This is a genomic window from Actinoplanes sp. NPDC048988 (assembly GCF_043197815.1).
Taxonomy (GTDB): domain Bacteria; phylum Actinomycetota; class Actinomycetes; order Mycobacteriales; family Micromonosporaceae; genus Actinoplanes.
In genome coordinates this window covers 1-115,055 of the sequence record NZ_JBICTW010000025.1, presented here as the reverse complement: position 1 = coordinate 115,055, position 115,055 = coordinate 1, and the positions used below count along the sequence as shown (strand labels likewise).

The 115,055-nt window shown below is 71.6% G+C and carries 92 protein-coding genes and 2 pseudogenes (1 of these 94 running past the window's edge); 43 read left to right on the top strand and 51 right to left on the bottom strand.

Features of this window, described 5'->3' with window-relative positions:
• A protein-coding gene (locus ACGFJ7_RS43815) for a DUF2252 domain-containing protein (RefSeq protein ID WP_392648158.1) crosses the window boundary here: on the top strand, window positions 1–533 show its final stretch. The gene continues 880 nt to the left of window position 1, outside the view; 533 of the gene's 1,413 nt are visible here — the last part of the coding sequence; its start codon lies beyond the left edge, outside the window; it ends in the stop codon at window positions 531–533.
• Between the two features lie 12 nt (window positions 534–545).
• The gene (locus ACGFJ7_RS43810; RefSeq protein WP_360254214.1) at window positions 546–950 is read left to right on the top strand and encodes a TIGR03618 family F420-dependent PPOX class oxidoreductase; all 405 of its coding nucleotides are present in this window, start codon (window positions 546–548) and stop codon (window positions 948–950) included.
• A gap of 10 nt (window positions 951–960) precedes the next feature.
• Here ACGFJ7_RS43810 and ACGFJ7_RS43805 read toward each other — a convergent pair whose 3' ends face one another.
• From ACGFJ7_RS43805 to ACGFJ7_RS43785, 5 genes and pseudogenes are all read right to left on the bottom strand, one after another.
• Window positions 961–2,214 carry a hypothetical protein gene (locus tag ACGFJ7_RS43805; protein WP_392648156.1) on the bottom strand — a complete coding sequence of 418 codons (1,254 nt, stop codon included), beginning with the start codon at window positions 2,212–2,214 and terminating at the stop codon, window positions 961–963.
• Window positions 2,215–2,277: 63 nt separating this feature from the next.
• The gene (locus tag ACGFJ7_RS43800; RefSeq protein WP_392648153.1) at window positions 2,278–2,835 is read right to left on the bottom strand and encodes a BBE domain-containing protein; all 558 of its coding nucleotides are present in this window, start codon (window positions 2,833–2,835) and stop codon (window positions 2,278–2,280) included.
• Between the two features lie 292 nt (window positions 2,836–3,127).
• Window positions 3,128–3,490, bottom strand: a pseudogene (locus ACGFJ7_RS43795) (FAD-binding oxidoreductase); the annotation flags it as partial.
• Window positions 3,490–4,158: a hypothetical protein gene (locus tag ACGFJ7_RS43790; RefSeq protein WP_392648150.1), complete on the bottom strand. Its 669-nt coding sequence runs from the start codon at window positions 4,156–4,158 to the stop codon at window positions 3,490–3,492. The gene ACGFJ7_RS43790 and the pseudogene ACGFJ7_RS43795, both read right to left, overlap by 1 nt.
• Window positions 4,159–4,162: 4 nt before the next feature.
• Window positions 4,163–5,200, bottom strand: coding sequence for a pyridoxal phosphate-dependent aminotransferase (locus ACGFJ7_RS43785; RefSeq protein WP_392648148.1), 1,038 nt, complete (start codon window positions 5,198–5,200; stop codon window positions 4,163–4,165).
• A gap of 64 nt (window positions 5,201–5,264) precedes the next feature.
• Here ACGFJ7_RS43785 and ACGFJ7_RS43780 point away from each other — a divergent pair, with 64 nt between their 5' ends.
• Window positions 5,265–6,659: a PLP-dependent aminotransferase family protein gene (locus ACGFJ7_RS43780; RefSeq protein WP_360254204.1), complete on the top strand. Its 1,395-nt coding sequence runs from the start codon at window positions 5,265–5,267 to the stop codon at window positions 6,657–6,659.
• 243 nt (window positions 6,660–6,902) lie between these two features.
• On the opposite strand, the gene ACGFJ7_RS43775 is transcribed toward ACGFJ7_RS43780, so the two are convergent.
• Complete coding sequence (locus tag ACGFJ7_RS43775) at window positions 6,903–7,340, bottom strand: hypothetical protein (protein ID WP_392648145.1); 438 nt, start codon at window positions 7,338–7,340, stop codon at window positions 6,903–6,905.
• 133 nt (window positions 7,341–7,473) lie between these two features.
• On the opposite strand from ACGFJ7_RS43775, the gene ACGFJ7_RS43770 reads away from it, so the two are divergent.
• Entirely contained in the window at window positions 7,474–8,586 is a 1,113-nt protein-coding gene (locus ACGFJ7_RS43770) for a LuxR C-terminal-related transcriptional regulator (RefSeq protein ID WP_392648142.1), read from the top strand.
• Here the strand turns inward: ACGFJ7_RS43770 and ACGFJ7_RS43765 are convergent.
• The 4 genes from ACGFJ7_RS43765 to ACGFJ7_RS43750 are packed head-to-tail and all read right to left on the bottom strand — an operon-like array spanning window position 8,568 to window position 12,717.
• The gene (locus ACGFJ7_RS43765) at window positions 8,568–9,563 is read right to left on the bottom strand and encodes an FAD-dependent monooxygenase (protein ID WP_360254198.1); all 996 of its coding nucleotides are present in this window, start codon (window positions 9,561–9,563) and stop codon (window positions 8,568–8,570) included. The genes ACGFJ7_RS43770 and ACGFJ7_RS43765 overlap by 19 nt on opposite strands.
• Window positions 9,544–10,758, bottom strand: a complete 1,215-nt coding sequence (locus tag ACGFJ7_RS43760) for a phenylacetate--CoA ligase family protein (RefSeq protein WP_392648139.1) — start codon at window positions 10,756–10,758, stop codon at window positions 9,544–9,546. The genes ACGFJ7_RS43765 and ACGFJ7_RS43760 overlap by 20 nt, the downstream gene beginning before the upstream one ends.
• Window positions 10,748–11,944: a 3-dehydroquinate synthase II family protein gene (locus ACGFJ7_RS43755; RefSeq protein ID WP_392648136.1), complete on the bottom strand. Its 1,197-nt coding sequence runs from the start codon at window positions 11,942–11,944 to the stop codon at window positions 10,748–10,750. Before ACGFJ7_RS43755 ends, ACGFJ7_RS43760 begins: the two co-directional genes overlap by 11 nt.
• Window positions 11,941–12,717, bottom strand: a complete 777-nt coding sequence (locus ACGFJ7_RS43750; RefSeq protein ID WP_392648134.1) for a 2-amino-3,7-dideoxy-D-threo-hept-6-ulosonate synthase — start codon at window positions 12,715–12,717, stop codon at window positions 11,941–11,943. Before ACGFJ7_RS43750 ends, ACGFJ7_RS43755 begins: the two co-directional genes overlap by 4 nt.
• A 219-nt stretch (window positions 12,718–12,936) precedes the next feature.
• Between ACGFJ7_RS43750 and ACGFJ7_RS43745 the strand changes: the two genes are divergently transcribed.
• From ACGFJ7_RS43745 to ACGFJ7_RS43730, 4 genes are all read left to right on the top strand, one after another.
• A complete protein-coding gene (locus tag ACGFJ7_RS43745; RefSeq protein ID WP_392648132.1) occupies window positions 12,937–15,690 on the top strand; it encodes an AAA family ATPase in 2,754 nt (917 codons plus the stop codon).
• Between the two features lie 80 nt (window positions 15,691–15,770).
• Window positions 15,771–17,306, top strand: a complete 1,536-nt coding sequence (locus ACGFJ7_RS43740; RefSeq protein ID WP_360254188.1) for an FAD-dependent monooxygenase — start codon at window positions 15,771–15,773, stop codon at window positions 17,304–17,306.
• A gap of 68 nt (window positions 17,307–17,374) precedes the next feature.
• On the top strand, window positions 17,375–17,980 hold the full coding sequence (locus ACGFJ7_RS43735; RefSeq protein ID WP_360254186.1) for a hypothetical protein: 606 nt from the start codon (window positions 17,375–17,377) through the stop codon (window positions 17,978–17,980).
• 15 nt (window positions 17,981–17,995) lie between these two features.
• On the top strand, window positions 17,996–18,724 hold the full coding sequence (locus tag ACGFJ7_RS43730; protein WP_392648130.1) for a Crp/Fnr family transcriptional regulator: 729 nt from the start codon (window positions 17,996–17,998) through the stop codon (window positions 18,722–18,724).
• Here ACGFJ7_RS43730 and ACGFJ7_RS43725 read toward each other — a convergent pair.
• A complete protein-coding gene (locus ACGFJ7_RS43725) occupies window positions 18,690–19,595 on the bottom strand; it encodes a pirin family protein (protein ID WP_392648127.1) in 906 nt (301 codons plus the stop codon). The two genes, ACGFJ7_RS43730 and ACGFJ7_RS43725, sit on opposite strands and share 35 nt — an antisense overlap.
• 513 nt (window positions 19,596–20,108) lie before the next feature.
• Here ACGFJ7_RS43725 and ACGFJ7_RS43720 point away from each other — a divergent pair.
• Window positions 20,109–27,065: a hypothetical protein gene (locus tag ACGFJ7_RS43720; protein ID WP_392648124.1), complete on the top strand. Its 6,957-nt coding sequence runs from the start codon at window positions 20,109–20,111 to the stop codon at window positions 27,063–27,065.
• Here the strand turns inward: ACGFJ7_RS43720 and ACGFJ7_RS43715 are convergent.
• The 5 genes and pseudogenes from ACGFJ7_RS43715 to ACGFJ7_RS43695 all read right to left on the bottom strand — a co-directional run bounded on the left by ACGFJ7_RS43715 (window position 27,052) and on the right by ACGFJ7_RS43695 (window position 32,932).
• Window positions 27,052–28,119 carry a GGDEF domain-containing protein gene (locus tag ACGFJ7_RS43715; RefSeq protein ID WP_360254178.1) on the bottom strand — a complete coding sequence of 356 codons (1,068 nt, stop codon included), beginning with the start codon at window positions 28,117–28,119 and terminating at the stop codon, window positions 27,052–27,054. The two genes, ACGFJ7_RS43720 and ACGFJ7_RS43715, sit on opposite strands and share 14 nt — an antisense overlap.
• Window positions 28,120–29,010 (bottom strand): EamA family transporter, encoded by an 891-nt coding sequence (locus tag ACGFJ7_RS43710; RefSeq protein WP_360254176.1) that lies wholly within the window; start codon window positions 29,008–29,010, stop codon window positions 28,120–28,122.
• 46 nt (window positions 29,011–29,056) lie between these two features.
• Window positions 29,057–30,241, bottom strand: coding sequence for an ABC transporter permease (locus ACGFJ7_RS43705; RefSeq protein ID WP_360254174.1), 1,185 nt, complete (start codon window positions 30,239–30,241; stop codon window positions 29,057–29,059).
• 592 nt (window positions 30,242–30,833) lie between these two features.
• Window positions 30,834–31,601: pseudogene (locus ACGFJ7_RS43700) on the bottom strand (ABC transporter ATP-binding protein); the annotation flags it as partial.
• Window positions 31,598–32,932 (bottom strand): efflux RND transporter periplasmic adaptor subunit, encoded by a 1,335-nt coding sequence (locus ACGFJ7_RS43695; protein WP_392648119.1) that lies wholly within the window; start codon window positions 32,930–32,932, stop codon window positions 31,598–31,600. The pseudogene ACGFJ7_RS43700 and the gene ACGFJ7_RS43695, both read right to left, overlap by 4 nt.
• A gap of 94 nt (window positions 32,933–33,026) precedes the next feature.
• Between ACGFJ7_RS43695 and ACGFJ7_RS43690 the strand changes: the two genes are divergently transcribed.
• Window positions 33,027–33,203: a hypothetical protein gene (locus ACGFJ7_RS43690; protein ID WP_360254170.1), complete on the top strand. Its 177-nt coding sequence runs from the start codon at window positions 33,027–33,029 to the stop codon at window positions 33,201–33,203.
• A gap of 23 nt (window positions 33,204–33,226) precedes the next feature.
• On the opposite strand, the gene ACGFJ7_RS43685 is transcribed toward ACGFJ7_RS43690, so the two are convergent.
• Both ACGFJ7_RS43685 and ACGFJ7_RS43680 read right to left on the bottom strand, forming a co-directional pair.
• Window positions 33,227–33,976 carry a L,D-transpeptidase family protein gene (locus ACGFJ7_RS43685; RefSeq protein ID WP_360254168.1) on the bottom strand — a complete coding sequence of 250 codons (750 nt, stop codon included), beginning with the start codon at window positions 33,974–33,976 and terminating at the stop codon, window positions 33,227–33,229.
• A gap of 113 nt (window positions 33,977–34,089) precedes the next feature.
• Window positions 34,090–35,028, bottom strand: a complete 939-nt coding sequence (locus tag ACGFJ7_RS43680) for a CAP domain-containing protein (protein WP_392648115.1) — start codon at window positions 35,026–35,028, stop codon at window positions 34,090–34,092.
• A gap of 305 nt (window positions 35,029–35,333) precedes the next feature.
• Between ACGFJ7_RS43680 and ACGFJ7_RS43675 the strand changes: the two genes are divergently transcribed.
• The 8 genes from ACGFJ7_RS43675 (at window position 35,334) to ACGFJ7_RS43640 (ending at window position 45,933) form a co-directional block, all read left to right on the top strand.
• Entirely contained in the window at window positions 35,334–36,860 is a 1,527-nt protein-coding gene (locus tag ACGFJ7_RS43675) for an acyltransferase family protein (RefSeq protein ID WP_392648112.1), read from the top strand.
• Between the two features lie 61 nt (window positions 36,861–36,921).
• Window positions 36,922–37,416 carry a chemotaxis protein CheW gene (locus ACGFJ7_RS43670; protein ID WP_360254162.1) on the top strand — a complete coding sequence of 165 codons (495 nt, stop codon included), beginning with the start codon at window positions 36,922–36,924 and terminating at the stop codon, window positions 37,414–37,416.
• The gene (locus ACGFJ7_RS43665) at window positions 37,413–38,777 is read left to right on the top strand and encodes a CheR family methyltransferase (RefSeq protein ID WP_392648109.1); all 1,365 of its coding nucleotides are present in this window, start codon (window positions 37,413–37,415) and stop codon (window positions 38,775–38,777) included. Before ACGFJ7_RS43670 ends, ACGFJ7_RS43665 begins: the two co-directional genes overlap by 4 nt.
• Window positions 38,774–39,310: a chemotaxis protein CheW gene (locus ACGFJ7_RS43660; protein ID WP_360254158.1), complete on the top strand. Its 537-nt coding sequence runs from the start codon at window positions 38,774–38,776 to the stop codon at window positions 39,308–39,310. The genes ACGFJ7_RS43665 and ACGFJ7_RS43660 overlap by 4 nt, the downstream gene beginning before the upstream one ends.
• On the top strand, window positions 39,307–40,779 hold the full coding sequence (locus tag ACGFJ7_RS43655; protein WP_392648107.1) for a methyl-accepting chemotaxis protein: 1,473 nt from the start codon (window positions 39,307–39,309) through the stop codon (window positions 40,777–40,779). Before ACGFJ7_RS43660 ends, ACGFJ7_RS43655 begins: the two co-directional genes overlap by 4 nt.
• Window positions 40,779–42,869: a response regulator gene (locus ACGFJ7_RS43650; protein WP_392648105.1), complete on the top strand. Its 2,091-nt coding sequence runs from the start codon at window positions 40,779–40,781 to the stop codon at window positions 42,867–42,869. The genes ACGFJ7_RS43655 and ACGFJ7_RS43650 overlap by 1 nt, the downstream gene beginning before the upstream one ends.
• Window positions 42,866–43,939, top strand: coding sequence for a chemotaxis-specific protein-glutamate methyltransferase CheB (gene cheB / locus ACGFJ7_RS43645; RefSeq protein WP_360254152.1), 1,074 nt, complete (start codon window positions 42,866–42,868; stop codon window positions 43,937–43,939). The genes ACGFJ7_RS43650 and cheB overlap by 4 nt, the downstream gene beginning before the upstream one ends.
• A complete protein-coding gene (locus tag ACGFJ7_RS43640; RefSeq protein WP_360254150.1) occupies window positions 43,936–45,933 on the top strand; it encodes a response regulator in 1,998 nt (665 codons plus the stop codon). The genes cheB and ACGFJ7_RS43640 overlap by 4 nt, the downstream gene beginning before the upstream one ends.
• Here the strand turns inward: ACGFJ7_RS43640 and ACGFJ7_RS43635 are convergent.
• On the bottom strand, window positions 45,860–46,324 hold the full coding sequence (locus tag ACGFJ7_RS43635) for a helix-turn-helix domain-containing protein (protein WP_360254148.1): 465 nt from the start codon (window positions 46,322–46,324) through the stop codon (window positions 45,860–45,862). The two genes, ACGFJ7_RS43640 and ACGFJ7_RS43635, sit on opposite strands and share 74 nt — an antisense overlap.
• A gap of 74 nt (window positions 46,325–46,398) precedes the next feature.
• On the opposite strand from ACGFJ7_RS43635, the gene ACGFJ7_RS43630 reads away from it, so the two are divergent.
• Together ACGFJ7_RS43630 and ACGFJ7_RS43625 are read left to right on the top strand one after the other, a co-directional pair.
• Window positions 46,399–47,265, top strand: a complete 867-nt coding sequence (locus ACGFJ7_RS43630) for an aldo/keto reductase family oxidoreductase (protein WP_392648100.1) — start codon at window positions 46,399–46,401, stop codon at window positions 47,263–47,265.
• 106 nt (window positions 47,266–47,371) lie between these two features.
• The gene (locus ACGFJ7_RS43625; RefSeq protein WP_360254144.1) at window positions 47,372–48,589 is read left to right on the top strand and encodes a tetratricopeptide repeat protein; all 1,218 of its coding nucleotides are present in this window, start codon (window positions 47,372–47,374) and stop codon (window positions 48,587–48,589) included.
• Between the two features lie 58 nt (window positions 48,590–48,647).
• Here the strand turns inward: ACGFJ7_RS43625 and ACGFJ7_RS43620 are convergent, their stop codons facing one another.
• From ACGFJ7_RS43620 to ACGFJ7_RS43605, 4 genes are read right to left on the bottom strand one after another with little or no spacing between them, the layout of a single operon-like run.
• Complete coding sequence (locus ACGFJ7_RS43620) at window positions 48,648–50,879, bottom strand: N-acetylmuramoyl-L-alanine amidase (RefSeq protein WP_392648097.1); 2,232 nt, start codon at window positions 50,877–50,879, stop codon at window positions 48,648–48,650.
• A 51-nt stretch (window positions 50,880–50,930) separates the two neighbouring features.
• On the bottom strand, window positions 50,931–51,563 hold the full coding sequence (locus ACGFJ7_RS43615; protein ID WP_360254140.1) for a GNAT family protein: 633 nt from the start codon (window positions 51,561–51,563) through the stop codon (window positions 50,931–50,933).
• A 10-nt stretch (window positions 51,564–51,573) separates the two neighbouring features.
• Complete coding sequence (locus ACGFJ7_RS43610; protein WP_392648094.1) at window positions 51,574–54,069, bottom strand: FtsX-like permease family protein; 2,496 nt, start codon at window positions 54,067–54,069, stop codon at window positions 51,574–51,576.
• Entirely contained in the window at window positions 54,066–54,821 is a 756-nt protein-coding gene (locus ACGFJ7_RS43605) for an ABC transporter ATP-binding protein (RefSeq protein ID WP_360254774.1), read from the bottom strand. The genes ACGFJ7_RS43610 and ACGFJ7_RS43605 overlap by 4 nt, the downstream gene beginning before the upstream one ends.
• A gap of 145 nt (window positions 54,822–54,966) precedes the next feature.
• Between ACGFJ7_RS43605 and ACGFJ7_RS43600 the strand changes: the two genes are divergently transcribed.
• Genes ACGFJ7_RS43600 through ACGFJ7_RS43590 form a run of 3 tightly spaced genes read left to right on the top strand, consistent with a single transcriptional unit; the run spans window position 54,967 to window position 57,523 of the window.
• The gene (locus ACGFJ7_RS43600; protein WP_360254136.1) at window positions 54,967–56,139 is read left to right on the top strand and encodes a histidine kinase; all 1,173 of its coding nucleotides are present in this window, start codon (window positions 54,967–54,969) and stop codon (window positions 56,137–56,139) included.
• Between the two features lie 15 nt (window positions 56,140–56,154).
• On the top strand, window positions 56,155–56,793 hold the full coding sequence (locus ACGFJ7_RS43595; RefSeq protein WP_360254134.1) for a response regulator transcription factor: 639 nt from the start codon (window positions 56,155–56,157) through the stop codon (window positions 56,791–56,793).
• 4 nt (window positions 56,794–56,797) lie between these two features.
• On the top strand, window positions 56,798–57,523 hold the full coding sequence (locus ACGFJ7_RS43590) for a PIG-L deacetylase family protein (protein ID WP_360254132.1): 726 nt from the start codon (window positions 56,798–56,800) through the stop codon (window positions 57,521–57,523).
• 9 nt (window positions 57,524–57,532) lie between these two features.
• Here ACGFJ7_RS43590 and ACGFJ7_RS43585 read toward each other — a convergent pair whose 3' ends face one another.
• From ACGFJ7_RS43585 to ACGFJ7_RS43570, 4 genes are all read right to left on the bottom strand, one after another.
• The gene (locus tag ACGFJ7_RS43585) at window positions 57,533–58,474 is read right to left on the bottom strand and encodes a hypothetical protein (RefSeq protein WP_392648089.1); all 942 of its coding nucleotides are present in this window, start codon (window positions 58,472–58,474) and stop codon (window positions 57,533–57,535) included.
• Between the two features lie 66 nt (window positions 58,475–58,540).
• Complete coding sequence (locus ACGFJ7_RS43580) at window positions 58,541–60,511, bottom strand: ABC transporter permease subunit (protein WP_360254128.1); 1,971 nt, start codon at window positions 60,509–60,511, stop codon at window positions 58,541–58,543.
• The gene (locus tag ACGFJ7_RS43575; RefSeq protein ID WP_360254126.1) at window positions 60,508–61,935 is read right to left on the bottom strand and encodes an extracellular solute-binding protein; all 1,428 of its coding nucleotides are present in this window, start codon (window positions 61,933–61,935) and stop codon (window positions 60,508–60,510) included. The genes ACGFJ7_RS43580 and ACGFJ7_RS43575 overlap by 4 nt, the downstream gene beginning before the upstream one ends.
• 109 nt (window positions 61,936–62,044) lie before the next feature.
• On the bottom strand, window positions 62,045–62,815 hold the full coding sequence (locus ACGFJ7_RS43570) for an IclR family transcriptional regulator (RefSeq protein WP_360254124.1): 771 nt from the start codon (window positions 62,813–62,815) through the stop codon (window positions 62,045–62,047).
• 34 nt (window positions 62,816–62,849) lie between these two features.
• On the opposite strand from ACGFJ7_RS43570, the gene ACGFJ7_RS43565 reads away from it, so the two are divergent.
• Both ACGFJ7_RS43565 and ACGFJ7_RS43560 read left to right on the top strand, forming a co-directional pair.
• Window positions 62,850–63,716 (top strand): fumarylacetoacetate hydrolase family protein, encoded by an 867-nt coding sequence (locus ACGFJ7_RS43565; protein ID WP_360254122.1) that lies wholly within the window; start codon window positions 62,850–62,852, stop codon window positions 63,714–63,716.
• 11 nt (window positions 63,717–63,727) lie between these two features.
• A complete protein-coding gene (locus ACGFJ7_RS43560; protein WP_360254120.1) occupies window positions 63,728–64,438 on the top strand; it encodes a phosphatase PAP2 family protein in 711 nt (236 codons plus the stop codon).
• Here the strand turns inward: ACGFJ7_RS43560 and ACGFJ7_RS43555 are convergent.
• The 3 genes from ACGFJ7_RS43555 to ACGFJ7_RS43545 form a co-directional block, all read right to left on the bottom strand.
• Window positions 64,435–65,910 carry a mannitol dehydrogenase family protein gene (locus tag ACGFJ7_RS43555; protein ID WP_360254118.1) on the bottom strand — a complete coding sequence of 492 codons (1,476 nt, stop codon included), beginning with the start codon at window positions 65,908–65,910 and terminating at the stop codon, window positions 64,435–64,437. The genes ACGFJ7_RS43560 and ACGFJ7_RS43555 overlap by 4 nt on opposite strands.
• A gap of 159 nt (window positions 65,911–66,069) precedes the next feature.
• Window positions 66,070–66,840: an SDR family NAD(P)-dependent oxidoreductase gene (locus tag ACGFJ7_RS43550; protein WP_360254116.1), complete on the bottom strand. Its 771-nt coding sequence runs from the start codon at window positions 66,838–66,840 to the stop codon at window positions 66,070–66,072.
• Between the two features lie 22 nt (window positions 66,841–66,862).
• Window positions 66,863–68,548 (bottom strand): 3-ketosteroid-delta-1-dehydrogenase, encoded by a 1,686-nt coding sequence (locus tag ACGFJ7_RS43545; RefSeq protein WP_392648083.1) that lies wholly within the window; start codon window positions 68,546–68,548, stop codon window positions 66,863–66,865.
• 121 nt (window positions 68,549–68,669) lie between these two features.
• Between ACGFJ7_RS43545 and ACGFJ7_RS43540 the strand changes: the two genes are divergently transcribed.
• A complete protein-coding gene (locus ACGFJ7_RS43540; protein ID WP_392648080.1) occupies window positions 68,670–69,668 on the top strand; it encodes a LacI family DNA-binding transcriptional regulator in 999 nt (332 codons plus the stop codon).
• A gap of 36 nt (window positions 69,669–69,704) precedes the next feature.
• Here ACGFJ7_RS43540 and ACGFJ7_RS43535 read toward each other — a convergent pair whose 3' ends face one another.
• The 4 genes from ACGFJ7_RS43535 to ACGFJ7_RS43520 all read right to left on the bottom strand — a co-directional run bounded on the left by ACGFJ7_RS43535 (window position 69,705) and on the right by ACGFJ7_RS43520 (window position 76,682).
• Window positions 69,705–71,900 carry a glycoside hydrolase family 3 C-terminal domain-containing protein gene (locus ACGFJ7_RS43535; protein WP_392648078.1) on the bottom strand — a complete coding sequence of 732 codons (2,196 nt, stop codon included), beginning with the start codon at window positions 71,898–71,900 and terminating at the stop codon, window positions 69,705–69,707.
• Window positions 71,897–74,419, bottom strand: a complete 2,523-nt coding sequence (locus ACGFJ7_RS43530; protein WP_392648076.1) for a glycoside hydrolase family 78 protein — start codon at window positions 74,417–74,419, stop codon at window positions 71,897–71,899. The genes ACGFJ7_RS43535 and ACGFJ7_RS43530 overlap by 4 nt, the downstream gene beginning before the upstream one ends.
• Complete coding sequence (locus tag ACGFJ7_RS43525; RefSeq protein WP_392648073.1) at window positions 74,416–75,690, bottom strand: MFS transporter; 1,275 nt, start codon at window positions 75,688–75,690, stop codon at window positions 74,416–74,418. Before ACGFJ7_RS43525 ends, ACGFJ7_RS43530 begins: the two co-directional genes overlap by 4 nt.
• Before the next feature lie 107 nt (window positions 75,691–75,797).
• Window positions 75,798–76,682 (bottom strand): AraC family transcriptional regulator, encoded by an 885-nt coding sequence (locus tag ACGFJ7_RS43520; RefSeq protein WP_392648070.1) that lies wholly within the window; start codon window positions 76,680–76,682, stop codon window positions 75,798–75,800.
• Window positions 76,683–76,830: 148 nt separating this feature from the next.
• On the opposite strand from ACGFJ7_RS43520, the gene ACGFJ7_RS43515 reads away from it, so the two are divergent.
• Window positions 76,831–77,277 (top strand): hypothetical protein, encoded by a 447-nt coding sequence (locus ACGFJ7_RS43515; protein ID WP_392648069.1) that lies wholly within the window; start codon window positions 76,831–76,833, stop codon window positions 77,275–77,277.
• Complete coding sequence (locus tag ACGFJ7_RS43510) at window positions 77,274–77,555, top strand: hypothetical protein (protein ID WP_392648067.1); 282 nt, start codon at window positions 77,274–77,276, stop codon at window positions 77,553–77,555. Before ACGFJ7_RS43515 ends, ACGFJ7_RS43510 begins: the two co-directional genes overlap by 4 nt.
• On the opposite strand, the gene ACGFJ7_RS43505 is transcribed toward ACGFJ7_RS43510, so the two are convergent.
• From ACGFJ7_RS43505 to aceA, 3 genes are all read right to left on the bottom strand, one after another.
• The gene (locus ACGFJ7_RS43505; RefSeq protein ID WP_360254100.1) at window positions 77,530–78,315 is read right to left on the bottom strand and encodes a DUF2927 domain-containing protein; all 786 of its coding nucleotides are present in this window, start codon (window positions 78,313–78,315) and stop codon (window positions 77,530–77,532) included. The genes ACGFJ7_RS43510 and ACGFJ7_RS43505 overlap by 26 nt on opposite strands.
• Window positions 78,316–78,759: 444 nt before the next feature.
• The gene (gene aceB, locus ACGFJ7_RS43500; RefSeq protein WP_392648064.1) at window positions 78,760–80,412 is read right to left on the bottom strand and encodes a malate synthase A; all 1,653 of its coding nucleotides are present in this window, start codon (window positions 80,410–80,412) and stop codon (window positions 78,760–78,762) included.
• Entirely contained in the window at window positions 80,412–81,701 is a 1,290-nt protein-coding gene (gene aceA / locus ACGFJ7_RS43495) for an isocitrate lyase (RefSeq protein WP_360254096.1), read from the bottom strand. The genes aceB and aceA overlap by 1 nt, the downstream gene beginning before the upstream one ends.
• A gap of 130 nt (window positions 81,702–81,831) precedes the next feature.
• Here aceA and ACGFJ7_RS43490 point away from each other — a divergent pair, with 130 nt between their 5' ends.
• Entirely contained in the window at window positions 81,832–83,274 is a 1,443-nt protein-coding gene (locus ACGFJ7_RS43490) for a helix-turn-helix domain-containing protein (RefSeq protein ID WP_360254094.1), read from the top strand.
• Window positions 83,275–83,291: 17 nt separating this feature from the next.
• Here the strand turns inward: ACGFJ7_RS43490 and ACGFJ7_RS43485 are convergent, their stop codons facing one another.
• On the bottom strand, window positions 83,292–84,557 hold the full coding sequence (locus tag ACGFJ7_RS43485) for an EAL domain-containing protein (RefSeq protein WP_360254092.1): 1,266 nt from the start codon (window positions 84,555–84,557) through the stop codon (window positions 83,292–83,294).
• Between the two features lie 126 nt (window positions 84,558–84,683).
• On the opposite strand from ACGFJ7_RS43485, the gene ACGFJ7_RS43480 reads away from it, so the two are divergent.
• The 5 genes from ACGFJ7_RS43480 to ACGFJ7_RS43460 are packed head-to-tail and all read left to right on the top strand — an operon-like array spanning window position 84,684 to window position 87,116.
• Complete coding sequence (locus ACGFJ7_RS43480) at window positions 84,684–85,430, top strand: lytic polysaccharide monooxygenase (protein WP_360254089.1); 747 nt, start codon at window positions 84,684–84,686, stop codon at window positions 85,428–85,430.
• A complete protein-coding gene (locus ACGFJ7_RS43475; protein ID WP_360254087.1) occupies window positions 85,415–85,960 on the top strand; it encodes a DUF305 domain-containing protein in 546 nt (181 codons plus the stop codon). Before ACGFJ7_RS43480 ends, ACGFJ7_RS43475 begins: the two co-directional genes overlap by 16 nt.
• Window positions 85,961–85,975: 15 nt before the next feature.
• Complete coding sequence (locus tag ACGFJ7_RS43470) at window positions 85,976–86,500, top strand: GNAT family N-acetyltransferase (RefSeq protein WP_360254085.1); 525 nt, start codon at window positions 85,976–85,978, stop codon at window positions 86,498–86,500.
• 5 nt (window positions 86,501–86,505) lie between these two features.
• Window positions 86,506–86,673: a hypothetical protein gene (locus tag ACGFJ7_RS43465; RefSeq protein ID WP_360254083.1), complete on the top strand. Its 168-nt coding sequence runs from the start codon at window positions 86,506–86,508 to the stop codon at window positions 86,671–86,673.
• Window positions 86,670–87,116 carry a hypothetical protein gene (locus ACGFJ7_RS43460; protein ID WP_360254081.1) on the top strand — a complete coding sequence of 149 codons (447 nt, stop codon included), beginning with the start codon at window positions 86,670–86,672 and terminating at the stop codon, window positions 87,114–87,116. The genes ACGFJ7_RS43465 and ACGFJ7_RS43460 overlap by 4 nt, the downstream gene beginning before the upstream one ends.
• A 2-nt stretch (window positions 87,117–87,118) precedes the next feature.
• Here the strand turns inward: ACGFJ7_RS43460 and ACGFJ7_RS43455 are convergent, their stop codons facing one another.
• Window positions 87,119–87,517, bottom strand: coding sequence for a nuclear transport factor 2 family protein (locus ACGFJ7_RS43455; RefSeq protein ID WP_360254079.1), 399 nt, complete (start codon window positions 87,515–87,517; stop codon window positions 87,119–87,121).
• A gap of 12 nt (window positions 87,518–87,529) precedes the next feature.
• Here ACGFJ7_RS43455 and ACGFJ7_RS43450 point away from each other — a divergent pair, with 12 nt between their 5' ends.
• The 3 genes from ACGFJ7_RS43450 to ACGFJ7_RS43440 are packed head-to-tail and all read left to right on the top strand — an operon-like array spanning window position 87,530 to window position 90,943.
• Window positions 87,530–87,913: a hypothetical protein gene (locus ACGFJ7_RS43450; RefSeq protein WP_360254077.1), complete on the top strand. Its 384-nt coding sequence runs from the start codon at window positions 87,530–87,532 to the stop codon at window positions 87,911–87,913.
• A gap of 27 nt (window positions 87,914–87,940) precedes the next feature.
• Window positions 87,941–89,938, top strand: coding sequence for a prolyl oligopeptidase family protein (locus ACGFJ7_RS43445; protein ID WP_392648056.1), 1,998 nt, complete (start codon window positions 87,941–87,943; stop codon window positions 89,936–89,938).
• A 9-nt stretch (window positions 89,939–89,947) separates the two neighbouring features.
• Complete coding sequence (locus tag ACGFJ7_RS43440; RefSeq protein WP_392648055.1) at window positions 89,948–90,943, top strand: hypothetical protein; 996 nt, start codon at window positions 89,948–89,950, stop codon at window positions 90,941–90,943.
• A gap of 231 nt (window positions 90,944–91,174) precedes the next feature.
• Here ACGFJ7_RS43440 and ACGFJ7_RS43435 read toward each other — a convergent pair whose 3' ends face one another.
• The 3 genes from ACGFJ7_RS43435 to ACGFJ7_RS43425 all read right to left on the bottom strand — a co-directional run bounded on the left by ACGFJ7_RS43435 (window position 91,175) and on the right by ACGFJ7_RS43425 (window position 94,626).
• Window positions 91,175–91,870 carry a phosphatase PAP2 family protein gene (locus ACGFJ7_RS43435; RefSeq protein ID WP_392648053.1) on the bottom strand — a complete coding sequence of 232 codons (696 nt, stop codon included), beginning with the start codon at window positions 91,868–91,870 and terminating at the stop codon, window positions 91,175–91,177.
• Window positions 91,871–92,475: 605 nt separating this feature from the next.
• Complete coding sequence (locus tag ACGFJ7_RS43430; RefSeq protein WP_392648051.1) at window positions 92,476–93,057, bottom strand: redoxin domain-containing protein; 582 nt, start codon at window positions 93,055–93,057, stop codon at window positions 92,476–92,478.
• An 84-nt stretch (window positions 93,058–93,141) separates the two neighbouring features.
• Entirely contained in the window at window positions 93,142–94,626 is a 1,485-nt protein-coding gene (locus ACGFJ7_RS43425; RefSeq protein WP_360254067.1) for an MFS transporter, read from the bottom strand.
• 85 nt (window positions 94,627–94,711) lie between these two features.
• Here ACGFJ7_RS43425 and ACGFJ7_RS43420 point away from each other — a divergent pair, with 85 nt between their 5' ends.
• The 3 genes from ACGFJ7_RS43420 to ACGFJ7_RS43410 are packed head-to-tail and all read left to right on the top strand — an operon-like array spanning window position 94,712 to window position 95,823.
• On the top strand, window positions 94,712–95,167 hold the full coding sequence (locus tag ACGFJ7_RS43420) for a CGNR zinc finger domain-containing protein (RefSeq protein WP_360254065.1): 456 nt from the start codon (window positions 94,712–94,714) through the stop codon (window positions 95,165–95,167).
• A gap of 17 nt (window positions 95,168–95,184) precedes the next feature.
• Complete coding sequence (locus tag ACGFJ7_RS43415) at window positions 95,185–95,640, top strand: GNAT family N-acetyltransferase (RefSeq protein WP_360254063.1); 456 nt, start codon at window positions 95,185–95,187, stop codon at window positions 95,638–95,640.
• Window positions 95,641–95,682: 42 nt separating this feature from the next.
• Window positions 95,683–95,823 carry a hypothetical protein gene (locus ACGFJ7_RS43410; RefSeq protein WP_392648048.1) on the top strand — a complete coding sequence of 47 codons (141 nt, stop codon included), beginning with the start codon at window positions 95,683–95,685 and terminating at the stop codon, window positions 95,821–95,823.
• Between the two features lie 50 nt (window positions 95,824–95,873).
• On the opposite strand, the gene ACGFJ7_RS43405 is transcribed toward ACGFJ7_RS43410, so the two are convergent.
• The 7 genes from ACGFJ7_RS43405 to ACGFJ7_RS43375 are packed head-to-tail and all read right to left on the bottom strand — an operon-like array spanning window position 95,874 to window position 104,230.
• The gene (locus tag ACGFJ7_RS43405) at window positions 95,874–96,440 is read right to left on the bottom strand and encodes a GNAT family N-acetyltransferase (RefSeq protein WP_392648045.1); all 567 of its coding nucleotides are present in this window, start codon (window positions 96,438–96,440) and stop codon (window positions 95,874–95,876) included.
• Window positions 96,441–96,463: 23 nt separating this feature from the next.
• Window positions 96,464–97,780, bottom strand: a complete 1,317-nt coding sequence (locus ACGFJ7_RS43400; RefSeq protein WP_392648043.1) for a 6-phospho-beta-glucosidase — start codon at window positions 97,778–97,780, stop codon at window positions 96,464–96,466.
• Complete coding sequence (locus tag ACGFJ7_RS43395; RefSeq protein WP_360254057.1) at window positions 97,770–98,783, bottom strand: PfkB family carbohydrate kinase; 1,014 nt, start codon at window positions 98,781–98,783, stop codon at window positions 97,770–97,772. Before ACGFJ7_RS43395 ends, ACGFJ7_RS43400 begins: the two co-directional genes overlap by 11 nt.
• A 57-nt stretch (window positions 98,784–98,840) precedes the next feature.
• On the bottom strand, window positions 98,841–101,063 hold the full coding sequence (gene yicI / locus ACGFJ7_RS43390) for an alpha-xylosidase (RefSeq protein ID WP_360254055.1): 2,223 nt from the start codon (window positions 101,061–101,063) through the stop codon (window positions 98,841–98,843).
• Between the two features lie 10 nt (window positions 101,064–101,073).
• Window positions 101,074–101,961: a carbohydrate ABC transporter permease gene (locus ACGFJ7_RS43385; protein WP_360254053.1), complete on the bottom strand. Its 888-nt coding sequence runs from the start codon at window positions 101,959–101,961 to the stop codon at window positions 101,074–101,076.
• A gap of 3 nt (window positions 101,962–101,964) precedes the next feature.
• On the bottom strand, window positions 101,965–102,870 hold the full coding sequence (locus ACGFJ7_RS43380) for a sugar ABC transporter permease (protein ID WP_360254051.1): 906 nt from the start codon (window positions 102,868–102,870) through the stop codon (window positions 101,965–101,967).
• 49 nt (window positions 102,871–102,919) lie between these two features.
• On the bottom strand, window positions 102,920–104,230 hold the full coding sequence (locus ACGFJ7_RS43375) for an extracellular solute-binding protein (protein ID WP_360254049.1): 1,311 nt from the start codon (window positions 104,228–104,230) through the stop codon (window positions 102,920–102,922).
• Between the two features lie 489 nt (window positions 104,231–104,719).
• Here ACGFJ7_RS43375 and ACGFJ7_RS43370 point away from each other — a divergent pair, with 489 nt between their 5' ends.
• The gene (locus tag ACGFJ7_RS43370) at window positions 104,720–105,628 is read left to right on the top strand and encodes a PrsW family intramembrane metalloprotease (RefSeq protein WP_392648038.1); all 909 of its coding nucleotides are present in this window, start codon (window positions 104,720–104,722) and stop codon (window positions 105,626–105,628) included.
• Window positions 105,629–105,988: 360 nt separating this feature from the next.
• Here ACGFJ7_RS43370 and ACGFJ7_RS43365 read toward each other — a convergent pair whose 3' ends face one another.
• Together ACGFJ7_RS43365 and ACGFJ7_RS43360 are read right to left on the bottom strand one after the other, a co-directional pair.
• Entirely contained in the window at window positions 105,989–106,993 is a 1,005-nt protein-coding gene (locus ACGFJ7_RS43365) for a LacI family DNA-binding transcriptional regulator (RefSeq protein WP_360254043.1), read from the bottom strand.
• Between the two features lie 80 nt (window positions 106,994–107,073).
• Window positions 107,074–109,968: a glycoside hydrolase family 3 C-terminal domain-containing protein gene (locus ACGFJ7_RS43360; protein ID WP_392648036.1), complete on the bottom strand. Its 2,895-nt coding sequence runs from the start codon at window positions 109,966–109,968 to the stop codon at window positions 107,074–107,076.
• A 432-nt stretch (window positions 109,969–110,400) separates the two neighbouring features.
• Between ACGFJ7_RS43360 and ACGFJ7_RS43355 the strand changes: the two genes are divergently transcribed.
• Together ACGFJ7_RS43355 and ACGFJ7_RS43350 are read left to right on the top strand one after the other, a co-directional pair.
• The gene (locus tag ACGFJ7_RS43355) at window positions 110,401–112,725 is read left to right on the top strand and encodes a polysaccharide biosynthesis tyrosine autokinase (RefSeq protein ID WP_392648034.1); all 2,325 of its coding nucleotides are present in this window, start codon (window positions 110,401–110,403) and stop codon (window positions 112,723–112,725) included.
• 582 nt (window positions 112,726–113,307) lie between these two features.
• The gene (locus tag ACGFJ7_RS43350) at window positions 113,308–114,234 is read left to right on the top strand and encodes a siderophore-interacting protein (RefSeq protein WP_360254037.1); all 927 of its coding nucleotides are present in this window, start codon (window positions 113,308–113,310) and stop codon (window positions 114,232–114,234) included.
• The last annotated feature ends 821 nt before the right edge of the window (window positions 114,235–115,055 follow it).

Sequence of the window (115,055 nt, the reverse complement as noted above, 5' to 3'; positions counted from 1 at the left end):
ACATCGCGCACAAGGTGGTCGGGGTCGGCTCGGTGGGCCTGCGGGCGTACGTGGCCCTCTGCGAGGGAAGCAGCACCGACGACGTGGTGTTCCTCCAGCTCAAGCAGGCCCGCCGCTCGGTGATCGCCCGCCACCAGCACGGCGACTCGGCCTGGCACCGCCACCAGGGCCAGCGCGTCGTCGAATACCAGCAGGCCCTGCAGACCGTGTCGGACCCGCTGCTCGGCTGGACGACGGTCGGCGACACCCAGTTCTACGTGCGCCAGTTCCGCGACATGAAGGGCGCCATCGTCGTCGAGGGCATCGACGCCGGCGCGCTGGCCGACTACGCGGGCATCTGCGGCTACCTGCTGGCGAAATCACACGCCCGCACGAGTGGCGCCTCGATGATCGCGGGGTACATCGGCGGCAGCGGCAAACTGGCCGAGGCGCTGTGCCGGTTCTCCCGCGCCTACGCCGACCAGGTGGAAAGCGACCACGCGGCGCTGTCCACCGCCGTACGACAGGGCCGGCTCCCGGCCGAGACAGTCTGAGAGGGTTATTCGTTGAGCGGCCGTGTCTCCCTGGACAACCAGGAACTGCTGGACTTCTGGACCGAGCGCCACCTGTGCACGCTGACCACGCTGCGCGCCGACGGCTCGCCCCATGTGGTGGCGGTCGGCGCCACCCTGGACCCGGCCGCGGGCCTGGCCCGGGTGATCTCGTCGTCGATCTCGGCCCACGTCCGGCACGTGCGCGCGGGCCAGACCAGGGTCGCCATCTGCCAGGTCGACGGCCCCCGCTGGACCACCGTCGAGGGCCTGGCCGTGGTCCGCGACGACGCCGACGCGGTCACCGAGGCCGAGAAGCGGTACGCGGTCCGCTACCGCACTCCCCGGCCCAACCCGCAGCGCGTGGTCATCGAGGTCGACATCACGAAGATCCTGGGTTCGAGCCGCTTCACCGCCTAGGCCCCGCTCGTCAGTCGCGCCGGTCGGCGGCCCGGCGAATCCTCGCCTGCAGCATGACGACCGGCGCCACCCGGGGCTGAATCAGCGCCTTCACCGCCTGAGACGCGGCGATGCCGCCGGCCGCACCGGCCCCGGCGCCGGCCAGATCTCCCAGCCCGCCGGTGAAGTAGTCGGTCGCCACGCCGATGCCCACGAGCCCGGCGTCTATCCCCCACTGGCCCCAACCGTCCTCGAGCCGGCGCCGACGCCGGCCCGCCTTCGCTATCGCCTCGGCGAAGGTGTCCCGGAGTGCCTCATCGACTTCGTGCTGGCGCAGGCGCTCCAGTGCAGCCTGGTCGGCGTCCTCGAGGATCATCCGGCCGGCCTTGGTCAGTGTCCGTTCCAGCCAGGCACGGAAGCGGACCGCTTGGGGGCTGTTCGCGATGTCGGCGAAATGCTCCGCCCGAATCTCCATGATCCGCTCGGCCGGGATGTCGAGCGCCCTCGTCACCGACATCTCCACGAACGGCGTGACGACGGTGGGCCGCCTGGCGGGCGCCGCCCGGAGATCCCGGAACGCGTTCTCGTTGAGGGAGAACCACGTCCCGAACTCCCGGGCGCTCGATCCGAAGTAGGCGACGTTCACGCGGCGGACCACCCGCCTGACGATCTTTCCGACTCCGGGCGTGTTCCAGTGTGGGCGCGCCACCTCGTAGCGAATGCGCCCCAGCGGCGACGACCGCGCACCGGCTCGCCGCCGCACCGCTTCCTTGATCGAGGGATCCAGAGCCGGCTCGGCGGCCAGGATCTGCTCGACGTTGGCGAGGAAGTGGGCGAGGAAGCGGTCCCGGTCTCCGGGCTGCACAGTCAGGATCCGGTGCTGGGCGTCCTTGAAGTAGTCGACACGGTCATCGATGTCGCGCAGATGCTTCCGGGTGACGGGAAGCCCCTGGTAGAAGACGGGGACCTCCGGGTCCTGGCGGGCGAACCTCTGACCCCACGAACTTCCGTAATCGGCCAGCGACCGGGCGTCTCCGGTCAGCAGAGGAACGATGTTGCCCTGGGCGAGCAGGGGCGAGTCCCGTCGAACGGCCTCGAACATGGCGGCCTCTTCGAAGAGGTTGCCCGCGTGCACGAGCACCCGGTTCCCGAAGAGGCAGCCCATACGGATCTTGGACGTCAACGCGCTTCGGGTCGTGCGGTGATCCTGGGCGATGCCACCCTCGAAGACATACACGGCGGAACCGCCTATGTCGTCCCGGCTCAGACGCTGCACCCTGGCCACGCGAACCCCTCTCCCGTGCCGGAAAGTCACCGTCGCCTCGACGGTAGGTGATGGCGCCAACGGTCACCGGGCCGGGCCGGGCCGGCTGAACACCCCCGACGGGTCGTAGTGGGCTCGCAGGCGCCGGACCCGGCCGGTGTTGGCCAGGTAGTACGCGTCGTCGGGCAGGCCGGGTACGGGGAAGTTCGGGTAGGCACCACCGGTGCCGAACGGGTGGGTCAGCTCGTACGAGTCGTCCAGCCACTCGCCGGGGTTGTCGCCCGGGGCGACCGTGGCGGTCTGCTTGAGCAGGAAGAGGGCGTCGCGGTGGGGGAACGCCGTGGCGCCGGCGGGTACGCGGTTGTACGCGCCGGCCCACGGCGTGAAGTCGAGTTCCCGCTCCTCCCCCGGCCGCCGGTCGCCGGCCAGGCGGGCGATCAACTCGGCCGCCGGCACGGTGGAGCGGAAGAACTCCGAGCGCGGGTACGCGTGGCGGGTGCCGGGAGCGTCGTCGCCGGCGAGCCAGCGCTTGGTCGTCCGGTGGGTGCCGTGCCGCCGGTCGTCGGCCGCCGGGGTCGCGCCGAGGCGCCGGACCAGGCTGTCCACCGTGGCGTGATCGGGTGCGGCGCCGAAGACGCTCACCGTGAGCGCCCGGTCCGGTTCGGCCGGGGCGGTGACGACCAGGCTCGGCGCGACCGCCTCGTCGAGGTCCGGCAGCAGGCTCAGCCAGGCGCCGAGAACGGTCGCGGCGGCGGCCGCCGGGAAGGTGAGCCGGAAGGCGGTCGAGTCGGGGGGCGGGCACCGTCCGGAACGTCAGCGAGGTGACCACGCCGGGCGCGCCGCCGCCGCGGAGCAGCCAGAGCAGATCGCCGTCGGCCTCGACCGTGCGGCCGTCGGCCAGCACCACTGTCGCGGCCAGCAGGTTGTCGCAGGTCAAGCCGTGCCGGCGGCCGAGGATGCCGAGACCGCCGCCGAGGGTCAGTCCGGCGATGCCGACCGTGGGCCCGCAGCCGGCGGCCAGGGTCCGGCCGTGCGCGGCCAGCACGTCGTCCACCTCGGCCAGGAGCGTGCCGCCGCCGATCACGGCCCGGTCGCCGTCGACCCGCACACCGGTCATCGCCGCGTCGATCACCACGCCGTCGGTGCTGGACCTTCCGGCGAAGCAGTGCCCGCCACCGCGTACGGCCAAGGGAAGGTGGTGACCCAGCGCCAGGGCGATCGCGGCGGCGACCTCGGACGGCGTGGCACAGCGCACCACCGCCGCCGGGCGGATGCCGGCGAAGCGGGCGAGCACCATCAGCGGACCCAGACCCGCAGCTCGCCCACGGGGGTGAAGCCGCCGTCCCGGGCGGCGGTCAGGGGCTCGCCGCGCTCGTAGCCGACCAGTGGGCGGTCCGGGAAGTACACGGCGACGGCCGCGGCGAGCTCCGCCCAGTCGACGTGATGACCGGGGACGGCGTACACGTTCGACACGTCGACCGTGCCGCTGCCGAGGCGGGCGACCGCGCCGGCCACGAGGTGACCGCCGGCGCGGCGGGCCAGGATGCGGAAGTGCGCGCGCCGCAGCAACGGCGGCAGCAGGACGTCGCGGGTGTCGTGGTGGCTCGTCCACTCGGCCAGTTCGGGACCGGTGGTCACCGCCGACCACTCGGACGACGCGGCCGGGCGGGCGGCTTCCCGGTGAATCCAGGTGGCCGAGAACAGCAGGCCGAAGCCGGCGCCGGAAAGGTCCATCGCCGCGAAGCTGTCCTTGACCCCGCCGTGTTCCCGGCCCTCGAGGCGGGCGAGGACCCGGTCGGCGGTCACCTCCGGCTCGACGGCGACCGCGTCCGAGTGCAGCGGTGGCGGCGGATCGAGCGCGCTCCAGAGCCCGTCGGACAGGACCGAGCCGACCCCGTGCAGGGTGCAGAGATCCTCGTACCAGCCCACACTCGCGTCGACCGCGCTCCGAAGCCGGGGGTCCATGTCGTCAGAGTGCTCCCGCCACGTTGGACAGCGCCTGGGTGAGGTCGGCCAGGCCGAGATGGCCGAAGCCGACCCGGACGATGCGGTCATCCTCGCCGAACCAGGCGCCCGGAGCAACACGCGTCCCGGTCTCGCGGAGCCGGGCGTGGAACTTCTCGACGTCCAGGCCGGCGGGCAGGCGCAGGCAGCACAGGGGGCCGCCGTCCGGGGTGACGATCTCGACCGGCTGGGCGGCGGCCCAGTCCAGCAGGAGGTCCAGGGCCTCGCGCAGGAACGGGCCGCTCGTGGTGCCGCGCCGCAGGACCCGGGTGGCCAGGTGCTCGTCGATGGTGGAGCAGGCGATGGCGGTCTCGAACTTGGCCGCGCGGGCCCGCTCGTACAGCTCGGCGTCGGTGGTGGTCAGCCAGCCCACGCGCAGGCCGGGAGCGCCGTGGGCCTTGGAGACCGAGGAGCAGGTGACGATCCTCGGGGACAGGGACGCGGCGCTGTCCGGGACGGCGGCGTCGCCGTACACGGACTCGCGGTAGGTCTCGTCGACCAGGATGCGGGCGCGCGGGGCGCGGCGGGCCACGAGATCGACGAGAGCTTGCAGGTCGCGGGTGTCCACCCGTACACCGGAAGGGTTTTGGGGTGAAGCAAGCGAGACCAGGTCGGTGCGCGGGTCCAGGGCGGCCTCGACGCGGTCCACGGGCAGGCGGTACGCGTCGTCGAAGCGGGCGTCGACGACATCGACGCGGGCGCCGCGCGACTCCGGCCCGGACCGCGCGGGCGGGAAGCAGGGGCCGACGAGCAGCACGTGCTCGGCCGGCAGCAGTGACATGGCGTGGATGGCGCCGACCGTGACCAGCACGTCGTCGGCGGTCACGCCGGCACCGGCCGCGATCAGCTCGCGCAGGTCGCGGTCACCGCGGGTGGTGCCGTAGCCGAGCGGGACGTCGGCCAGCCCTTCGAGGTCGTCCGCGCCGAGCCGCAGCGGCGGGCAGGTGCTCTCGGCCAGGTCGTACCGGACCGTGCTGTCGATCAGGGCTGTCATCGCGCTCATGGCACCGATCCTCGCCAACCGGGGTCTCGCCAGGCAGGGCCAATGCCTCTAGATTGGTCTGTCGATGGAACCAATCGGCATCGTCGAGCGCCTGGGCCGCTGGGCGTCCGGGCGCGGCGCGCTCTACCTGCTGCTGGCCGCCCGGCTGCGCACCCTCATCGCCGACGGCGAACTGCCGCCGGGCACCCTGCTGCCACCGGACCGGGCCTTGGCGTCGGCCCTGGCGGTGGGCCGCAGCACGGTGGTGGCCGCCTACGACCTGCTCGTGGCCGAGGGCCGCATCGTCCGCCGGCAGGGCAGCGGCACCCGGGTCGCCGGCCCCGCCGCCGGTCCGGCGAAGCCCACCACCGAGGTGCCGGCGTTCCTGCACCTGCTGGAGCCGCGCGACGGCGTCCTCATGCTGGCCTGCGCCGCCCCCGACGCTCCCCCGCCGGCGCTGCTCACCGCGTACGCCTCGTCGCTGGCGGACCTGGCCGCGATCAGGGGCGACATCGGATACCACCCGACCGGGCACCCGGCCCTGCGGGAGGCGCTGGCCGAGCGGTACCGGACCCGCGGCCTTCCCACGACCCCCGACCAGATCATGGTGACCACCGGCGGCCAGCAGGCGTTGACCCTGCTGGCCAAGGCCCTGATCCGCCCCGGCGACCAGGTGCTCGTGCAGGCGCCCACCTACTTCGGCGCCCTGGAAGCGTTCCGCGAGGAGTCCGCGGTCCTCCAGACGTTGCCGGTCGACCTGCGAGGATTTTCCAAGGTCAAGCCCGCTTTGGCGTACGTCATCAGCACCTTCCACAACCCCACGGGCGCCGTCCTGCCGCCGGGAGAACGCCACCGCACCGCCCGGGCCGGCTTCCCGCTGATCGACGACGAGGCCCTGGCCGACCTGGGCTTCCCCGGCCACGAGCCACCCCCGCCGCTGGCCGCCCACAACGACCAGATCATCACCGTCGGCTCCCTGAGCAAACTGATCTGGGGCGGCCTGCGCGTCGGCTGGGTCCGGGCTCCGGCCCCGCTGATAGCCCGCCTGGCCCGCATGCGCACGGTCTTCGACCTGGGCGGCAACGTCCCCGCCCAGCTGGCGGCGGCCCACCTGCTCCCCCGCCTGGGACCGGAGCTGGCCCGGTCGGCCCAGCTCCGGAAGGCCCGCCACGACCACTTACGAGCCGAACTGGCCCGGTGGTTGCCGTCGTGGCACGCCCCCGCCGTCGAGGGCGGCCAGACCCTGTGGGTGAGGCTCCCCCACGGCGACGCCCGGTCCTTCGCCCAGCAGTCCCTACGCCACGGCGTCGCCGTCCTGCCGGGCCCGGGCCTGGACCCGTCCGGCGCCAGCCAGAGTCACCTGCGCCTGCACTTCCTGGCGTCCCCCGCAGACCTGACCGAAGCCGTACGCCGCCTGGCCGCGGCCTGGTCCTCGTACGATCCGCGCCCGGCCCCCTACCCACCCGCGATGGCCGTCTGAGGTCGCCTCGTCGCCACCGGCTCCCGACGTGGACAGCCGAGACGATCAACGCCGGAATCGCGATCCGCACCGGGACGCCGTCGAGCTCGGGCTGCCCCATGGCCGCCGGCAGCGCCGCCATGCCGGCTGCGGATCCGCCCGCCACGGCGAGCGCCGCTTTGACAACACCGGCCCGGTGCCAGCGATGCTTCAACTGAGAGCGGGCCGTCATGTTCATCCAGAGGAGTGCGACGAGCTCGCTGGTCAGAAACGGCCGTCGGAGGTGAAGGGGCCCACCTTCGAGGGGAGGACCAGGCCGGCTGTGGACAGGGCGGTGAGCAGGTCCAGGAGTTCGCGGCGGGTCAGGGCGCCGGGATTGGTGGGCTCGGGATGAGGTAGGTCCAGGGCTCGGGCCGCCTCGACGGCGCGGGTGGCTATCGCGGCCTCGACCGCCCAGAGGCGGTGGGCTCGCATGGCCAGGTGGGCGGAGGCCGTGAGGTCGCTGTGCAGGCGTAGCAGGCGGCGCAGGTCGGCGGCCAGCTGTTCGATGGGTGGGCCCATCGGCTGGGGCGGCAGGGGGTGCATGGTGCGCCAGCGGTCCGCCACGGCGCCGCACCAGCGGGGGGCGTAGGCCACGGCGGCGCCGATCAGCGTCGGGGCGGCGACGATGAGGGCCAGCTTTCCCAGGTCGAGGGCGGACACGTTTCGACCATCCGCCCGGGGCGGGGCGAGCGTCAAGGCGATAACAGTCAGCGCGAAATGTGTTGGATGGCCGACTCGGGAACGCGCTACTTCTAGCGGGTGTGCCGCGGCTCGGGACCGCACCATCGGGGCCATGGAACTTCCCTTGATCGGCCGGGACGGTGAGATCGAGCGTTTCGGGGTGCTGCTGCGCCGGGCCGCGCCGGGGCGGCCCGCCGTGCTGATCCTCGACGGGCCGCCGGAGATCGGGTGTGGACGGCTGTTGCGGGAGCTCGCGGAGGCGGGGCGGCGGCTCGGGGCGGCGGTGGCCACGTCGCCGGGGCGGATCGTGCTGGTGCGGGACCGGGCGGAGCTGCGGCCGGGTACGGCCGACCCGCGCTTTCCGGAGCGGCTGGCGGCGTCGGCGCCGGTGCTGGTGGTGACCGAGCGGCAGCCGGTGCTGGCCGGCCCGCCGGCGGAGGTGCATCGGGTCGTGCTGGGGCCGCTCGGGCGGGCCGACGTCCGCCGGCTGATCACGGCCCGGCTCGGGGCGACGGCCGATGACCGGCTGGCCGACCTCGCCCAGGTGGCGGCGGGACGGCCCGGGGCGATCCTCGACCTGATCGCCGGGCTGCACGAGGAAGGCCTGCTGCGGCTCGGCGAGCCACAGCGGCGGCAGTGGCGGACGGTGACGGTGAGCGGAGTGGCGCGGCTGCCTGAGCGCACGCGGGTGCGGCTCGCGCATCGGCTGGACACGCTGTCGGCGCCGGCTCGGCATCTGGTGCAGGCGGTGACGGCGGTGCGGTCGCCGGTGTCGCCGGCGCGGCTCAGTGAGCTGCTCGGCGGCAGCGTGGTGGGGCTTCTCCCGGATGTTGAGGAGGCGCTCGATTCGGGGCTGCTCGTGCCGGTTGGGGACGCGCTCGCGTTCAGTCATGAGCTGGTGCGGGCGGTTGTCGAGGCGTCGATGCCGCACTCGGTGGTCGCGGCGCTGCGGCACGAGCAGGGGCCGCCCCGGAGGCCGCGGGCGCGGAGGGCGGTGGCGCCGCGCCCGCTGACGGCCGACTGGAGTCTGCTCAGCGCGCGGGAGCTGGAGGTGGCCGAGCTGGTCGGGCTGGCCCTGACCAATCAGCAGATCGCCGGGCGGCTGGGGCGGTCGCCGCACACGGTGAACTACCACCTCCGGCAGATCTTCCGGAAGTTCGGCCTGGCCTCGCGGGTGGAGCTGGTGTCGCTGCTGCGGCTGCGAGGTCAACCGGGCGTGCGGTAGAGCCAGTCGAGGGCGTCCGCCGGCGCCGCCGCCAGCTCACGGTCGCGGCGCCGCTGCGCGGGACCGTCGGGCAGGTGGTACGAGGTCAGGCCCGCGCGGGACATCGCGGAGACCCGTTCGGCCCGTGGGCGCCGCGCCGCCTCGAAGCGGGCGAAGGCGTCCGGGTGGTGGCGCAGCAGCGGGGCCAGCGCGGCGGCGTCCTCGATGGCCTGCCCGGCGCCCTGGGCCGCGAACGGCAGCGCCGGATGGGCCGCGTCGCCGATCACCACCACCCGGCCGTGATGCCAGGAGGTCAGCGGCACCCGGTCGAGCAGGGGGTGGCCCACCGGATCCGCCATCAGGTCGATCAGGCGGCGGGCCTCCGGATGCCACCCGGCGAAGGAGAGGTCCGCATGCCCCTGAGGGACGACGGCGACCACGTTGACGCCTTCGCCGATCGGGTAGGCCACCACATGACGGGCGGGGCCCAGCCACACCACCACCCGGTCGAGGTCGGCGGGCACGACCGCCCGGTACGCGACGTAGCCGCTGTCGCGTGGCCGGTCCCGGGCGATGGTGCCGCGGACGACGGAGTTCAGGCCGTCGGCGCCGATCACGACGTCGGCGTCCAGGTCGGCGGCGGAACGCACGAGAGCGCCGAGACGTACGGGCGAAGCCAGCGCGGCGATCAGGTCGCCCCGGCGCATCGTGTAGTACGGCGTCGCGTACCGCTGAAGGCCGATCCGGGCGATCACGGAGTTGTCCCGCCACCGGCGGATCTCGCGGTAGGCCGGCCGGGCCGCCCGGGCGAACACCTGTCCGTCCAGGAGGGCCGACGCGTTCGGGGAGATCTGAATGCCGTAGCCCTCGAACGGCAGAGCGGCCTGCCGTTCGTACACCTCGACGCGGTTGAAGCCCTGCCGCCGCAGGGCGAGGGCGGCCGTGAGGCCACCGACGCCCGCGCCGACGACGGCGATCTCAGTAGTAGCGCAGCGCACGGTCCCAGTCCTCGCCCGGGCCGTAGAAGCTGCGCGGCTTCATGATCTCCGGTGGGGCGGTCAGCGCCGCCACCGGCACCAGCGTTCCCGGCGGCACCGCCTCGACCAGCGCGTCCCCGGCCAGAGCGGCCGTCAGGTCGCGCACCGCCGCGTAGCGGTAGCGGTCGGCCACCTCGATCTGCACGTACAGGCCCCGGTCGGATCGGCGGGCGCGCCAGAACATCACCCCGTACGAGATCGGCAGCCGGAACACCGCCTCCTCGAGGTCCAGGGCGGCGGCACCGCGCCCGAGGACACGGACCACCGGCAGCTCCGATCCGCACGGACAGTCGCCGTACGACACCTCCACCCGGTCGCCGATGTGGTAGCGCAGCAGCGGCATCGCCTCGCGCACCAGCATCGTCACGACCAGCTCGCCGGCGCCCTCCGCCGCGCAACGGCCGGTCGAGGGGTCGTACACCTCGAAGATGGCCCGATCCGCCCAGAGATGCAGCCGGCCGTGCGGGCATTCGCCGGCGAGGCCGCCGGTCTCGCTCGAGCCGTACTCCTGCACGACCGGGGCCCGCCAGATCTCCGCGATCCGGTCCCGGCGGGCCTCGCTCAGCGGCTCGCCCGCCACCAGCAGCGCCCGCAGCGCCGGGAAGTCACGCAGGCCGGCGTGGGCGGCCGCCGCCGCCCAGAGCAGGGTGTCGGTCGGCAGTGACCAGGTCAGGGTGACTTCCAGGTCGTGCAGCAACTGCACCACTTTGCGGTACGGGGTGGCGAGCGACCGGTTGTCGGCCGGGACCACGGTCGCGCCGCGGGACAGCGCCGCCGCCTGCGCGACATGCCCGGTCAGCATGAGCGCGTACGGCGTACGGACCAGGAAGGTGTCGGACGGTTCGAGGCCGACGCGCACCCGCGCGTACCGCTCGACCAGGTCGTCCCAGTCCTCTTTCGTGTAGTACGACGCCGTCGGCGTGCCCGTCGTCCCGCTCGACTCGTGGTAGGTCGCCAGCCGCGACCGGTCCACCGCCAGCATCCCGAACGGGTAGGCGTCTCGCAGATCGGCCTTGGTCGTCAGCGGATAGTCCGCCAGCTCGGCCCGGTTGGCCGGCACCCCGTCGCGCCTCCGGCGGTAGAAGGGTGACTTCGCCGCCGCCGCCAGCGCGGCCGGCAGCAGCGAGTCCTGGATCTTGGCGAGGTCAGAGTTCATGGCAGAGCTCGTCGATCGGGTAGCCGACGTGCCGTTCCCGGCCGGGCAGGTGACCGAGGACCTCGTCGCCCGGTTTCAGCTCGGTGGAGTTGAGCACCGCGCCACCCGGCCCGAGCACCCGGACGTGCCAGTCGTCCTGCACGATCAGGTTGACGCGTTCGCCGGTGGGCGCCACCGCCTCGACGGACAGCAGCGGCCGCGTCTCGATCTTCACCCGGCCCACCGTCACCGGGCGGGTGCGGCCGTCGGCCCGTACGGCCAGGACCGTCGCCCCCGCCTGAAGCTCGCACAGATAGCGGGTGCGTTCGTGGTCGGCCAGCGTGTACGACATGATCGCGCCGGCGTTGACCCGGAACGGCCGCATCGGCATGTACGGCAGCGGGTGGGTCTCGCTGACGCAGAGGATCAGGCCCTGCGAGCGGGAGCCGACCAGGATCCCCTCGTCCTGGTTCAGGTAGGAGCAGGTGTCCACGCAGGCCCGCTCGCCCGAGCCGCTGTGCCGGACCCCGGTGACGGTGAGCGTGACCAGGTCGATCTCCGGCGAGCCGCGCCGGACCAGCTCGGCCAGCTTGGTGGCGTCGCCGGGACCGTCCGGGCGCAGCAGCACGCCGTCCGGGCCACGTTCCAGCACGGACAGGTGCACCGAGGCCTCGTCGAGGCTGCCGACCTCGGTGATGATCCGGCCCGGCGCGCCGTCGGCCGCGGCCAGCACGATTTCGAGGGGGATGTGCGTGGGGTCGTGGAAGCGCAGCACCGTGAGCTCGTCGCGGCGGACCCGTTCGCAGGCCAGGCCGAGGCTGTCGGCGTCGGTGACGTCGAGCCTGGTCCCGAACCGCACGTCCGGGCGATCGGCCCCCAGGCGCGACGGGTCGGTGAGGACGAGGTCCGCGGTCCCGAAGTCGGCGCTCTCGAGGTCGGCGTTCTTGAGGTCGGCGTTCTTGAGGTCGGCGTTCTTGAGGTCGGCGTTCTTGAGGTCGGCGTTCTTGAGGTCGGCGTTTTCGAGGTCGGCGGGCAGATCGGGGCCGGAGACGGCCAGGACGCGGGTGACGGTCGGCGGCAGGCCGGCCAGGTCGGCCGGGTCGTCGGCGACGATCGCCTCGAACCGCAGGTGGACGGCTTCCTCGGCCGCCTCGCGCCGCCACGGCCCGGCGCCGCGCAGGTCGAGCCAGCATTCCCGGGCGGTCATCGGGCCACCGCCGGCGTCCGGTCGTGCACGACGGCGGCCAGCCGGCGCAGCACAGCGGCCGGGTCGGGAGAGGTGAAGACCAGCCGGCCCACCGCCACCCCGGCCGCGCCGGCCCGCATCGCCGCGGCCATCCGGCCGAGCCCGGCGCCCGGATCGGGCCCGGGCGCGCCCCCGGCCGCCAGCACCGGCACCGCGGCGCCCGCGATGATCCGGGCGGTCGCCTCCGGGTCGTCCGGCAGCGCGGTCTTGACCAGGTCGGCGCCCATCTCGGCGGCGACCGCCACGGCGTGCGCCACCAGCTCCGGCGACCGGCCGTCGCGGACCGCCGGCCCCCGCACGTACATCATCGCCAGCAGCGGCAGCGACCAGCGATCGCACTCCTCGGCCACCGCGGCCAGGTGCGCGATCTGCGCCGCCTCGGTGCGCGAGGCCACGTTGACGTGCACGCTGACCGCGTCGGCGCCGAGCCGCAGCGCCTCCTCCACCGTGGCCACCGGATATTTCGCGTCCGGGTCGGCGGCCAGGCCGGTGCTCGCGGTCAGTTGCACGATCAGGGACAGGTCGCGGAACCGGGCCGGGCGGATCCGGCGGGCGGCGCCCTTGTGGACCACCACCCCGTCGGCGCCGTGCTCGGCCAGCCGGCCGGCCAGTGTGTCCAGGTCGGCGCCGAGTGGGCCGGCCTCGAGAGCGTGGTCGAGCGGCACCAGCAGCAGTGCGGAGCGGCCGAGGCGCCCCCGTCGAAGTCGTCGTCCGAAGGATGCGGTCGCGTCCATCGCGGACCCCCTTTCATCAGGGAAAACGCTATTGACGGACCGGCACCGGACGGCACTGCTCGTCCGAGCGGGACCCCGGCCGGGGTGGCGTCATCGCAGCTCGGCACGCTTCGCGGACATTGACCTAGCCGAATGGGTAGTTGACCCGTGACGGGTACCCGCGCCCGATGCGCCGGGCACCGCTTCGTGATACGTATGAGGCCGATGAGGTCCCCCGACATGATCCGGCGGCTGGTGGGCCGGGAAGCCGAGGTCGAGCTGCTGACCCGGGTCCTGGACGACACCGCGGCCGGCGCCGGCGGCTGCCACGTGGTGACCGGCGCCCCCGGCATCGGCAAGTCGGCGCTGCTGCACGTCGCGGCCCGGCTGGCCGCCGCGCGCGGCATCGCCGTCGCCGCCCGCGAGGCGTTCCGGCTCGACCAGGCGGCACCCCTGGTCACCCTGGCCGGCGCGCTGCGCGAGTGCACCCCCGAGGCGCCCGCGTTCGCCTGGCTGACCCGGCAGGAACCGGAACGGGCCGATCCGCTCGGCGCGCTCCAGCGGCTGCGGGCGTCGCTGGAGGAGGCGGCCGGCGAGCGGCCCCTGCTGGTGATCATCGACGACGCCCAGTGGATGGACGAGCTCAGCGCGCTCGCCGTCCGCGAGCTGATCCCCGGACTGGCCTCCTCGCCGGTGCGCTGGCTGTTCGCGCACCGGCCGCCGTCGCCCGACGACCGCGAGACACCCGGTCACCAGCTCATGCGCTGGTTGCAGCGGGACGGCGTATCACCGATGCGCCTAGGTCTTCTGCCCGAGCGGGCCATCGCCGAGCTCAGCGTGGACGTGGTGGGCGCCGAGGTCGACAACACCGTGGTGGCGCTCGCCGCCTCCTGCCTGGGCAACCCGCTGCGGACCGAGCAGCTGCTCAAGGCGCTGGTCGCGACCGGGCAGCTGGTGGTGGCGGACCGGGTGGGCTCGGTGGTCGGCGACGATCTGCCGTCGAGCTTCGTCGACTCGGTGCGGGAGAACGTGGAGACGCTGTCCGAACCGGCGGCCTGGCTGCTGCGCTCGGTGTCGGTCCTGGCCCGCCCGTTCACCCTCGACGAGGCGGCCCGGCTGACCGGGCACAAGCCGGCCGATCTCTATCCGCCGATCGACGAGGCGATGGCCGACTTCCTGGTCGAGGACGCGAGCGGCGGCCTGGCCTTCGGCCACGACCTGGTCCGGCAGGCGGTCTACAACACCGTGCCGCGGCTGATGCGCGAACAGCTGCACCGCGAGGCCGCGACCCTCGACCGGCCCGCCCTCGAGGTGGCCGAGCACCAGCTGCGCAGCGGCCGCTCCGGCGCGGACGACGCGGTCCGCATGGTCCGTTCGATGGCCCGCGAGATCGCCCGGGTCGCGCCCGGCGCCGCGGCCGACGTCATGCTGCGCGCGCTGGCCGCGGCCGAGCCGGGCGACCCGGGACGGCCCGCGCTGATCGCCGACACCGTGGGCCTGCTCGCCGCCGCCGCCCGGCTGGCCGAGGCGCGGGAGCTGGGCGGTCAGGTGCTCGGCGCCGGCCTCGACACCGAGACCGAGGCGCTGGTGCTGCTCGGCCTGGCCGAGGCCTGCAAGCACGGTGGCCTCAACGAGATGACCGTGCGCTACTCCGACCAGGCGCTGCGGCTCACGGGCGTCCCGCTCGCGGTTCAAGCCCGGCTTTACGCCGTACGGGCCCACGCGCTCTGCTACCTCGGCGCGCTGACCGAGGCCGACGAGTCGGGAGCCCGCTCCGACGATCTCGGGCGGCGGGCCGGCGAGTACGGGGCCGCGGTGTTCGGCCTGGCCGGGCGCAGCCTGGTCGCCTTCGCCGAGGGCCGGCTCGGCGACTCGCTGGCCCATGCCCGGGCCGCGACCGAGCTGGCCGACCGCGAGGGCGGCGAGGCGGCCCAGCGCCATCCGCGCATCTGGCTCGGCGGGGCCCTGACCGTCCTCGACGAGTTCGACGAGGCCGAGGAGGTCATCCGGGCCGGGCGCCGCGAGTCCGACCGCTCCGGCTCCTCCTGGGCCGAGCCTCTGTGGCATTACTTCCAGACCTCTTTGCTGTACGCCCGGGGCCGGCTCGAGGAGGCGGCGGTCGAGGCCGAGTCGGGTCTCGGGGTGGCCGAACGGCACAACGCGCACGCGCTGGCCATGCCGCTGCTGGGCATGCTGATACGCGTCGCCGTGCTCCGCGGCGACCTGCCGGCCGCGCAGGAACACCTCGGCCACGTACGCCGGCTGGCCGAGGGCGGTGTGACGGCCGTGCCCGAGGACGTGCTGTGGGCCGAGGCCGTCCTGATGGACGCCCGCGGCCAGACGCCGGCCGCGTTCGTGCTGCTGCGCGATTTCTACCGGACGCTGCCCGAGCGCCCGGCCCTGCTCGCCAACGACCCGGCGGCGGCGGCCGAGCTGGTTCGCATCGCCCGCGACGCCGGCCACCCGGGCGAGGCCGTGGCCGCCGTGCACGCCGCCGAACGGCTGGCCGCCGCCAACCCGGCCTCGCGATCGGCCGCGGCCGGACACGCGTACGCCGACGGCGTCCTGAACCGGAGCCTGGAGAAGCTGCTCGCGGCGGCCGACCGGTTCCGCGCGATCGGCCGGCCGCTGGCCCTGGCCGCGGTGCTCGAGGACGCGGCCCGGCTCGGCCGGGGGCCCTGGGGCGACGAGGCGCTGGCCCTCTTGACGGCGGCCGGCGCCGATCGGGCCCGCCGCCGCGTACAGGACATGCTCGGCACCGGGATCGCCGTCGCACCGGCCGACACGTGCCTTCCCCAGCTCACCCCGGCCGAGCGCAAGGTGGCCCTCGAGGTCGGCACCGGCCGCACGAACATCCAGATCGCGGAGGCCCTCTACATCTCGCGGCACACCGTCGACGCGCACCTGCGCAACATCTTCACCAAGCTCGGCATCCGCCGGCGGGTCGAGCTCGCCACCCTCGTCGTGCAGGAGTGCGGCGCCCGAACCACGTGAACACGTGATGTACGAACGACGCGGGCTGACGAGGATGGCGGAGTAACCCGCCCATCACCCCCACCGCCAAGGGGACGCCGATGCCGACAGCCGCGTTCCGGACGCCGGTGCTCGTGGCCGGAGCCGGTGTCACCGGCTCGCTCACCGCACTGGAGCTGGCCCACCACGGTGTGCCCAGCATGGTCGTGGAGCGCTCCGGGGGTCCACCCCGGATCCTCGAGCCCTTGCTGGTCAACGGCCGCAACATGGAATTGCTGCGCCGCCTCGGCCTGGCCGGCGACCTGCGCCCGGCCGGGGTCGACCCGGACGGCCCGGTCGACGTGGTCTGGGCCCGCGCCGTCGACCGGGAGCCGCTGCTGGTGTGGCGGCTGCCCTCGGTCACCGAGCTGCGCGGCACGTACGCGGCGACCGCCGACGGCACCGCGCCGATCGAGCCGTACCTGCTGATCGCCGGCTCCCGCCTGGCCGCGCGGCTGCGCCGGGCCCTGGACCATCCGCTGATCGAGCTGCGGTCCCGCTGGACCCTGACCGACCTGCGCACCGAGGCCGAGTGCGTGGTCGCCACCGTGATCGACGCCGGGTCCGGCCGGCGGCACGTGATCGAGGCGGCCTACCTGGCCGGGTGCGACGGCGCCGGCAGCACGGTACGCCGCTGCGCCGGCCTCGAGATGGACGATCTGGGCTCGGCCGCGACCTATCTGACGGTGGCCTTCCGCGACGCCGGGCTGGCCGCCCGGTGGTCGCACCCGTCGGCGGTGATCACCGGCGGCAGCACGGTCCTCACCGGGCACGACGGCGACCTGTGCGTCGCCCACCTGCCCCTGTCCGAGGGCGACGAGGCCGCCGTGGCCGACCCGGCCGGCCTGCTCGCGCAGCGGCTCGGGCTGGCCGGCGACCCACCGGAGATCATCGGGGTCGCACAGCGGGCGGGCACGCCGTCGGTGGCCCGCGCCTACCGCCGGGGCCGCGTCTTCCTGGCCGGGCAGGCCGCACACCAGGCCGAGCCGCCCGGCAACGACGTCGACACGTGCATCGGCGACGCCGTCGACCTGGGCTGGCGGCTGGCCGCCGCCGTGCACGGCTGGGCCGGCGAGCACCTGCTGGCCGGCTATCAGGCCGAGCGCCGGCGGCAGGCCCTGCTCGACCGGGAGCTGGGCCGGCGGGCCGGGCAGACCCGCAGCCGGTTCCAGCGCCTGGTGGCCTCGGGCGCCGACCGGGAGGTGCTGGTCGACATCCTGCGGCAGGAGGCGCCCCAGCTCGACCCGGCCGGCACCGGACCGGCCGGGATGACCGGCGCCCCCGGATTTCGGCCACCGGCCTTCCGGCTGGCCGGCGGTGAGCAGTTCTTCGACCGTCTCGGCCCGCAGCTCACCCTCGTCGACCTCACCGACGACCAGGGCGGCTGGCCGCTGGTGACGGCGGCCCGGGCGCGGGGCGTGCCGATGCGCCACCTGCCGATGGCCGGGGCGCCGATGCCGGCCGCCTGGTGCGGGCGACTGGTGCTGATCCGGCCCGACCAGCAGGTGGCCTGGCGGGCCGACGGGCCGCCGCCCGACTGCGACGGCGTGCTCGACCAAGTGACGGGCGTACGACACCAGTTATACGAGAACGCGTGATGCGAGGGCCGGATCACTCCGGCGACGCTCGACATCTCCCAGCGGATCAGGGATGGGACAGAGGGACGATGTCAACAACGATCATCGAGGACCTGGGGCAGACCACGATCGCCGGCTGGTACACCCGGCTCGCCGGCAACCCCTGCCCCCGGCGCAACCACTGGCAGACGAAGATCATCTACTACGAGGCCGTGGCCGAGCTCCTGGCCGGCCGGCCCGAACGTCCACTGACCTGGAAGACCATCGTCGGCGCGGTCCGGCCGCGCGGCTGCCGCAGCACGTTCTACGAGGTGACCGGGGTCCGCGCCCGGCACGCCATGGTGGGTGAGCTGATCGCCGAGGGCGGCATGCGCTCGATCGAGATCGCCCTGCGCTACCAGCGGCCCGACCCGGTCGAACAGCTCATCGACGAAACGAAGGTGTGGTCGTTCTGGCCGTACCGGCAGCACTTCGCCGAACGCGCCGCCGACCCCGGCGACTCGCCCGAACCGGTGCTGCCCGCGCTGCGCGAGGCGCTGCTGGCCTGGGCCGGCCGCTATCCGGCGCTGGCCGCGGCCAACGCGTACCGGCCGCCGGCTTGCGCGGTCGAGGACCTGGCCGTGCTGCACCGGGGGCGGCTGGCCGCCACCCGGGCCGAAAGCCGGCTCACGGAGGTTCTCCGGCACGCCCGCTGAGGCCATCATGGACACATGGCCGACCGGTTCCCGCGGCGCACCGGATGGCCGCCCGGCACGTTCCTGGGCGGCCTCACGCCGGCCGCCGCCGGCGAACTGCTCGGCCTGAGCGCCCGGCACCGCTACCAGGGCGGCCGGCCGATCCTGCGCGAGGGGGCGCTCGGATCGCACGTGGTGGTCCTCGAGAGCGGTTTCGTCAAGGTGACCACGGCCGACTTCGCGACGCTGCTCGGCCTGCGCCTGCCGGGCGAGCTGATCGGCGAGATCGGCCCGTTGACCGGCAGCCCGCGCAGCGCGACGGTGACCGCCTGCGGCACCGTCCACGCCGGCGTGGTCACCAAGGACGCCTTCGAGAAGTTCCTGCGCCGGCATCCGGCGGCCTCGACCCTGGTCATGGCGATGATCGCGCGGCAGCTGAGCTGGGCCAACCGGCGGCGCAGCGACTTCGCGGCGTACCCGGCGCCGGTGCGGCTGGCCCGGCTGCTGGCCGAGATCGCCGAGACGTGCGGGCGGGACCGGCCGGACGGCGGCGTCGAGATCACGGTGCCGCTGAGCCACCCCGAGCTGGCCGCGATGATCGCGGTGTCCCGGGCGACGGTGCAGAACGCCGTGCAGGAGTTGCGGGCGGCCGGGCTGATCGCCACCGCGTACCGGCGGATCGTCGTGCTCGACCAGGCGGCGCTCGCCGCTATCGGGTTCGGACCCTCTTCTATCGAGCCCGGCCCCTCGGGACCAGACGCGTGATCGGCATCGGCGGGGCCGGCAGGGGCGGGCCGTCGTAGCCGTGGACCTCGCCGAAGCGGGGCGTGTGATCGGCCCAGTCGGCGCGCATCTGCACGATCTCGTCGTGATCGCGGGCCACGAAGTTCCACCACATGACCAGGCGTTCCGCGAAGGGCTCGCCGCCGAGCAGGAGCAGGCGGGAAGCCGACGAGGCGGTCAGGCGCAGGGATCGGCGGCCGTCACCGGCGTACAGCAGAGGACCTGGCTTGAGGGTGGTGCCGTCGACCGTGGGAGCGCCGTCGAGGGTGAGGAGCGCGTATTCGAAGGCGGGATCGAGGGGCAGGTCGACCTCGGCGCCCGCGTCGAGGCTCAGCTCGGCCCCGATCAGCGGGGTGTGGGTGGCGGCCGGTGAGGTGACGCCCTCGAACGAGCCCATCAGGACGGTCACGGCGAGGCCGTCCCGGGTGACGACGGGCAGATCGTCGTGGTGGGCGAAGGCCGGGGCCATGTCCCGTACGGCATGAGGCAGCGCGACCCAGAGCTGAACGCCATGCAGGATCGGGGAATGGCCGGCCGGGGTCTCCTCGGAATGGGCGATGCCGCGACCGGCGGTCATGAGGTTGAGCTGGCCCGGGCGGATCTCCTGGACCGAGCCGAGGATGTCGCGGTGCAGCACCTCGCCGGCAAGCAGCCACGTGACGGTCTGCAGGCCCGTGTGCGGGTGCGGGGCGACGCGCATCCCGGGGGTTGCGGTGAGGTCGACCGGTCCGTACGCGTCGAGGAAGCACCAGGCGCCGACCAGGCGCCGGCCCTTGGCGGGCAACAGGCGGGTGACGGCGAAACCGCGGGGGCCGCCGAGCGCGACGGGTGTTCCTTCGAGCAGCTCGCTCATGGGCAGAGTTTAAATGCGAGACGGCGGTGGGGCGCGCTCCCACCGCCGTCTCTCCCGGCCACGCCGCGCAGAAGTTCCCTCACACCGTCATGGGGGGCAAGTCGGTGTGAGAGCCCTGAGTTAGCGCGGTGGCGACCGTTGGAAACGGGGGCGTGGTCGCCGGCCGGGGCTGGGGAGGTCTGTGTGCCTTGCTCATCCACCGTGACATCCGATAGCACCAAGATCCGTGAAAAGCCACGGTGGCCTTCGCCACTTTGTTACCAGTGGGTAGCCCTAAAGAGGTCCTCAATACGTGTTTAAGAGTGCCTTAAGTTGAGCGATCACCTTTGAACCCCATCCCGTGGTTGTCCGTACTCTCCCTCGACGAACCACGCCCCGAGCCTCGGGGAGCGCTCCCGGGGGCGGTAGCGCTGTTCGCAAATCCGTGGTTAACCTTCCACATCCACCGCGTGGGAGGGGACGATCCGGGCACGCGTGACAGACGGGGGGCAGCATGCCGCGAGGGGTCGCCTCATGAGTTTCGAGGACGACGAATACTGGGACGAGGAGTACTCCGAGTACTCCCTCGTGCCGAACGCGGCCGTCGTTCAGGAGCGTCCCTTCGTACGGCGCAACGGCCCCGAGCCGGTGATACCCACCAAGCGCTCGGCCAGCGACGAGGACACACCGGTCGACGAGCTCGCGGCCCGCCGCCAGCGCCGGGCCGCCTTCGACACCCAGCGCCCGAGCTGGCTGGACGACCCGGACTTCGCCCCCGTGGACACGTCCCAGCCCAACCTGGCCGGCGACGACTTCGACGATGTCGACTTCAACCGCCCCGAACTCGGCGCCGACTTCGAGAACCCGGAGTTCCCCATCGCCGACGGCGGCGCCCGCCGCCACGACAGCAACCTGCACGACGACATCGACGAGCCGTTCGACCACCGCGACCTGGTCGCCTACGGCCACGGCCCCGAACCGGGCGCCGTCACGGTCGGCTGGGACGAGGACTACTCGGAGCCCACCCCCGAACGCCGCCCCGGAAGCCGCTGGCGCCGCCTGGCCGGCAAGGCCGCCCCGTCGGAGAGCCGCAAGCGGGGGCGGGGCCGCCCCGCCGATCCCTCGCCCTCCCCTTCCCCCGAGCGGACGCCCTCCCCTTCCCCCGAGCGGACACCCTCCCCTTCTCCCGAGCGGGCGCCCTCCTCGGACGGCCGTGGGCCGGCGCCTTCGCCGCGCCCCGCTCAGCAAGGTGGCCGGCGCACCGAGGGCGACATGCGGCCCGCGGCGAGCGGCCGCGCCCGCGTACCGGAGGCACCGGCGCCGGGCGACCCCATGGACCTCTACCGCCGCCCCGGCCAGGAGCGCCCGCGCCGGGTGGCCGACCGCGACGGCACCGTCGGCGGCGACCGGCCCAACCGGCCCGCGGAGTCCTCGGAGGACCGGGCGGCATCGAACCGCGGCCGCCCCTACGACTCCTACGGCGACCCACGCCGGCGCGCCGACGACCCGCGTCGCGCTCCGAACGACTCTCGCCGGCAGGACGGTTACTACGCCCCCGGCTTCCCCGTCGACGAGCGCGGCCGCCGCACCGACATCCCCTCCGCCGACCCACGTACACGCCGCGACGCCCCCATCGACGAGCGCGGGCGCCGTACCGACGCCCCCACCGACGAACGTGCGCGCCGGACCGGTGACCCCACCGACGAGCGTGCGCGCCGCAGCGGTTTCCCCACCGACGATCGCGGGCGCCGCACCGGCGAACGCACCGCGATGATCTGGGACGAGCCACCCCACCGCGACGACGCGGACCCACGCGACCCTCGCCGCAGCTACGAGGACGACTACCGCGGCAGCTCCCGCCGCCGAAGCGACCGCGTCAGCTTCGACCTCGACGACCGTTTCGAGCTCGACGAGCGTTACCCGGCCGACCGCCACCCCGCCGACGACCCGCGCGACCGCCCGGACCGCCGGCGCCACTCCGACCGCCGCCAGGCTCCCGCCTACGACGACTACTACCCGGCCGACACCTCCAACGACCGGCGCCCAGCCGACGCGTACGACGACCGCCGCCGGGCCGAGACCTACGACGGCCGCTATCCCGCCGAAGCCCGTCCCGCCGAGGCCTACGACGACCGCTATCCCGCCGAAGCCCGTCCCGCCGAGACCTACGACGGCCGCTATCCCGCCGAAGCCCGTCCCGTCGAGGCCTACGACGATCGCCGTCCCGCCGAGGCCCGTCCTGTCGAGGCCTACGACGACCGCCGTCCCGTCGAGGCTTACGACGATCAGCGCTCGTGGCCCTCGCAGGCGGCCGACGGGCGGCGCCCCTGGCCGGCCGAGCACGACCCGCTGGACGAGCGCTGGCCCGCCGAGGCCGGCGACTCGCAGAACTGGCCCGCCGAGGAGCCGGCCGCTCGCGGCCCCCGCACCATCGACGGCGAGATCCTCGACGACCGCCCCGCCCGCACGATCGAGGGCGAGATCGTCGCCGACCGCCACCGCGACGAACCGGAGGCAGCCCGGCCCGAGCCGGACCGGGTTCCCGCCACCACCGCACCGAGCGACGAAAGCCACGAGCCCGCTTCCCAGGACTCGCCCGACGACGCCACCCCCAGCGGACCGAACGACAACCCGCGCGTCCTCAGCAAGGCGTCCCCACCCGTGCCCCCAAAGGTGATCGGCAAGGAGACGCCGCCCCCTACCCCACGCGTGGTCAAGGCCGACCCACCCACGGCCCCTCGCGTCGTAGGCACCCACGCCCCCACCCCCGCCGCGCGGGTCGTAAGCCCACCGCCGGCCGCACCCGTGACCCCGCCGCAGCCGACCCCGCAACAGCCCGCGTCCACCACACACCAGCAGCCCGCGGCTGCCCCGCCACCGGCACACCAGCAGCCCGCGGCTGCCCCGCCACCGGCACACCAGCAGCCCGCCGCTGGTCAGCCCGGCGTGAACCAGCAGCCCGCGGCTGTCCCGCCACCGGCACACCAGCAACCCGCGGCTGTCCCGCCACCGGCCCGCCAGCAACCCACCGTCGCCCAACCCGGCGCACACCAGTACCCCGCGGCGGCCCAGCCGGGAACACACCAACGGTTTGAGGCGCCCCAGCCTGGGACGCACCAGCAACCCGCCGCCGCCCAACCGGTTGTGCACCAGCAGCCCGCAGCTCCCCAGCAGGGAGCACACCAACGCCCTGAGCCAGTCCAGCCTGGGGCACGCCAGCAACCCGCCGCCGGCCAGCCCGGAGCACATCAACGGCCTGAAGCTTGGGCACACCAGCAGCCCGCCGCCGGCCAGCCCGGCGTGGACCAGCAGTCGGGGGCACATCAACGGCCTGAAGCAGGCCAGCCTGGAGTACACCAGCAACCCGCCGCCAGCCAGCCCAGCGCGAACCAGCAAAGTGCCGCCGGCCAACCGGGGTCACACCAATGGCCGGCAACAATCCAGCCCGGAACACACCAGCAACCGGCCGCGAGCCAGCCGGGCGCCCACCAGCAACCGGCCGCGAGCCAGCCGGGCGCCCACCAGCAACCGGCCGCGAGTCAGCCGGGCGCCCACCAGCAACCGGCCGCGAGTCAGCCGGGCGCCCACCAGCAACCGGCCGCGAGCCAGCCGGGCGCCCACCAGCAACCGGCCGCGAGCCAGCCGGGCGCGCACCAGCAGCCTGCCGTTGGTCAACCGGGGGTTCACTCGCAGCCTGCGGCCGCTCAGCCGCAGCGGCCGGCTGCTGCCGTACCTCCGCCGGCTGCCCCGGGTGGTGCCGCGCCGCACACCGGCCATGCCGCAGGCGTCGAGACCAGCGCCTCGTCGCCGGCGCGAGCCGGCGCGGACGATGCCGGAACCAACACGGGCGGGCCGCAGCCAACGTCGGCCATGGCTCCGACGCAGCCTCTCGGTCCCGCGCGCGCTCCGCTCGACGCCGACCACGGCACCGACGGACAGCACGCTCACCGCGAGCCGGCCCACCGTCCGCCGTCGTCACCACAGGCTCCGCCGGCCGCCGGCCGGGTCACCGCCGCGCCCGCGCAACCGCCGGCCGGCGGTGGCTCCCCCGCGACCACGAACTCGCGCCTCGGCCTCCCGCCGCAGCAGCAGGACGGTTCGGCCCAGGCGTTCGACGGTCCTCACCCTGGCTACGGCACTCAGGAGCACCGCCCTCGCCGCAGCCCGCGCACCGCGCACGTCATGCTCTCCGAGTCGGACGGCCCGTGGTCCATGGTCGCCGACCAGGCACCCCCGCCGGCCCTGCCCACGACCGGCCTCACGCCGCCGGTCTCCCCCGCGGCCCCACGGCCGCCGGCGGACCACCAGGCGCCTTCGGCCGCCCCAGCCGCCCCTGTCACTCCGGCCCTCTCTTTCCCCGGCGCCGGGCACCAACCGCCAGCCCCGGCGCAGGACCTCGCTCCGCAGTCCTACGCCGGTCCGGGACCGCAGCCCTATCCCCAACCGCCGGCCGTCCCACACGCCGCGCCGCAACACCACCCGCAGCACAGCACCCCGCCCCAGCCCCACCCGACGCACGGCAGCGCCACCCAGCAGGCCCACCCGATCCCGGGCAGCGAGGCGCAGCAAGCCCGCCCGGGTCACGGCATCGCCGCGCAACAATCCCACTCCGTGCAGGGCGGCACCGCGCATCAGGCCCATCCCACCAACGGCAGCAGCGCGCAACAGGCCCACCCGGGACACGGCAGCACCCCGCAGCAAGCCCACCCGGGACACGGCAGCACCCCACAGCAGACCCACCCGGGACACGGCATCGCCGCGCAACAATCCCACCCCATGCAGGGCAGCGCCGCGCAGCAAGCCCAGCCGCTGCACGGCAACGCCCCGCAACAGCCCTCGGCTCAGGGCAACGCCGCGCAGCAGCCCTACCCGGCCCACAGCAGCGCCCCGCAGCTGCCCGACCAAGGGCGGGGCAGCGTCCCGCAGCAGCCTCCGGGGCAGAGCGACGTCCCGCAGCATTCCCAGCTGGGGCAGGGCGGCGTCCCCCGGCAGGCTGGTCCGGTTCAGCCGGCCCCGGTGCCTCAGGACTCGCCGGCTGGTCAACGGCCACCGGTCAACGCGCCGCAGAGCTACACCCAACCGGGCGCTTCGCCGCAGCCGGAACCGGCGTCACAGAACCAACCGGCGAACGGCACGCGGTCCACGGGCCCGACGGCGTACGCGCAACCGGATCCTCTGCACCAGGCGCGTTCTCCGCAGGACGTCCACCGGCAGGTTCAGCCGAACCAGCACCCGGCCCCGCAGGTACCCGCGCCCGACGCCGTTCGTGCGCCTCAAACCGGCGGGCGAGTGGAGCCCTCTCCCTGGGCGCCCAGTGGTGCTGCGGGTGCGCCGGCTGTTTCCGCCGATCCTTCGGCTCCGCCGGTGCCCGGTGGACCGATCGCACCGGCGTCCGCGCCGCCGGGCGTCGATGACGATCCGACCGCCTATCGGCCTGTGCCGACCGGGTCGGCGGCGAGCGGGCCGATGCCGTCGCGTTCTGCTTCGCCGGGTACGCCTGCCGCGTGGCCGCCGCCCTCGGCAGCTCACGCCCAGAACTCGGTCCCGCCCACGCCCGCCGCGGCACCAGGCCGACCCGTGCCGGATCAGATGGCGCACGGCCGGACCACGCCCGGTCAGACAGCGTCTGTTCAGCCCGGTCAGGCTGCCGGCGGTTGGGCGGCGCCGGTCCAGGCCGAAGCTTCCAGGCCCGCGGCTCGGCCGGGGTCCCTCGGTGATGTGCGGCCGGTGTCGGGTGGGCCGATCTCGCCGGCTGGCGGGTCTCGGCCGACGTCGCTTGCTTCGGCGCCGGTCAGCGCGCCGGCAGCTGCTGGTGGTGGTGGTGCTCAGGGGACCGCGCCGACGGTTCCGGCGCAGCGCCCGCCCGCAGACAGCCCGGCTCCGCAGTCAGCCGGGGATGGCCGGGCTCCGCAGTCAGCCGGGGACGGCCAGGGTCCACAGACAGCCGGGGACGGTCGGGGTCAGCAGTCAGGCGGGGACGGCCAGGGTCCACAGACAGCCGGGGACGGCCGGGGTCAGCAGTCGCCGCCGGCGTGGCCTAGCGCTGGGCGGCGGCCGGAATCAGGTACCGCGCGGCATGCCGGGCCGGCGCGAGCCGAGGACGACGGTGCCCCCGCGGCCGAGAAGCCGGGCGAGCAGCGGTTGGGTGCGCATGCCGCCCCGTACATGGATCCGGATGGGACGCTGCACAACCTGCGGCCGATCGCCCGGCTCGAGGTGTCCGGGCCGGACGCGCAGCCACCGCGTCCCGCCGATACCGAGTTCGGCGGCATGTGGTTCACCTCCAAGGCCGAGCCGGACGCGGGCCCCGCGCCGGCCGCGACCGAGGCCGTCAGCGACACCGCAGCCGTGACAAGTAAGGCCGCCGGCAGCTCAGCGGCCAGCGGCACCACGGCAGGCGACGCAGCCGCCGACAGCGGCGAGCCCGCCAGCAGCCCGGAGGCCGCCGGTCGGGAGCCCGCCACCCACCCCGGAACGGCGCCCACGAACGGCGCGGAGCCCATGGGCGACGACACATCGCCCCAGACCGCCGCTGAGCGGGACGACAAACCGGTGCTGAAGCGGTCCAGTGACGGCGTGGTCATCGATCTCGACGTCACCAGCCTCTTCCGTGCCATGGCCCTGGGCAATGTCGCCGACGTGGGGCCTTCGGTCGACGGGGAACCGGGCGACAGCACTGACGGGCCGTCGACGATGGATGCGGAGGTTGTTCGCAAGCGGATCGAGCAGCGGATGCTGGCCGAGGCCGCCGAGCGGCGGCGGGAGCCGGAGCCCGAGCCCGAGCGGCCCACGCTGTCCGCGGCCGACCTGGAGGCGATCCGGTGGCGGCTCGACGGTGGCACCCTGCGGGAGGTCGTCGAGGACCGGGAGGCGCTGCGGGAGCTGGGCGAGAAGCTTGACGGGCCGCTGGCCGACGAGGTCGACAACGTCGCCAAGGCCGGGCTTCTGAGCGTACGGGCGGAGGTGTACCGCCTGCTCGGTGAGCTCGGCATGGCCGCCGCCGCCAGCCGGCTCGCTCTGGCGCACGCCGAGTCGGCCCGGGACGTGCAGTCGATGGTCATCGCTCAGGCCGAGCTCGCGCACATTCTGCGGTTGCGGCGCGACTTCAAGGAGGCGGACCGCCTCTTCGCGAAGGCCACCGCCGATGACGTTCCCGAGCTTCTGCGCAGCGTCGTGCATGAGAACGCCGGCCGCAGCTGTTACGACCAGGGCCGTCACATGGAGGCTTTGGACCATTTCGCCAAGGCCGTACGTCTGGGCCGGCCCGACGACAGCGAGCTCGCCGCCCGCGTCGGCGTCTGCCTGGAGGCCGTCTACATCCATGTCCTGCGCGACGGCTGGGGCCCGTACCCGCGCAGCCGCGAGGACATCCTCGGCGTACAAAAAGAAGGCGTACAGACAGAAAACGTACAAAAAAAACCTGAGAAGGAAAAAGAACCGGCCGCCTTCGACGAGCCCACCGCCGAGCAGCCGATCGTCAGGCGTAGTTAGCCGAGGTCGACGGCCGCACTCGGTCCACGTTCTGCCGGGCCGCGGCCGGGTGGGCCATGGCCGTGCGGCCCCGGCCGCCCGACTTGGCCTCGTACAGGGCCGTGTCCGAAGCCTTTATCAGCTCGTCGCCCGTTTCCGCGTGGTCGGGCAGCAGCGCGATGCCGATGCTCAGCCCGGGCGGCCCGCCCGGCAGGCCGTCCATCCCGTCCAGCGCCGCCCGCACGTCGTCGGCCGCCCGGCGGGCCGCCATCCGGTCCGTGCGGAGCAGCACCACGAACTCGTCGCCGCCGAGGCGGGCCACCACGTCGTCGGGACCGGTCGCCGTACCGCAAAGTGCCTTTGCCACATGTTGCAGCGCTCGGTCGCCGACCGCGTGGCCCCAGGTGTCGTTGATCTTCTTGAAGTAGTCGATGTCGACCGTGAGCAGGGCCAGCGGGCTGTCGGTGCGGTGTGACCAGGACACCGCGCGGGCGAGCTCGCTGTCGAAGGACCGCCGATTGGCCACGCCGGTCAGCGGGTCGGCCAGGGCCTGCGTCTCCAGCACCTCGCGCAGCGTGTCGTTGCGCCGGCGCAGGCTGTAGACGACGACCATGGTCAGCCCGAACGCCACCGTCAGCGAGAACCAGTCGGAGAGAGCGTGCCCCGTCGTGAGCACCCGGAAGGCCACCGACGCGTGAGCCAGGGAGATCACGGCCAGGGTGACGGCCATGAGCCGGCGGCTCAGGAAGTTGGCCGAGTACAGCACCGGCCACAGATAGAACAGCTGAGCGCCGGTGCTGGCGTCGGCGGAGAGCTGGTTCAGCGTCGTGATGAGCGCGGTCGCGAAGAACGGCGCGATCAGCCACCAGCTGTGCGGCACCTTCTCGGGCCGGCGCAGGCACATCAGCCCGCCGACGACCAGGAACGTACAGATGACGATGGTGGCGATGACCCAGCCGAGCGGCCGCGAGCCGGGCAGGACGACGCAGGTGACGAAGTTGGCGGGAGCGGCCGCCAGCATCAAATACGCGACACTCCGGGCAGCGCCCGGCTTGTCGCGGATGCGGAACGGCACTCACGTCCTCCTCGTCTCCCTTGACCCTTCGGCGAGGACCGCCTGTTCCTGAGTCTTGTCCCGTCCCGCCAGCGTCACTCCGGCACTGGCCAGCGTCACCAGCACCAACGCTACGAGTTCGGCGCCACCCAGCCGCTGACCGAGGATGATCAGCCCGGCCACGGCCGCCGCGGCCGGTTCGAGGCTCATCAGGATCCCGAAGACCTGGGTCGGGATCTTGCGGAGCGCGTGGATCTCCAGGCCATAGGAGAGTACGGACGAGAGCAGCGCCACCGCGGTCGCCGCGATCAGCCATGACGGGTGACCGGCCAGAGCCGGCACGGCGCCACCGCCGAACGGCAGCGCGATCAGGGCCGCGACCGACAACGACACCGTGAGGCCACCGGCGCCCGGCACGAGACCGCCGAGGCGGGCGCTGCACACGATGTAGCCGGCCCAGAACAGCCCGGCCAGGAAGGCCAGGAGCAGCCCGGTGATCGGGGCCGAGCCGCCGTTGTCCAGGCCGAGCAGCAGGACACCACCGGCCGCCATCAGTGCCCACAGCAGGTCGAGCAGCCGCCGCGTCTGCACGAGCGCGAGCAGCAGCGGGCCGAGGAATTCTACGGTGACCGCGATGCCCAGCGGCACGGTGCGGATCGCCTGGTAGAAGATCAGGTTCATGCCGGCCATCACGACGCCGAGCAGCGCCGCCGCCAGCCAGGCCGGCCGGCTCCACGACCGGATCCGGGGCCGGGTGACCACGGCGAAGATCACCGCGGCCAGGGCCAGCCGGAGGAACGTCACCCCGTTGGCGCCCAGGTCGTCGAAGAGCCCGTGCGCGATCGAGCTGCCCACCTGCACCGAGGCGATCGCCGTGAGGACGAGCAGCGGCGCCGGCGGTTCCCGTCTCATGCGGCTCAGCCTTCCCGACGCCACCGCCGCGACCGCAGCCGCCCGGTCACTCTGTGCGCAAGGCGACAACGGGGTCGAGCTTGCCCGCCCGCTGCGCCGGCACCACGCCGAAGACGATGCCGACGGCCGCCGACACCCCGAAGGCCAGCGTCAACGACCACCACGTGATCGCGGCCGGCACCGGCGACAGCCGATCCACGAGAAGGGCGGAGGAAATTCCCAAGGCCATTCCCAGTACGCCACCAAGAGTCGTCAGAAGCACGGCCTCCAACAGGAACTGCACGCCGATGTCGCGCGGCCGGGCGCCGACGGCCTTCCGCAGCCCGATCTCCCGGGTCCGCTCCCGCACCGACACCAGCATGATGTTGGAGACGCCGACCCCGCCCACGAGCAGGCTGATCCCGGCGATCGCGGCCAGCACGCCGGTGAGCACCCCGAGGATGTCGCCGAGCACCCCGAGGATCTGCTCCTGGGTGACGGCGCTGAAGTCCGACTCGGGATGCCGGTCGCTGAGCGCGGCCACCACCGCCGTCCCGAGCGCGCCGATCCGCTCCCGGTCCGGCGCCCGGATGGCCAGCCCGTCGATCCGGTCGGTGCCGAGCAGCCGCTGCGCCGCCGTGACCGGCACGTGCACCTCGCTGTCCCGGTCGACGCCGAGGCTCTGTCCCAGCCGTTCGAACGTCCCGATCACCCGGAACCGCACCCCGCCGATGGTGACCTGCCGCCCGATCGGATCCCGGTCCCCGAAAAGCGACGTCGCCACACCGGCCCCGAGCACAGCCACCCGCCGCCCGGTCGTCACATCCGTACGCGTCAGATAAGACCCTCGATCAAGCTTCCGTACGAACACCGTGGGAGTGGTCTCCAGCACCCCCTGCATGCTCGCGAAGGCGGACCGCGACCCGGCCCGAACCGTCTCCCCCGAACTGATGGTGACCGCCACCCGATCGCGATCCCCCACCACCCGGGTGACGGCGTCCACGTCATCCATGGTCAGCGTCGAGGCGGTGGGCGCCGCCCCCGCTTGGAGCCGCCCCGGAACCACAAGTAGGAGATTGCTGCCGAGCCCTTCCACCTGCTGCTCGATCTGCCGCTTGGTCCCGGTGCCGATCGCCACCAGAGCCACCACGGCCGCCACCCCGATGACCACACCGAGCATGGTCAGCACACTGCGCAGCCGATTGGCCCGCAGCGCGTCGATAGCCACCCGCCACGCCTCAGCCAGCCTCACTGGCCCTCCCCACCGGCCGCGAGCGCGGGCTGTCTGGACGATCCGGCTCTCGCTGAACACCGGCTCGCCCCAGATCACGAGGCTCAGGCGAAATATCGGACGCGGGCGAAATCTCCGGCCGGGAGGAAGTACCCGGCGGGGGCGAAATATCTGGCAAGGCGGGATGGTCCGGCCCGGGCGAAATGTCCGGTGAGGCGACGGGGCGCGGCGTGGGCGAAATATCCGGCCGGGAGGAAGTGCCCCGCGCGGGCGAAATGTCCGGCGACGAGGAGGTGCGCGGCGTGGGCGAAATGTGCGGCAGGGAGGAAAGACGTGGCGCGGGCGAAGAGTCCGGCAAGGCGGAAGTGCCCGGCGTAGGCGAAATGTCCGGGTCGGCGGAGGGGCGCGAGGTGGGTGAAAGGTCCGGCAAGGGAGAAGGACTTGGCGCGGGCGAAGGGTCCGGCAAGGGAGAAGGGCTTGGCGCGGGCGAAATGTCCGCAAAGGAAGAGGGGGCCTGCGGAAATGAAGGGCTCGACGTAGGCGAAATGTCCGGCGACAAGGAGAAGGCGGGCGGCGCCGGAGGAGGCGAGGGCAAGGGCGACGCGGGCGAAGGCGACGAAGAACCCGCTCCGGGCGATGTGGGTGGGGGCGAGGGTGAAGAGAGAGAAGCGGCCGTTTCAGGCGGCGCGGGTGGGGCGGGTGGGGGGTCGACGATCAGGCCGTCGCGCATGAGGATCTGGCGGTGGGCTCGGGCGGCTACGTCTCTGTCGTGGGTTACCAGGACTATGGCTACGCCGTCGGCGTTCAGGGACTCCAGGAGGGTCAGCACCGACTGGCCTGTGGTGGAGTCCAGGTTGCCGGTGGGCTCGTCGGCCAGGAGGACCGAAGGGCCGGTCACCAAGGCTCGGGCGATGGCCACCCGCTGCTGTTCGCCGCCGGACATCTGGTTGGGGCGATGGTCCAGGCGGTGGGCCAGGCCTACCCGTTCCAGCATCTCCGCGGCTCGGGCCCGGCGTTCGCGGCGGCCCACCCCGCGGTAGACCAGGGGTAGCGCCACGTTGTCGCGGGCTGTGGTTCGGGCCAGCAGGTGGAAGGACTGGAAGACGAAGCCGATCGTCTCGTTGCGCAGGCGGGCCATCTCGGCCGGGTTCAGGGTCGACACGTCCCGGCCGCCGATCAGCAGCTTGCCGCCGCTGGGGCGGTCCAGGCCGCCCAGCAGGTGCATCAGCGTCGACTTGCCCGAGCCGGAGGTTCCCACGATCGCCACGTAGTCGGTCGCCGAGACCGTCAGTGACACCCCGCGCAGCGCCGGCACCGAGACGCCGTCCAGGTCGTAGGTGCGGCTGACGTTATCGGCCACGATGGCGGCGGGGGCGGTCACGGCGCCTTGTCGCCGGGCTGGATCTCGTCGGCGCCGGAGACGGCGATCCGCTGGCCGGCGTTCAGGCCGTCGGTGATCTGGACGACGTCCTCGCCCTGCACGCCCAGGGTGACCGGCACCCGCTCGTACCGGTCGCCGCGGACCGTCCAGACGGTGTCCTTGCCGTCGACGTTGATGATCGCCGAGGCCGGCACCGTCACCGCGTCGTCGGCCTCGCGCACCTGGAGGCGGACGACGGCGCTCATCCCGGGGCGCGGGGTGGGCGCGTCGGTGCCGGCCGTGTCCAGGTCGAGGCGGACCTTGTACGAGACGCCGCCCCGCGCGGACGTCGTCGGGAGCAGGTCGATCGAGCGGACCTTGGCCCGGTACGAGGCGCCCGTGGCCGCGTCCAGCTCGACGGTCGCGGCGGTGCCGGCCTTGACCAGCAGGACGTCCGTCTCGTCGACCTCGGCGGTCAGGCCCAGCCTGCTCACGTCGACCACCGTGAGGATCGGCGTGCCGGCGGCCACGAAAGCACCCCGCGGCACGGCCTCGTCCACGCCGGGAAGAGGAGAACCGCCGGGAAGAGAAGAACCACCGCCAGGAGAGGAACCGGGAGGGGCGCCACCGGACAGCAGGTCGGTGAGGGAGCTGCCGCCGCTAGCCACGCCGCCGAGCTGCACGACGCCGGCGACCGGGGCGCGCAGCGTCAAAGCCTCGACGGCGGCGTCGGCCAGGTCGTACGCCTGCTCGGCCTGCAGCCGCTGAGCCGAGGACAGGGAGTTCACCGCCTCGCCCAGGGACGCCACGCCCTGCTGGACCGAGCGGAGAGCGGCCGCCGCCGCGGCCGAGGCCAGGTTGTACTGCCGGCGGGCCGCGTCGACCTGCTGCGACAGCGCCTGGCGGAGAGCCGGGTCGGTGATCTGGGCCGCCGCCGCTCGAGCTTCCCGGTACGCCTTCTCGGCGTTGGTGTCCGTCTGGTGGCGTACAGCAATAAATGCCGAGGTGTCACCCACCGTGACCGAACCGCCGGAGCTCTGCTCGACGGCGCGTTCCGCGGCGCGCCGGCGGGCCTCCAGCTCGGGAGAGTCGATCACGGCGACCACCTGGTCCTTCGAGACCTGCTGGCCGGCCTCGACGCGCAGTTCGGCCAGGGTGCCGGAGGCGGGAGCGCTGACCGTGGCGGCGGCACGGGCCGTCACCGAGCCCGGCGCCTCGACGATTTCGGCCACTGTGCCGAGGGTGGCCTGGCCGAGACCGACCCCACTCTTGTCGTCGCCGCACGAGGCGGCCGTGGAGCTGACCAGGAAGATCATCGCGGCGGCGATCACCAGGGGGCGTGAGCGGGTCACGCCCGCCACTCTATGCCGCGGCGGGAAATGAACCCCCTGAGCCGCCGGATCCGTAAAGAACGGAGCAGCGCCGACCGATGAACAAGGGGTGGAAATGATTAGCGCCGACGAGCTGACGGTCGTGCATCACGATGACAGCGTGAGCCGGTTCACCGACGTGCGGTACACGCTGAACCGGGACGGCCTGTGGCTGGTCACGTCGGGCGGGGTCGAGCGTCATTTCGGGGCGAACGAGGTGCTCACCACCCACGCGCGGAGGCGGGCCGCGTAGCGCGACCCGCCTGGCGGACGACGTCAGGTGCCGGGGCGGCGGCCGAACGTCTTGACCGTCATCCCGATCTTGCCGATGCCGTAGTACGCCTTGGCGTCGACCGGCAGCAGGTTGACGCAGCCGTGTGAGCCGCGCCACTTGTCGTGGATGTACGTGGTGGTCTGGTGGAAGCCCATCCCACCCTTGAAACGCTGCCAATAGGGCAGCCAGACCTCGTACGGGTCGGACCACTCCTTGGTCGTGCGCTTGTTGATCTTGTACTTACCGGCCGGCGTCCGGTAGCCCTTCATGCCGGTGCGGACGACGGTGAACGGCGTGATGCGCTTGCCGTTCTTCATCACCCACGAGGTCTGCCTGGTCAGGTTGACGCAGAACGTGACCCCGGACTTGGCGGCCTTGCAGTCGGCCACCTTGGTGTTCGCCAGGCGCGTGACCACGTCGAACGTGGTCGGGCCGGCGAGACCCTGAGCCGGCTGGATGCCGTACCTCTTCTGGAACTTCTTGATGTTGGCGCAGTCGGTCGCGGACTGCTTGCCGTCGACCGACATCTTGCCGAAGCCGCCGAGCTTGTTGAGCAGCGTCTCGACCTGCTTCTGGTACTTGCCCGTGGCGCAGCCAGCGGCTGCGGCCTTGGTCACGACGACCGCGGCCACAGGTTTGCTCACCACGGCGCCGGCACCGGCCGGTGACAGCGCCACGGCGCCGAGACCCCCGCCGACCAGGACCGCGATCGCGGTCCCGGTGAGGCGGGCGGCCACCCGTCTCACTCCCAATGTGGTTCCTCCCCAGGAAATGTGTTCGCATATCGAAGCACAGACGTGCGACACACACGTCCCGGGGAAGCGCCGTGGCGCGAATCCGGTAGTCAGTTGGCGTACAAAATGGACTATTTCATCGGGGTGGCGAAGTCCTGCACCCAGTACGTCGTGTGTTCACGGCCGATCGCCAGTCCGATGCCCATTTCGTGCAGATCACAGTTGAGGATGTTCTCGCGGTGCACCCGGCTGTGCATCCAGCCGTCGACGACCTCCCACGCGCTGTCCGCGCCCCGCGCGATGTTCTCGCCGTAGCGCTTCCAGTCGTAACCGGCGCGGCTCACCCGGTCGCCGGCACTGTCGCCGTTCGGCGAGTCGTGCTCGAAGTAGTCGCGCCGGGCCATGTCGGCCGCGTGCCGATTGGCCGCCTCGATGAGGCGCCGGTCAAGCTCCAGTGGTGCACAGCCACCCTGGCGCCGGTTCTGATTGACCAACACCAGGACCCTTTGCTGTACGGGGGCGGACGGGCTCGCCGAGATGTCGGCCGCCGTGACGTTCCGCCGGGCCGCGTCCATCACGCTGGACGGCCGCTGCACCTGCTGGCGCTGCACCTGCTGGCGCTGCACGCCGGCCCGCTGCGAGGCGGCCCGCTGCTCCGCCGCGCGCTGAGCCGCCGCCCGCTGCGCCGCCGCCCGCTGGGTGGCCGCGCGCTGAGCCGCCGCCCGCTGGGCCGCCGCTCGCTGGTCGGCCGCCCGCTGGGCGTCCTGCTGACGGTAGGAGAAGGCCGGCCGCTCCTCGTCCGAATTGTCGTAATCGTCGATCGAGTTGTCGTCGTCGCTTACGTTCGGGCGGTCGTCGGAGTCCCGGTAGTCGTCCGGCTCCTCGTCCACATCTGAATACCGGCCGTCGTCGGAGTGATCCGCCCCGAAGAACGGCCACCCGGGGAAGGCGAACCCTCCCCACCCCTGCGTGTCCGGCCTCTCGCCGGCATCCGCGGTGGTTGCCGCGACACCGCCCGCGAGCAACAGTGCCGACGCCGCCGCGCAGACGACCACTACAGGTTTCCGCATGCCCCGTAAACCCCATCGATTCCCGGGCGCCCGGCCTTCTCCGGTGCGCCGCTCGCCGGGGATCAACGTCACGACCCGGCCGCGGTCACTGACCTTCCGGCCGGCCGTATCCCGGCGCCGATCGGCGGCAATGCCTTCGATCCGCGGGGCGAGCAGGGGAAATACCTCGCTGGAGGGCAGCACGGGTGTCGCACAACCGCACAGACAATTCGGACAGTTCATTCGTACGGGGTAAGCCTGCGAGGTTGTCTTGGCAACCGGCCGGACGGTCCCGCCACAGTGGCCGGACTGGCAAGGTCTTCGCGGTGCGTAACCGATACCTGGATCTGCTTCGTGCCGCCGCCATCGTCCGGGTGATCGTGTACCACCTGTACGGCTGGCCGTGGCTCTCCGTCCTACTCCCCGCCATGGGCGTGATGTTCGCGCTGGCCGGCTCGCTCACCGCCGCCTCCCTGGACAAGCGCGCGGCGGCCCAGGTGGTCACCTCCCGGCTGCGGCGCCTGCTCCCCCCGTTGTGGCTGCTGGGGCTCATCGCCGTACCGGTGATGCTGGTGACCGGCTGGGCGGCCGAGAGCGACGGCGAGCACCCGTTCAGTGTGCCGAGCCTGCTCTTCTGGCTGGTGCCGATCGGTGACCCGCCCGGCAGCGACCAGGCCCTCGACGTGTGGGAGCCGCTCTGGTACATCCGGGCCTACCTGTGGTTCGTGCTGCTCTCCCCGGTGCTCTACCTCCTCTACCGCAAGGCCGGCTGGGCCGCTGTCGCGCTGCCTCTGGCGATCATGGCGGCGCTGGACGTCACCGGCTTCACGCTGCCGGACACGGCCGACGCGGCGCTCTGGGACTTCGTGACGTACGGCGCGTGCTGGGTGGCGGGCTTCGCCCACCACGACGGCCGCCTGACCCGGCTCAAGCTGTGGATCGCGGGCCCGGTGGCGCTCGTGCTCGCGGCCGGCGCCTACTACTTCATGCGCGACGAGGGCACGTACGACCTGAACGACATCTCCGAGGCGCAGGCGCTGTGGTCCCTGGCGTTCGTGCTGATCGCGCTCCGCTGGCAGCCCTCGATGGCCTGGCTGCCGAAGGTGAAGCCGCTGGACCGCACGGTCACCCTGATCAACAACCGGGCCGTCACCATCTACCTGTGGCACAACATCGCGATCGCCGCGGTCTGGCCGGTCCTGACCTTCCTGGCCCTGGACGACCTGGGCGACCGCATCGGCCACGCCGGCGACCTGCTCGCGGCCTTCCTGCTGACCATCCTGGCCGTGCTGGCTTTCGGCTGGGTCGAGGACCTGGCCGCCAAGCGCCGGCCCCGGCTCTGGCCGGCCGGCCCCTCCACCCGCTCCGCCGACGCGCCCGTCGGTACCGTCGCCAACCCCGCCAGCCCTTCCGCTCCCGCCGCTCCCCTCAGCGCCCCCGCCGCACCGAGTCGCGCCTCCAGGGTCAGCGACACGGCGTCCGCGATGGCCAACCTCGGCGACGCCAAGCGCCGGCAGACCGCCGCCTCCGCGATGCACCGCCTGCCCGCCAATTGGCCACCGATCCCCCGCGCGGAGAACCCCGGCCCGGCGGCGCCCGACCCAGCGGGGCCCGGCACTTCGGCACCCGGCTCATCGGCGACCAGCCCGATCGATCGGCCGGACCCGGTGGCGGCCGACCCGCACACGGACGACCCCGGCCTTCCGGTGGCGGGCCGCCGCGCCGGCGCGCTCGGTGGCGATCCCGGAGCCAAACCCGCCCTCCCGGCCGGGTGGGGCGCCTCGCAGGAACCCCGGGAGTCAGGCCCCGACGACGCGACGGAGTGGTTCCGGGGACAGCACGCCCGGGACTGATCCGGGGGCGGAGCCGAGGAAATCTCGTAAATGACGGATGAATCACTACTAATCTGACGGAATGCGGCAGTACGGACTAGCGCCGGTGCTCCCCGGGAACGAGGGCGCCGGAGTGTCGGCCCTCGTCTTCCGGGCCGGGCCTCTGCTCTGCGCGCTGCGGCTGGACGAGGTCATCGAGACCATGCGGCCGCTCGAGACCCGGCCGCTGGCCGGGACGCCCGCCTTCGTGCGCGGGATCAGCGTGCTGCGGGGCGTGCCCACCCCCGTGATCGACGTGTCGCGGCTGCTGGGTGGCGGGTCGGCCGAACCCGAGCGGTACATCGCCGTGCGCACCGACCGGGGCGCCGTCGCCTTCGGCACCGGCGCCGTGCTGGGTGTGCGCAACGTCGAGGCCGAGCCCTCCGGCGGGCACCCGGCCCTGCTCGGCGGGGGCAACAGCCGCCTCGTGGCCGGGGTCGGCACCCTCGGCACCGAGCCGCTGCTGCTCCTGCAGAGCATGCGGGCCGTGCCGGACGACGTCTGGGAAGCCGCCGCCGCCGCGGGCGTGGCGCCATGATCGGCGCGAACGATCTGATCCGTTTCCGGGAGCTGCTGGCCCGCCGGCTCGGCTGGACCTTCGCCGACAACGATCTGAGGCAGCTCACCGGGACGCTGCGGGAGCGGGCCGGCGCCAGCGGGATGGACGTCCGCGCGTACCTCGACCGTCTGTCCGCCCGGTCCTGGCCCGAGGAGATGGCCGTCCTGGTCGAGCGGCTCAGCATCACCGAGACCTACTTCTTCCGGCACGGCGAGCAGTTCCAGGCCCTGCGCGACGAGGCGCTGCCGGAACGGGTGGCGGCCCGGCGGGGTCAGCGCGTGCTGCGGATGCTCTCGGTGGCCTGCTCCTCCGGCGAGGAGGCGTACTCGCTGGCCATCACCGGCCTGACGGTGCGGCCGGACAGCGACTGGATCATCGACGTGACCGGTGTCGACGCCAATCCGGCGGTGCTGAGCCGGGCCGAGGCCGCCCGCTATTCGGACTGGTCGCTGCGGGAGACGCCGGACGACCTACGCCGCAAGTGGTTCCGTCCGGAGGAGGACGGGTACCGGGTCGCCGACGAGGCCAGACGGCTGGTGCGGTTCAAGCGGCACAACGTGGCCGAGGACGACCCGCAGCTGTGGCGTGACGGCCGGTACGACGTGATCTTCTGCCGCAACCTGCTCATGTACCTGACCCCGGACGTGGTGTCGGCGCTGGTCGAGCGGATGACCGCGGCGCTGGCCCCGGGCGGGTTCCTGTTCCTCGGCCACACCGACTCGCTCGGCAGCCGGGCCGACGGCCTCGAACTGCGGCAGAGCCACCACGTCTTCTACTACCGCAAGACCGACAAGTCCCCCGCCGCTGTCGCGCCATCCGTTCCGGAAGCCGCGGCGCCGGCCGAGAAGGCGGAGCCGAAGGAGACCACGTACAACCAAGCTCTGCTCCTGCTCCGTGAGGAGCGCTTCGCCGAAGCCCTCGACCTGATCGACGGCGAGCGCGGCACCCTGCTGCACGGCGTCCTGCTGGCCCAGTCCGGCCGCCTCGGGGAGGCGATCGCCCTGGCCCGCCGGCTGATCGAGGAGAACGGCCTCGACCCGGACGCCCACCAGCTGCTCGGGCTGTGCCTGGAGGGCGGGTCGGCCGTGGCCGAGGCGATCGGCCAGTACCGTCTCGCCGCCTACCTCGATCCCGGCTTCGCCCTGCCCCGGATGCGCCTGGGCCAGCTGGCCCGGCGCGGCGGCGACGACCGGGCCGCCGCCGGCGAGCTGGAACGCGCCCTCGACCTGCTGGCCCGGGAGACCGAGGAGCGGATCACCCTGTTCGGCGGTGGCTTCGGCCGCCTCGCGCTGACCGTGCAGTGCCGCTCGGAGCTCGACGCGTGCGGGGTCCGGCGATGAACACCGTCGTGAGCCGCCTCGAGGAGCTGCGGAAGGACTTCGACCGCTCGTTCGCCGACCCGGTCCGCAGCCACGACGACGAGCAGGTCGAGCTGCTGGCGATCCGGGCCGGTGGGCGCCCGTACGCCATCCGCCTCTCGCAGACCTCGGGTCTGCACCCGGACCGCCCGGTCACGCCGCTGCCGGGCCCGCAGCCGGCCCTGCTCGGCCTGGCCGGTTTCGCCGGGCAGGTGGTGCCCGTCTACGACCTGGCCGCGCTGCTCGGCCATCCGGTCGGCGAGCGGCCGCGCTGGCTCGTGCTGGCCGGCGGCGACCCGGCGCTGGGCCTGGCCTTCCACGACCTCGACGGGCACATACGGGTCGCCAACGCCGACATCGTGCGGGAGGCCGGCGGCAGCGGGGCCGTCGGGAGCGTCCGCGGCATGGTCGGGCTGCCCGGCGGCGTCCGCCCGATCATCGACGTTCCCGCGACGCGCGCCACCGTGCACGCGCTGACCGGACACCAAGTCACCGACCAGGAGGCCGCACGATGATGGCGGGACGCACCTTCGGCACCAAGCTGGCGGCCGGTTTCGGCCTGACGCTGTTCCTGACCCTGCTGATGACCGTCACCTCGCTGGTGGCGCTGCGCTACGTGCTGCACACCAAGGACGCCGTGATCGACTCGGCGCGGGTGAACCTGGTCGGGGCCGAGGCGCTGAGCGCGCTCATGGAGTCCCGGATCGCCGACTACCGCGGCTACCTGCTGACCGGCACCGACGAATACCTCAGCGGGACGAACACCGACCGCTCCAAGTTCCTGGCCCAGCTCGAGTCGCTGCGCGAGACGATCGACAACCCGACCTCGAAGACCATGCTCCAGAAGGTCGCCGATTCCGAGGCGATCCACGCCGGACTCGTGTCGGGGCTGATCACCCAGCGGGCGAAGATCACCAACCTGAGAAGCGTGGCCCAGTTCAGCGGCAACGAGGCGGTCAAGGCGGCCCGGGTCACCGTGCAGAAGGCCATCGCCGACCTGATCGCGCAGGTGCAGCGGACGGTGAACGCCAAGAGCGACGCCTCGTCGACGCGCGCCATGTGGGCGATGATCTTCATCATCGTGATCGGCGTGTTGCTCATCGGCGGCGCGGCCGGGGTCGCCTGGAAACTCAGCCGCGATCTGAAACGGGAGGTCGGCGCGGCCGTCGGGCACATCCAGAGCTCGTCGGCCCAGCTCGAGGCGGCCGCCGCGCAGCAGGCCGCGGGCGGCCGCGACCAGGCCAGCGCGATGAGCGAGATCACCACGACGATCAGCGAGCTGCTGATCACCTCGCGGCAGATCGCGGAGAGCGCCCAGCGCGTCTCCAAGGTCGCCGAGGAGACGGCGGAGGCGGCCCGCACGGGCGACGCCACCATCGACCAGACCCGCGCGTCGATCACCGCCATCCGCACCCAGGTCGACCAGATCGTGCAGCACATGCTGGCCCTGGGCGAGAAGTCGCAGCAGATCGGCGGCGTGGTCGACCTCGTGTCCGAGCTCGCCGAGCAGACGAACATCCTGGCCATCAACGCGACCATCGAGGCCAGCGGCGCCGGCGAGTGGGGCCGCCGGTTCGCGGTGGTGGCCGAGGAGATCCGCAAGCTGGCCGACCGGACCGCGGCCAGCGCCAAGGAGATCCGCGCCCTGATCGAGGACGTCCGGGGCGCGGTCAACACGACGGTGATGGCCACCGAGATCGGCGCCAAGGCCGTGGACTCGGGATCCCGGCAGTTCGACGACGCCACCAGCTCGTTCCGCCGCATCGTCGGGCTGGTCTCGACCACCAGCGACGCCACCCGCGAGATCGAGTTGTCGACCAAGCAGCAGACCACCGCGGTCGAGCAGGTGAACGTGGCCGCCTCGGACACCGCCCGGGTCACCCGGGAGACCGAGGCCAGCGCGGTGCAGACGAAGCAGACCGCGGCCCACCTGACCACGCTCTCCAGCGAGCTGCTCGACCTGGTCGGCACCGGGCGTCACTGATGGCCGACCGCGATCCGCTGCGCTATTTCCGGATCGAGGCCGCCGAGCTGGTCGACCAGATCAGCGCGGGCGTCCTCGATCTGGACCAGCAGCCCGGCACCGAGGTGGTGGCCCGGCTGCTGCGCTACGCGCACACCCTCAAGGGCGCGGCCCGGGTGGTCAAGCAGCCGGAGATCGCGGAGCAGGCCCACGCGTTCGAGGAGGTGCTGGTCCCGCACCGCGACGACGCCTCTCCCCTGCCGGCCGACGAGATGCGCGAGCTCCTGCGCCTCAACGACGAGATCGCGAGCCGGGTCGCGTCCCTTCAAGGTCAAAATCCGGGTTCCGAGGTACGCGGGGTGGAAGCGGCCCCAGCACAGGAGACGCCGCCACCGCCCGATCCGGCGGCTCCCCCTCCGGAACCCGCCGAGACCGCCCCCGCGCCCGAGCGGGCCGTCACCGCCGACCTCGACGAGCTGCTGGACGCCATCGGTGAGGCCAACTCGCGGATCGCCCCGTTGCGGGACGGCAGCCGCACCCTGGCCACCCTGCACCGCCGGGTGGAGACCCTCGGCGACCGCCTGCGCACCGGCCGGATCGGCGGCGACGACGCCGTCACCCGGGGCAGCGTGCAGCGCCTCGCGGCCGACCTGGGCGCCCTCGGCCGCCGCCTGGTCGACGCCGTCGACCAGGTCGAACGGGAACTCGACGAGGTGCGCGGCCGGGCCGAGGGCCTGCGCCTGGTCCCCGCCGGCACCATCTTCACCGCCCTGCGCCGGGCCGTGCGCGACGCCGCCGACGCCGACGGCAAACGGGTCCACTTCCACGCCACCGGCGCCGACGTGCGGATGGGCCCGCAGCTGCTCAACCAGGTCAGCGGCGCCTTCCTGCACGTGGTGCGCAACGCCGTCGTGCACGGCGTCGAGCCGGAGCCGCTGCGCCTGGCCGCCGGCAAGCCGGCCGAGGGCTCGGTCACCGTGCACGTCGAGCGGCGCGGCCGCTGGGCCGAGTTCCGCTGCACCGACGACGGGCGCGGCTTCGACCTGGACGCGCTGCGCCGCACCGCCGTGGACCGCGGCCTGCTCTCCCCCGGCGCCGATTCCGATCCGCGCACCCTGATCGACCTGGTGCTGCACGGCGGCATCAGCACGTCGCCGGCGGTGACCGACGTCGCCGGCCGCGGCATCGGCATGGACGTGGTGCGCGACGTGGCCGACCAGCTCGGCGGCAGCGTCTCGATCGACAACCGGCCGGGGCTCGGCGCCACCGTGCTGCTCGTCGTGCCGCTCACCCTGCTGAGCATGAACGGCCTGCTGGTCGAGGCGGGCGAGCACACCGTCACCATGCCGCTGGACGCGGTCCGCCGCTGCGTGCGCCTCTCGGCCGAGCAGACCTCGGTCGCCATCGACACCGGCCGGCTCGCCCACGAGGGCCGGGTGGTGCCGTTCCTGCCGCTGTGCCGCGCCCTGCATCGGGAGTCCGAGCTGACCGGGACCGGGGTGGCGATAGTGCTGAGCGCCGACGGCGAGACGGCCGCGATCGGCGTCGACCGGCTCGCCGGCACCACCACGCTGGTCGCCCGCCCGCTGCCCGACCTGGCCCCGGCCGCCCCGGTGATCGGCAGCGTCTCGATCGACCTCGACGGCAATCCCCGTCTGGTGCTGGACCCGCACGGCCTGGTCGCCCAGGCCCGCCAGGTCGGGCCCACGGCCGGCGGCCCGGCCACCGACACCACCGGCCGCCAGTTGCCCATCCTCGTGGTCGACGACTCGCTGACCACGCGCATGCTCGAGCGCAGCATCCTCGAGTCGGCCGGGTACGAGGTCGACCTGGCCGCCTCCGGCGAGGAGGGCCTGGAGAAGGCCCGCTCCCGCGAGTACGGGCTGATCCTGTCTGACATCGACATGCCCGGCATCGACGGCTTCACCTTCGTGGCCGAGACCCGGGCCGACCCCACCCTGGCCCGCGTGCCGGCCATTCTGGTCAGTTCCCGGGCCACTGCCGAGGACCGCCGCCGCGGCACCGAGGCGGGCGCGTCCGCGTACGTGGTCAAGGGTGAGTTCAACCAGGAAGAGCTCCTCTCGCACATTCGGAGGCTGATCCTTCGATGATCCGTGTCCTGCTCGTCGAGGATTCCGCGACCATGCGCAACCACCTGCGCGAGTCGCTCGCCGCCGACCCGGAGCTCCAGGTCGTGGGCGAGGCGACCGACGGCCCCGACGCCGTCGCGATGGTGGCCCGGCTGCGCCCGGACGTGGTGACCATGGACATGATGCTGCCCACGATGAGCGGCCTGGTCGCCACCGAGCACATCATGGCCGAGCATCCGACGCCGATCCTGGTCGTCTCGTCGGCCGACCGGCAGGAGATGTTCAGCACCTACAACGCGCTCGCGGCGGGCGCGGTCGACGTGATGGAGAAGCCGCGCGGCGACGGCAGCGACGCCGACTGGGGCCGCCGACTCTGCCAGTCGGTGCGGCTGGTCTCGCGGATCCGGGTGATCACGCATCCCCGGGCCCGGCTGGACGGGCGGCCCAACGCCAGCCCGCCACGCGCGGCCGCGCCGGCCCCGGCCACCGTCGGGCCGGTCACCGAGACCTTCCGGGCGGTGGCGCTGGGCGCCTCCACCGGCGGGCCGGGCGCCCTCACCGAACTGCTGCGGGCGCTGCCCATCGGGTTCCAGCCGCCGGTGCTGTGCGTGCAGCACATCGCGGCCAGCGAGCCGTTCGCGGTGGCCTTCTCCGACTGGCTGGCCGGGCAGACCGGGCGCGACGTGGCCTACGCGCGCGACGGCACGCCGATCGGCGCGGCCACCGGCCGGGTGGTGCTGGCCCCGCCCGACCGCCACCTGTACGTGCGCGACGGCGTGCTGCGGCTCAGCGACGCGCCGCCCCGGCACTCGTGCCGCCCGTCGGTCGACGTGCTGTTCGAGTCGGTGGCGGCCGAGTTCGGCTCGGCGGCGGCCGGCTGCCTGCTGACCGGGATGGGCCGCGACGGCGCCGACGGCCTGCTGCGGATGCGCTCGCGCGGCGCCGCCACCTTCGCCCAGGACGAGGCCAGCTGCGTGGTCTACGGCATGCCGCGCGAGGCCGCCCTGCTCGGCGCGGCCGCGTACATCATGCCGCCGGCCCGGATAGCGGCCCGGCTGGTCGACCTGCAACCCTCCGGGAGCCGGCGATGACCCGGCAGGTGCTGATCGTCGACGACAGCCTCACCGTGCGGATGGACCTGCACGACGCCTTCAACGCGGACGGGTTCGCCACCATCCTGTGCGCGTCCGGGGCCGAGGCGCGGGCGGCGTTCGTGGCGGCCGAGTTCGACGTGGCCGTGCTCGACGTGATGCTGCCCGACGCCGACGGACTGGAACTGCTGACCGAGCTGCGGGGCATGCCGAGCCGGACGGGCGTGGTGACCGTGCTGCTGTCCAGCGAGGACGAGGTGGCCGACCGGCTGGCCGGGCTGCGCACCGGCGCCGACGAGTACGTCGGCAAGCCGTACGACGCCGGTTACGTCGTGGCCCGCACCCGGCAGCTGCTCGGCGACGGGCCCGTGCGGGCCGACGACCGCACCACGATCCTGGTCATCGACGACAGCATGACCTTCCGCGAGCAGCTGCGGGAGCTGCTGGAGGGTGAGGGGTACGCGGTGCTGACCGCGCCCAGCGGCGAGGACGGCCTGCGCACGGCGGCCGACCGGCGCCCGCAGGCGATCATCGTCGACGGTGTGATGCCCGGCATCGACGGCGCCACGGTGATCCGCCGGGTCCGCCTCGACCCGGCGCTGCGCGACATCCCGTGCATCCTGATGACCGCAGCCGACGACTACGCCACCGAGCTGCAGATGCTCGACGCCGGAGCGGACGCGTTCGTCCGCAAGCAGCAGAACCTGGCGATCGTGCCGGCCAAGCTGAACGCGGTGCTGCGGCAGAGCGCCGAGCAGCTGCCGATCGAGGTCACCGGCAGCCTGCACGGCCCGAGCAAGGTCCTGGCGCTGACCCCGGACAAGGATCGGTTGTCCGATCTGGCCCACGCGCTGCGGGCCGACGGCTACGACGTGGTGCCGGTCGCCGGCATCGACGACGCCCTCGACCTGCTGGCCGAGCAGCCGGTCGACTGCATCGTGCTCGGCATGGGCCTCTCCGGTGACCTGGGCCGCGACGCGTGCCGGCGCATCAAGGAGGTGCCGGTGATCGGCGAGACGCCGGTGGTGATGACCGGCGCCACCGACGAGGACATGCTCGAGTGCCTGGCCGCCGGGGCCGACGACTACGTACGGACGGAGTCCGGGGCCGAGGCGTTGCGTGCCCACGTCCGTACGCAGATCCGCCGCAAGCAGTCGCACGACGAGAGCCGCCGCATCCGCGAGGAGCTGATGCGGCGCGAACTCGACGCGGCCGAGGAGCGTTCGGCCCGGCAGCTCGCCGAGACCCGGGCCGCCCTGGTCGAGGAGCTGGAGTGGCGCAACCGCGAGCTGGAGGCGTTCTCCGGCTCGGTCTCGCACGACCTGCGCGGCCCGCTGCAGGTGATCAGCAGCTTCGCCGAGCACATGCTCGACGACGAGGACGACCCGCTCAGCGAGGAGGCCCGCCGCCGGCTGGGCCGCATTCAGGCGGCCGCGCTGCGGATGGCCGACCTGGTCGAGTCGCTGCTGATCCTGGCCCGGGCCAGCCGCGGCGACCTGCGCCGGGAGAGGTTCGACATGACCGCCACCACCTGGTCGGTCATAGGAGAGGTGGAGGCCCGCGAACCGGGCCGCGAGATCGGCTTCACCGTGCACGACGCGATGACCGCCGACGCCGACGAGGGCCTGGTCCGGGTCATCCTGGAGAACCTGATCAACAACGCGGTCAAGTTCACCCGCAAGGTCGAGCGCCCGGCGATCGAGGTGGGCCGCACGCCGAGAGGCTTCTTCGTCCGCGACAACGGGGCCGGTTTCCCGGCCGGCAAGGCGGGCGAGCTGTTCCGCCCGTTCGCCCGGCTGCACAAGGCCGAGGAGTTCCCCGGCACCGGCATCGGCCTGACCACCGTGCACCGCGCGGTGGAGCGCCACGGCGGCGAGATCTGGGCCGAGGGCGAGGACGGGCGCGGCGCCACCTTCTGGTTCACCCTGCCGCCGGCGCCTCCGGCCGATCCGCCGGGACCGGAGCGCCGGGGCCAGGCGCGGCGTCACGGTTAGCCGACACCTCGTCCATGTGCGTCTCGGCCCAGCGTTTGAGTGCGCGCATCGTCTCGTGCAGGGAAAGGCCGAGCGGAGTCAGCTCGTACGAGACGGTGACCGGGACCGTCGGCGTCACGGTGCGGCTGACCAGGCCGTCGCGCTCGAGCGAGCGCAGCGTCTGGGTGAGCATCTTCTGGCTGACGCCGGCCAGCAGCCGGGACAGCTCCGAGTAGCGCATCGCCCGCGGCTCGCCGCCGCAGTCCGGCCCGCTGCCCAGCGCGCTCAGGATCAGCGTGACCCACTTGCCGGAGATCCGCTCGAGCAGTTTCTGGCTCGGGCACAAGGCCAGGAACGCGTTGTACTCCGCCTTCGCTTCGGCCCGCCGCCGCGCCGCCGTCGTCGTCGCCATGCCACCCGCCCGTGCCTAACGCACCCTGAGGTGCCCACTTCCCAATGGAGAGTTACCAGCTCAGAGTAGAGCGCATGTCAAACACTTCCCTTCCCGGCGGCACCTGGACGCTCGGGGACCTGACCGTCACCCGCTTCGGCTACGGCGCCATGCAACTCGCCGGCCCGTGGGTGATGGGGCCGCCGGCGGACCGCGAGGGCGCCCTGGCCGTCCTGCGCGAGGCGGCCGAACTCGGCATCACCCACATCGACACCAGCGACGCGTACGGCCCACACCTCACGAACCGGCTGATCCGCGAGGCCCTGCACCCGTACCCCGCGGACCTGCACGTCGTGACCAAGGTCGGCGCCACCCGGGACGCCCAGGGCGGCTGGCCGCCGGCCCGCGACCCCGACAGCCTGCGCCGCCAGATCCACGAGAACCTGCGGAACCTGGGCCTGGAGACCCTCGACGTGGTGAACCTGCGTCTCGGCACCGCCGAAGGCCCGCAGCCGGGTTCGGTGGCCGAGGCGTTCGCCACCTTGGCCGACCTCCAGCGGCAGGGCCTGATCCGGCACCTCGGCGTGAGCAACGCGACCGCCGACCAGGTCGCCGAGGCGCGGTCGATCGCCCCCATCGTGTGCGTGCAGAACATGTACAACCTGGCCCACCGCCACGACGACGCCCTGATCGACGAGCTGGCCGCCGACGGCATCGCCTACGTGCCGTTCTTCCCGCTCGGCGGCTTCAGCCCGCTGCAGTCGGGCGCACTGACCGCCGTGGCGACCCGGCTGCAGACGACACCGATGTCCGTGGCCCTGGCCTGGTTGCTGCGGCGCTCCCCCAACATCCTGCTCATCCCGGGCACGTCCTCCGTCGCCCACCTACGGGAGAACGTGGCCGGGGCCGCCCTCACCCTGACCGAGGACGACGCCGCCGAGCTGGAGAAAATCGCCCTGTGACGTGGAGGCCGCGGTGCCTGGCCGGAGCCACGTGCCGCGGCTAAACTCCGCCGCGGAGGGCCGGACCATATCGAGGACGGCGGGGCCGAGACGAGGATGTGGCCGGTTGACCCATGGCGGACGACCTGAGCAGCTGAAGCCCTCGATCACCGGTAAGGCCGCCCTAACGATCGCGCAATGCCGAGAGATCCATCGTCTGGCCGTGGCAGGCCGGGAGTCGACAATCGCGAGGGACGCCGGTGGCCGGTTGGCCGAAGCGTTGCTGCGCCGATCACGATTCGCTGAGGTAGCGGCTCTCGCCAACGCCACTCTTTCACTTGGCAAGGACGCAGATGCGTTCTATCACCTAGGCAGGTCCCTTGCCTCGACAGGGCAGAGCCGCGAAGCCTTGGCTAAGTTCCAACAGGCGTGGGATTCGCACCGCGAGGCGGGCAACCACGCCGGCGAGGCGTCTGCCCTCTCCGGCATAGGACTAACCTACAACCGCATCGGTGATCACCGACGCGCCTTGATGTACTACGAGCAGTCGCTTCGCATCACCCGAGAGATAGGCGACCTCGCAGGCGAAGCCACGGTCCTTCAGAATATCGGTCTCGCACACAAGGACCTTGGAGACCTGAGACAGGCCCTAGCTTACTACGAGCAGGCCTATTCCATTACCCAGAAAGAAGGCGACCGCGCAAGAGAAGCAACCATTCTCAGCAATATCGGTGCCGCATACGGTGGCCTGGGAGACCAGCAGAAGTCCTTGGGTTACCTACATCAGTCCTTGCCTATACGCCGACAGGTCGGCGACCGTGCAGGCGAGGCAGCGACCCTTCACAACATTGGCGCCGCGTACGACAATCTTGGAGATTGGCAGCAAGCTCTGGCTCACTACCACGAGGCCTTGCTCATTTACCGAGACGTCGGTGACCGCCCGGGAGAAGCAGCCGCACTTCACGGTGTTGGCCTCGCGCAGAACCAGCTCGGTGACCAGCAGGGCGCCATGACGTATTACGAGCAGGCTCTGGCGATCGCCCGAGAGTTCGAGGCTCGAACCATTGAAGCGACTACGCTCAGCGACATCGGCCAAATCCGCTTCGGCCGAGGTGATCTCGCGGGCGCCAAGCAAGCGATCGATGAGGCGCTCAAAATTGTGCGCGTCATAGGTGACCGAAGCCTCGAGGCTGTGCTGGAATTCAACTTGGCCGCCTTGTTCACCCACATGGAACGACGGGACGACGCCGTCAAGACTCTATGCCGGGCGATATCCTTGGCGGAACAAACGGAACACCCAGCGCTGGCCGACATGCGGGAATTTCTCGTTCGAATCCAGCAGTAGGCCGTGGAGCAGGACAGGCCCGTGCAGTCGCCGGCCGGCGACTGCACGGGTGCGGCTTTCAGTTGGCGTACGTGAGGCCGTCGGCGATGACCTGGGGGCGGCCGGCGGTGCCGGCGACCACGATGGTGAAGGTGTGTGCCTTGGCCGGCATGTTGCGGACGAACAAGGTCTGGCGGTACGCGGTGGTGGCGGCCTTGGTGTCGAGCGTGGCCACCTTCGTCCCGTCGACGTAGACGTACACGACGCCGGTCGCCTTGGTGCGGGTGAAGGTCAGGGCGGCCGAGCGGCCGTTGAACGTCCACGACAGCTTGGCGTTCTTGGCGCTCGCGGCCAGGGCCTTGCCGCCCAGGTAGGCCGAGCCGGACCGGGCCGCCCAGGTGCCGGTGCGCTTGGCCGAGGTCTCCGGGACCTGGGTGACCTTGCGCGTGGCGGCGGCGGCCCGGCTGTTGCCGGCCAGGTCGCGGGCGGTGATCGTGTACGTCAGGGCGGCGTTCGGGCGTACCGACGTGTTCCACGCGGTGGCGGCCGGGGCCAGTGTCGCCGAGCCGGGCGAGGTCGTCTTGCCGGTCTGGGCGACCACCCGCACGTTGTCGGCCGAGCGCCAGACCACCGATACCGGGACCGAGGTGGCCGAGTACGTGCCGGTGCGCAGCATCACCGACGGGGCGCCGGGGAAGGTGGGCGGCGTGGCGTCGGCGACGATCCGCACGGCGGGGGTGGTGTCGGCGACGCCGGTGGCGTGCACGGCCCGGACCGCGATGGTGTGCGAGCCGGCCGGGACGGCCACGGTCGCCGTGCGCGCGGTGCCGGCCACGGTGGCGACCACGACGCCGTTGCGGAGGATGTTGAAGCGGTTGACGTTGCCACCGGTCAGGGTCCAGTTCACGGTCGCGGTGGTACGCACGTAGGTGACACCGGCCGACACCGTCCCGGCCACGTTCCTCAGAGCCAGGCCCGGCAGCGCCGCCTTGGCCCGGATGGCGCCGAGCAGCGGGTACATCGTGTTGCCGGGGCACGCGGTGAGGTAGCCGGAGCTGGCGGTGCTGGTCGGCACCCGCTCGGCGTCCTTGTGGCCGGAGACGCGCGGGAAGGTGACCTTCGTGCCCTTCGGCCAGATGCGGCCGTCCACGCCCTCGACCATCTCGCCGGTCGTGGCCGGGTCGAAGCCGTACGCGGTGAGCCGGGCCGCCGCGAGCTGCGAGATGGTCTTCAGCGCGGCGTCGGAGGGCCGGAGCGAGGTGTAGTCGCCGAGCAGCGCGATGCCGACCGAGGCGGTGTTGAAGCCGACCGTGTGGGCGCCGATGATCGCCTTGGCGGCGCTGCCCGCGCGGCCCTCGTAGAGGGTGCCGCACTTGTCGACGACGAAGTTGTAGCCGAGGTCGTCGAAGCCCTCGGCGATGTCGTTGGCCATGATGCCGCGCAGGATCTTCGGCGAGTTGGCGCAGGTCTCGTTGTTGCCGAAGCCGCTGTGGTGCACCCAGACGACCTTGACGCCCTCGGAGGCGACCTCGCCCGGCGCCTTGACCGTCTTCTCGTCGGCGCCCCACTGGGCGCGGGTCACCATCGCCGGCATGGCCGCCTTGGCCACGACGGGGGCCTTCGTGGCTTCGGGGGTGGCCGCGGCGGCCGACGCCGGGGTGGAGGGTTCGGCCAGCATGCCGCCGCCGGCGCCGCCGGTCGGCGGGGCGTCCGGGTCGATCAGGTTGAGCCGCAGCCCGGCCGGCAGGCCGGTCGCCGTGGCGCCCTCGACGCGGGCGGCCACCCCGTCGGACGGCCCGGCCCACAGCGGCTCCGTGCGCCCGCGCACGCGCGCCGCCTCGGCCGGCCGGTCGGCGGCGGCCTCGGCGACCTCGAGCGACTGCCAGTCGGTCCAGGCCCCGGTGGCGGCGCTGCGGGTGCGCACCTGCACGGTGCCCTTGGGCGCGGCCTTCGGGTCGTCCCAGCTCACGCTGACCATGCTGAACTTCGTGGTGGCCCGCTGCGGCAGATCGACCTTGCCGGCGGCGGACGCGCCCAGCCCCACCTTGGTGACGACGGTGCGCACCGGCGCGTTGGGCAGCACCGGCGCCTGCGACTCGGGCGCCGCGGCCGCCACCACGGGCGCCGCCGACGCCGTGGACGCCGCCGCCGGCGCCGCGGCGGCGGAGGTTGCCGCGGCCGTCGTGGCCGCCGGTTCCTGGAAGGCCAGCGGCGCGGCCGCCGAGTCGGGCCAGGCCAGCGCGGCGATGCCGCCGCCGGCCGCAAGCACCGCCACCGCGGCCCCGATCGATAGTGCCACCTTGCGTTCCACGCGATCCCCCGTCGATCTGGAATTGGCCGCGTGAGAGTACCGGACCGGTGATCAGGCCTCCATCCCGAACCAGGGCCGGCAGGGATCGAAGCCCTCGATCGTGACCTCGGCGCCGGGCCAGCGTTCGGCGGTGAGCCGGAAGTGCCGCAATTCGGCGACCTCGCCGGAGGTGTCCACTATGCGGCTGAGGCCGTTGTCGGCGTACCCCAAATGTCTCGAGACCCCGAGCGACGCCGCGTTGACCGTCGTCGCCGAGCTGATCGCCGCGACGGCCCCGAGGCGGGCGAAGGCGAAGCCGAGGACGGCGGTACGCATCGCGATCCCCACGCCGCGCCCCCGGACCTGCGGGACCAGCCACGACGCGGTGTCCACGGTCCGCAGGGCCGGGAAGTTCTCGCCTTCGAGGGTCTGGACCCCGACCAGCTCACCGCCGTACGCGACGGCGAAGTGCAGCACCCAGGAGGCGGGGTCCCAGGTGCCTAACGCCTTCCAGTAGCCCTGGCAGAACAGCCGCCGCTCGTTGCCGGCGAAGCTCTGCGCGGGCCACATGGCCAGGCGCGGGTCGTGCCCGGCGTCGCCGGGGAGCACGGCGGCGAGCTCCGGCAGGTCCGCCTCGCGCATCGGCCGCAGCACGACGTCGCGGTGGACCAGCCGGAGCCCGAACAACGGCCAGAAGTCATCCATGCATGACTGTCTACTCCGTTCCGAGCGCCGCCACCGGGCTGACCTTCGCCGCCTTGCGCGCCGGCAGCACCCCGGCCAGCGCGGTCAGCGCGATCAGCACCACGAAGACCACCGCGAGCTGGCCCACCGGAACCGCCAGGGGCGCGTTCACGCCGAGCGCCTTGACGGCCAGCAGCGCGTACGGGACGCCCAGGACCAGCCCGATGGCCGCGCCGATCACGCCGTACAGCGCCGACTCGGCCGTCAGCATGGCCCGCAGGCCGCCCTGGGACAGACCGACCGCGCGCAGCACCCCGGACTCGCGGACCCGTTCGACGACCGACAGGGCCGTCGTGGTGCCGACGCCGACCACCGCGATGGCCACGGTGAGCCCGATCAGCCCGAGCGCGATCACCAGCAGCAGGGTGAGCTGCTCGTCGATCTGGTCGCGCTGGTCGGCCAGCACGTCGGTGTGGAAACCGGCGCCGGCCACGCTCTCGTCGATCGCGCGCTTGCCGTCGGTGCGGCCCTTCTCGCCGCTCTCGGCCGCGTCGGCCAGGACACCGGAGTACGTGGCGGGCGCGCCCAGCTTCGTCAGGTCGCCCGGGTCGAGCACGACGGCCGAGCCCAGCGGCCCGGAGTCGGGCAGTCGCGCGGCGATCGTGAACGTCCCGCTCCGCTTGCCGGCCACCAGCGTGATCTTGTCGCCCACGCCCAGCCCGGTCGTCTCGGCGGTGAAGCCCGAGATGACCGCGGAGCCCGGCTTGAGGTCCTTCACCGACCCGGCCGTCACGTCGAGCTTGTCCAGCTCGGGCAGCGAGCCCATGGTCAGGTCGACCGCGGTCAGCCCCTCGACGTTGCCGATCTTCGTGGTGATCCGCCGGTACGGGGTGACGTGGGTGAGCTCGCGGCGATCGCGCAGCTTGTCGACCAGCGCCACCGGCATCGACGCCAGGTCCTCGCCGGTCACCTCGTAGTCGGCCGGCGCCGAGGCGGCGGCCTCCCGCTCGGCCAGCACCCGGATCGACGCGCCGCCCACCAGCGCCCCGGCGATCAGGGTGACGCCGAGCGCGACCACGACCGAGACGGCGGCGGCCCGGCGCGGCGCCGCGCCCACCCCACCGGCGGCCAGCCGGCCGACCGGCCCCGAGCGCCGGATCGGCGCGCCCAGCAGGGCCAGCACCGGCCGCACGAGCACCGGGCCGAGGGCGACCAGCGCGAAGAAGGCCAGCGCGCCCGATCCGACGACGGCGAACAGCATCGGCGTCGGGTCGTAGTCCTTCGGGTCACGGCCGGGCAGACCGTTGATGACGTACGCGGCCGCGAGCCCCGCCCCGGCCGCCAGCACCAGGCCGGTCACCCAGCGCAGGGCGCCGATGTCGCGGCGGGAACCGGTCGTGCCGGAGCTGCGCAGGGCCTCCAGCGGTGACACCCGGGCGGCCGAGGCGGCCGGCGCCAGCACGGCCAGGACGGTGATCAGGACGGCCAGCGCGACCGTGCCGAGCGCGGCCGGCACCGGGAAGCCGGGCGAGGAGATCTTGAAGCCGAACCAGCCGGTCGCGACCGGCAGCAGGTGGCCCAGGCCGAGCGCGATCAGCACGCCGGCCAGGCCGGTGACCAGTCCGGTCAGGGCGCCCTCGGCGGCCAGCGACCGGGTGATCGAGCCGCGGCCGGCGCCGACCGCCCGCAGCAGGGCGAGCTGGCGCATCCGCTGGGCGAACATGATGCGGAACGTGGAGGTGGCGACCAGTCCGGCCGCGACCACGGCGATCGCGACGAACATGGCGATCACCGCGAAGACCGCGTTGACGCCGGACGCCTTCGCCTCGGCCTCCTCGAGGCGCACGTCGGCGCCGGTGGCCACCTCGGCGCCCTTGGCGATCGCGGTGACGCGATCCTGGACGCCCTCGGCGCCCGGGGCATACCGGAGTTCGACCCGGCTGGCCTGCCCGACGCCGGTCATCGCGATGACGGCGCTCGTCGGGGCGTACGCCTGGAAACCGTAATCGTCGCGGGCCTTGACCAGGCCGACCACCGTGACCCTGGTCGGCGGCAGGGGTTTGCCGTCCTCGGAGTAGCGCAGCTGGACGCTGACCGTCTGCCCCAGCGCGAGGCTCATCCGCTCGGCCGTGCGCGGGGTGACGGCGATCTCGCCCGCCTTCTGCGGATAGCGGCCCTGGGTGACAGTGGCCAGCGCCAGCGGCCCGCTGCCGGGGTCCGACTGGAGTTGCAGGTAGTCGTCGGTGCCGACCATGCCGCCGGCGTCGATCCGGGCGACCGCCTCGGCGACCCCGGGGACCTGGCCGATCGCGGCCGCCGTCTTCGTGCTGATGTCGCCGTTCCGGACGACCAGGTCGACCGCCTCCGGCGTGCCGCTCAGACCGTTGAGCACGCTGCGCTCGGTGATCTGCTGGGCCAGGACCGACGCGTAGACGACGAACGAGACGACCAGCACGGCCAGGCCGGTCAGCAGCAGCCGGGTGGGGCGGCGGGCCACGCCGCGCATCTGGGTACGCAGCACGCTCATCGGGCGGCCGCCAGTCCCTGGAGCGCGTCGGTGACGCTGGCGGTGTCCGGGCGGTCGATCTCGCCGGCGACCCGGCCGTCGGCCAGCAGCACGACCCGGTCGGCGTAGGCGGCCGCGCCCGGATCGTGGGTGACCATGACGATGGTCTGCCCGAGTTCCCGTACGGAATTGCGCAGGAAGAGCAGCACCTCGGCGCCGGACCGGGAGTCGAGGTTGCCGGTCGGCTCGTCGGCGAAGACCACCTCGGGGCGCGAGACCAGCGCGCGGGCCAGGGCGACCCGCTGCTGCTGGCCGCCGGAGAGCTCGCCGGGCCGGTGGTCGAGGCGGCCCGTGATGCCGAGCGTCTCGGTGAGGTGCGTGTAGAGATGCCGGTCGGGCTTACGGCCGGCCAGCTCCAGCGGCAGCGTGATGTTCTGCGCGGCGGTGAGCTGCGGCAGCAGGTTGAACGCCTGGAAGACGAAACCGATCCGCTCCCGGCGCACCTTCGTCAGCACCTTGTCGGACTGCTTGGTCAGGTCGGTGCCGCCGAGCAGGGCCTGCCCGCTGGTGGCGGTGTCCAGACCGGCCAGGCAGTGCATGAGGGTCGACTTGCCGGAGCCGGACGGTCCCATGATCGCGGTGAACTGGGCGCGGGCGAACCCGACGGTCACGCCGTCCAGGGCCCGTACGGCGGTGTCGCCGTGGCCGTAGACCTTGGTCAGGTCGACCGCGGCGACGGCCGCCATCGTGTCGGGGAGTACGGGCGTCTGCATGGAATCTCCACTGGGCGTCGTGTCGTTGAGTACGACGCACATGCTGGTTCTTTTGATCAGCCCCGCACATCCGCCCGCGGCCAGGGATCCGGATCTGCCTTTCGGCCGATGAAGGCGCGCTCACCTGCAACTACGCTGGGTCACGATGCAGACGAACACGAACCGGTTGATCCTGCTCCGCCTCGGGCAGTTCCTCGCGCTGGCCGCCATGGCCGTGCTCGGGTTGTTCGACGTCGCGCAGGGCCTGCTGCGCGACTCGGAGCTGCTCGGCCTGCTCCAGGTGCTCCTGGCGATCGCCGCCGCGGTCGTCTGGCTGCCCGCGCACAAACAGGGGTCCACCACTCTGCCGAAAGTCGCAGTGGTCCTCGGCCTGGCCTCCCTGACCATGACCGTGACGGTCGTCCTGGCCTACCGCAGCGACTACAGCTACCTGAGCTGGGGCCTGGCCGAGTCGGCGGCCCTGCTGGGCGTGCTGTTCGTGCTGGCCCGGCGGGCCAAGCCCGGCTGGGCGGTGGCCGGCGTCATCGCGGTCGGCGCGGCGGTCAGCTTCCAGCCGCTGCGCGGCGGCCAGGGCGCCGAGTTCGTCATCTTCGGCCTGATCCAGGCCCTCGCCGGGGCCGCCGCCATCGGCGTCGGCATCTACCTGCGCATCCTGGAGAGCTCCCGGGAGCGTGCGGTCGACGCCGTACGGGCCGAGCAGCGCGCCGAGTTCGCGCGCGACCTGCACGACTTCATCGCCCACCACGTGACCGGCATCGTCGTGCAGGCCCAGGGCGCCCGGTTCATCGCCGAGCAGGACCCGAAACGGGTGCTGCTGGCCCTGGAACAGATCGAGGAGGCCGGTGCCGAGACGATGGCCTCGATGCGCCGCATGGTCGGCGTGCTGCGCGACCCCTCCTCGTCACCCGACGCGCCCCTGGCCCCGGTGGCCGGGCTGGGCGAACTGCCGGTCCTGCTCGACCAGTTCAACTCGGCCGGCGGGGCGACCGCCCGCATCCACGTCGACGGCGACGCCGACGGCCTGCCGGTGGAGGTGTCGACCTCGGCCTACCGGGTGGTGATGGAGGCCCTGACCAACGTCCGCCAGCACGCCCCGGCGGCCCGGGTCGCCGACGTGTGGGTCCGCCGCACCCCCGACTGGCTGCTGGTGCGGGTGGCCAACGACGGTGTCCCGGCGCGCGCCGTCACCCCGAGAGATCGTCCGGGGTACGGTCTCGTGGGCCTCACCGAACGGGTCCGCGCGGTCGGCGGCCGGATCACCGCCGGTCCGGGCATCGAGGGCGGCTGGGTGGTCGACGCGGCCTTCCCCATTCCGTAAAGGCGGTTTCTTCAGGTGATTCGCGTACTGATCGCCGACGACCAGGCGATGGTCCGTACCGGCTTCGGCATGATCATCGGCGCTCAGCCCGACATGGAAGTCGTCGGCGAGGCCTCCGACGGCGTCGAGGCGGTGGCCCTGGCCCGCAAGCTGAAGCCGGACGTGGCGCTGTTCGACATCCGCATGCCGAAGATGGACGGCCTGGAGGCCCTGCGGCTGCTGGCCGGCCCCGGCGTGCCCGACCCGCTGCGCATCGTCGTGGTCACCACGTTCGACCTGGACGAGTACGTTCACCAGGCCCTGCGCAACGGCGCCGCCGGCTTCCTGCTGAAGGACTCCGGCCCGGCCCTGCTGATCGAGGCGGTCCGGGCCGCGGTCTCGGGCGACGCCCTGATCAGCCCCTCCATCACGGTCCGCCTGCTGGAACACCTGTCCCCGCCGGCGGCCGCGACCGACGAGGGCGGCCTGTCCCCACGCGAGCTGGAGGTGGTGAAGCTGACCGCCCGCGGCCTGACCAACGCGGAGATCGCGGCCCAGCTGTTCATCTCGGTCGGCACGGTGAAGACGCACCTGGGCAGCATCCACACGAAGCTCAACACCCGGAACCGGGTGGAGATCGCGGCCTGGGCCTGGGAGCGCCGCCTCGTAGGCTGAGGCCATGACCTCACTACAGCCCGTCGACGAGTCCTGGCAGCGCGGCCTGGCCATCGTGGCCCACCCCGACGACCTCGAGTTCGGCACCGCCGCCGCCATCGCCCGCTGGACGGCGCAGGGCAAGGACATCACGTACGTTCTGCTGACCAGCGGCGAGGCCGGCATCGACGGTCTGGACCCGGCCGAGGCGGCCCCCGCCCGCGAGCGGGAGCAGCGCGAGTCGGCCGCCATCGTCGGCGTCGAGCAGGTCGACTTCCTGGGCCTGCCGGACGGCGTCCTCGAGTACGGCGTACCGCTGCGCCGGGAACTGACCCGGGTGATCCGCACCCACCGCCCCGACATCATCATCACGAACAACTTCCGCGACAGCTGGGACGAGGCCGGCCAGGCCCTGAACATGTCCGACCACATGGTCACCGGCCGAGCCGTCCTCGACGCGGCCCGCGACGCGGCCAACCGCTGGATCTTCCGCGACCAGGGCCTGGACAAGTGGTCGACGCGCGAGGTGTGGGCCGCCGGTTCCCCCCGCTCAACCCACGGCGTCGACACCACAGACACGTTCGACCTGGGCGTCCGTTCGCTGGAGGCCCACGCCGCCTACCTGAACGGCCTGACCTCAGGCTCCTTCGACGCCGAGGAGTTCCTCGAGGGCTTCTCGCGCCAGTCCGGCACCCGCCTGGGCGTCCGCTACGGCGCCTCGTTCGAGGTCTTCAACCTCGGCCTCCTGTAAGCCGGGGCTTCACCGGCGGCCGGGCACGCCGCGGCGGGAGGAACGCAGCTCTTCCAGGGTCACACCGCCCACGACGCGGGCGATGTTCCCGTCGTGGTCGTCGCCGGCCAGCCGCCGCGCAAGCTCGTCGAGGTCGGCGATCTCCCCGAATTTCGCCCGCAGCAGCGCCCGCATCCCCTCGACGCGGCCCTGCTCCAGGCCCTGCTCCAGGCCCTGCTCCAGCCCTCGGCGAGCGATCTCGCGGCCGGACTCCGTCTGCTCGAGAACGTTGTTCATGCCTCTCCTTCGCAGAGCTTCCAGAAATTGGACCGCCAGGACACCTTGCACGAGCATACCCAGCTCGACCTGGACAAGCTTCTCCTCAGGCGAGCTGATCGCGGCGATCCGGTCGGCGACCTGTTCGACGACATCGGGTGGCGGTTTCTGCGACCACAACGCAAGCGGCGCCAAAGGCCCGGACAGCAACTCGCCCGGGTCCAGGTCGCCGGGAATGTCAACAGACAGATAGTCCATCTGGACCCGGTCACGGGTGAAGCGGCCCGGATAGCCACCGCCCTGCGGCCAGAGCACCACCTGATGGATCCGGTGCGTCGAGCGCCGGTGCTTGACCGCCAAGCCCGCCCAGTAGCCCACCATCCGTTCCTCGAAGTCCTCGGTGCGCTGGACCTGGATCTCGAAGTGGTAGAGGTCGGCGGGCTCGTCGTTGTCGTACTGAACTTCCAATATTTTGTCGCACTGGAGACTGCGTTGCCGCAGCTGCTCGGTCGGCCTCTCCACCACAACGGCCCCATCGTCGAGCTGTGCGCCGCAGAATACTTTCAGCGCGTCGCGGGGATGAGCCCCTAACAACGCTTTGTACAAGCCGTCGAAGTCGCGGGGAGGCGCCGCTCGCGCCGACGCGACATCGAGGGGCACGCTCTCAGGCATCATTCCTCCTCCGACGCCGGCCATCGACGTCGGAGACAGCTTTCCGCACGGCGTGACTACTAGTCAAGAGACGCGTTGCTTCACGCCTAGTTAGCCCTTCACCGCGCCGGCCGTGAGACCCTCGGTGAGGAAGCGCTGGCCGAAGGCGTACATCACGACCACCGGGATGCTGACCAGCAGGGAGGCGGCGGCGAGCTGGCCCTGGGGGACGACGTCGCCGGCGATCATGGACTGCATGCCGACCGGGAGGGTCTTGTACTCGTCCTTGGTGATGAAGACGAAGGCGAACAGGAACTCGTTCCAGGCGTTGGTCAGGGTGAACAGCGCCACCGCCAGCAGCCCGGGCTTGGCCAGGGGCAGCACCACCCGGCCGAACGCCTGGACGCGGGAGCAGCCGTCGACCAGGGCGGCCTCCTCCAGTTCGGCCGGGATCGACGAGAAGTAGCCGGCCAGCAGCCACGTGGCGAACGGGATGGTGAAGGTCGGGTACGTCACCACCAGCGACCACAGCGAGTCGGTGAGCCGGGCTCCGATGAGCAACTGGTAGAGCGGGATGAACAGCAGCGCGCCCGGCATCACGTACGTCAGCAGCACCGTGACCGTGAAGCCCTGCGCGCCCCGGAACCGCAGCCGGGCCAACGCGTATCCGGCCAGCACGGCGCAGACCAGCGCCACCACTGTGGACGCCGCCGACACCACCAGGGTGTTGAGGTACCAGCGGCCGAACGGCTGGTTGGCGAACAGGGCGGTGAACTGCTCGAGGCTCCACGGCGCCGGCCACAGGTCGCTGGCCCGGGTGACCACCTGCCCCTCGGTCTTGAAGGCGGTGACCGCGATCCAGTACATCGGGCCCAGCACGAAGACCAGCAACCCGGCCAGGGCCAGGCCCGACACCCCCGATGACGTACGCCGGCGGTCCGCGACCACCCGGCCGACGGCCAGCGCGATCACCAGGATCACGCCGAGGATCAGCGCCGCCTTCCAGAAGATCTGCGGTGCCGCCCAGGCCAGCGCGATCGTGAACGCCAGCGCGAGGCCCCAGGGCAGCGCCTTGCGCAGCTGTCCGGGCGGCCCGGCCCGGCCGGTGCCGCCGTCCTCGCGAAGCAGCCGGACCAGGAAGAACACCAGGCCGCCGATCACCGGCAGCATGACCAGGGTGACGGCCGCTCCGGCCCCGTACTGCAATTGCAGGATGGCCTTGGAATAGGCCACGAGCACGTACGGCGCCGTCACATCGCCCGGGCCGCCCTGGGTCAGCAGCCAGATGAGGTCGAAGTTGTTGAACGTCCAGATCGACGAGAGGGTGACCGTCACGGTGATGACATGGCGCAGGCCGGGCAGTGTCACGTGCGCGAACCGCCGCCAGGCGGACGCGCCGTCGATGGTCGCCGCCTCGTACTGGTCGGCCGGGATGGCCTTCAGCCCGGCCAGGAAGCAGACGGTGAAGAACGGCACGCCCTTCCACACGTTGACCAGGATCACCGACGGCATCGCCAGGGACGCGTCGGACAGCCAGCCCGCGGGCCAGCTGTCGACCAGGTGCACATGGGCCAGGACCGGCCCGATGCCCGAGGCGGTGAGCAGCGTGTTGACGCTGCCGAAGATCGGGTCGAGCAGCGACCGCCAGCTGAACGCCGTCACCACCGTCGGCACCACCCACGGCACCAGCAGAAGCCCGGTCAGCAGGGCCTTTCCGCGCCGCAGCTGGTGCAGCAGCAGGGCCGCGGCCAGGCCCAGGACGACCTTGAAGATTTCGGCGTACGCCGTGAAGACGAACGAGTTCACCACGCCCGTACGGAATTGGCCGTCGTCGATCAGGGCGAGGTAGTTGCCCAGTCCGACGAAGACGCTGTCGGCACCGTGCCGTTCCGTGGTGCTGGTGACCGCCGACCGGGCGATCGGCAGAAGCACGAGCACACCGACCAGTACGGCCGTGGGCGCCAGGAACACCGCGGCCAGCCGCCAGTCCCGGCCCAGCCGCCGCTGAGTTCTCGTCAAGGAGCCCGGCCCCGGCGGGCCCTTGGCCGGGGCCGGGGCCGGGGCCGACCGTACCGCTGTCACTGCGGCAGCCCCTGCTGCGCGAAGATCTGCACCATCTTCGCGTGGGCGGCGGTCACCGCCTGCGCGGGCGCGGTGCCCTGCACGACCTGCTGCATCATGTCGGTCAGGACGTAGGCCGCGACGACCGCCTGCTGTCCGGCGCTGGCCTTCTGCGGGAACTTGAGGCCGTTCTTGGTGGACAGCGGCAGCGGCTGCTGCGACATGGTGCGGACCATGGCGAACGCGGGGTCGCCGCCGGTGAAGTACGGGTCGGCGTCCCAGACCTTCTCCCAGGCGGGCATGACCAGTCCGGGCGCCTCCTTGGACACCCCGACCAGCGCGGGCGCGCTGACCAGGTACTGCGCCAGGAGTTTGGCCAGGCCGGGGTTCTTGGCGCCCTTGAAGACGACGAAGCCCTGGGACTGCCCGAGCAGCAGCGACTTGTCGGTCGCGGGCCCGACGCAGTCGGAGAAGACGTGCGTGTTGCCGTACACCGGATTCTTCTTGGTCTTGGAGTCGGCGTAGACGCTGAAACTGTTGCGGGTGTATCCGAGGATGCCGGCCAGCCAGTTCTCGTTGTTGCTGGTGTCGGTCCAACTGGCCACGCCCGGGGGCAGCATCGGCTTGTACTTGGGGTTGGTGTAGATGTCGCCCAGGAAGGTCACCGCCTGGACCGTCTCCGGCGAGTCGAAGGTGACCTTCTTGCCGTCGTTCGTCGCGATCGCCCCGCCGTACGAGTTGATCAGGGCCTCGATCATGCCGTTGCCGTCACCGGACCGGTTGACGGTCATTCCCCAGCCGAAGCGGCGCTGGCCCGGGTCGGAGATCTCCAGGCACAGGTCCCGCAGTTCCTCCCAAGTGTAGACGTCCTTGGTCGCGATGCCCTTCTCCTGCATCCAGTCCTTGCGCAGGAAGGATCCGATGCCGATGAAGTGGTACGGGATCGCGTACCACTTGCCGTCGAAGACGCAGAAGTTCTTGGCCTCGGCGCAGGGCTCGCCGTACTTGGCCGTCAGCGCGGTGACGACGTCCGTCACGTCTTCCAGGTCGCCCAGGGCGTGGAACTGGGCGATGAACCGCGAGTCGGTCATGAACGCCAGGTCGCGGGCCACGCCGCCCTTCACCTCGGCGTCTATCTTGGCGACGACGTCGCCCGCGTCGGCCTGGACCAGGCTGTTCTCGATCTTCGTCCCGGTCGCGTCGGCGAATTTCTTGATCGATCCGTCGAGCTGTTCGTTGGCCGCCGTCGAGTAGAGCTTCTGCGACAGCACGCCCATCGAGGTGCCTTTCGACGACGCCGCGGCGTCGAGCAACTCCTTCGGTACGTCCGGCTGCACGCTCGACGGCGACGAGGAGGTGCCGCCACACGCGGCCAGTCCGGCCGCGCCGAGCACTCCTACCCCTAAACCCAGAAAGTCGCGCCGGGACCGCGTGGTTCCCCCCATGGCCAGCCTCCCTCGTTGTTCGAAATCTCGGACTGTGGTTCGATATTTCGTGTGGAGTGGACGCGACGCTAGAACAAGACCGCGAAGGGTGTCAATGTTTCGAAGTCGGCTATCGAGGCTGCCGCGGATATCCCATGCGCGCGGACAGCGTCGCCGCCCCGCCCCGGATCAGCTCCGTCCACTCCACATGGGCCTGCGGGGTCCAGCGGATGATCGGCGCGGACAGGCTCATGGCCGCGATCACGGCGCCGGAATGGTCCCGGACCGCCGCGGCGACGCAGCGCATGGCGGTGTCCGACTCGCCGATGTCCACGGCGACGCCCTCCGCCCGGACGGCCTCGAGATGGTCCCGCAGGCGGTCCGGGTCGGTGATGCTCTCCGGCGTCATGCCCGGCAGCACGCCCTTGGCCAGGGTGGCGTCCAGCGTCGCCCGGTCGAGGCCGGCCAGCAGCACCTTGCCGACCGCCGTGCAGTGCGCCGGCAGCCGCCGCCCGACCCCGGAGACCATCCGGACCGGATGGGTGCTGTCGACCTTGACGAGGTAGACGACGTCGGCACCGTCGAGCACGGCCAGGTGGACCGCCTCATTGCAGGCGGCGGCCACGTCCCGGGTGACGGTCTGTGCCTCGTGGACCAGGTCGAGCCGGCCCGCGAAGGCCGCGCCGAGCTGGAACAGCGGCAGCCCGAGCCGGTACCGGACCGGCTGGCCCGGCACAGCGATCAGGTACGAACGCTCGACGAGCGTGACAAGCAGCTCGTGAACGGTGGTGCGCGGCAGGTCGAGCCGCTCCATCACCTCGCGGGCCGACATCTGCGGACGGTCCAGGAAAAGCTCGAGGATGTCGAGCGCGCGGCTGACCGCGGGTACCACACGAGGCATCCGAAGAGGGTATCTCCGCACCTAGGATGGTTGAATGTCGATCTCTCTGTACCGCCTGCGTGACGGCGCCCGGACGCGCTGGGCGGTGCGCGCCGGCGACCGATGGGGCGAGCTCGGCGACACCCTGGCCGGCCTGCTCGCCCTCCCCCTCGGCCGGGCCCGGGCGGTGGTCGAGGCCGCCGCCGGCGACGCGACCGGCGCCGGGCCCGGCGGCGAGGTGCTGCCCCCGGTCGACGAGCAGGAGGTGTGGGCGGCCGGGGTGACGTACAAGCGCAGCCGCGACGGGCGTAAGGAGGAGTCCGGGCACGGCTCGGTCTACGACGACGTCTACGACAGCGACCGCCCCGAGCTCTTCTTCAAAGCCAGCCCGTGGCGGGTCGTCGGGGACGGCGGCGCCGTCGCGATTCGCGCCGACTCCGGCTGGGACGTGCCCGAGGCCGAGGTCGGCCTGGTCCTCAACGCGGCCGGCGAGATCTTCGGCTACACCCTGGGCAACGACATGAGCAGCCGCTCGATCGAGGGCGAGAACCCGCTCTACCTGCCGCAGGCCAAGGTCTACGACCGCTCCTGCGCGGTGGGCCCGGCCATCGTGCCGAGCTGGGCGGTCCCGCCCGCGCCGTTCGAGATCGGCCTGCGGATCTCGCGTGACGGCCGGGAGGTGTACGCCGCCACGACCACCACGGCGGAGATGGCGCGCGGCTTCGGCGAGCTGTCGGCCTGGCTGTTCCGGGCGCTCACCTTCCCCACCGGCGCCGTCCTGCTGACCGGCACCGGCGTCGTGCCGGACGCGGACTTCACCACCCGGGCCGGCGACACGATCGAGATCACCTCGCCCGCCCTCGGCACCCTCACCAACCAGGTCGTCGTCGCCGGCGGATTGGCGGGTCGCCCGATCGGGTAAAAAACCGCGCCATGCCCCCCGAGACATCGAGCTGGACCACCTTCCTCGGGCAGGTGGCCAAGCGGATCCTGCTGCCCGTCACCGTGCTCTTCGGCGTCATGGTGGCGCTGGGCCTGCTCGTGACCAAGGTGTGGTCGCACGACTGGCCCTTCACCGCCGAGGACGCCGTCAACCGGGACTTCGCCGCACACCGGGACGCCATCCTCAACAACGTCTCGGAGTTCTTCAGCCTGCTCGGCAGCACGCCGGTGGTCGTCGGCATCACCGCGGCGGTGGCCATCGGGCTGCGGTTCACGATGCACCGCTGGCGCGAGCCGCTCTTCCTGTGCGCCGCGGTCAGCGCCCAGGCCCTCGTCTTCCTGTTCACCACGCTGGTCATCGACCGCCAGCGCCCGGCCGTGCCGCATCTGGACGACTCGCCGCCCACCTCGAGCTTCCCGTCCGGCCACACGTCGGCCAGCGTCGCCCTCTACGTCGGGCTCGCCGTCCTGCTCAGCGTCATGCTGAAGAAGACCTGGGCCAAACGCCTGGCCTGGCTCCTCGTTCTGGTGCCGCTCCTCGTGGCGACCGCGCGGCTCTACCGCGGCATGCATCACCCCACCGACGTGACCGCGTCGTTCCTCAACGGCGTGACCTGCGTGGTCGTCATGTTCCGGGCGATCCTCGACCGGGCGACGCGGTGGGCCCGCCCGGTCGTCGCCAAACGCACCATCCCCGCCTAGAGTGCCCCGGCCATGAGGGCTTCCAGCGTCGCTTTCGCGCCGCGATCGTCGAGGCTGTTCAGGACCGAGGTGTACGCCGCCACGAAGCGCTCGTTGTCGGCGAGATCCCCGAACAGGTCCCGGTTCTGGATGAAGGCCAGCGGATCGGGCTGCCGGGCCAGCGACACCAGCTGATCGCGCAGCCGGTCGACGACCTCGATCGGCTGCCCGTGCTCGTCGGCTCCCCTGGCGTAGCGGGCCCACGACGCCACCACCGCCGTCGACAGCAGGATGTCGCCGCCGGTGGCCAGGTTCTGCCGGATCACCGGGAGCAGCCACTTCGGAATGCGGTCGGAGCTTTCCGCGCACAGCCGGGCCACCGTGTCCTTGACCTGCGCGTTCGAGAAACGGTCGATCAGCTGGTGCTGGTACTCGCGCAGGTCGACGCCGGGCACCGGCTCCAGCGTCGGCGTCGCCTCCCGTTCCATGTAGGCGAGCAGGAACTGCGCGAACACCGGATCCCGGGCGACGTCGTGCACGAGCCGGTAGCCCGACAGGTATCCGAAGTAGCACAGCGCCTGGTGGGAGGCGTTCAAAAGGCGCAACTTCATCAGCTCGTACGGCTCGACGTCCGGCACCACCTGCACGCCCGCGTCCTCGAAGGGCGGCCGCCCCGACGAGAACTTGTCCTCGAGCGCCCACTGGGTGAACGGCTCGCACACCACCGGCCAGCCGTCCTCGATCCCGAAGTGCTTGCGCACCTCGTCCCGGTCGTCGTCGGTGGTCACCGGCGTGATCCGGTCGACCATGCTGTTCGGGAACCGGACGTTCTCCTCGACGTACGCCGCCAGCGACGGGTCACGCAGCCGCGCGTACGACACGAAGCTGCGCCGGGCCGCGTCCCCGTTGCCCTGGATGTTGTCGCAACTCATGATCGTGAACGGCGGCAACTCACGCTGCCGGCGGCGCTCGATCGCCGCCGTGATCAGCCCGAACGTCGTCCGCGGCTCCCCCGGCAGGGCCAGGTCGTGCTGGATGTCGGGGTTGTCGGCCATGAAGTCGCCGGTGACCGCGTTGAAGTTGTACCCGCCCTCGGTCACCGTGAGCGAGACGATCCGCACCTCCGGCTGCGCCATCTTCTCGATCACCGCTTCCGGCGAGTCCGGCGCGTACAGGTACTCCTTGATCGAGCCGATGACCCGGGCGTCCAGCGTCCCGTCCGGCGCCTTCACCACCAGCGTGTAGAGCCGGTCCTGGGCGTCGAGGACCTGCTGCATACGCCGGTCGGCCGGCATCACCCCCACCCCGCAGATCGCCCAGTCCAGGGCGGCCTGCGCACTCATCAGCCGGTCCAGGTACATGGCCTGGTGGGCGCGGTGGAACCCGCCCACTCCGAAGTGCACGATCCCGACGCGCAGCCGCGCCCGGTCGTAGTTCGGCACGGCGACACCCGAGGGCAGCGACGTCAGGTTGGCTTCAGTGAGGGGCAACATCAGCTTCCTCCCAGCGGCGGATCAGGGATCACCTCAGCATCGCACTCCCGCCCGAAGAACACCGGGCAACCGGGCGCCCGAGTGAGCCCGCCGCGTGCCCGCTCGCAGGCGCGGTGGATCATGGCCCCGGTCCGCCGACTGCCTGAGCACGTTGCCGCGCTACTGGTGGGTGCCGCCGTCGACGCGGATCTCGGTGCCGGTGATGAAGGCGCCGTCGTCGGAGGCCAGCATCGCGACCACGCCGGCGACCGCCTCCGGCCCGGCGTAGCCCTGGCCGAGCGCCGGGGTCAGTTTGCCGAGCAGGCTGTAGTCGATGTCGGAGGGCACCAGGCCGGCGAAGTTGTTGGTGATGCCGCTGCTGATGCTGCCCGGGGCCACGTTCACCGCGCGCAGGCCCTGCTTGGCGTACTCGCCGGCGATCGCGTGGGTGAACGACTCGACGCCGCCCTTGCTGGCCGAGTAGGCGGCCATGTACGGGTGGGAGAACGACGCCGAGGTGGAGCTGAAGTTCACGACCACACCGCGGCCGGTGGCCAGCAGCGCCGGCAGGGCGGCCCGGGTCACCAGGAACGTGCCGGTGAGGTTGACGGCGATGACGCGGTTCCACAGCTCGAGACTGCTCTCGTGGGTGTGGGCGCCGCGCAGCATGCCGGCAGCGTTCACCAGCACGTCGAGGCGCCCCAGGGTGCCGATGGCGCCGGCCACGACGTCGCGTACGGCCGCCTCGTCGGCGATGTCGAGCACCGCGGTGGTGAGCCGGTCGGCGCTCCCGTCGCCGTCGGCCAGTTTCCGCGTCTGGGTGAGCCCGTCGGCGCTGATGTCGGCCGCCACGACGGTGGCGCCCTCGTCGAGCAGGCGAAGCACCGTGGCCTGGCCGATTCCGGATCCGCCGCCGGTGATCAGGGCGGTACGACCGTTGAAGCGCTGCATGGGGTTCCCTTTCGGTAGGTGTTCAGCCGGCGGCATGCTGGGCGGCGATGTAGCCGAAGACGAGGCCCTGGCCGATGGTGGCGCCGGCGCCGGGATAGGAGGCGCCGTAGACGTTGGCGGCGGTGTTGCCGATGGCGTACAGCCCGTCGATCGGTGAGCCGTCGGGGCGCAGGGCGCGGCCGTGCTCGTCGGCCCGGACGCCGCCGCAGGTGCCGAGGTCGCTGAGCACGACGCGGACGGCGTACAACCGGCCCCGCAACGGGCGAAGGTTGGGGTTGGGTGTCACCGTGGGGTCGCCGTAGTAGCGGTCGTAGGCGCTGGCGCCGCGGGAGAAGTCGTCGTCATGCCCGGTCGCGGCGAGGCTGTTGAACCGGCGCGTCGTCTCGGCGAACGCGGTCTCGGGCAGGCCGGCGGCGCGGGCCAGTTGTCCCGGGTCGCCGGCGCGGTGCGCGACGCCGTTGCCGTACCAGCCGCGCGGCAGCGGCATCCGCGGGAAAACGGTGCCGGCGAGCACGTAACTGTCCCGGTAGCGCTGGTCGAAGACGAGCCACATGGCGCCGACCGGGTCGCCGTCCTTCTCCCGGGCCAGGACACGCTGGCCGAAGCTCATGTAGTCGGTGGACTCGTTGAGGAAGCGGCGGCCGTGCCGGTCGACCATGAACGAACCCGGCAGGGACCGTTCCGCCAGCAGCACCTGCGGAGCCGCCCCCGGCAGCGGCGCCACCGCGGGGAACCACCAGGACTGTTCCATCAGGCCGGTGCCGGCGCCGGCCTGCTGGGCGATCCGGATCGCGTCGCCGGTGTTGCCGTCGGCGCCCAGGCTCCAGCCGGCCTCCAGGGCCGGTGACTGGTAGCGGCGGCGGGCCTCGATGTCGTGGTCGAAGCCGCCGGCGGCCAGAACGACACCGCGGCGCGCGGTGACTGTCACCTCCCGGCCGTTCTGCTCGAGGACGGCGCCGGTCACCCGCTCACCGTCGACGAGCAGACGAACCAGAGCGGTCTCGGTCCAGACGGGGATGCCGGCCCGCAGCACACCGGCGTACAACCCGGCGGCCAGCGCCTGGCCGCCGGCGGCGTAGCGGCGGCCGATCAGCAGGCCGCCGATGCCCTGCACCGCCCGGCGGGCGATCTTCGGTACGGCCTTGCCCGGCACCCGGGCCAGCAGGTTCATCCAGCGGTAGTCGGCGCCGGTGACGGGCATCGGCACCGGCGCGGCCAGCACGGCGGGGCGCAGCCGGGCGCGTTCGGCGCCGAGGACCGACAGGTCGAACGGACGGCATTCGCAGCTGCGCCCGGCGGCGCTGCCGCCGGGTTGCTCCGGGTGGTAGTCGGCGTAGTCGCGGGCCCAGCTGAACCGCATCGGCGTGGTCCGGCGCAGCATCCGCACCGTGGCCGGACCGTGTCCCAGGGCGCTGCGCCAGCGCGGTTCGGGTGCGGAGTCGCCGACCACCGCGGCGACGTAGGTGGCGGCCCGGTCCAGGGAGTCCTGGGCTCCGGCCGCGAGCAGGTCGTCATTGGCCGGGATCCAGAAGGCGCCGCCGGAGCGGGCCGTCGACCCGCCGACGTAGGCGGTCTTCTCGACGATCAGGACTTCGAGCCCGAGCTCGCGGGCGGCGAGCGCGGCCGCCATGCCGGTTCCGGACCCGATGACCACGAGGTCGACGGTGGCGCCGTGGGCGGGCGCCGGGGCGAGGGTGGTACGGGGCATGGTCGCACCTCGACAGTCGTGGGGGCCGGTCGCTTCAGGCTAGCGCGCGCTAGCCGATGACGGAAGACCGGACACTAGCGCGTGCAAGCTACAGTGTCCGGGACCGGAAGGAGATCTGTTCATGGCTGACACGGTGCGACGACGGATCACCGCGGCGGACATCGCGGCCGCCGCCGGCGTGTCCCGGGCCACGGTCGGGTTCGTGCTCAACAACACCCCCGGCCAGACCATCTCCGAGGGCACCCGCCAGCGGGTCCTCGCCGAAGCGGCCCGGCTCGGCTACCGCCCGCACCGCGCCGCCCAGACGCTGGCCCGGGGGCGCAGCCGCATCGTCCTGTTCGTCCTGCCGGACTGGCCGCTCGAGCACAACATGCGCCGCTACCTCGACGAGGCCGCGCACGTGCTCGACGAAGCGGGCTTCTCGATGGTGGCCTACACGCGGCATCTCGGCGACCGCAGCCGGCCGCTGTGGGAATCGCTGGATCCCGACGTCGTCGTCGGCTTCTCCGCATTCGACGCCGGCACGGTGAAGTCGCTGCGCGCCAGCGGCATCACCAAGATCTTCCCCCAGCCCGGCGGCCGGGCCCACCTGCCGGGCCTCTCCGCCGGGACCACGCTGCAGGTGCGGCATCTGCACGAGCTCGGGCATGTCCGCCTGGCGTTCGCCGAGTCGCCGGATCCTCGGCTGGCCGCGCTGAACGCGCACCGGCTGGGCACCGCCCGGCGGACCGTCCACGATCTGGGCCTCGGCGAGCTGTCCGTCCACAGTGTCGACTATCGCGACGGCACCGCCGACCAGGCGGTCGGCCGGTGGCACCGGGCCGGTGTGACAGCGGTGGTCGCCTACAACGACGACGTCGCGGCGGCGGTGACCGGCGCCGCGCTGCGTTCCGGGCTGTCCGTGCCCGGCGACCTGTCCGTGGTGGGGCACGACGACAGCCCGCTCGCGGCCCTCTTCGTGCCGGCGCTGACCAGCGTCCGGATGAACAGCTCCGGCCTCGGCCGCTTCGTCGCCCAGGAGGCCCTGCACCTGGCCGACGGCCGCCCCCGCCCGAGCAGCGGCGCGGACGTCGACGTGACACTGGTCCCCCGCGACTCGACCGCGCCGCTCGGCGCCTGACATCACCTGCCGGCCGGTGTCGGCTGGGAGCGGCTCCTACGCGCCCGACCGGGTGGCCTCGATGAGCTGTTCGAGGGCGGCCGGCGGCATGGCGTCGCCGAGGAAGCCGGCGAACTGGCGCATCGGCATCGACTCGACCATCCGCAGTTGGTCCTGTTGCTGCTCCGCCTGGGCCTGCTGCTCGGGGGTCATCCCGGCGGTCATGCCCTGCATGAGTGCGGGCCCGGCGATGGGGTGGGCGAACCATTCCTTGACCGTGGAGTCCATCGACAGCTCAAGAGTGATGACGTCACCGGCGATGTCGACGCTTTCCTCGGTCACGACGCGGGTCGCGTCCTCGCCGACCTGGATGCGGTACTCGCCCGGCGCGACGACCCACCGTCCGTACCGGATGTCCCAGTAGGCGAAGGCACGCCGGTCCAGAGTGAACTCCACCGTGCGCTCCTCCCCCGGTTCCAAGAGGACCTTGGCGAAGGCGCGCAGTTCCCGGGCCGGGCGGCGGACCGGCCCGGCGCCGGTGGCCACGTACACCTGGACGACGTGTTTCCCGGCCCGCTCGCCGGTGTTGGCGACGGTGACGGTCACGGTGGCCGTGTCGTCACCGGTGACCTCGACGGCCAGGCCTCGCGTGCTGAAGGTGGTGTAGGACAACCCGTGGCCGAACGGATAGCGCACCGGCGCCTGCGCCGTCGTGTAGTGCCGGTAGCCGACCATGACGCCTTCGCCGTAGCGGACGTGGCCCTGCTCGCCCGGGAAGTTGTGGAAGGCCGGGGTGTCCTCCAGACGTACGGGAATGGTCTCGGCCACATGCCCGGACGGGTTGGCGGCACCGAACAGCAGGTCGGCGACGGCCCCGCCGCCGGCCTGCCCGAGCAGGAAGCCCTCGAGAATGGCGTCGACCTGGTCGTGCCAGCCTTCCAGACTGACCACGCCGCCGTTGGCGAGGACCACGACCGTACGCCTGGCCGCGGCCGCGACCGCGCGGACCACGTTCACCTGCTCGGCGGGCAGGTCGAGGTGGTCACGGTCGAAGCCCTCGGACTCCGCGCTGTCGGGAAGGCCGGCGAAGACGACCGCGACGTCGGCGGCGGCGGCCGCCGCGACGGCGTCCGGCACGGTGAAGCCGGGCACGTGCCGTACGTCGCCGGCGATGGCACGGATCGCGTCGAGAGGGGTGTCGAGACGGGCCGGGTTGATCCGGGAGCTGCCGCTGCCCTGGTATCGGGGTTCGGCGGCGAACGTGCCGATGACCGCCACGCTCGTGGTGGGCTCCAGCGGCAGCACCCGGTGGTCGTTCTTGAGCAGTACCGCGCATTCGGCGGCGAGCTCCCGGGCCAGGGCGTGGTGGGCGTCGGCGTCGAACCCCGCCGTCTCGGACGGGTGCTGCTCGATCAAAGACAGGATTCGGCGTACGGCGTCGTCGACCACCGATTCGTCGAGGGCGCCGGAGCGTACGGCGTCGACGATCTGCGCGTCGGTGGTCCCGCCGGTGCCGGGCATCTCCAGGTCCAGGCCGGCGGTCAGCGCGGCGATCCGGTCGCTGACCGCGCCCCAGTCGGAGACGACCGTCCCGGTGAAGCCCCACTCGTCACGCAGCAGGTCGGTGAGCAGCCATCGGTTCTCCGACGCGTACACACCGTTGATCTTGTTGTAGGACGCCATGACGGTGGCCGGCGCGGCCTCGGTGACGACCTTCTCGAAGGCCGGCAGGTAGATCTCGCGCAGGGTGCGCTCGTCGACGTCGGCGCTCACCCGCATCCGGTCGGTCTCCTGGTTGTTGGCCGCGAAGTGCTTCACCGACGCGCCGACACCCTCGGCCTGCTGGGCGCGCACGTGTGCGGCGCCCAGGACCCCGGACAGGTACGGGTCCTCCGAGTAGTACTCGAAGTTGCGCCCGCACAACGGCGATCGTTTGATGTTGACGCCCGGGCCGAGCAGCACGGCGACGCCGAGGGCCCGCGCCTCCCGGCCGATCGCCTGGCCGATCCGGGCCGCCACCTGAGGGTCCCAGGAGGACCCGACGGCCACGGCGGGCGGGAAACAGGTGGCCGGCTCGCTGTCGTTGAGGCCCAGGTGGTCGGCGGTCCCGGCCTGCCTGCGCACCCCGTGCGGGCCGTCGGTGAGCGCCGCCGACGGCACCCCGGCGGCGTCGATCGGCTTGGTCGACCAGAAATCCCGGCCCGACAGCAGCGACGCCTTCTGTTCCAGGGTGAGCCGGCTGAGGTCGGTCATCGAAGGGTTCCTTCCGGGGTGAGCGCGGCGCGCAGGTCGTCCTCCAGTCCGGCGGGGACGCCGGGGATGAACTGCAGAACGGTGGTCAGGGACATGGCGGCCGCCTCGGGCGCGGAGCCGTCGATCGGGATGCCGGGGAAATAGGAGGCGAACACGGCGCTCACCGCCGGCCAGACGTGCGGGTCGTCGGCGATGGTCTTCAGCGGCGTCTCCATGGTGTACGCGGGCCGGGCGCCGAAGCTCTCGGGCAGCGGGTAACGCCAGTTGTGGGTGCCGGGGCCGACCTGCTCGGTCGCGCCGACCGGGTGCAGTGGCAGCACGACGGTGGCCCGCGCGTCCGGGGGCACGGTCACGTCGACGGCCATCTCGCCGCCCTCGACGCGCCAGGCCACCTCGGCCCGCCCGCGCACGGTGTCATGGGTGGAGCGGGCCGCGGTGAGGCCGCCACCGACCTGCGGGGCGACGCGGATCTCCCGCCACCCGGGAGCGACGCGTTGCAGGCCGCCGACGACCCGGTGCAGCCAGTCGGCCACCGCGCCCAGCGCGTAGTGGTTGAGTGACGTCATCCCGGTCGAGTTGAGGGTGCCGTCGGGCAGCACGGCGTCCCACCGCTCCCAGATCGTGGTGGCACCCATCGTCACCGGATACAGGAACGACGGGCATTGCTTCTGCAGCAACAACAGGTACGCCTCGTCGAGATGCCCGGTGCTGGACAGGGCATCGGTCAGCAGCGGCGTGCCGGCGAACCCGGTGGCGATGCGGTAGCCGGCCTGGGCGACCAGTTCGGCCAGCCGGTCACCGGCCTTGACCAACTGGGCGTCGTCGAGAAGGCCGAACGTGATGGCCAGGGCGTACGCGGTGGCGGATTCCCCGGCGATCCGGCCGGCTTCGGTGACGTACTCCCGGCGGAAGGCGCCACGGACCCGGTCGGCGAGGGTGGCGAAGTGCCGCGCGTCCTCGTGCTTGCCGAGGACCGCCGCGGCCTGTGCCATCTCGCGCGTCGTCTTGCCCAGGTAGGCGCAGGCCACCAGATGCCGGTCGGTCTTGCCGCCGGCGGGGTTGTCGGCCGGGGCGTCCGGGTCCAGCCAGTCGCCGTACTGGAAACCGCTGCTCCACAGGCCGTGCTCGTCGAGCAGGCCTTCCACCTGGCGGATGAAGGCGGCCATCGAGTCGTAGCTGTCGGCCAGGATCTGTTCGTCGCCGTACTCCTGGTAGAGCAGCCACGGGACGCTGACCGCGGCGTCGCTCCACAGCGCCGTCGGCGGGGACGGATTCGAGAGGACGTCGGGCACCACCCACGGAACCGTCCCGGTCTCCCGCTGTTCGGCGGCCAGGTCGGCGAGCCACGATCGCAGTACGCCGCGCACGTCGTACAGGTAGGCCGCGGTCGGGGCGAAGGCGTTCAGGTCACCGGTCCAGCCCAGCCGCTCGTCGCGTTGCGGGCAGTCGGTGGGCACCCCGACGAAGTTGTCCCGCATCGACCACAGGGTGTTCGCGTGGAGCCGGTTCAGCAGGTCGTCGGACGACTCGAACCAGCCGGTCCGCCTCATGTCGCTGTGCACGACCACGGCTCGGAGGTCTTCGGCCGTCAGCTCGCCGGGCCAGCCGTCGACCTGCACGTACCGGAATCCGTGAAAGGTGAAGCGCGGCTCCCAGGTCTCCGTGCCGTCGCCGCGCAGGGTGTAGCGGTCGGTGGCCTTGGCCGTACGGTTCGACTCGGTCTCCAGTTCCCCGGCCGGGGTGAGCAGTTCGGCGTGGCGCAACGTCACGGTGTCGCCGGCGGCGCCGGTGACGGTGATCCGTACCCAGCCCGAGATGTTCTGCCCGAAGTCGACGATCGTCTTCCCGGAAGGGCTGGTGCTGATCCCGGCCGGGGGCAGTTCTTCGATGCGGCGGATCGGCGGGGCGACGGGCACACGCAACGCGGACAGGTTCCAGTCGAACGGCTGTGCCGGCGCCCAGGACGTGTCGTCGAAGCCGGCTTCGCTCCAGCCGGCGGGTTCGAGCCGGGCGTCGTACGTCTCGCCGTCGTAAAGGCCGGCCGCGCGGACCGCGCCGGTGCCGACCGTGAAGCCCGCGCCGGTGCCGATCGTCTCGGTCCGGTCGGCGTACTCGAGGTCGAGCTGCAGGAAGAGAGCGGGCCGGTCCGCGTAGTGGCCGCGTTTGTTCTCCCAGCCCAGCCGGCCGGCGGCCCAGCCTTCGGCGACGACGGCACCGATCGCGTTGATCCCGGCGTGGATCGAGGCGGTGACGTCGTAGGCGCGGACGTCGAGGTGGTGCCGGTAGGAGGTCCAGCCGGGCGCCAGCACGTCGTCGCCGACGGGGCGGCCGTTGAGGTGGGCCTCGACGATGCCGAGCGCGGTGACGTGCAGGGTCGCCTTCCGTAGGCCGCCGGCCGCGGTGAACTCGCGCCGGAAGTACGGCGCGGGGTCGTCGGCCGCCGACGGCGCCGCGGCGCTGACGAACGCGGCCTGCCAGGAGTGGGACACGATCGGGCTTTCCTTCCGGTACGCGGTCACTTGACCGACTTGATGCGCAGGACGACGAGGCCACCGGCCGCCGTGCAGGCGGCGGCGACCAGGTAGAGCAGGGTGTAGTTCTTCTCGCCGCCTCCTGCGCCGACGGCCAGGAACACCGGGGCCACGAACGGCCCCAGGGCCTGCGGGATGGAGGTGGCGAACCCGGTGATGCTCATGTACCGGCCGGCATCGGTCTCCCGTTCGGGCAGCACGTCCAGCAGCAGGGCCTGGTCCACGGCGGCGAACCCGCCGATGCCCAGGGAGCAGATCAGCGATCCGGCGAACAGCAGCGGCGTGCTCGGGGCGAGCGCCATCAGCAGGGCTCCGGTGCCGAAGACGGTGCCGGAGGTCAGCACGAACACCCGGCGCCGGCGCAGCTTGTCGGACAGGAACCCGCCGCCGATCGCACCGGCCGCGGTGGCCAGGATGCCGAAGCCACCCAGGACGGCGATCAGCCCGGCCACCTCCTCGACGGTGACCTCGAGGCGGCTGGCGAAGAAGAACGCGGTGAACGTGGTGTTGAGGGTGAGTCCGAAATAGAACAGGAAACGGCCCAGCCAGTTCCATGAATAGTCCGGGTGGCGCCGCGGGTCGTAGAGGAATTTGGCGCCGAGGGCCCGGGCGGTCAACGGCGCGTGCTCGCGGCCGCGGCTGTCCGGCTCGGCCACGACGACCACGAACAGGGCGACGAGGACGACGCCGACGGCTCCGGGCACGAGGAACAACAGCCGGCTGTCGCCCGCCAGGCCGCCGGCCAGCACGACGCCGAGCACCGGGCCGATCTGCTGGGCGAAACCGCTGAGGCCGGCGACCCGGCCGCGTTGCTCCTCGGGCAGCCGGTCGGCCGTGGAGTTCTGCAGATTTCCGAGCACCGTTCCCCAGCCCATCTGGGCGAGGATCCAGCCGAGACCGAGAATCCACACGGACGGCGCGACAGCCATCACGATCAGGGAGACCACGCCGAGGAGGGTGCCCCCGATCATCCACGGCCGGCGGCGCCCCAGCCGAGTCCGGGTGCGATCGCTGAGGATTCCGGGAATCGGGCCGAGCAGGACCACGACCAGCGCGCCGGCGCCGGTGATGTAGCCGAGGTATTCCTCGTGGCCGGGGGCGAGCTGACCGACCCGAATGGCGAGGGAGATGGCAACCGGGGTGATGAAGGCGACGAAGACACCGAACTGCGCGGCGACGATCAGCCAGATGTAGGTGCCGTCGACCTTGGCCGGGACCGGCGGCGGGGACGCCTCCTGTTCCTCAGAAGCGAGCGTCATGAAGCCTCCGGGCAGACGAGAAGGTGGGCCAGTTCACTAGCGCGTACTAGTTGCGAGGATGTTACGCACCTCAACTAGCGCGCGCAAGCGCATGACGACCAGGAGATCTAGTGCCGGAACAGGCGGCGATAGGTGCTCGCGTTCATCCCGAGGTGTGCCCGGAACCGGCGGGCGAAGTAGTTCGGATCCGGCCAGCCGACCAGTTCACCGATCCGCGCGATGGGCCGATCGTCCCGCTGGAGCAGGGTGGCCGCCACTTCGGCCCGGCGCTGTGACAAGTAGGCGATCGGCGGCAGGCCGACCGACGTGGTGAACAACCGGACCAGGGAGCCGGGGACGAGGTGCAACTCGGCGGCGAGCTCGGCCAGGGTCCAGGGATGGGCGAGCCGCTCGTCGAACATCCGCATGGCCCGCAGGATCACCGGATGTATCAACTTGGGCCCGGCCGCCCCGGGCTCGGCCGCCTCGGTGACCGTCCGCGCGAGCAGGCCCAGGAACAGCGTCATCCGGCCGACCAGATCGGAGCGATGCCGGACGAGCGACAGCCCCTTCAACCGGTCCACCGCGCTCAGATGCTCGACCGCCTCAGCCAGGTCGCCGGCCTCCAGCCGCGCGGTCAGGATCCCCCGGCGGCCGACCGAGCTGGGCCCGGCCCACAGCAGATGGCCGAGGACGGGATCGCTGAGCATCCAGAGCAGTTCCCGGTGCAGCAGCCCCGCGCTCAGGCAGCAGTTGAACAGCGCCAGGTCCTCGCAGTCCTCGTACCCGTGCCACACACCGGGGCGAAGAACGAGCACGTCGCCGGCGCTCAGCCGCTGCCGCCCGGTCACACAGTGATGCACTCCCGAGCCGGCCACCACGACCGCGATCTCCAGGAAACCGTGACTGTGAACGGGATACCCGCTCTCATGCACATGCCGGCCGGCGTAGGCCGGACTGCCGTCGGCCAGGTACACCAGCCCACTCGGATCCTGCACGGGCGAGCTCGACATGGTCGGTCAGGCTAAACGAGACGCACCGAACTGTGAATATCGTGCTACCTCCGGTGAGTTCGGATCTACCCCCTCCGTTAACACGACCGCCATCATGAGAATCGTTCCTGAAACGATTCACGCGGATCCCTCGAAGGGGCAGCCACTCATGAGTGAAAGACCACTGAGCCGCCGGAACCTGCTCGCCCTGGCCGCCACGGCCGGCGTGACCGCCGCCCTCGGCAGCGCCGGCATCGCTTCCGCGGCACCCCGGGCGACAGCACGGACCCCGTTCCGGGCCTCGCTGTCGGTAAGCCCATTCACCGAGGCGGTTCTCGCCCAGACCGTGCTTCGCGACGCGAGCCGGCAAGCCCGCACGGCGGACGAACTGCAGCGCCTGTTCGTCGCCCACGGCGCCAACGAGGTTTTCGTACGAGTCGCGACCCGCCCCGTCGCCACCGACGGCGATGCCGAACACGGCATCACCCGCGCCCTGCGCCGAGCGGCCCTGGCCCGCCGGATCGGCCTTCCCCTCAACGTGGAACTGGGGCTGTGGAACGTCTACGGCGACATCTCGCACCAACCGGAGCCGAAACCGGCTACCCCTCGGCCTTGATGACCCCACCGTACGAGTGGAACAACGCCGCACCCGGCTACCCGCAGACCCCCGAGGGCGAGTACGCCTTCCTGCGCACCCTGACCGCCTGGGGCGCCTCCACCGGCCACCTGTCCGGCCTGCGCCCCTGGGCCCCCGACTACTGCACCAGCGGCTGGCACCCCATGAGCTTCTTCACCCGGTCCGGATCGACAGCAACCGCCGAGCCCGCCCTCGACGCCCTGGCCGACGGCCTGCGCGCCGCCCCGCCGTTCACTTCACCGTCACCGTCTGCCTGATCACACCCTCGCCGTCGCCGGGCCGCACCGTCCCCCCGTACAGAAGCCGGATGATCTCCTTGTCGAGGGCCGAATACCGCGTCGGGTTCGGCCCGGACTTGTCGTAGAAGACGCTGTCCGGATACTTCACGGAGTCCTTACCCAGACCCATGGCCTGGGTCATCTCCTCGCGGATCAGGTGGCAGCGAAACTTCTCGCTGACACCGGTCGACCGCACCAGAACCGTGGCACTGGTCATCTCGTACTTGTACGACCACTCCCGCTGGAAGTACCCGTTGCTGCCCGGCGTGGCGCTCGGCACGATCGCCCGGAATTGCGACGCGGGAACAAAGTGGAGCTCGATGTCGGCCACCCCCGGCGCCACCTTCAGGTCGGTAGTGGCGGTAAGCCCATTGAAGTCGGCAATCACCTTGTTCAGGCAGTCCCGGCTCTTCGCGGAACCACCGTGCACCCGGACCGTGACTACAGGCTTGTCCCACATCGTGACGACTTTGATTTTGCTCCCGTACTCACTCCCCAGCGCGATCGCAAAGAAGTAGTCGAGCCCAGCTTTGCTGATGCTCGACCGAACGGGCGCCACCCGAACCGCCTCCGACGGCGCCACCGAAACAGCCGAGGGCGTAGCGGGAACAGCCGACGGCACCTCCGCCACCGCCGGCGGTCCCGGCTCCGTCGACCCACAGGCGCCCAGCCCCAAGCCGGCAACAAGCGCGACAGGCAGCAGCCGAGACAGCCCCCAACCAACACCAGAGCCCGTCATCGCACGCCCTCCCCCAGCCCCCGCACCAGCGCCGGCCAAGATCGTACGATGACGCATCGACCGGCATCGCGGCAACCGGCTGCCTCGCTGACCTCTGCGCGAAAGCACGCCCGGGCCGAGTCCCCGCATCCCGCGCAACCGGCCTGGAATTGCCGCGCGACCCACCATTCAGCGTGCCCGAGTGACCGGCTCACCCACCCGCACCCCGGCGCGGCAGCGAACCCCGCGCCCCACCAGGGCGCAAGGTGACCGCCCAGCCCTCGTACCTCCCAGCAGCGAGTGACCCCCGACTGCCCGGACTGAAAGCCACGCAAGGCCGGGGGGAGAGGGTGCCACAACAGAGAATCAAGCCTGACGGCTCTGTTGTGGCGCCCTCTCCCCCCGGCCGTCCCAGCGCAAGAAAACGGCGCGGCCGGTGCCAGGCCGCGCCGTCCTCAAGACCGCCTAAGCCGCGACAGAAGCCGAGGCGGTAGTCTCCGGGGCAGCAGTAGTCTCCGGGGCGGCAACAGCCGCCCCACCCGACATGTGCCGCAGGTACGCCGGCAGCGTCAGGAACTCCGGGCACGTCCGCTCGGTCAGCAGGACGGTCAGCAGCGTCCGAGCCTGCCCGAACCGCCGAGCCGAGTCCTCGTCCAGAGCCCCCGTCTCGCTCAGCACGTCCAGTTCCTCGCGCAGCATCCGCGTCACCAGCGCCGCACTGACCGGCACCCCGTAGTCCGTGGGCGTACTGGCGTTGATCCACTGCCAGAGCTGAGCCCGGCAGATCTCGGCCGTGGCCGCGTCCTCCATCAGCCCGCCCAGCGCCACCGCGCCCCGGCCGCCGAGCCACGCCGCGATGTACCGCAGCGCCACGCTGACGTTGTTACGCAGCGCGACCTCGCTGACCTGAACCCCGACCGCCTTGACGTCCAGTAGTTCGGTCGCCGTCACCTGGACGTCGTCGCGCTTGCGGACGATCTGGTGCGGCTCGTCCCCCAGCCACTGGTCGAACACGTCGCGGCACGTCTCGACCAGACCCGGGTGCGCCACCCACGAGCCGTCGAAGCCGTCGCCCACTTCGCGCCTCTTGTCCTGCCGGACCTGGTTCAGCGCCCTCTTCGCCGCCACCGGATCGCGGCTCGGGACCACCGCCGCCATGCCGCCGATCGCGTGCGCGTTCCGCCGGTGACACGTCTTGACCAGCAGCTCCGTGTACGCGCGCATGAACGGCGCCGTCATCGTCACCTGGGAGCGTTCGGGCAGGACCACGTCCGGCCGGTTCTTGATCATGCTGAACAGGTAGTCCCAGCGGCCCGCGTTCAGGCCGGCCGAGTGTTCGCGCAGCTCGTACAGGATCTCGTCCATCTCGAAGGCCGCCGTGATCGTCTCGATCAGCACCGTGGCCCGGATGGTTCCCCGCGGGATGCCGCACGTCTCCTGCGCCCAGACGAACACGTCGTTCCAGAGGCGCGCCTCCAGGTGTGACTCCAGTTTGGGCAGGTAGAAGTACGGCCCCGAGCCCCGGTCGATCTGCCGCTGCGCGCAGTGGAAGAAGTAGAGCCCGAAGTCGAACAGGGTCGCCGACACCGCCCGCCCGCCGATGCGCACGTGGCATTCCGGCAGGTGCCAGCCGCGGGGGCGCACCATGATGGTCGGGATCCACCCGTTGACTTTGTATTCTTTGCCGTCGGGGGTGGTGAAGTCGAGGTCGCCGTCCAGCGCGTCGCGCAGGTTGAGCTGCCCGAGGACCACGTTCTCCCAGGTCGGCGCGGTGGCGTCCTCGAAGTCGGCCATCCACACCTTGGCGCCCGAGTTCAGCGCGTTGATCGTCATCTTGCGCTCGGGCGGCCCGGTGATCTCGACTCGCCGGTCCAGCAGGTCGTGCGCGGGCGCGGCCACCGTCCAGGACGGGTCGTCGCGGATGTGCTGGGTCGAGGGCAGAAAGTCCAATTCGGTGGTACGGGTGGTCCGCCGCCGCCGGCGACGTTCGAGCAGCTGGACCCGGCGGGCGCCGAACTCCCGGTCGAGCGCCACGACGAACGCGATGGCCTCCGGGGTCAGGATCTCCGCGTAGCGGCCCTCGGTCGTACCCGTGATCGTGATTTCCTCGTTGGCCATCAGAACTGCTCCGTTTCGGTCGAGCCCTTGAGCGCGGTCGTGGACGACTCCGGGTTGAGCGCGGTCGAGACGGCGTCGAAGTAGCCCGTACCGACCTCGGCCTGGTGTTTGGTCGCGGTGTAACCGTCGGCCTCGGCCGCGAACTCGGCCTCCTGCAATTTGACGTACGCCGTCATGCCGGTCTCGGCGTAGCCGCGGGCCAGCTCGAACATCGAGTGGTTGAGCGCGTGGAAGCCGGCCAGCGTGACGAACTGGAACTTGTAGCCCATCGCGCCGAGCTCCTTCTGGAACCGCGCGATGTCGGCGTCGTCGAGGTTGCGCTTCCAGTTGAACGACGGCGAGCAGTTGTACGCCAGCATCTTGCCCGGGTGCTCCTTGTGGACCGCCTCGGCGAACGACCGCGCGAACTCGAGGTCGGGCTTGCCGGTCTCCACCCACAGCAGGTCGGCGTAGTCCGCGTAGGCGACGCCACGCGCGATGGCGGCGGCGGGTCCACTGCGCACCCGGAAGAAGCCCTCGGCCGTACGCTCGCCGGTCAGGAACGGCTGGTCGCGCTCGTCGACGTCGGTCGTCAGCAGGTCGGCCGCGAGCGCGTCGGTCCGGGCGATGACCAGCGACGGCACGCCGAGGACGTCGGCCGCGAGCCGGGCCGCGTTGAGGGTGCGGATGTGCTGGCCGGTGGGGATGAGCACCTTGCCGCCGAGGTGGCCGCACTTCTTCTCGCTGGCCAGTTGGTCTTCCCAGTGCACTCCGGCCGCCCCGGCCACGATCATGGCCTTCATCAGCTCGAACGCGTTCAGCGGGCCGCCGAAGCCGGCTTCCGCGTCGGCCACGATGGGTGCCAGCCAGTCGCGGTCGTGCCGGCCGGCCGCGGTGTCGATCTGGTCGGCCCGCATGAGCGCGTTGTTGATGCGGCGGACCACCGCGGGCACCGAGTTCGCCGGGTAGAGGGACTGGTCGGGGTACGTGTTGCCGCTCAGGTTGGCGTCGGCCGCGACCTGCCACCCGGAGAGGTAGATGGCCTTGAGGCCGGCCCGCACCTGCTGGACGGCCTGGCCGCCGGTGAGCGCGCCCAGCGCGTTGATGTAGTCCTCGCTGTGCAGCAGCTCCCACAGGCGCTGCGCGCCGCGTTCGGCCAGCGTGTGCCGCTCCTGGACGGTGCCGCGCAGCTTGACCACGTCCTGCGCGGTGTAGCTGCGCTTGATGCCCAGCCACCGGGGATCGCCGGCCCATGCCCGAGTGAGGTCCGATGCGGTACCGCCACGAACTTCGGTCAGCTGATCAGTCATGGTGAAAAGTCCCTTCCGTGCCCTGTCGCGTGCTTCTCGGTGGAAGAATTTGACTGTCGCGCACTCTGCACGGCCCACTGAAGGTGTTTGTGACGAGAAGAAACGCGGAATTTCTGTTAGCGTCAAACGCGTGACCGCTTCACAAACCGAGGTGGACCTCGTCACGTTGGGACAGAGGCTCCGCCACCTGCGCAAGAGCAAGAACCTGACCCTGGAGCAGCTCAGTGAGGCGGTCGGCCGGGCCCCCTCTCAGCTCTCGCTGATCGAGAACGGCAAGCGGGAGCCCAAGCTGTCGGTGTTACAGGCCCTCGCGAGCGCGCTCGGGGTCGGCATGCAGGAGCTGTTGCGGGCCGAGGCACCCAGCCGGCGCGCGGGCCTGGAGATCGAGCTCGCCCACTTCCAGCGGTCACCGGCGTACGAAAGCTCGGGTCTGCCCCTGGTCCGCGGCGGCCGCCGGCTGCCCGCGGACGCCCTGGAATCGCTGGTGGGCCTGCATCGGGAGTTGAACCGGCTGCTCACCGAGCAGAGCGCCACGCCCGAGGTGGCCCGGCGGGCCAACGCGCAGCTGCGGGTCGACATGCGCGAGCGGGACAACTACTTCGCCGAGATCGAGGAGGCGGCGGCCCGGGTGCTGCGGCCGATCAAGCACACGACCGGCCCGCTGTCCCAGCGCGGCATCCTCGACATCGCGGCGCAACTGGGCTTCTCCTTGCACTACGTGAACGACCTGCCCGGCTCGACACGGTCGGTGACCGATCTCAACAACCGGCGGATCTACCTGCCGCAGGTGGCCAGCGGCAAGGGCCACGACCCGCGCGCGGTGGTGCTGCAGACCCTCGGGCATTTCGTGCTCGGCCATCCCGAGCCGGCCGACTACGGCGATTTCCTGCGGCAGCGGGTCGAGGCCAACTATTTCGCGGCGGCGCTGCTGATGCCGGAGAAGTTCGCGGTGGCCTTCCTGCGGGAGGCCAAGGCCGACCGGGCGCTGGCCATCGACGACTTCCGGGACGCCTTCGGGGTGTCGTACGAGACGGCGGCGCACCGCTTCACCAACCTGGCGACCCATCATTTCGGCATCCCCGTGCACTTCACCCGGGTCCACGAGAACGGGATCGTCTACAAGGCGTACGAGAACGACGGGGTCCGCTTCCCGCGCGACGTGACCGGGGCGATCGAGGGCCAGCCGATCTGCCGCAAGTGGGCGTCGCGCACCATCTTCCAGGCCGACGACCCGTACTCGTCGTTCTACCAGTTCACCGACACCTCGGCCGGCACGTACTGGTGCACGGTGCACATCGAGTCGACCCGGTCCGGCGAGTTCTCGGTGACGGTCGGTACGCCGTACGAGCACGCCCGCTGGTTCCGCGGCGGCGACACCACCCGGCGTACCGTCTCCCGCTGCCCCGACCCCGACTGCTGCCGGCGCCCGCCGGCCGATCTGGTGGACCGCTGGGCCGGCAACGCCTGGCCCAGCGCCCGCGTGCACTCACATCTGCTGGCCGCCCTGCCGCCGGGCACGTTCCCCGGCGTCGACGCGCAGGACGTCTACGAGTTCCTGGACCGGCGCGCCTGACCTGACCGGCGCGCCGGCTATCCGGCGCCGACCAGGTGCGAGTCGGGCCGGTCGGCGCCGGTCGGGACCAGCCGGGTCAGCAGCGACCGGGCGGCCTCGACGACCAGGGCGCGGTCGTGGGTCAGCGCGAAGTCGAAGCGGCGGTCGCCCTCCGCCCCGGTGTCGCCCAGGTCCTTGGCCACCAGCGCGGCCGCCCGGTGCGGCCCGACCACGATCACGTTCCACTCGCCGCGCACGGCGTCGCCGTCGTCCAGGCAGGCGCCCCGGACCCCGGGCACCGGCTCGGCGGCCAGGCCCATGCCCAGCGCCGCGACCAGCGGGCTCATCGCGGCGTACCGCTCGAACCGGCGGGCCGTGGCCCGGGTGAAGTGCCGGGCCTCCTGGAAGCAGGCCAGCAGCACGGGCGCCTCCTCGCCCACCTCGACCAGGGCCTCCAGGTGCCGGCTGGTCGGCATGAGGTGGTCCTTGGTGGTGCGCATGATCGGCCGGCGGGCGGCGACGATCTCGAACGGGCTGCGGCGGTCGGGGACCGGCGGCGGCGGGATGAACGGCATCCGCGCGTTGGCGAGCCGGGACGGGGCGAGCGGGCCCGGACGGCCGAACAGCCAGCCCTGCCCGATCGTGGCGCCCATGGTGCGGGCGACGGCCAGGTGCTCCGGCGTCTCGATACCCTCGGCCAGCACCACGGCGCCGCTGGCCTCGGCGTACGCGGCCACGGCGGCGACCACCTTGGCCGTGTGCGGGTCGCCCGGCTCGCGCAGCAGCTGCATGTCGAGCTTGACCACGTCGGGGTGCACGAACGGCATGAAGGCCAGCGACAGCGGGTCGGCCCCGACGTCGTCCAGGGCCACTCCCCAGCCGGCGTCGCGGCAGGCCGCCGCGGCCGAGAGCAGGCCGGACGGGTCCCGGGCGATGGCCCGCTCGGTCATCTCGGTGACCACCCGCAGCCGGCCGCGGGCCAGCTTCACCACCGGCGCCAGGTCGGGCGGGCACACCGTGCGGGCCGCCGTGGGCTCCATGTTCACGAACCAGGTGAGGCTGTTGTCGGGCTCGGCCGCGAGGATGGCCCGGTACGCCTGGGCCCGGCAGATCCAGTCGAGCTCGCCTTCCCGGCCGACCTCCCGCGCGGCCGCGAAGAGGGCGATCGGCGACTCCCAGGGGGTGCCGGCCGGGCCGCGGCTGAGGGCCTCGTAGCCGATCGGCCGCCCGGTGGCGATCTCGATCAGGGGCTGGAACAGGGTCGTCACGGCTCGCGCGTCGAGGACGTCATGGATGTTGCGCACGGATTCTTCAATCGGCCGCTTCGTTCACCAGCTTAATTAAAGGACCAGAAATCGATGGGTCTCTTTACTGTTAACAGTCTTTAACTTAAGTTTGGCGGCATCCCCCTCCATGAAGAGGAGAACTTCATGAAGCGCAGGCTCACCCTCCCCGCATTGACCGTCGGAGTCCTCGTGGCCTCCCTGTTCGTCGCGGTCTCCCCCGCCGCGGCGCACGGCTACATCTCGTCACCGCCCAGCCGCCAGGCCAACTGCGCCAGCGGCGCCGTGGCCAACTGCGGCGACATCGTCTACGAGCCGCAGAGCGTCGAGGCCCCCAAGGGCTCGACGCAGTGCAACGGCGGCGGCAGCCGCTTCGCCGTGCTCAACGACAACAGCCGCAACTGGCCGGCCGCCTCGGTCGGGCAGAACGTCACCTTCAACTGGGTGCTGACGGCCCGCCACTCCACCAGCACGTGGGAGTACTTCATCGGCAACACCCTGCTGGCCTCCTTCAACGACGGCGGCGCGCAGCCCGGCGCCACCAAGTCGCACACGGTCGGCATGAAGGGCTTCACCGGCCGGCAGACCGTGCTGGCCCGGTGGAACGTGGCCGACACGGCCATGGCCTTCTACGCCTGCGTCGACCTGAACATCGGTGGTGGCGGCACCACCCCGCCGACCACTCCCCCGACGACCCCTCCCCCCACCACCACACCTCCCACCACTCCGCCGACAACCACGCCGCCGGCGACCGGCACGTGGCGCGCCGGCACCGCGTACTCCCCCGGCAACGTCGTCACCTACAACGGCGTCTCGTACACCTGCCGCCAGGCGCACACCGCGCTGGCCGGCTGGGAGCCGCCGAACGTGCCGGCCCTGTGGGCGCGAAACTAGCCACGGCCGCGCTGGCCGCGATCCTGCTGGTCTCCGGCTGCGGTGCGCAGCCGGAGGCCGGCCCTCCAGCGCCCGCCTTCACCAGCACCGACGTCATGTACTTGCAGATGGGCATGTCCCAGATCGCCGAGGGCTCCTCGGTCACCGCCCTGATCACGGAGCGCGCCACCGACCCTCGGCTGAAGACCCTGGCCTCCGAGTTGCAGTCGCAGTGGCGGGAGGAACTGGCCCAGATGCAACGCTGGCTGCTCGGCTGGAGCCAGCCCCTGACCGCCTCGTCCACCTCGCACGAGGGGCACGGCGCCCTGCACATGTTGCGGCCGTCCGACATAGCCGAGCTTCGCTCGACCCCCGATTTCGACCGTACGGCGGTGAGCCTGCTCCTGGGTCACCTGGGCAACGTGGTCGAGACCGCCCGGATGGAGACCACCTCCGGCGCCTACCCGCCCGCGCGCGCCCTGGCCGAGACGGCGACCGCCCGCCGCCAGGCCCAGATCCAGACTCTGCTCACCCTGGCCGCCGCCCCGTGACCTAGTCTCGGCCCCATGCCTGACCTGATCGTCCCGACCCCTCGCCTGCACACGTCCTGGCTCGAGTCCCGCGACGAGTTCGGCCGCGGCACCCACCAGGACGGCGCGGGCCTGCGCCCCACCGACGAAGTGGACACGGCCACCGGGTTCGCGACGTGGATCGAGCGCCTGCTGGCCGAGGAGGACACGGCCGTCCCGGCCGCCCAAGGGTGGGTCCACTGCACGTACCGCTGGATCGTCGAGGACGACCGCTACCTGGGCGCCATCGCCCTGCGGCACACCCTCAACGACATCCTGCTGAACTACGGCGGCCACATCGGATACAGCGTCCGCCCCGCGGCCCGCCGCCGCGGCTTGGCCACCTGGGCCGTGGCCAAGATGCTCGACGAGGCCCGCAAGCTGGGCCTGGACCGCGTCCTGATCACGTGCGACCCGGACAACGTCGCCTCGGCCCGCACCATCGAGTCGAACGGCGGCCTCCTGGAGGACATCCGCACCACCGACGGCAAAACCGTGAAGCGCTACTGGATCACCCTGTAGCCCGCATGCCCCGCTACCGCTGGCGCACCCGGCTCCGCACCCACCTGCCCTCCGCCCTGCTGCCCCTGTGCCCCAAGGGCCGAAAGGACTGCGGCGCCCACGAGTGGTACCGATCCACCCCGAATTTCGACCTCTGCTACCACTGCACCGCCGGCCGCCCGGCGTCGCCATGAATACTGTGTGGCGCTCACCGTTCTGGAACACCGTGACCGCAGTCGTCTTCCTCGTCATGGCGTTCACGACGACCGCCTCGGCGCTCTCCGGCTGGGGGACTCCGTACAACGCGATCGACCTGGCCATCTTCGCGCCGATGGCCGCGCCGTTCTGGTTCGCCTTCCTCCGGTGCTTCGCGCTGGGCGTCCGGGCCGACGCCGACGGCGTCCGCGCCCGCCTGCTGTGGCGCACCGTGACGATTCGTTGGGCGGAGATCGACGCCATCGAAGCCGCCGTCGCGCCGACCATCACGTGGACCCGGTCCGGCCGGACGCGGACAACCGATCTCCGCGTGCTGGGCTCGTACGGTGTGCTGGATCGGAAGAGGTCGCTGGGCGAACGCGCCGCCGAAGACCTCACCGCCCGGCTGTCGCAATGGCGCGCCCGCAACGCGGGGACCTGAGATCAGCCGATGGCCTGGGCGATGGCGAGGGTGTGCTGGTATTCGCGCCAGTGGGCCAGTTGGCCGTCGCGGGTTCGCAGGACGGCGATGAACGGGGCGGCGGCGCTCGCGCCGGTAGTGGTGTGGGTGCCGGCCAGTTCGTACTCGACGATGATCACGTCGGGGTCGGCGGTCTGGTGCACGGTGATGTGGCGGCAGTCGTCGAAGCGTACGGGGAAATGGGCCTGGCCCTGCTCGGTGAAATCGAGAACCCGGCGCTTGCCCTCGATCCGGGTGGGGCGGCCGGGCGCGGCGAACGGGGTCTCGACGACCACGTCGTCGGCCAGCACCGCCGGGTCGAAGGTGGGCTGGTTGGCGAGCCACCGGGCGCGCATGCTGTCGAAGATCTCAGTGGGGGTCACGGGAGCAGAATAGTGAGTGGAGACACATTCCACTTCCCCACCAAACAGGACCTGCTCGTGGCCATCATGAAGCGGTTGCGGGAGCGGCTGGCCGAGGAGGCCGGGCGGCGCGATCTGGCCGGCTTCTTCGCGTACGCGGTGGCCCAGGCCGCGGCGCGGCGGATCGTGGTCGACATCCGGCTCGAGGACGCGTTCGGCCCGCTGGAGGAAACCGTGGCCGGCCTGCTGCGACGGGCCCACGACGCCGGCGACGTCGCCCCGGCGGTCGAGCTGCCCGAGGTGATGGCGTTGCTGGTCAGCCTCTGCCAGGGTGCGCTGCGGGGCCGGTGGGACGAGGAGCTCCAGGCCCGTACGCTCGCGGTCGTCCTCGGCGGCCTGGCCTCGCCTCGAGGGTGACCATGGCGAAAGGCCGGTGGGCGTGCGATGGTCGATCGTGTGGTGGACGATCCGTACCTCTGGCTTGAAGACTTAGACGGGTCCGACGTCGCGCGATGGGTCGCCGAACGCAACGCCGAGACGCTCGGGGCGCTCGGCGGGGACCGGCGGCTGCGAGACGAGATCCGGGAAGTGCTCGACAGCAAGGAGCGCGTTCCGATCCCGAGCTGGCGCGGGGACGGTCTTTACTACAACTTCTGGACCGACGCCGACCATCCGCGCGGATTGTGGCGGCGGACCACCGCCGAGCAGTTCCGGCTCGAGGAACCCGAATGGGAGGTGCTGCTCGACCTCGACGCGCTCAATCGGGCCGAGGGCGAGAATTGGACGTGGGGCGGCGTGACGGTGCTGCGTCCCTCGTACGACCGGGGCCTGATCTGCCTTTCCCGTGGCGGCGCCGACGCCGTCGTGGTGCGTGAGTTCGATCTGGCGCGCCGCGTTTTCCTCGAGGACGGTTTCACCCTGCCGGAGGCGAAGAGCCGGGTCAGCTGGATCGACGCCGACCACCTGTACGTCGCCACCGATTTCGGGCCGGGCTCGCTCACGTCGTCCGGTTATCCGCGCGTCGTCAAACGGTGGCGGCGCGGCACTCCGCCGGCCGCGGCCGAGCTCATTTTCGAAGGGCACGCGGACGACGTCTCGGTCAGCGCCTGGCACGACACGACGCCGGGGTACGAACGCGATTTCATCAGCCGGCATCTCGATTTCTACCGCAGCGAGGAGTACCTGCGCCTGCCCTCCGGTGAGCTGGTGCGGATCGACATTCCGGCCGACGCCGACTACGGCCTGCATCGCGACTGGATGCTGATCCAGCTCCGCACGCCGTGGCTGGGCCACCCGGCGGGCGCTTTGCTGGCGATTGATTTCGTACGCTTTCTCGCCGGCGACCGGAATCCGGCGCTCCTGTTCCGGCCCGACGGCCGTACGTCGCTCAGTTCCTTCACGTGGACCCGCCACCACCTCATCCTCGAAACCATGACCGACGTCCGCAGCCACGTCGAGATTCTGACCCCGGACGAGCCGGAATGGCGCCGCCGCCCGCTGCCGGACACCGGCGAATTCGACAACACCGGAATAGCCGACTCCGATCCGGACCGTGACGACTCGTACCTCGTCTCGTCCGAGGGTTTCCTCAAACCGGCCACTCTGAGCCTGGCCACGGTCGGCGGTCCCACCACCGTTCTCAAACGGGAGCCGGCTTTCTTCGACACCGACGGCATGACGGTGCGCCAGTTCTTCGCCACCTCGGCCGACGGCACCCGCGTCCCCTATTTCGTCATCGGCGGCGACGCGGAGGGGCCGACACTGCTTGAGGGGTACGGCGGATTCGAGATCCCGCGGACCCCCGGCTACAGCGGCGTCTTCGGCCGGGCCTGGCTGGCTCGCGGCGGCACCCACGTCGTCGCGAACATCCGCGGCGGCGGCGAATACGGCCCCGCCTGGCATCGGGCCGCGCTGCGGGAGAACCGGCCCCGCGCGTTCGAGGACTTCGCGGCCGTCGCCACCGACCTGGTCGCCCGCGGTCTGACCACCCCGGACCGGCTCGGCGCCCTCGGCGGCAGCAACGGCGGCCTGCTGATGGGGGCCATGCTGACCCGCTACCCGGAGCTGTTCGGCGCGATCGTCGCCATGGTCCCGATCCTCGACATGCGCCGATATACCCATCTGCTCGCCGGCAAGTCGTGGATCGCCGAATACGGGGACCCCGACGACCCGGCCGACTGGGAGTTCCTGAGCGCCTATTCCCCGTACGAGAACGTCCGCCCCGGCCGTACCTACCCGCCGATCCTGCTGCTCACCTCGACCCGCGACGACCGCGTGCACCCGGCGCACGCCCGGAAGATGGCCGCCCGGCTGCGCGAACACGGCCACCGCGTCCACTACTACGAGAATGTCGAGGGCGGGCACGGCGCGGCCGCCGACAACGAGCAGCAGGCGGCGCTGTGGGCCCTGACTTTCGGCTTCCTCCGGCGGACCCTCCACTAAAGTCGCAGCATGCCGAGAAGCCGTGGCCGCTCGATCCGCGTCCAGCACGCCGTGCGCGACCTGACGATGCCCGACCATCTGATGCGCGACGCTCTCGCCTTCGGTGACGGCGAGACCATCCTCGAGGTCGAGGAGTGGGCCAGCGCCTGGCTCGGCGAGGGGTGGCGGACGACCGGGGAGCATCGGCTCTGCCTCGACGTGGTGGCGCGGGCCACGGCCAAGCCGTCGGCGCACGCCCTGGCCGCGGTGGCGGCCCTGCGGCGGGTCGCCCCGCCCGGCGAGGAGAAGCTGCTCGACGAGACCATCGAGCGGCTGTTCGAGAGCCAGCCGCTGCCGACGTGGTTCGGCACGCCGGCCTTCACCGCGACGCGGGGGTGGCGGTCGGCCGACCCGTACGAGAGCGAACACGTGCTGTTCCTCGAGTTCGACACGGACCCGCACGTCCTGATGGCGGAGGTCTACTTCACCGGCATCGTGTGGGCGGAACGGCTGACGATTCTCGAGCCGAACGCGGTGGCGGCCTGGAAGCAGCCGCTCACCGAACATCCCCCGGCGGAGATCCTGGCCGAACTGGCCGACGCCATGCGCGGCACCGACGACGCGCCGTTCCGGCCGGACACGGAGGATTTCGCCGAGTTGCGGGCGCTGTTCTGGTCCCGCTGCCGCGCCTACCTGCCGGCGCCACGCGAGCGGACGCGGCTAGACGAGACGGAGCGGGCCCGGATCCTGGACGACTTCGAGACGCTGGATCCGGTCGTCCGGTCCCTGGGCGAGCTGTTCCTCGACTTCGGCGACACCTACTTCACCAGCGGCCCGCTGAGCTGGAGCCCGGCCTGGGTCCAGTTCTTCCTGCACGACTGGCTGCCCAAGGACACCACCCTCGACCCCGCTCAGCGGTCCGCGCTACCCGGAGCACTGCGCCGCTGGGTACGGTTCGTACTGGAACGCCGCGGCGTCACCGAGGAGTGGATCACGTCCGCGGTCGACCTGGTCACCGAGCCCTAGTCACCGCCCCGGCCGGACCTCCCGAATCACCGGGCCATCATCCCGGCCGGACCTCGCGGATTACCGGGCCATCGCCCCGGCCGGACCTCGCGAATTACCGGGCCATCGCCCCGGCCGGACCTCGCGAATCACCGCGCCACCGCTCTCAGCCGGACCTCGCGAATCACTGGACCATCGCCCCGGCCGGACCTTGCGGATGACCGGGCCATCACCCCGGCCGGACCTCGCGGGTTACCGGGCCATCGCCTCGGTCAGTGCCTTGCGGCGCCGGCGGCGGGCCAGGAACGCTGTGGTGGTCGCGGCCACCACGGCCAGGCCGAAGATCCAGCCGCCGACCACGTCGCTGACCCAGTGCACGCCCAGGCCGACCCGGAAGACGCCGGTCACCAGCGGGATGCCGATCCCGGCGGCCAGCAGCGCCAGGCGGCGCCGGGGCCGGTCGCGGGTCATCGGCAGCAGCACCAGCAGGAACACGGCCGCGCCGAGCGCGTTGTTGAGCGCGTGCCCCGAGGGGAACGAGTAGCCGGCGGCCATGGCCACCGGGTCGAGGAACGACGGCCGGTGCCGCTCGAAGAGCAGTTTCAGCAGTACGCCGAGGATCCCGCCGGCCACCATCGTGACACCCACCCACCAGGCGAGCGGCCGGGACCCCCGCCGCACGAGCCAGACGATGAGGGCGAGCGCGCCGAGGCGCCACACCCACGGGTCGAACGCCAGGCACCACGCGGCCATGAAGTCGACCAGAGCCGGATGCCCGAGCGCGACGTCGTGCATGGCCACCGACGCGTCCTCGTCGAGGGCGTGCAGCCAGTCCACGTCGCCGACCACCATGGCCGCGATCACCGCGAACGGCACCAGCAGCACCACGGCCCCGCCCGCCGCGACCGCCAGCCGCACTTCCAGCGCATGTTCCTGATCTCGGCGCATGCGCCAAGCTATACCCCGAACGGACACCTTCCGTTCACCTTCGGCCCAGGCTTTCTCATCTTCCACCGGGCCACCGGCGACCGCTCATCCTCACCCAAGCCCCGGCGACGATCGTCCGCAGCCCGAACCTCAGCGATCGCCCGTCCTCGCCCGGCCCGCAGCCCGAACCTCAGCGACCGCCCGTCCTCGCCCGGGCCTCAGCGCTCGTTCAGCCTCCGCCCGAGCCTCAGCGCTCGTTCAGCCTCCGCCCGAGCCTCAGCGCTCGTTCAGCCTCCGCCCGGGCCTCGGCGACGATCGCCCGCAGCCCGAGCCTCGGCGACCACCCTTCCTCGTCCGGCCTCAGCGCTCAATCAGCCTCCGCCCGGGCCATGGCGACGCGAATCCCCGCCCGAACCTCGACCGCCACTCACCCTTCGCCCGAGCCACGGCCACGACGCAGCCCGAGCCGTGGCAACGGCTCAGCCCAGGCCACGGCGACGGCTCAAGCGCGGGCCATGGCGACGGCTCAAGCCCAGGCCGTGGCAACGGCTCAGCCCAGGCCACGGCGACGGCTCAAGCCCAGGCCGTGGCGACGGCTCAGCCCGGGCCAGGGCGACGGCTCGTTCTCAGGCCAGGGATCTGACGACGGACAGGATCTCGGACGGCTCGGGGTAGAAAGCGCCGTCCGGCCGCACCTCGGCGTAGCGCACGATGCCGGCCCGGTCGGCGACGACGACGGCCGGGAACGGCAGGATCGAGCGCTTGGCGCCCAGGATCCGGTCGGCCCCGGGCTCGCGGAAGCCCAGGTTGAAGGCGTCGATCAGGAGGTTCCGGGGGTCGGCGGCCACGAAGTAGCTCAGGTCGTGGCGGCGCTTGATCTCGGCCAGCCGGTCCGGGATCTGCGGGCTCACCGCGACCAGGTGGGCGTCGGTCTCGGCCAGGGCCGGCATGAGGCGATGTTCATAATCGGCCAGGGCCGCGTTCGACGCCTTGTCCGCCGCGTACCGGAAGAAGACCAGCACGATGGGACCGGTGGCGCGTAGCCGGTCGAGATGGATGGGACCCAGATCGGCCTCGAGCAGCGGCACCGACGGCAGGCGCGCGCCGGGCTTGACCAGGCGATCCCAGATGTCGTCGCGGTCGAGCTCTCGGTGAGCGGCGAGACGTCGCGAAACCGGCCCTGTCGCCTTGTGGGCGGCCGTAGTCATCGCGTTTACCCCCGGTTCATTTACTATCAATTAGATAGGAAAACTAGTCTACCGGCAGGCCACGGGAGCGACAAATGAAAATGCCTATGTGACCGAAATCGCCTCGGGTGTCCCGGACCCCACGACCATATCGGACGGTTCACTACCATCCGCCGGCACCGGCGCGGAAGTGGGCCGCAACACTTTCCAGGCCGGTACGGCGGCCACCGCCACGAACACCGCGGCAACCAGAGACATCAATACAAAGCCATTTGTGTACGCATCCTGAGCGACCTTCTGGCTTGCCGTGCCGACCGCCTCCGCGAGCGTTCCTTCACCGGCCGCGCCGTGCCGGTAAACGGCGACCCCGATCGATCCGAGAACGGCGATGCCCAGGGCCCCGCCCAGCTCCGATCCGGTTTCGGTGACCGCCGCCGCCATTCCGGCCCGGTGCGCCGGGACCGACGACACCACCAGGTCCGTGCTGAGGATGTAGACCGGCGCCAGGCCGAGCGAGAAGACCACCGTTCCGGCCACGACGAACCCGAGCCCGGTAAACGCCAAGGCGGCGAATCCCACACTCATCACCGCCAATCCCACGGCGATCACCCGGCCGGCCGGGAACCACCGGGCCAGCATCGGTCCCAGCAGCGACGACACCAGGAACGTGAGTACCGACGGCAGCGTCCACAGCCCGGCCGCCATCGGGCTCAGGCCGAGCACGAGTTGCAGATATTGCGCGATGGCGAGCTGGGTTCCGTAGAGGACGAAGTACGACAGCGCGTTGCCGGTCAGGGCCACGCGCACCCGCGACGAGCGGAACATCGCCAGATCGAGCAATGGCGCGGCGGCGCGCTTCTGACGCCGTACGAAAAGAAGCCCCGCAAACGCCGCCAGCACGATTGCCGCGACCGGCGCGAGCCGCCATCCTTCGGCGGCGAGCTCCTTCACCCCGTACACGAAAAGAAGGACCCCGAGCAGCGACAGAACCGCGCCCGGAAAATCGAAGCCGCGGGCCGACGGATCGCGCGACTCCGGCAGCAGCACCGGGCCCAGAACGAGCAGCAGCACGGTCACCGGCACCGCGATCACGAAGACCGACCCCCACCAGAAATGGCTGAGCAGAAAGCCACCGGCAAGCGGCGACATGACACCGCCGAGCGAGAAGCTGGCACTCCACACGCCGAGCGCGATTCCCCGCTGCCGCGGGTCGTGGAACATCGCCCGGATCAACGCGAGGGTCGACGGCATCAGCGACGCCCCGGCCAGCCCCATGAGCACCCGGGCGGCGATGAGAAGCTCCGGCGTGGACGCGAACGCCGCGCCCAGCGAGGCCACCCCGAACGCCCCACCGCCGATCAGAAGCAGTCGCCGCCGCCCCAGACGATCGCCGAGCACTCCCATCGCGATCAGCGCCCCCGCCACCACGAACACGTAACTGTCCATGATCCAGAGCAGTTCGACCCCGCTCGGCCTCAGATCGGCCGCCAGCTGCGGCGCCGCCAGATTGAGCACCTCCGCGTCGAGCGACACGAGCAGACACGGCAGCGCCAGCACAGCCAGCCCCGCCCATTGACGTGCGGTCGCCATGACGTCTCCTAACGCGATAGACCCGCTCATCACGTTACGCGTTTACGCAACGCAATCAAGCCCCTCAACGCGTTAGACTTGCTCTGTGCGGACCCCCGACCTGACCCCCGCCGAGGTGGTCACACTGGTCAACGACAACGGCACCCTCCCCTGTGAGCTGGACGGCCGCGCTCCTGCCCGGCCCGATCTGACCGCGCTGGCCGACGAGCTGCACCCCATCTTCGCCACCACCGACCCCACTGCCCGCGCCCGCCGGGTCACCGCACTTCTCCAGCTTTCCGGCGTACGTCCCGAGCTGGACGCCACCCTCACCGAATGCTGGACGGTCGACGACCCCACCCAGGCCCTGCGGGCGGCGGCCGCCCTGGCCCTGCGCCATCACTTGTCAGCCCACCCCGGCCGTCTGGGCGTCTGCGCCGACACCCAGTGCGCCGACGTCTACGTTGACGCCTCCCCCGCCGGCAAACGCCGCTTCTGCTGCCTGACCTGCCAGAACCGAGCCCGAGCGGCCGCCTTCAGGCGCCGCCACGCCGGCCCGTGAGGGTCCGGCGGGCCGGCGTGGCGGACGCGCCGGCGCTGGCGGAGTTCCAAGACATCGACTCGGCCGGCGTCACCGCCTTCGCTCATTGGATGACCAGCCACGCGGAATCCCACCTGCCGTACGTAGCCGACCTGGACGGCCGGACCGTAGGCGCCGCCTGGCTGCTGATAGCCGAACGCGTCCCCCGCGGTCACGTTTCGGCCCGCCGGCACGGCGACATCCAGTCGGTGATGGTCCGCGAACAATTCCGGGCCCGGGGCATAGGCTCCGCCCTGATCACCGCGCTCCTGGCCGAGGCCCGAGCCCGGCGGCTGACCCATGTGACCGTCCACTCCGGCCGCCGGGCCGTCGCTTTCTACCTTCGCCACGGCTTCACCCACCACAACCAGCTGCTTCTCTGGGAGCCGTCCTCCCCGGTCCCACCCGAGGGCGACAGCGAGCCCCCGGCCCGCGGCCCGAGCCGACCCGCGTAACCCCGCCGGCCCCCTGGTCCTCCAGAACGGACTATCCGACCGGTGCTACCGGGAGCCCAGCAGCGGGCCATCTCGGTCCCCGGCGTCGAGGGCAAGGTGGAGATCACCGGCGACGGCGAGCAGGCGACGGTACGCGTACAGCCCCGTCGACCGCCGCCGTCCCGCGGACTGTCGCCGGGCTGAGCGAGGCGGCCGACGTCCTTTCCGGTGGCGAAGCCGGCCGGAAGCGTCCGTCAGCGGATGCGGGCGTGTACGTGCATGTCGTGGCGGCCGTCCTCGTGGATGGCGCTGCTGCGCTGGGTGCCCTCCAGGACGTAGCCCGATTTCTCGGCGACGCGGCAGGAGGGCATGTTCAGCGTGGAATGCCCCAGCTCCAGGCGGTGGAAGCCCACGCCGAACGCCCATAACGTGAGGGCCGTGAGGGCTCGAGGGGCCACCGCCGCACCCCGGGCCTCGGGCCGGACCCAGTACGCGCAGCCCGCGTTGCCGTCGGCGAAGTTCCAGCCGCGCATGGCCAGGCGGCCCAGCACCCTGTCGTCGGGGCCGGTCACCGCCCAGTGGCCGCCGGTCTCCTGGCGCCAGTCCTGCTCATATCTGGTGAACCAGGCCAGGACGTCCGGGAGCGAGTCCGGCCGGTTGGTGTGCCAGCGCTTGATCGCCGGGTCCTGGTAGGCGCCGAGGAAGGCGGGCGCGTCGGCGGGCCGCCACGGGCGCAGGATCAGGTCGCCGTCGGCGGTCAGGGTCGGCTGGGGTTTCGCGCCGAGCGAGCCGGCGGCGATGGCCGGCGTGGTTGCGAGCATGCCCCATTCTGGAATGCCGCCCATCAGCGTAGGTAGGCCAGCTCCGGGAAGTTCGCCTGATATCCGGAGATGAGGCGGCGGGCGACGGGCACCGAGTCGATCAGCGGGTGGGAGGCCATCGCTCGTACGGCGACCGAACGGGAGCCCGAGGAAGCGGCCGACAGAACGGCTCGCTCGGTGGCCTTCAGCCGTTTCACCAATTCGACGCCGTGTGCCGGAATCGACGCCCCGGGCACGGGGCGCGCTCCCGAACCGTCGACCGCGCAGGGCACCTCCACCACCGCGTCGTCGTCCAGCAGCGGCAACGTCCCCTGGTTGCGCACGTTCAGAATGAGCGATGTCGGCGCGTCGTTCGCGATCGCCAGCATCAGGGCCAGCGCCACGTCCTCGTAACCGCCGCCTTCGGCGTCGTCGCGCTCGCCCAGCCCTTCCATTGCCATGTACGTCGCGTCGCGCTGCCGCCGCGCCGCGTTCCACGCGTCCAGCGGCGAGGGAAGGGACGTCAACATGGCATAGCATTCCCGCTGCTGCTTCAGCAGGTATTCGCCGCGCGTCTCCGGCGCCGCCAGTTCCGCTTTCACCAGCGCCGCGTGGTCGTAGTAATAGTGCAGGTACTCGTTGGGAATCGCCCCGAGCTCCCGAATCCGGGCCGCCCCGAAAAGCCGCCCCTCTTCGAAGGATTCGAGCGATGACGGTGACGCCAGCAGCCGCGGGAGCACGTCGTGCCCGTCATGCTCGACGCCGGTGAGCCATCCCAGGTGATTGAGTCCCGCGTACGTGACACGGGCCTCCGGAAGACCGAGCGCCCGCACCACTCGCCGCCCCAGGGCCGACGGTGAGTCGCAGATCCCGATGACCTTGTCACCGAGGTGGGCCGCCATCGCCTCGGTGACCAGCCCGGCCGGGTTCGTGAAGTTGATGACCCACGCGTCCGGCGCCACCAGCCTGATCCGCCGGGCGATGGCGTCGGCCACCGGAACGGTCCGCAGCCCGTACGAGATGCCGCCCGCCCCGACCGTCTCCTGCCCGAGCATGCCCTCGCCGAGCGCCACCCGCTCGTCGATGACCCGCCCTTCGAGCCCGTGCACCCGAATGGCGCTGAACACGAAGTCGGCCCCGGTCAGCGCCTCGGTCAGATCGGTCGTCGTCTCGATGGAGGGCGCGCCCGGAAAGGAGAGGGCCTGCGCGTGCAGCACCCGGGCGATGGCCGCCAGCCGGCCCGGGTCGACGTCGTGCAGCACCACGGAGCCGATCGGCGACGACGGCGACAGCAACGCCCCGTACACCAATGGGACCCGGAACCCGCCCCCGCCCAGAATGACCAAACGCTTAGTGGACATGCGCATCCGACAATCTCGCGATGGTGGCGCCCGCGCGGCGTACGGAACGTTGTTCGCCACCGGGAATGACGTCATCCAGAAAACCGTAAGAAGGAAGCGAGGACGACCGCCACCAGTCCGCGATGTCGCCCCATCCGGGCGCCGACAACGAGCCGCCGAAATGCTGCACCGACAGGGCCGCGATCAGGTTGGCGAAGGCGACGGTCTGGGGCAGCGGCCATTCGTTCAGCGTGCCCACGATCAGGCCCGCCGTGAACACGTCGCCCGCACCCGTCGGGTCGAGGGCCGGCACCGGCACCGCCGGCACGTGCACGGTCTCGCCGGTGCGCGAGTCGTGCGCGATCGCGCCGTCCCCGCCGCAGGTCACCACCACCAGCGGCGCCAGCCCGGACAGCCGGCGCAGCGCCTCGTCCGGAGTGGCGGCCCGGGTGTACTGCATCGCCTCGACCGCGTTCGGCACGAAGGCGTGGCAGTCCTCGAGGGTGTCCAGCGCCGAGGCCGGCCACGCGTCGCTCGGGTCCCAGCCGACGTCGGCGAAGACCAGCGTGCCGGCCTCGGCCGCCCGCCGCACCCAGCCGAGCCGGTCCTTGGTCAGGCTCACCGAGGCCGCCCGGGCCGCCGGGAGCTCGCCGACCAGCCCGTCCGCGTTGACCGGGAGCGGATGGCCGTGCGTGATCATGCTGCGGTCGCGGTCGTAGGCGAGCGACACCGTCACCGGCGAGTGCCCGTCGACGCGGCGCGACGCGGACAGGTCGATGTTCTCCTGCGAGCAGAGGATGCTCGCGCAGAAGTCGCCGTACGCGTCGTTGTTGAGCGTGGTGCCCAGCCCGGTGCGCAGTCCGAGCCGGGCGGCGGCCACCGCGAGGTTGGCGACGCCGCCCGGGCAGGAGCCCATCCCGGAGGCCCACACCTCGGTGCCGGGCTCGGGAAGCCCCTCGAGGCCGGTGAAGATGATGTCGAGATAGACGACGCCTGGGACGAACAGGTCCAGTGCCGGGGTCATCTGGAGATCCTATGTCGCGCCGCTGGTAGCGGGGCCGGGATGCGGCCCCGCTCACCTTTATCCGGCCCAGCTCGACTCGTCGGCGCCCAGGGAGACGGAAGCGCCGCCGACGATTTCCACCCGCCAGGGCAGCGGGGTGCCCTGGCGCGTCACGCGAATGCCATCATCCCCCGCGGAAACGTCGAAAACGGAAGAGCCGACCCGGATTGACGTACGCCCGGAGAACTCGAACAGACGCAACGTCACACCGTCCGCGTAGTCGTAGTCGGGCCGGTCGACCACGGCGCCGACCGGGATCACCGCGCCCGGCCGCACCAGCAGCGGCACGCTGTCGAAGCCGTGCACCTCGTGCCGCCAGCCCGGCCCCTCGACCACCTCCCCGGTCTGCCACCGCGTCCAGCGGCCCGCGGGCACGTAGTAGCTGACCTCGCCGCCCTCGCTGAACACCGGCGCCACCAGGAGGTCCCCGCCGAGCAGGTACTGCCGGTCGAGGTGAGTGACCGCCGGGTCGTCCGGGAACCCGACGACCATCGGCCGCATCACCGGCAGGCCCTCCTCGTTCGCCTGGCGGGCGGCTTCCCAGAGGTACGGCATGAGGCTGTACTTCAAGTGCGTGAAGGACCGCAGCACCTCCACCGACTCGTCGTCGAACAGCCACGGCACCCGGTAGGAGTGGTTGCCGTGCAGCCGGCTGTGCGAGGACAGCAGCCCGAACGCGATCCACCGCTTGAACACCGCCGGGTCGGGCTTGCCCTCGAACCCGCCGATGTCGTGGCTCCAGAACCCGAAGCCCGAGCTCATCAGCGACAGCCCGCCGCGCAGGCTTTCGGCCATCGACTCGTACGTGGCCGAGTTGTCGCCGCCCCAGTGCACCGGGAACTGCTGGCCGCCCACGGTCGCCGAACGGGCGAACAGCACCGCCTCGCCCTCGCCCCGGTGCTCCTCGAGCACGTCGAAGACGACCTGGTTGTAGAGCTGCGTGTAGTAGTTGTGCATCCGCTCGGGATCGGAGCCGTCATGCCACACGACGTCGGTCGGGATGCGCTCGCCGAAGTCCGACTTGAAGGCGTCGACGCCCATCTCCGCGAGTGCTGACAGCTTGCCCGCGTACCAGGAACGGGCCTCGGGGTTGGTGAAATCGACCAGCGCCATGCCGGCCTGCCACCGGTCCCACTGCCAGACGTCGCCGTTCGTCTTCTTGACCAGATATCCGTTGGCCAGGCCCTCGGCGAACATCGAGGACCTTTGAGCGATGTACGGATTGATCCAGAGGCACGTACGCAGTCCGCGGTCGTGCAGCCTCTTCAGCATGCCCGGCGGATCCGGGAAGATCGCCGGGTCCCACTCGAAGTCGCACCAGTGGAACTCGCGCATCCAGAACGTGTCGAAGTGGAAGACGCTGAGCGGCAGATCCCGCTCCGCCATCCCGTCGACGAAGGACGTCACGGTCTCCTCGTCGTACGGCGTGGTGAACGACGTCGTCAGCCAGAGCCCGAACGACCAGGCCGGCGGCAGCGCGGCCCGCCCGGTCAGCGCCGTGTACTTGCGCAGCACCTCGGCCGGCGTCGGGCCGTAGACGACCAGGTAGGACAGGCTCTGCCCGGCCACGCTGAACTGCGTGCGGGAGACCATCTCGCTGGCCACCTCGAACGACACCTTGCCCGGGTGGTCGACCAGAACGCCGTACCCCCGGTTGGTGAAGTAGAACGGGACGTTCTTGTAGGCCAGCTCGCTGCTGGTGCCGCCGTCCTCGTTCCAGATGTCGACGCTCTGGCCGTTCTTGACGAACGGGCCGAACCGCTCGCCGAGCCCGTAGACCGCCTCGCCCACGCCGAGGTCGAGCTGCTCGTGGACGTAGCTCTCGCCGTCGGCGGTGTCGACCACGCCCATGCCGCGCCAGCCGGTCCCGGTGATCCGCCTGCCCTCGGCGAGGAAGTCGAGGCCCCAGCCGTCATCTTTGAACCGTGCGGTCAGCGCCCCCGAGGTGATCTCCCGATCGCCGACGGCAACCGGCTGATCCTGCTCATTTATCGCGAAATTTGGACCTTTGGGTACGCCGCCCAGGAAGTGACCGAGGGTCACCCGGATGACGTCCGGGGCCGGCGCCTCCAGCTTGATGGTGATCAGCGGCGTGTCCAGTGTGTCCGCGCGAGCGCGTACCGGCTTGGTCGTGGCGTACGCGGTCAGGCTGTTCTCGCCGGCCTGGGTGTCCCGCAGCTGGGACGGGTGCAGGACCGTCAGACCCGGGCGCTTGAGCCAGTACCCGTCGGTGAACTTCATAGGTGTCCCTTTACTTGATCGCGCCGGCGGTGATACCGCGAGTGAGCGTGCGCTGGAAGATCAGGAAGAAGAGCATGGCCGGCAGGATGCCGATCAGCGCCGAGGCGCTGGTCGTGGTCGCGTCCATCAGGCGGTCGCCCTGGAGAACGCCCAGGGCCACCGGCACGGTCTGCTTGTCGTTCGAGATCAGGAAGACCAGCGGCAGGAAGAACTCGTTCCACGTCCAGATGAAGAAGAAGGTGAACAGCACGCCCAGCGTGGGCATGCTGACCGGTACGACGATGCGCCACAGGGTCCGCCACCGGCCCGCGCCGTCGACCGCGGCCGCGTCCAGCAACTCGACCGGGAACTCGGTGTAGACCGAGGTCAGCAGGTACGTGCCGAAGGCGGCCTGGATGACCGTGAAGATGATGACGATCGAGATCAGGTTGTCGTAGATCCCGGCCTGTTTGGACAGGAAGTACAGCGGATAGACCAGCACCTCCTGCGGCAGCAGGTTCGCCACCAGGAAGAAGACCAGGAACCAGATGCGGCCCTTGACCCGGCCGATGCCCAGCGCGTACGCGTTGAGGATCGACAGGAGCACGCCGAGCACGGCCACCGTGAAGCTGGTGATGAAGCTGTTCCAGAGCTTGGTGCCGAAATCGACCCGGTTCCAGAAGTTGACGATGCCGTCCCAGTACAGGTGCGTGGGCAGCGACAGCGGGCCCCCGCCGGCGTAGTCGGCCGGGCTCTTGACCGCGTTCACGGCCACGACGAGCAGCGGGGCCACGACCAGCAGCAGCAGGATGAGCAGGCCGGTCAGAATCGCGAAGCGTACGGGGTTGCGGCGCTTGAGCGGCCTGTTGTCTTCCGGGGCCTCGTTCACGGCCGTCGATTTCACAGCGGTGGCGGTCATGGGTCAGCCTCCGTTCCGCTCGGCGCGGTTCTGCAGGCGCAGGAAGACGATCGCCAGCACGATGATGAGCACGGTCAGCACGGTCGAGATCGCCGATCCGTACCCGACCTGGGCCTTTTCGAAGAAGTTCTTGTACGCGAAGTACGAGGGCACGAGCGTCGCGTTGCTCGGCCCGCCCCGGGTCAGCACGAACACCTGGCCGAAGATCTTCAGCGCGGCGATCGTGGTGGTGACCAGCACGACGTAGAACTCGGGCCGGATCATGTAGACGGTGATCTTGCGGAACCGCTGCCACCAGGTGGCCCCGTCGAGGTCGGCCGCCTCGTACAGCTCGGGGTTGATCCGCTGCAGGCCGGACATGAACATGACGATCGGGTAGCCGAGCTGGAACCAGATCATCACGCCCATCACGCTGTACAGCGCGTACTTCGGGTCGCCCAGCCAGTTCTTGGCCAGCCCGCCGAGCCCGACCGATTCCAGGATCTTGTTCAGGGCGCCGTACGAGGGGTGCAGGATCCAGCCCCAGACGATGCCGGTGACCGCCACCGGCAGCACCTGCGGCAGGTAGAAGCCCGACCGGAAGAAGCTGGCCCAGCGGTTGCTGAAGTGCTTGGCGATGTAGTCGAACAGCAGCGCCGCCAGCACCAGGCCGAGGAACGTCGGAATCACCGCCATCGCGATGATCAGCAGGATGATGTGGCCGAACGAGGCCCAGAAGTTCGCGTCCTGGAACAGCCGGGTGTAGTTGTCGAATCCGATCCAGGTCGGGCTGCCCACACCGGTCCACCGGGTGAAGCTGGTGTAGACGGTCATCACGAGCGGCACCACGATGATCGCCACGGACAGCACCACGCCCGGGATCAGGTAGACCGCGTAGCCGCCCCGGCTGACCTTGCTGCTGCCGGCCATGGACGCTCCCTTCTCGTTGGTGGGGGCGGCGCGCGCCGCCCCCACTGCCTTACTTTCCGAGGTCGGCCAGGTTCTCGTTGTACGGCTTGGCGATCTCGTCGAGCATCTGCTGCGGGGTCTTGGAGCCGTTGATCAAGCCCTGGACGCCGCCGACGAGCACGTCGTAGTAGCCGGGGGCCGGCCAGTCCGGGTAGAAGGCGAGACCGTCCTCCGACGAGATCTTGTTGAAGTTCTCGATCAGTTCCTTGTTCTTCGGATCGGTGATCGCCGACGGGTCGGCCGCCACGGGCACGCCGCCGTTGTTGCCGAGCAGCGCCTGGATCTCCGGCTTCATGGTGATGTCGATGAAGTCGTACGCCAGCGCCTTGGCCTTGCTCTTCTCCGGCACGACCCAGAGGTTGCCGCTGGAGCCCGGGTGGAGCTTGTTACCGGGGAACAGGAACGTGCCCCAGTCGAAGTTCTTGATCTCGTTGACGAACCGGCCGTACCACCAGCTGCCCGAGATCATGATCGGGAACTTGCCCTGGGTGAAGGCGACGCCCATGTCCTCGGCCTTGATGCCGGCCGAGTTCTTGGCGATGTAACCCTTCTTGACCCAGTCGGCGAACGTCTCGGCGCCGTACTTGAGCTGCGGCCCGTTGAAGTCGACCTTGTTCTTGTAGAGCTGGTAGTCGTCGATGAAGGCGCGGTCCGACTTGGCGAGCGCGAGCTCGTAGAAGATCTGCTGGGCCGGGTATTCGGCACCGCCGACCGACAGCGGCGTGACGCCCTTGGCCACGAACGCGTCCATCACCTTGGTGAACTCGTCGAGCGTGGTCGGCACCTGCAAATTGTTCTTCTTGAACAGGTCCTTGTTGTAGTAGACCTCGACGTACTCACCGTAGTTGGGGATGCCGTACGTCTTGCCCGAGCCCATGATGCCCTGCTCGTCGTACTTGGCGGTGGTCTGCAGGCTGCCGGTGAGCGCCTTGTCCCAGCCGCGCTTGGAAGCCTGCTCGGACAGGTCGGTCAGCAGGCCCTGCTTGGACAGCAGACCGGCGGTGGCGTTGCCCTTGTTGTATTCCATGATGTCCGGGGCGGAGTCCGAGTTGAGGATCATCTGGGCGTTCTGCTGGATCTGCTCGAAGCCCTTCTCCTCGAACTTCACCTCGACGCCGGGGTGCGAGGACTTGAACTCCTCGATCGCCTTGTTCCAGGCGATGCCCATGGCGCTGGTCGGGCCCTCGTAGTGCCACAGGGTCAGGGTCTTGGCGTCGGCCCCTTCGTCCTCCGATCCACCACCACCGCCACAGGCGGTGAGGGCGAGCGAAGTGGCCAGCAACAGTGCACCGGCCGAGAGGCCGGCTCGCGATCGAATCATGGATCGTCCTCCGGGAGGGATTCGTCGAAGCGCTTCGACGATGGCCCGTCGAAGCGCTTCGACGACGGGACTTTCCGGTGACGCTAGGCCCGGTCGCGCAGAGATGTCAACGGTGTGACGAAGAGATTTCCTGGACCGTGATCGAGAGACACCCGTCACGGAGGGAATCGCTCCCACCACAACCTTTGCCCGCAACGACCGGAGCCGGCGCCCCCACCCCGGCTCCGGTCACATCGATGCAGATCAGCGAGTTACCACCGGAAATTCGCGTCGAACTCCGCCACGACGGCCGCCGGCTCATCGAAGACCGTCACATCACCCTCGAGCGTCAGCTTGCCCGCCGCCACGAGCTGCCCGGCCACGCGCGGTGGCAGAACCGCGCCGATCAGCGCCGCTTCGGGCCGGCGTGCGCATCGGCCATCGGCGCCCGGCGAACTTCACCTTCTCCGGGGGAAGTCATCCCCGTCCGCAACCGCGAGCCTGACGGGCATGACCTACTCGACATCCGCCGCCACGCCGGCCACGGTGGTGTCCGGGCGCCGCCGCCCGGCGTGGGCGGTCATCCTGATCACGGGCCTGATCCTGTGGCTGGCCACTGTCGCCGTCACCTTCGCCACGGCCAACGCGAACCTCGTGCCGACCCTGGTGCTGCTCGGCAGCTTCCTCGTCCCGGTCACCTTCGTGGCCTGGGCGTACGGCCACCGGGACGAGGTCATCACGGTCGAGGCGCTGTTCCGCCTGTTCGTCGTGGGCGGCATCCTGGGCGTGCTCGGTGCGTCGGTCCTCGAGACGTACCTGTTGCATCCCTCGGTGTGGATGTTCGTGGGCGTCGGCCTGATCGAGGAGGGCGTCAAGCTGGCCGCGCTGTGGCTGCTCACCCGCCACCTGGTCGGCAAGTCGATCCGCAGCGGCGTCGTGCTCGGCGCCACCGTCGGCTTCGGTTTCGCCGCCTTCGAATCCGCCGGGTACGCCCTCAACGCGCTCATCACCGTCGACGGGCTCTCGCTGCGCGCGCTGGTCGAGACCGAGATCCTGCGCGGCCTGCTGGCGCCGTTCGGGCACGGGCTGTGGACCGCGATCCTCGGTGGCCTGCTGTTCGCCACCGCCGCCAAGACCAGGCACTTCCGGCTGACCGGCGGCCTGATCCTCGGCTATCTCGGCGTCGCCCTGCTGCACGCGCTGTGGGACTCGATGCACGGCATCGCCGTCTACCTGACCTGGGTGATCACCAGCACCTCGGGCCAGCAGGCGCTGTTCGAGCGGGGCTGGATCCCGCAGCCGACCGACCAGCAGGCCCACCTGTTCACGCTCTTCTCGATCGGCGGCACGGTCCTCATCACGCTGATCGCCCTCTACTGGCTGCGCCGGGTGTGGCGGTCCGGCCGGCACACCGCCTGAGGTCGGCGTGCGTTTCTCCCGCGCCGACCCGCTGGCCGGCGCGACGGTCTGGGCCGTCGATCGCCGGCGTCTCGCCGGCGGCCGGCCTGTACGCGGCCCGCGGCCGCCCTGATCCTGTACGCGGTCTTCGGCAGCTCCCGGCACCTCGTGGCCGGCCCGATGTCGACCACCGCGCCCCTGTCCGCCGGCGTGGTGGCACCGCTGGCCAAGGACGGCAACTACGCGGCGCTGACCGCCGGCGTGGCGGTCGCCGTGGGCGTCATCGGAAACGAGCGGCATAGCCCTGGCCACGAGCTCGCCGTGGACCTCGCGCGCGGCGGCGTCGAGCTGCGCCTCGCCGGGGACATCGGCCAGTGCGCGCTATCGAGGCGGCGAACAGCTCTCCCGCTCCACCAAGGTAGGCGGCAGCAGGCGTACCGGCTCGATGCCGCGGCCGTCGAGCAACCGCATGGCCGTCTCGACGGCCAGCCCGCCCACGTCGTGGGCGGGGATGTCGACCGACGTCAACGGCAGCGGCATGTTGATCGCCACGTCGCGCGGGCAGATCGCCACGATCGAGATGTCGTCCGGCACCCTTTTGCCGCGAGCCCGCAGCAGGTCGAGCAGGGGGCGCAGGGATTCCTCGTTGTGCACCACCAGGGCCGTCGCGCCGGGCAGCTGCGCGTCGATGTCGTCCAGGCACGCCCGTACGCCCTCGACGTCGGGCTCGCACGGGTGGGCGAGCGTCCGCAGCCCCAGCGATTCCGAGGCCTCGGTGAAGCCGGTCAGGAACCGTTCCGCGTACGTCGTGCCTCGCCGGTAGACCGCCGGCGACGGGCCGACCAGCGCGATTTTGCGGTGGCCGTGCCAGGCCAGGTGGCGCAGGGCCTCGCCGGCCGCGGCCGCGAAGTCGAGGTCGACGCAGGCGATGCCGAGCGGGTCGTTCGGAAGCCCTATCAACACCGACGGCTGCTTGAGCCGGCGCAGCGCGGGCAGCCGCACGTCCTCACGTTCGATGTCCATGAGGATGAGCGCGTCGACCATCGTGCTGTTGGCGACCCGTTCGAGGCCGGCCGTGCCCTCGTCCTTGGTCAGCAGCAGCACGTCGTGGTTGTGGGTGCGCGACGCGGTCACCACCGCCGTCGCGAACTGCATGATGACCGGCACGTTGACGTCGAGCCGCAGTGGCGCCACCAGCGCCAGCACGTTCGTCTTGCTGCTGGCCAGGGCCCGCGCCCCGGCGTGCGGGTGGAAGCCGAGCTCGGCGATGGCCGCCTGGACCCGTTCGCGCGTCTGCGCGGAGATCGGACGCCGGCCGCTCAGCACGTACGACACCGTGCTCGGCGAGACACCGGCGGCACGCGCCACATCATTGATCGTCGGCATCAACCCTCCCTGATCGCCGATCCTACTTCTTGAAAGGGTCCCGCCCGCCGGCTGACCAAGCCGACGGGCGGGCTCCCCTCTCACCGAATAAAGAATTGGGACAAACGGACCCCTTCGCTGAGTACGAGATAAACGTCGTGCCGCCCGTTGACCCGCGCCACCGGAACGGTCGTCGTCGAATAGCTGTAGACGTCGCCGGCCGCCGAGACGGTGGCGGTGCCGAGCAGCTTTCCGGTGGGCGATCCGAGCCGCGCCTCGACCGTGCCGCGGCCCGACGTGCGGACGGTCAGGGAATCGGCGTCGCGCAGGTTCGCGTCCTTGTACGCCGCCCACTGGCCGGCCGCAGTCGCGCCGATCACGGTGCCGGCCACCTTGCTCTCGTCGAGCAGCCGGATCCCTGCGTACGCGTCAAATGTCTCGGCCCTGGTGACCCGTGAGAGATCGCGGGCGGGAATGGTCTCGCCCTTCACCTTCAGCGTCGCCCGCTGCCGAATGTCGCTGGATGAGGCGCCGACGAGAATGTCGTAGTCGGACGACTCGACGACCCAGCGGCCACGCGTCTGATCCCATCGAGCCAGGTCATTCTTTTTCAGCGGCAGGGTCACGGTCCGGGTTTCCCCGGCTTTCAGATGTACGCGGTCGAACGCGCGCAACTGCTTGACGGCTGCTTTGTCCCGCGAGGTGCGCTGGTGTGTGTACAACTGCACGACCTCGTCGCCGTCACGGCGGCCGGTATTGGTGATTCTCACTCTCACTTCGTCGCCACTGATCTCCGGCTTTCCGTACGTGAAGGACGTGTACGAAAGGCCGTACCCGAACGGGTAGAGCGGCTTCTGCTCACTGTAGAGATAGGTCTGCCCGGTCGAGATGATGTCGTACTGGTCGAGGTCGGCCGGCAGCTGGTCCGCCGACGCCGGCCACGTCTGGGTGAGGCGGCCGGCCGGGTTGCGGAGGCCGTAGAGCACGTCGGCGATCGCGTGCCCGGTCTCGGCGCCGGCGTGGGTGGTCCAGACGATCGCCGGCACGTTCCGCTGCAGCCAGTTGATCGTCTCCGGGTAGCTGGTCTGCACCACCACGACCGTACGTGGATTGGCCTTGACCACGGCCTTGACCAGCGCTTCCTGCCCGGCGCCGAGCGCCAGCGAGGTCCGGTCGTGCGCCTCCCGGCCGTTGATGAACGGGTTGCTGCCGACGACCAGCACAGCCGTGTCGGCGCTCCTGGCCGCCGCGACCGCCTCGTCGACGCCGCTGCGCAGCACCTCACGCGTGAAGTGGGCCGCGCCGGCCGCGTCGGGTGAACCCAGCGTCAGCTTCCCGTCGGCACCCACGGTGAGGTACTTGTTCGGGCCGAACCAGCTTTCCAGCGTCTCGTAGCCGGCGTAGCGCAGCGCGAAGGTGCCGTCGGCCTGTTTTTCCAGCTTGAACTGCTGCTGCACGAACCAGCCGTTGGGCTGGTCGTCGCGGGTGGTGAACACCCCGTTGGTGTTGCCGAGGTACTTGCCGTTGGCCACGTTGCGCAGGGTGAGGATGTCCTGCCCCCAGTCGACCACGTCGAACTGCGCCTCGGCCGTCGCGCTCGGGGCGGTGACGGTGACCGCGTCCGGGCCGCCGGCCAGGTAGCGGTCGCCGAGCTTGAGCGCGATCCGGTCGGAGCCGGTGCTGCTCACCGTCTCCCGGGCCTGTTCCCGGATGCCGTCGACGGCCGTCACCTCGTACGGCAATTTCCCGCCGTACCAATCCGTGTACAGCGTGCCGGCGAGCGGGCCGATGACAGCGGTCCTGTCCTTCTTCAACGGCAGAAGGCCGTTGTTCTTGAGAAGCACCATCGCGTCGCCGGCGGTTTCCCGCGCCAATTTCCGATGGGCCGGGCTGTCGATCACCTCGGCGCCGATCGCGGCGTAGCGGCCGCCGCCCGGATCGAATTCGCCGAGCCGGAACCGGATGCTCAGCGCGTGCCCGACCGCCCTGTCCACGTCTTTCCCGGTGAGCAGGCCCTGCGCGAGCGCCTGCTTGACGGCGGTCACCGTCGGCACGGCATTGGTGTCGTCGACGGTGAAGCTGTCCAGCCCCGCCTTGATCACGGCGGCGTCGGCCTCGGCCTGGGTCCCGTAGTACTTCTGCGACTGGACCAGGCCGTTCGGCGCCCACGCGTCGCTGACGTTGAACAGCGGATAGTCGGCCCACCGGCGCAGCAGCGTCGCCTGGTCGGGGTCGACGGTCGCCGGGCGCCCGTTGATCAGGTTGTACGAGGCCATGACGCCGGTCGCGGCGTTCGCGGTCAGCGCGGGTTTGAAAGCCTGCCGGTCGTACTCGTTCAGTACGCGCTGCGGCACGTTCGACGAGGTCGTGTCGCGCAGCGTCTCCTTGTTGTACGCCAGGTAGTGCTTCAGCGTCGGGGCGGTCTTCAGGTGGGCCGGGTCAGGACCTTGGAGACCTTTCCCGTACGCCGTGGAGATGGCCCCGGTGAGCAGCGGATCCTCCGAGTAGCCCTCCTCGTTGCGCCCCCACCGGGGGTCGCGCAGCAGGTTGACCACCGGGGCCCACAGGTTGAGCCCGAACACGCGCGGATTCTCGGCGTGGAATCCCCGCGCCTCGTCACCGACGGCCGCGCCGACCCGCGTGATCAGATCCGGATCCCACGTGCTGGCCAAACCGACGGCCTGCGGAAAGGCGGTGCCGTCGGCGGTCACCACGGCGCCGTTGTTGTCGATGTCGGTCGACCAGGCGACCCCGTGCAGCGCCTCGGTCCCGGTCTTGAAGAAGTCGAGTCCGAGCCGCGGAACGGCCGGCTGATATTGGTGAAGAAGGGAAACTTTCTCATCGAGCGTGAGCCGCCCGACAAGGTCGTCGACCCGCGCCGGCAACGGCAGCCGCGGATCACGGAACGGGTAGGACGGTCCCGCGTGCGCAACTCCAGGAACCGCCGGCGCGACCAGCATCGCCGCGGCCAGGACGGTCAGGAAACGCCTTCGCATGGGCATTTCTCCTCATCGAAGGAGGGCATTCTCAGGAACGACGGGACAACCCACTCAGCCCTAGTGGCCCCCATCGTCGAAGCGCTTCGATTGTCGGCGGTATCGCCCACCCTAGATGCCACCGAAACCCATGTCCACACCCCACCCGAAATCTCCCAGTAACATCGATTCCCGCCGCTCCCTCCCCTGCCGTTCCCACTCCCGCCGCCCCTTCCCACGCCGCCCCCTTCGCGCCACTCCCCTTCCCACGCCGCCCCCTTCGCGCCACTCCCCCTCCCGCACGGCCCTCTTCCCGCGTGCCCCTCCCGCGCGGGCCGTCCGACCCCTCGTTCGGGCGCTGCCACCCCCTCGCCACACCGCGCTTTTCCGGTAGCGGTCCGTGACGAGGGGGACTTAGGCTCGATCCCAGACGGCATGACGGGAGGCGCCCGGATGACGACGACGAGCGAGCCCGCACGGCTGATCCGCGGGTACGGCTGGTGGACCCTGCTCCTGATGACCCTGCTGGCGGCCCTCGCCTGGGGCCTGGCCCTGCTCGAGCCGGCCCGCTACCGCGCCGAGGCCACGCTCGTCGCCGAACCCCGCGTGCGCGCCGCCATCACGCCCGTACCCGCCGACCCGGCCACGGAGAGCGAGATCGCCCGTTCGGCCGCCGTCCTCCGCCCCGCGGCCACGTCCCTCGGCATCTCCCAGCAAACGTTGGCCGACGGCCTTCACGTCACGCCCGCTTCCGCCGGCACGACCTTCACCATTGCGTACGAGGCCTCGACCGCCCCCACCGCCCGCACCCGAGCCCAGGCCGTCGCCACCCAGTACGCCGCCTACCGCAACGCCTCCACCGCCCAGACCGGAATCTCCGCCTCGCTGATCACCCCCGCCGCCTCCGCGACCCGGGTGACCTGGCTTCCGCGCTGGCTCTACCCGGCAATCGGCGCCGCCGCCGGCCTTCTGCTCGGCGCCCTCGTGGCGTGGCTCCGCTCCCGCGACCGGGTACGCGGCCGCGTCCACTTCGAACACCTCACCGGCCTCCCGGTCCTGGCCACCATCCCTCGCGCCCGCCGCTCGCGCGGACCGGGCGCCCCGCTGCCCGTACTGCTGCGCTCCCCCGCCTCGGCCGACGCCGAGGCCTACCGTTACCTCCGCGCCCGCCTGGAAGCCTGCCTCGAGGGACCCGCCACCGTCCTGATCACCAGCGCCCACGAGGGCGAGGGCCGCAGCACCACCGCCGCCAACCTGGCGATCGCCCTGGCCCAGTCCGGCCGCCGGGTAGTGCTGATCGACACCGACGTGCGAGGCCCGGTCCTGCACCAGATGTTCGCCCTCTCCCGGGACCGGGGCCTGACCGGAATCCTCACCGGCGACATCTCCGGCGCCTCAGCCTTACGCGACGGCCCCGTACCGAACCTGCGCCTGATGGCCGCCGGCCCCGACCAGCCCGACGCCCCCGACCTGCTGGCCGCCTCATTCGGCGAAATGCTCCGCGAACTGAAGTCCAACTGCGACGTCATAGTTCTCGACTCGGCCCCCACCCTGCACGTCGCCGACGCGGTCGCCTTGGCCGCCGTCAGCGACCTGGTCCTCCTGGTAGCCGACTTCACCCGCCTGACCCGCTCCACCGCCCACCGCGCCGCCGCCGAACTGACCCCGGCCACAGCCGCCCCCGTAGCCGCAGTCCTGATAGCCCTCCCCGAAAACCAAGGCGGCCTGATCCCCCACACCCGAGCCGGCCGAGCACCAGCCCCACCCCGCGAGACCCCAGCCGCGCCCACACCCCCCGAAGGCCCTCTCACTCGACCCGACCCAGCCACCGTGCCCACAGCACGCATAGGAGGCGGCCCAGCCTCCCCCGCGCGCCCTACCGCCACCAGACCCACAGCACCCAACGGACACGAGCCCATCTCCGCCGGACGTCCCACCGCCACCAAACCCACAGCACGCATCGGAGACGAGTCCATCCCCACCAGACCCACAGCACCCGTCGGAAGCGACACCGTCTCCGCCGGACGTCCCACCGCCGCCGGACCTCCAGCACCCATCTCCGCCCGACGCCCCACCGCTGCCGGACCTCCAGCACCCCTCTCCGCCCGACGCACCACCGCTGCCGGACCTCCAGCACCCATCTCCGCCCGACGCACCACCGCTGCCGGACCTCCAGCACCCATCTCCGCCGGACGCACCACCGCTGCCGGACCTCCAGCACCCATCTCTGCCGGACGCACCACCGCTGCCGGACCTCCAGCACCCATCGGGGGCGGCTCCGTCTCCGATGGACGCCCTACCGGCGCCGACGCGGCTGGCGGAGCCGGCGCCGACGACCGCGCCGAGCCCTCTCGGACGGGCGGTTCCGCCATCCTGCCGCCGGCCCTCGGGCTGGCCGCCCGGGCTCGCCCTTCCGGAGAGGCCGCGCCTGCGCCCAACGCCGGCGGCTCGCCCGCTTCCCGCCCCGCCACTGCCACGGGCCCTGCTTTCAAACGCCATGCCCCGCACCACGAACCGGGCTCGGGACCTACGGTTCCCAACGTTTCCGCCGGCGGCCCTTTCCAACCAGCGACCTCGGAGGCTGCGCCAAACCCGCCCAGCTCTCCGACACCAACCCGGCCCACCTCCGCACCGCCGGTCGTCCACGGCCCACCCGCAGCAACCGCCAAGGCCGGAATCCCTCAGCCCCGCGTCTACACCTCGGCCGCAGCCTCCGAAGGCGAACCCGGACCGAGCCCCGACCAAGACCAGGGCGAAACCAGCGATCCCCACAGCTGACAGTCCCTCCACAGCTGACAGCCCCTCCACAGGTGGCGACGCGTTCCGCACCCGACAGCCCGCCCCGTACCCGACAGCCAGCCCCGCACCCGACAGCCCGTCCCGCGCTCCGCAGCTGAGGACGCGCCAAGCGATGGCCGTCGAAGTGCGCGAGCGGCAGAGTGCGGTGCCAACAGCAGAGCGCGGCGCGCCACCAGGCGCAGAGTGCGGTGCCAACAGCAGAATGCGGCGCCCATCAGCCACAGAGCGCAGCGCCAACAGCAGAGCGCGGCGCGCCACCAGGCAGCAAGTGCGGTCCAAACGGCAGAGCACGGCGCCCACCAGGCGCAGAGTGCGGTGCCACAGCAGAATGCGGCGCCCACCAGCCACAGAGCGCAGCGCCAACGGCAGAGCACGGCGCGCCAGCTCGGCGCTGCGGGAAGCCGGGGCCGGGTACGGCCTCTGCCCGGCCCGGTCGAGTCTGGGTCGCCGACATTTCACATTCGATGGGGGGGTGGGTGGTGGTCGGCGGGCGGTTCAGGTTAGGTTAGCCATACCTTAAGCCGGGACCGGGTGGGACCGCGCGCGTCTGAGGAGGGCCCTGTGACCCAGACTGTTGAGCAGGCTGTGGCCGTACTGCCGTGGCGTTTCTTTGCCGTTGATGTGCGCAAGGTTGAACGCTTGAGCCCGAACTTCGTGCGGATCACCTTCACCGGCGGGGATCTCCACAAGTTCGCCGACAACGGGTACGACCAGCGCATCAAGCTTCTGACCGCGCTGCCCGAAGTCGGCTTCACGCACCTGCCGACCGGCGCCGACTGGTACACGGAGTGGCGCGACCTGCCCGCCGAGCACCGCAATCCGATCCGCACCTACACGATCCGCGCGGTGCGTGCCCACCTCAACGAGGTGGACGTCGACATGGTCCTGCACGGCAGCACCGGCCCCGCGTCGAAGTTCGCCGCCGAAGCCCAGCCCGGCGACACCGCCTACCTGATGGGCCCGAACGCCGACTTCGAGGGCATCCACGGCGGCATCGACTTCCACCCGCCGGCCCACACCGACTGCCTGCTCCTGGGCGGCGACGAAACCGCCGTACCGGCCATCGCCTCCATCCTGGCCAAACTCCCCGCCGACGCCCGCGGCGAAGCGCTCCTGGAAGTCCCCGAAGACGGCGACCAGCTCACCGACGTGGTGGCCCCGCCGAACGTCCGGGTGACATGGCTCCCTCGCAACGGCGCCCCCCAGGGCGACAAGCTGATCCCCGCCGTACGCCAGGCAACCCGCCGCATGCTCGGCGACGTAGCCGGCACGCCGGTACCGGACCTCGAAGACGTCGACGTGGACCACGACATCCTGTGGGAGGTCCCCGAGCCGTTGACCGACGCCAGCCGCTTCTACGCGTGGCTGGCGGGGGAGGCCGCGGCCATCAAAACGATCCGCCGCCATCTGGTTTCCGAGTGCGGGGTGGATCGTCGGTCCGTCGCCTTCATGGGGTATTGGCGTCAAGGTAAGGCTGAGGACAACTAGCTTTTCGCTGCCCTGAGCCCGGGGCTCGGGGGCGGGTTGCTTTCTTGCGCTCGGACGGTTTGGGGCAGAGGGTAACCACTCGGGCTGACTGGGGAGCGTTTTATGCCTCGAGTGGTCACCCTCTGCCCCAAACCTTGCCGGGCATTTGGTTACCCGGCGGAAGGCATGGCGGGTCCGAAGAACAACTCGCGCCGGTTGCTTTGGATGACGGGCCGTAGGTTTGGGTGCAACGCGAGCTGCGCGCTTCGCTTGCGCTGAGCGGCTCCTGGCTGCTGGGTGGCATGGTCGATAAGAACCCAGAAACCGGACACCGAAAGACCCGCGTGGGTACGGGCTGACGCTTGGCCAAGGCTTAAACCGGCCTGCGCGTGCAGTGAGTATGCGGTGCCCCGAGCCGACTTCTGGGTTCTTATCGACCATGCCACCCCACGATCACAAGCCGCCCCGCCCACACCGGCCCGCCGGGCCTTGCCCACCCACCCAAGCCTACGGCCCGCCGGCGTCACGTCTGCCCGGTGTTGTTCTTCGGACCGTGACCCTTATTGCCTGGGGTGACCGGATACCCGGCAAGGTCGGGGGAAGAGGGTGACCACTCGAGGCATAAAACGCTTCCCAGTCAGCCCGAGTGGTTACCCTCTTCCCCCGACCGTCCGAGCGTAAGAAAACCCACCGCCCCCAACCCGCCACGGCCTCACGCTTGAGAAAAGGGGCGGAAATGACAGTAGACCCACCCCGAAGGGTGGGCCTACTGTTTCACGTTGAGTCCGGCGGCGTCCTACTCTCCCACACCCTCCCGAGTGCAGTACCATCGGCGCTGGAGG

Coding starts and splice junctions, on each gene's coding strand:
- ACGFJ7_RS43790 (WP_392648150.1), bottom strand. CDS start 4,158: ATGGACCCCCGGCTTCGGAGCGCGGTCGACGCGAGTGTGGGCTGGTAC.
- ACGFJ7_RS43785 (WP_392648148.1), bottom strand. CDS start 5,200: ATGAGCGCGATGACAGCCCTGATCGACAGCACGGTCCGGTACGACCTG.
- ACGFJ7_RS43780 (WP_360254204.1), top strand. CDS start 5,265: ATGGAACCAATCGGCATCGTCGAGCGCCTGGGCCGCTGGGCGTCCGGG.
- ACGFJ7_RS43770 (WP_392648142.1), top strand. CDS start 7,474: ATGGAACTTCCCTTGATCGGCCGGGACGGTGAGATCGAGCGTTTCGGG.
- ACGFJ7_RS43760 (WP_392648139.1), bottom strand. CDS start 10,758: ATGAACTCTGACCTCGCCAAGATCCAGGACTCGCTGCTGCCGGCCGCG.
- ACGFJ7_RS43755 (WP_392648136.1), bottom strand. CDS start 11,944: ATGACCGCCCGGGAATGCTGGCTCGACCTGCGCGGCGCCGGGCCGTGG.
- ACGFJ7_RS43750 (WP_392648134.1), bottom strand. CDS start 12,717: ATGGACGCGACCGCATCCTTCGGACGACGACTTCGACGGGGGCGCCTC.
- ACGFJ7_RS43745 (WP_392648132.1), top strand. CDS start 12,937: ATGATCCGGCGGCTGGTGGGCCGGGAAGCCGAGGTCGAGCTGCTGACC.
- ACGFJ7_RS43740 (WP_360254188.1), top strand. CDS start 15,771: ATGCCGACAGCCGCGTTCCGGACGCCGGTGCTCGTGGCCGGAGCCGGT.
- ACGFJ7_RS43735 (WP_360254186.1), top strand. CDS start 17,375: ATGTCAACAACGATCATCGAGGACCTGGGGCAGACCACGATCGCCGGC.
- ACGFJ7_RS43730 (WP_392648130.1), top strand. CDS start 17,996: ATGGCCGACCGGTTCCCGCGGCGCACCGGATGGCCGCCCGGCACGTTC.
- ACGFJ7_RS43725 (WP_392648127.1), bottom strand. CDS start 19,595: ATGAGCGAGCTGCTCGAAGGAACACCCGTCGCGCTCGGCGGCCCCCGC.
- ACGFJ7_RS43720 (WP_392648124.1), top strand. CDS start 20,109: ATGAGTTTCGAGGACGACGAATACTGGGACGAGGAGTACTCCGAGTAC.
- ACGFJ7_RS43710 (WP_360254176.1), bottom strand. CDS start 29,010: ATGAGACGGGAACCGCCGGCGCCGCTGCTCGTCCTCACGGCGATCGCC.
- ACGFJ7_RS43690 (WP_360254170.1), top strand. CDS start 33,027: ATGATTAGCGCCGACGAGCTGACGGTCGTGCATCACGATGACAGCGTG.
- ACGFJ7_RS43680 (WP_392648115.1), bottom strand. CDS start 35,028: ATGCGGAAACCTGTAGTGGTCGTCTGCGCGGCGGCGTCGGCACTGTTG.
- ACGFJ7_RS43670 (WP_360254162.1), top strand. CDS start 36,922: ATGCGGCAGTACGGACTAGCGCCGGTGCTCCCCGGGAACGAGGGCGCC.
- ACGFJ7_RS43665 (WP_392648109.1), top strand. CDS start 37,413: ATGATCGGCGCGAACGATCTGATCCGTTTCCGGGAGCTGCTGGCCCGC.
- ACGFJ7_RS43660 (WP_360254158.1), top strand. CDS start 38,774: ATGAACACCGTCGTGAGCCGCCTCGAGGAGCTGCGGAAGGACTTCGAC.
- ACGFJ7_RS43655 (WP_392648107.1), top strand. CDS start 39,307: ATGATGGCGGGACGCACCTTCGGCACCAAGCTGGCGGCCGGTTTCGGC.
- ACGFJ7_RS43650 (WP_392648105.1), top strand. CDS start 40,779: ATGGCCGACCGCGATCCGCTGCGCTATTTCCGGATCGAGGCCGCCGAG.
- cheB (WP_360254152.1), top strand. CDS start 42,866: ATGATCCGTGTCCTGCTCGTCGAGGATTCCGCGACCATGCGCAACCAC.
- ACGFJ7_RS43640 (WP_360254150.1), top strand. CDS start 43,936: ATGACCCGGCAGGTGCTGATCGTCGACGACAGCCTCACCGTGCGGATG.
- ACGFJ7_RS43635 (WP_360254148.1), bottom strand. CDS start 46,324: ATGGCGACGACGACGGCGGCGCGGCGGCGGGCCGAAGCGAAGGCGGAG.
- ACGFJ7_RS43630 (WP_392648100.1), top strand. CDS start 46,399: ATGTCAAACACTTCCCTTCCCGGCGGCACCTGGACGCTCGGGGACCTG.
- ACGFJ7_RS43615 (WP_360254140.1), bottom strand. CDS start 51,563: ATGGATGACTTCTGGCCGTTGTTCGGGCTCCGGCTGGTCCACCGCGAC.
- ACGFJ7_RS43610 (WP_392648094.1), bottom strand. CDS start 54,069: ATGAGCGTGCTGCGTACCCAGATGCGCGGCGTGGCCCGCCGCCCCACC.
- ACGFJ7_RS43605 (WP_360254774.1), bottom strand. CDS start 54,821: ATGCAGACGCCCGTACTCCCCGACACGATGGCGGCCGTCGCCGCGGTC.
- ACGFJ7_RS43600 (WP_360254136.1), top strand. CDS start 54,967: ATGCAGACGAACACGAACCGGTTGATCCTGCTCCGCCTCGGGCAGTTC.
- ACGFJ7_RS43590 (WP_360254132.1), top strand. CDS start 56,798: ATGACCTCACTACAGCCCGTCGACGAGTCCTGGCAGCGCGGCCTGGCC.
- ACGFJ7_RS43585 (WP_392648089.1), bottom strand. CDS start 58,474: ATGGCCGGCGTCGGAGGAGGAATGATGCCTGAGAGCGTGCCCCTCGAT.
- ACGFJ7_RS43575 (WP_360254126.1), bottom strand. CDS start 61,935: ATGGGGGGAACCACGCGGTCCCGGCGCGACTTTCTGGGTTTAGGGGTA.
- ACGFJ7_RS43570 (WP_360254124.1), bottom strand. CDS start 62,815: ATGCCTCGTGTGGTACCCGCGGTCAGCCGCGCGCTCGACATCCTCGAG.
- ACGFJ7_RS43565 (WP_360254122.1), top strand. CDS start 62,850: ATGTCGATCTCTCTGTACCGCCTGCGTGACGGCGCCCGGACGCGCTGG.
- ACGFJ7_RS43560 (WP_360254120.1), top strand. CDS start 63,728: ATGCCCCCCGAGACATCGAGCTGGACCACCTTCCTCGGGCAGGTGGCC.
- ACGFJ7_RS43555 (WP_360254118.1), bottom strand. CDS start 65,910: ATGTTGCCCCTCACTGAAGCCAACCTGACGTCGCTGCCCTCGGGTGTC.
- ACGFJ7_RS43550 (WP_360254116.1), bottom strand. CDS start 66,840: ATGCAGCGCTTCAACGGTCGTACCGCCCTGATCACCGGCGGCGGATCC.
- ACGFJ7_RS43545 (WP_392648083.1), bottom strand. CDS start 68,548: ATGCCCCGTACCACCCTCGCCCCGGCGCCCGCCCACGGCGCCACCGTC.
- ACGFJ7_RS43540 (WP_392648080.1), top strand. CDS start 68,670: ATGGCTGACACGGTGCGACGACGGATCACCGCGGCGGACATCGCGGCC.
- ACGFJ7_RS43535 (WP_392648078.1), bottom strand. CDS start 71,900: ATGACCGACCTCAGCCGGCTCACCCTGGAACAGAAGGCGTCGCTGCTG.
- ACGFJ7_RS43525 (WP_392648073.1), bottom strand. CDS start 75,690: ATGACGCTCGCTTCTGAGGAACAGGAGGCGTCCCCGCCGCCGGTCCCG.
- ACGFJ7_RS43520 (WP_392648070.1), bottom strand. CDS start 76,682: ATGTCGAGCTCGCCCGTGCAGGATCCGAGTGGGCTGGTGTACCTGGCC.
- ACGFJ7_RS43515 (WP_392648069.1), top strand. CDS start 76,831: ATGAGTGAAAGACCACTGAGCCGCCGGAACCTGCTCGCCCTGGCCGCC.
- ACGFJ7_RS43505 (WP_360254100.1), bottom strand. CDS start 78,315: ATGACGGGCTCTGGTGTTGGTTGGGGGCTGTCTCGGCTGCTGCCTGTC.
- aceB (WP_392648064.1), bottom strand. CDS start 80,412: ATGGCCAACGAGGAAATCACGATCACGGGTACGACCGAGGGCCGCTAC.
- aceA (WP_360254096.1), bottom strand. CDS start 81,701: ATGACTGATCAGCTGACCGAAGTTCGTGGCGGTACCGCATCGGACCTC.
- ACGFJ7_RS43480 (WP_360254089.1), top strand. CDS start 84,684: ATGAAGCGCAGGCTCACCCTCCCCGCATTGACCGTCGGAGTCCTCGTG.
- ACGFJ7_RS43470 (WP_360254085.1), top strand. CDS start 85,976: ATGCCTGACCTGATCGTCCCGACCCCTCGCCTGCACACGTCCTGGCTC.
- ACGFJ7_RS43465 (WP_360254083.1), top strand. CDS start 86,506: ATGCCCCGCTACCGCTGGCGCACCCGGCTCCGCACCCACCTGCCCTCC.
- ACGFJ7_RS43460 (WP_360254081.1), top strand. CDS start 86,670: ATGAATACTGTGTGGCGCTCACCGTTCTGGAACACCGTGACCGCAGTC.
- ACGFJ7_RS43445 (WP_392648056.1), top strand. CDS start 87,941: ATGGTCGATCGTGTGGTGGACGATCCGTACCTCTGGCTTGAAGACTTA.
- ACGFJ7_RS43440 (WP_392648055.1), top strand. CDS start 89,948: ATGCCGAGAAGCCGTGGCCGCTCGATCCGCGTCCAGCACGCCGTGCGC.
- ACGFJ7_RS43435 (WP_392648053.1), bottom strand. CDS start 91,870: ATGCGCCGAGATCAGGAACATGCGCTGGAAGTGCGGCTGGCGGTCGCG.
- ACGFJ7_RS43430 (WP_392648051.1), bottom strand. CDS start 93,057: ATGACTACGGCCGCCCACAAGGCGACAGGGCCGGTTTCGCGACGTCTC.
- ACGFJ7_RS43425 (WP_360254067.1), bottom strand. CDS start 94,626: ATGGCGACCGCACGTCAATGGGCGGGGCTGGCTGTGCTGGCGCTGCCG.
- ACGFJ7_RS43405 (WP_392648045.1), bottom strand. CDS start 96,440: ATGCTCGCAACCACGCCGGCCATCGCCGCCGGCTCGCTCGGCGCGAAA.
- ACGFJ7_RS43400 (WP_392648043.1), bottom strand. CDS start 97,780: ATGTCCACTAAGCGTTTGGTCATTCTGGGCGGGGGCGGGTTCCGGGTC.
- ACGFJ7_RS43395 (WP_360254057.1), bottom strand. CDS start 98,783: ATGACCCCGGCACTGGACCTGTTCGTCCCAGGCGTCGTCTATCTCGAC.
- yicI (WP_360254055.1), bottom strand. CDS start 101,063: ATGAAGTTCACCGACGGGTACTGGCTCAAGCGCCCGGGTCTGACGGTC.
- ACGFJ7_RS43385 (WP_360254053.1), bottom strand. CDS start 101,961: ATGACCGCCACCGCTGTGAAATCGACGGCCGTGAACGAGGCCCCGGAA.
- ACGFJ7_RS43380 (WP_360254051.1), bottom strand. CDS start 102,870: ATGGCCGGCAGCAGCAAGGTCAGCCGGGGCGGCTACGCGGTCTACCTG.
- ACGFJ7_RS43375 (WP_360254049.1), bottom strand. CDS start 104,230: ATGATTCGATCGCGAGCCGGCCTCTCGGCCGGTGCACTGTTGCTGGCC.
- ACGFJ7_RS43370 (WP_392648038.1), top strand. CDS start 104,720: ATGACCTACTCGACATCCGCCGCCACGCCGGCCACGGTGGTGTCCGGG.
- ACGFJ7_RS43365 (WP_360254043.1), bottom strand. CDS start 106,993: ATGCCGACGATCAATGATGTGGCGCGTGCCGCCGGTGTCTCGCCGAGC.
- ACGFJ7_RS43360 (WP_392648036.1), bottom strand. CDS start 109,968: ATGCGAAGGCGTTTCCTGACCGTCCTGGCCGCGGCGATGCTGGTCGCG.
- ACGFJ7_RS43355 (WP_392648034.1), top strand. CDS start 110,401: ATGACGACGACGAGCGAGCCCGCACGGCTGATCCGCGGGTACGGCTGG.